This window comes from Promicromonospora iranensis (assembly GCF_028994805.1).
GTDB lineage: Bacteria > Actinomycetota > Actinomycetes > Actinomycetales > Cellulomonadaceae > Promicromonospora > Promicromonospora iranensis.
Genome location: NZ_JAJQQP010000004.1, coordinates 284,367 through 399,709 on the forward strand (window position 1 = coordinate 284,367; position 115,343 = coordinate 399,709).

General features: G+C 71.2%; 100 protein-coding genes and 1 tRNA gene (2 of these 101 cut by a window edge). 57 read left to right on the forward strand and 44 right to left on the reverse strand.

Features of this window, described 5'->3' with window-relative positions; genetic code table 11:
- Window positions 1–1,552, reverse strand: partial view of a choline BCCT transporter BetT gene (gene betT, locus LUM46_RS08405; protein ID WP_274993341.1) — the 5' portion only. It extends 542 nt beyond the left edge of the window; the window shows 1,552 of its 2,094 coding nt (coding positions 1–1,552); the start codon lies at window positions 1,550–1,552; its stop codon lies beyond the left edge, outside the window.
- 148 nt (window positions 1,553–1,700) lie between these two features.
- Window positions 1,701–2,858 (reverse strand): Mrp/NBP35 family ATP-binding protein, encoded by a 1,158-nt coding sequence (locus tag LUM46_RS08410; RefSeq protein WP_274993342.1) that lies wholly within the window; start codon window positions 2,856–2,858, stop codon window positions 1,701–1,703.
- Between the two features lie 118 nt (window positions 2,859–2,976).
- Here LUM46_RS08410 and LUM46_RS08415 point away from each other — a divergent pair, with 118 nt between their 5' ends.
- Window positions 2,977–5,001, forward strand: a complete 2,025-nt coding sequence (locus LUM46_RS08415) for a hypothetical protein (RefSeq protein WP_274993343.1) — start codon at window positions 2,977–2,979, stop codon at window positions 4,999–5,001.
- Here LUM46_RS08415 and LUM46_RS08420 read toward each other — a convergent pair.
- Window positions 4,956–5,480, reverse strand: a complete 525-nt coding sequence (locus tag LUM46_RS08420) for a DUF1003 domain-containing protein (protein ID WP_274993344.1) — start codon at window positions 5,478–5,480, stop codon at window positions 4,956–4,958. The genes LUM46_RS08415 and LUM46_RS08420 overlap by 46 nt on opposite strands.
- Entirely contained in the window at window positions 5,473–6,810 is a 1,338-nt protein-coding gene (locus LUM46_RS08425) for a magnesium transporter MgtE N-terminal domain-containing protein (protein ID WP_274993345.1), read from the reverse strand. The genes LUM46_RS08420 and LUM46_RS08425 overlap by 8 nt, the downstream gene beginning before the upstream one ends.
- 73 nt (window positions 6,811–6,883) lie before the next feature.
- Between LUM46_RS08425 and LUM46_RS08430 the strand changes: the two genes are divergently transcribed.
- Window positions 6,884–7,795, forward strand: a complete 912-nt coding sequence (locus LUM46_RS08430) for a YflT domain-containing protein (RefSeq protein WP_274993346.1) — start codon at window positions 6,884–6,886, stop codon at window positions 7,793–7,795.
- A 215-nt stretch (window positions 7,796–8,010) separates the two neighbouring features.
- Here LUM46_RS08430 and LUM46_RS08435 read toward each other — a convergent pair whose 3' ends face one another.
- From LUM46_RS08435 to LUM46_RS08445, 3 genes are all read right to left on the reverse strand, one after another.
- Window positions 8,011–8,973 carry a hypothetical protein gene (locus tag LUM46_RS08435; RefSeq protein WP_274993347.1) on the reverse strand — a complete coding sequence of 321 codons (963 nt, stop codon included), beginning with the start codon at window positions 8,971–8,973 and terminating at the stop codon, window positions 8,011–8,013.
- Between the two features lie 357 nt (window positions 8,974–9,330).
- A complete protein-coding gene (locus LUM46_RS08440; protein ID WP_274993348.1) occupies window positions 9,331–10,881 on the reverse strand; it encodes an aminopeptidase P family protein in 1,551 nt (516 codons plus the stop codon).
- Between the two features lie 12 nt (window positions 10,882–10,893).
- Window positions 10,894–11,733, reverse strand: coding sequence for an alpha/beta fold hydrolase (locus tag LUM46_RS08445; protein ID WP_274993349.1), 840 nt, complete (start codon window positions 11,731–11,733; stop codon window positions 10,894–10,896).
- Between the two features lie 157 nt (window positions 11,734–11,890).
- On the opposite strand from LUM46_RS08445, the gene LUM46_RS08450 reads away from it, so the two are divergent.
- Together LUM46_RS08450 and LUM46_RS08455 are read left to right on the forward strand one after the other, a co-directional pair.
- A complete protein-coding gene (locus tag LUM46_RS08450; RefSeq protein ID WP_274993350.1) occupies window positions 11,891–12,739 on the forward strand; it encodes a PHP domain-containing protein in 849 nt (282 codons plus the stop codon).
- Window positions 12,736–13,371, forward strand: coding sequence for a MarC family protein (locus LUM46_RS08455; RefSeq protein WP_274993351.1), 636 nt, complete (start codon window positions 12,736–12,738; stop codon window positions 13,369–13,371). Before LUM46_RS08450 ends, LUM46_RS08455 begins: the two co-directional genes overlap by 4 nt.
- Before the next feature lie 58 nt (window positions 13,372–13,429).
- Here LUM46_RS08455 and LUM46_RS08460 read toward each other — a convergent pair whose 3' ends face one another.
- The 3 genes from LUM46_RS08460 to LUM46_RS08470 form a co-directional block, all read right to left on the reverse strand.
- On the reverse strand, window positions 13,430–13,726 hold the full coding sequence (locus LUM46_RS08460; protein ID WP_274993352.1) for a DUF1905 domain-containing protein: 297 nt from the start codon (window positions 13,724–13,726) through the stop codon (window positions 13,430–13,432).
- A gap of 80 nt (window positions 13,727–13,806) precedes the next feature.
- Window positions 13,807–15,471 carry a DEAD/DEAH box helicase gene (locus tag LUM46_RS08465; protein WP_374726943.1) on the reverse strand — a complete coding sequence of 555 codons (1,665 nt, stop codon included), beginning with the start codon at window positions 15,469–15,471 and terminating at the stop codon, window positions 13,807–13,809.
- Between the two features lie 312 nt (window positions 15,472–15,783).
- A complete protein-coding gene (locus LUM46_RS08470; protein ID WP_274993354.1) occupies window positions 15,784–16,005 on the reverse strand; it encodes a DUF3107 domain-containing protein in 222 nt (73 codons plus the stop codon).
- A gap of 245 nt (window positions 16,006–16,250) precedes the next feature.
- Between LUM46_RS08470 and LUM46_RS08475 the strand changes: the two genes are divergently transcribed.
- The 3 genes from LUM46_RS08475 to LUM46_RS08485 all read left to right on the forward strand — a co-directional run bounded on the left by LUM46_RS08475 (window position 16,251) and on the right by LUM46_RS08485 (window position 24,278).
- Window positions 16,251–17,378 carry a DUF3152 domain-containing protein gene (locus LUM46_RS08475; RefSeq protein WP_274993355.1) on the forward strand — a complete coding sequence of 376 codons (1,128 nt, stop codon included), beginning with the start codon at window positions 16,251–16,253 and terminating at the stop codon, window positions 17,376–17,378.
- An 88-nt stretch (window positions 17,379–17,466) separates the two neighbouring features.
- Complete coding sequence (locus tag LUM46_RS08480; protein WP_274993356.1) at window positions 17,467–20,823, forward strand: ATP-dependent helicase; 3,357 nt, start codon at window positions 17,467–17,469, stop codon at window positions 20,821–20,823.
- A complete protein-coding gene (locus tag LUM46_RS08485; protein ID WP_274993357.1) occupies window positions 20,820–24,278 on the forward strand; it encodes an ATP-dependent DNA helicase in 3,459 nt (1,152 codons plus the stop codon). The genes LUM46_RS08480 and LUM46_RS08485 overlap by 4 nt, the downstream gene beginning before the upstream one ends.
- On the opposite strand, the gene LUM46_RS08490 is transcribed toward LUM46_RS08485, so the two are convergent.
- The 3 genes from LUM46_RS08490 to LUM46_RS08500 form a co-directional block, all read right to left on the reverse strand.
- Window positions 24,279–25,199: a phosphotransferase gene (locus LUM46_RS08490; protein WP_274993358.1), complete on the reverse strand. Its 921-nt coding sequence runs from the start codon at window positions 25,197–25,199 to the stop codon at window positions 24,279–24,281.
- A gap of 162 nt (window positions 25,200–25,361) precedes the next feature.
- Window positions 25,362–26,267, reverse strand: a complete 906-nt coding sequence (locus LUM46_RS08495) for a DUF1700 domain-containing protein (RefSeq protein WP_274993359.1) — start codon at window positions 26,265–26,267, stop codon at window positions 25,362–25,364.
- Window positions 26,264–26,596, reverse strand: coding sequence for a PadR family transcriptional regulator (locus LUM46_RS08500; protein WP_274993360.1), 333 nt, complete (start codon window positions 26,594–26,596; stop codon window positions 26,264–26,266). The genes LUM46_RS08495 and LUM46_RS08500 overlap by 4 nt, the downstream gene beginning before the upstream one ends.
- Before the next feature lie 133 nt (window positions 26,597–26,729).
- On the opposite strand from LUM46_RS08500, the gene nudC reads away from it, so the two are divergent.
- The gene (gene nudC, locus LUM46_RS08505; protein ID WP_274993361.1) at window positions 26,730–27,623 is read left to right on the forward strand and encodes an NAD(+) diphosphatase; all 894 of its coding nucleotides are present in this window, start codon (window positions 26,730–26,732) and stop codon (window positions 27,621–27,623) included.
- 36 nt (window positions 27,624–27,659) lie between these two features.
- On the opposite strand, the gene LUM46_RS08510 is transcribed toward nudC, so the two are convergent.
- Window positions 27,660–27,941, reverse strand: coding sequence for a mycoredoxin (locus LUM46_RS08510; protein ID WP_274993362.1), 282 nt, complete (start codon window positions 27,939–27,941; stop codon window positions 27,660–27,662).
- 88 nt (window positions 27,942–28,029) lie between these two features.
- Here LUM46_RS08510 and LUM46_RS08515 point away from each other — a divergent pair, with 88 nt between their 5' ends.
- A complete protein-coding gene (locus LUM46_RS08515; RefSeq protein WP_274993363.1) occupies window positions 28,030–30,045 on the forward strand; it encodes an ATP-dependent helicase in 2,016 nt (671 codons plus the stop codon).
- Window positions 30,046–30,604: 559 nt separating this feature from the next.
- Window positions 30,605–30,970: a WhiB family transcriptional regulator gene (locus LUM46_RS08520; RefSeq protein ID WP_274993364.1), complete on the forward strand. Its 366-nt coding sequence runs from the start codon at window positions 30,605–30,607 to the stop codon at window positions 30,968–30,970.
- 83 nt (window positions 30,971–31,053) lie between these two features.
- On the opposite strand, the gene LUM46_RS08525 is transcribed toward LUM46_RS08520, so the two are convergent.
- Complete coding sequence (locus tag LUM46_RS08525) at window positions 31,054–32,109, reverse strand: ThiF family adenylyltransferase (RefSeq protein WP_274993365.1); 1,056 nt, start codon at window positions 32,107–32,109, stop codon at window positions 31,054–31,056.
- A 152-nt stretch (window positions 32,110–32,261) separates the two neighbouring features.
- Here LUM46_RS08525 and LUM46_RS08530 point away from each other — a divergent pair, with 152 nt between their 5' ends.
- The gene (locus LUM46_RS08530) at window positions 32,262–33,761 is read left to right on the forward strand and encodes a zinc-dependent metalloprotease (protein WP_274993366.1); all 1,500 of its coding nucleotides are present in this window, start codon (window positions 32,262–32,264) and stop codon (window positions 33,759–33,761) included.
- A 28-nt stretch (window positions 33,762–33,789) separates the two neighbouring features.
- Here the strand turns inward: LUM46_RS08530 and LUM46_RS08535 are convergent, their stop codons facing one another.
- Window positions 33,790–34,338: a SprT-like domain-containing protein gene (locus LUM46_RS08535; protein ID WP_274993367.1), complete on the reverse strand. Its 549-nt coding sequence runs from the start codon at window positions 34,336–34,338 to the stop codon at window positions 33,790–33,792.
- A gap of 173 nt (window positions 34,339–34,511) precedes the next feature.
- On the opposite strand from LUM46_RS08535, the gene LUM46_RS08540 reads away from it, so the two are divergent.
- Window positions 34,512–35,612 (forward strand): YlbL family protein, encoded by a 1,101-nt coding sequence (locus tag LUM46_RS08540; protein WP_274993512.1) that lies wholly within the window; start codon window positions 34,512–34,514, stop codon window positions 35,610–35,612.
- 134 nt (window positions 35,613–35,746) lie between these two features.
- Window positions 35,747–38,779: a UPF0182 family membrane protein gene (locus LUM46_RS08545; protein ID WP_274993368.1), complete on the forward strand. Its 3,033-nt coding sequence runs from the start codon at window positions 35,747–35,749 to the stop codon at window positions 38,777–38,779.
- Window positions 38,780–38,865: 86 nt separating this feature from the next.
- Here LUM46_RS08545 and LUM46_RS08550 read toward each other — a convergent pair whose 3' ends face one another.
- Window positions 38,866–39,681, reverse strand: coding sequence for a nicotianamine synthase family protein (locus tag LUM46_RS08550; protein ID WP_274993369.1), 816 nt, complete (start codon window positions 39,679–39,681; stop codon window positions 38,866–38,868).
- A 111-nt stretch (window positions 39,682–39,792) separates the two neighbouring features.
- Between LUM46_RS08550 and LUM46_RS08555 the strand changes: the two genes are divergently transcribed.
- Window positions 39,793–39,866 (forward strand) — tRNA-Met (locus tag LUM46_RS08555).
- An 834-nt stretch (window positions 39,867–40,700) separates the two neighbouring features.
- On the opposite strand, the gene LUM46_RS08560 is transcribed toward LUM46_RS08555, so the two are convergent.
- The gene (locus tag LUM46_RS08560; RefSeq protein ID WP_274993370.1) at window positions 40,701–41,183 is read right to left on the reverse strand and encodes a cupin domain-containing protein; all 483 of its coding nucleotides are present in this window, start codon (window positions 41,181–41,183) and stop codon (window positions 40,701–40,703) included.
- 124 nt (window positions 41,184–41,307) lie between these two features.
- Here LUM46_RS08560 and LUM46_RS08565 point away from each other — a divergent pair, with 124 nt between their 5' ends.
- The 4 genes from LUM46_RS08565 (at window position 41,308) to LUM46_RS08580 (ending at window position 47,201) form a co-directional block, all read left to right on the forward strand.
- Complete coding sequence (locus tag LUM46_RS08565) at window positions 41,308–42,255, forward strand: AraC family transcriptional regulator (protein ID WP_274993371.1); 948 nt, start codon at window positions 41,308–41,310, stop codon at window positions 42,253–42,255.
- A 526-nt stretch (window positions 42,256–42,781) separates the two neighbouring features.
- Window positions 42,782–42,991 (forward strand): hypothetical protein, encoded by a 210-nt coding sequence (locus LUM46_RS08570; RefSeq protein WP_274993372.1) that lies wholly within the window; start codon window positions 42,782–42,784, stop codon window positions 42,989–42,991.
- Window positions 42,992–43,332: 341 nt separating this feature from the next.
- Window positions 43,333–46,404 carry a S8 family serine peptidase gene (locus LUM46_RS08575; protein WP_274993373.1) on the forward strand — a complete coding sequence of 1,024 codons (3,072 nt, stop codon included), beginning with the start codon at window positions 43,333–43,335 and terminating at the stop codon, window positions 46,402–46,404.
- Window positions 46,405–46,508: 104 nt separating this feature from the next.
- A complete protein-coding gene (locus tag LUM46_RS08580) occupies window positions 46,509–47,201 on the forward strand; it encodes a GNAT family N-acetyltransferase (RefSeq protein ID WP_274993374.1) in 693 nt (230 codons plus the stop codon).
- 56 nt (window positions 47,202–47,257) lie between these two features.
- Here LUM46_RS08580 and LUM46_RS08585 read toward each other — a convergent pair whose 3' ends face one another.
- From LUM46_RS08585 to LUM46_RS08600, 4 genes are all read right to left on the reverse strand, one after another.
- On the reverse strand, window positions 47,258–48,517 hold the full coding sequence (locus LUM46_RS08585; protein WP_274993375.1) for a GGDEF domain-containing protein: 1,260 nt from the start codon (window positions 48,515–48,517) through the stop codon (window positions 47,258–47,260).
- Window positions 48,518–48,598: 81 nt separating this feature from the next.
- On the reverse strand, window positions 48,599–48,889 hold the full coding sequence (locus LUM46_RS08590) for an Atu4866 domain-containing protein (RefSeq protein ID WP_274993376.1): 291 nt from the start codon (window positions 48,887–48,889) through the stop codon (window positions 48,599–48,601).
- 196 nt (window positions 48,890–49,085) lie between these two features.
- Window positions 49,086–49,511 (reverse strand): OsmC family peroxiredoxin, encoded by a 426-nt coding sequence (locus LUM46_RS08595; RefSeq protein WP_274993377.1) that lies wholly within the window; start codon window positions 49,509–49,511, stop codon window positions 49,086–49,088.
- 191 nt (window positions 49,512–49,702) lie between these two features.
- The gene (locus tag LUM46_RS08600; RefSeq protein WP_274993378.1) at window positions 49,703–51,238 is read right to left on the reverse strand and encodes an HD domain-containing phosphohydrolase; all 1,536 of its coding nucleotides are present in this window, start codon (window positions 51,236–51,238) and stop codon (window positions 49,703–49,705) included.
- Between the two features lie 281 nt (window positions 51,239–51,519).
- Between LUM46_RS08600 and LUM46_RS08605 the strand changes: the two genes are divergently transcribed.
- The 6 genes from LUM46_RS08605 to LUM46_RS08630 all read left to right on the forward strand — a co-directional run bounded on the left by LUM46_RS08605 (window position 51,520) and on the right by LUM46_RS08630 (window position 57,027).
- Entirely contained in the window at window positions 51,520–51,933 is a 414-nt protein-coding gene (locus LUM46_RS08605; protein WP_274993379.1) for a nuclear transport factor 2 family protein, read from the forward strand.
- A 53-nt stretch (window positions 51,934–51,986) separates the two neighbouring features.
- Window positions 51,987–53,084 (forward strand): methyltransferase, encoded by a 1,098-nt coding sequence (locus LUM46_RS08610; RefSeq protein ID WP_274993380.1) that lies wholly within the window; start codon window positions 51,987–51,989, stop codon window positions 53,082–53,084.
- A gap of 323 nt (window positions 53,085–53,407) precedes the next feature.
- Window positions 53,408–54,745 carry an alpha/beta hydrolase gene (locus LUM46_RS08615; RefSeq protein ID WP_274993381.1) on the forward strand — a complete coding sequence of 446 codons (1,338 nt, stop codon included), beginning with the start codon at window positions 53,408–53,410 and terminating at the stop codon, window positions 54,743–54,745.
- 166 nt (window positions 54,746–54,911) lie between these two features.
- Window positions 54,912–55,757, forward strand: a complete 846-nt coding sequence (locus LUM46_RS08620; RefSeq protein ID WP_310242997.1) for an aldo/keto reductase — start codon at window positions 54,912–54,914, stop codon at window positions 55,755–55,757.
- 212 nt (window positions 55,758–55,969) lie between these two features.
- Window positions 55,970–56,575 (forward strand): hypothetical protein, encoded by a 606-nt coding sequence (locus LUM46_RS08625; protein WP_274993383.1) that lies wholly within the window; start codon window positions 55,970–55,972, stop codon window positions 56,573–56,575.
- 122 nt (window positions 56,576–56,697) lie between these two features.
- A complete protein-coding gene (locus LUM46_RS08630; RefSeq protein ID WP_274993384.1) occupies window positions 56,698–57,027 on the forward strand; it encodes a Rossmann-fold NAD(P)-binding domain-containing protein in 330 nt (109 codons plus the stop codon).
- Here the strand turns inward: LUM46_RS08630 and LUM46_RS08635 are convergent.
- Entirely contained in the window at window positions 56,997–57,350 is a 354-nt protein-coding gene (locus LUM46_RS08635; protein ID WP_274993385.1) for a response regulator transcription factor, read from the reverse strand. The two genes, LUM46_RS08630 and LUM46_RS08635, sit on opposite strands and share 31 nt — an antisense overlap.
- A 47-nt stretch (window positions 57,351–57,397) precedes the next feature.
- Window positions 57,398–57,787 carry a hypothetical protein gene (locus tag LUM46_RS08640; protein ID WP_274993386.1) on the reverse strand — a complete coding sequence of 130 codons (390 nt, stop codon included), beginning with the start codon at window positions 57,785–57,787 and terminating at the stop codon, window positions 57,398–57,400.
- Window positions 57,788–57,902: 115 nt separating this feature from the next.
- Here LUM46_RS08640 and LUM46_RS08645 point away from each other — a divergent pair, with 115 nt between their 5' ends.
- On the forward strand, window positions 57,903–59,954 hold the full coding sequence (locus LUM46_RS08645; protein WP_274993387.1) for a sensor histidine kinase: 2,052 nt from the start codon (window positions 57,903–57,905) through the stop codon (window positions 59,952–59,954).
- Window positions 59,955–60,008: 54 nt separating this feature from the next.
- On the forward strand, window positions 60,009–60,683 hold the full coding sequence (locus LUM46_RS08650; RefSeq protein WP_274993388.1) for a response regulator: 675 nt from the start codon (window positions 60,009–60,011) through the stop codon (window positions 60,681–60,683).
- A gap of 112 nt (window positions 60,684–60,795) precedes the next feature.
- Here the strand turns inward: LUM46_RS08650 and LUM46_RS08655 are convergent, their stop codons facing one another.
- Window positions 60,796–61,584: an NAD-dependent epimerase/dehydratase family protein gene (locus LUM46_RS08655; protein ID WP_274993389.1), complete on the reverse strand. Its 789-nt coding sequence runs from the start codon at window positions 61,582–61,584 to the stop codon at window positions 60,796–60,798.
- 162 nt (window positions 61,585–61,746) lie between these two features.
- Between LUM46_RS08655 and LUM46_RS08660 the strand changes: the two genes are divergently transcribed.
- The 14 genes from LUM46_RS08660 to LUM46_RS08725 all read left to right on the forward strand — a co-directional run bounded on the left by LUM46_RS08660 (window position 61,747) and on the right by LUM46_RS08725 (window position 75,209).
- Window positions 61,747–63,075, forward strand: coding sequence for an ABC transporter substrate-binding protein (locus LUM46_RS08660; RefSeq protein WP_274993390.1), 1,329 nt, complete (start codon window positions 61,747–61,749; stop codon window positions 63,073–63,075).
- 105 nt (window positions 63,076–63,180) lie between these two features.
- Window positions 63,181–64,023 (forward strand): carbohydrate ABC transporter permease, encoded by an 843-nt coding sequence (locus LUM46_RS08665; RefSeq protein WP_274993392.1) that lies wholly within the window; start codon window positions 63,181–63,183, stop codon window positions 64,021–64,023.
- On the forward strand, window positions 64,020–64,961 hold the full coding sequence (locus LUM46_RS08670) for a carbohydrate ABC transporter permease (protein WP_274993394.1): 942 nt from the start codon (window positions 64,020–64,022) through the stop codon (window positions 64,959–64,961). Before LUM46_RS08665 ends, LUM46_RS08670 begins: the two co-directional genes overlap by 4 nt.
- Window positions 64,958–66,202, forward strand: a complete 1,245-nt coding sequence (locus LUM46_RS08675; protein ID WP_274993395.1) for an enolase C-terminal domain-like protein — start codon at window positions 64,958–64,960, stop codon at window positions 66,200–66,202. Before LUM46_RS08670 ends, LUM46_RS08675 begins: the two co-directional genes overlap by 4 nt.
- Entirely contained in the window at window positions 66,196–67,458 is a 1,263-nt protein-coding gene (locus LUM46_RS08680; RefSeq protein ID WP_274993396.1) for a serine/threonine-protein kinase, read from the forward strand. Before LUM46_RS08675 ends, LUM46_RS08680 begins: the two co-directional genes overlap by 7 nt.
- On the forward strand, window positions 67,455–68,135 hold the full coding sequence (locus tag LUM46_RS08685; protein WP_274993397.1) for a bifunctional 4-hydroxy-2-oxoglutarate aldolase/2-dehydro-3-deoxy-phosphogluconate aldolase: 681 nt from the start codon (window positions 67,455–67,457) through the stop codon (window positions 68,133–68,135). Before LUM46_RS08680 ends, LUM46_RS08685 begins: the two co-directional genes overlap by 4 nt.
- Window positions 68,132–69,022 (forward strand): NAD(P)-dependent oxidoreductase, encoded by an 891-nt coding sequence (locus tag LUM46_RS08690; RefSeq protein ID WP_274993398.1) that lies wholly within the window; start codon window positions 68,132–68,134, stop codon window positions 69,020–69,022. The genes LUM46_RS08685 and LUM46_RS08690 overlap by 4 nt, the downstream gene beginning before the upstream one ends.
- A 78-nt stretch (window positions 69,023–69,100) precedes the next feature.
- Window positions 69,101–69,886: an IclR family transcriptional regulator gene (locus LUM46_RS08695; protein WP_274993399.1), complete on the forward strand. Its 786-nt coding sequence runs from the start codon at window positions 69,101–69,103 to the stop codon at window positions 69,884–69,886.
- A gap of 337 nt (window positions 69,887–70,223) precedes the next feature.
- Entirely contained in the window at window positions 70,224–71,006 is a 783-nt protein-coding gene (locus LUM46_RS08700) for a helix-turn-helix domain-containing protein (RefSeq protein ID WP_274993400.1), read from the forward strand.
- Window positions 71,003–71,725 (forward strand): GOLPH3/VPS74 family protein, encoded by a 723-nt coding sequence (locus LUM46_RS08705; RefSeq protein WP_274993401.1) that lies wholly within the window; start codon window positions 71,003–71,005, stop codon window positions 71,723–71,725. The genes LUM46_RS08700 and LUM46_RS08705 overlap by 4 nt, the downstream gene beginning before the upstream one ends.
- A gap of 182 nt (window positions 71,726–71,907) precedes the next feature.
- On the forward strand, window positions 71,908–72,423 hold the full coding sequence (locus LUM46_RS08710) for a small multidrug efflux protein (RefSeq protein ID WP_274993402.1): 516 nt from the start codon (window positions 71,908–71,910) through the stop codon (window positions 72,421–72,423).
- A 150-nt stretch (window positions 72,424–72,573) separates the two neighbouring features.
- Window positions 72,574–73,131: a small multidrug efflux protein gene (locus LUM46_RS08715; RefSeq protein WP_274993403.1), complete on the forward strand. Its 558-nt coding sequence runs from the start codon at window positions 72,574–72,576 to the stop codon at window positions 73,129–73,131.
- Window positions 73,132–73,407: 276 nt separating this feature from the next.
- Window positions 73,408–73,950: a CPBP family intramembrane glutamic endopeptidase gene (locus LUM46_RS08720; protein ID WP_274993404.1), complete on the forward strand. Its 543-nt coding sequence runs from the start codon at window positions 73,408–73,410 to the stop codon at window positions 73,948–73,950.
- A 77-nt stretch (window positions 73,951–74,027) separates the two neighbouring features.
- Entirely contained in the window at window positions 74,028–75,209 is a 1,182-nt protein-coding gene (locus LUM46_RS08725) for an oxygenase MpaB family protein (protein ID WP_274993405.1), read from the forward strand.
- 109 nt (window positions 75,210–75,318) lie between these two features.
- On the opposite strand, the gene LUM46_RS08730 is transcribed toward LUM46_RS08725, so the two are convergent.
- From LUM46_RS08730 to LUM46_RS08760, 7 genes are all read right to left on the reverse strand, one after another.
- Complete coding sequence (locus tag LUM46_RS08730) at window positions 75,319–77,604, reverse strand: xanthine dehydrogenase family protein molybdopterin-binding subunit (protein ID WP_274993406.1); 2,286 nt, start codon at window positions 77,602–77,604, stop codon at window positions 75,319–75,321.
- 11 nt (window positions 77,605–77,615) lie between these two features.
- Window positions 77,616–78,791, reverse strand: coding sequence for an XdhC family protein (locus LUM46_RS08735; protein WP_274993407.1), 1,176 nt, complete (start codon window positions 78,789–78,791; stop codon window positions 77,616–77,618).
- 18 nt (window positions 78,792–78,809) lie between these two features.
- On the reverse strand, window positions 78,810–79,787 hold the full coding sequence (locus LUM46_RS08740; protein ID WP_274993408.1) for an FAD binding domain-containing protein: 978 nt from the start codon (window positions 79,785–79,787) through the stop codon (window positions 78,810–78,812).
- Window positions 79,787–80,413 carry a (2Fe-2S)-binding protein gene (locus tag LUM46_RS08745; protein WP_310242994.1) on the reverse strand — a complete coding sequence of 209 codons (627 nt, stop codon included), beginning with the start codon at window positions 80,411–80,413 and terminating at the stop codon, window positions 79,787–79,789. Before LUM46_RS08745 ends, LUM46_RS08740 begins: the two co-directional genes overlap by 1 nt.
- A 151-nt stretch (window positions 80,414–80,564) precedes the next feature.
- Window positions 80,565–81,521: a carotenoid biosynthesis protein gene (locus tag LUM46_RS08750; protein WP_274993409.1), complete on the reverse strand. Its 957-nt coding sequence runs from the start codon at window positions 81,519–81,521 to the stop codon at window positions 80,565–80,567.
- An 89-nt stretch (window positions 81,522–81,610) separates the two neighbouring features.
- The gene (locus tag LUM46_RS08755) at window positions 81,611–82,450 is read right to left on the reverse strand and encodes a helix-turn-helix transcriptional regulator (protein ID WP_274993514.1); all 840 of its coding nucleotides are present in this window, start codon (window positions 82,448–82,450) and stop codon (window positions 81,611–81,613) included.
- 264 nt (window positions 82,451–82,714) lie between these two features.
- Window positions 82,715–83,140 (reverse strand): MarR family winged helix-turn-helix transcriptional regulator, encoded by a 426-nt coding sequence (locus LUM46_RS08760; protein ID WP_274993410.1) that lies wholly within the window; start codon window positions 83,138–83,140, stop codon window positions 82,715–82,717.
- A gap of 60 nt (window positions 83,141–83,200) precedes the next feature.
- Between LUM46_RS08760 and LUM46_RS08765 the strand changes: the two genes are divergently transcribed.
- On the forward strand, window positions 83,201–83,731 hold the full coding sequence (locus LUM46_RS08765) for a hypothetical protein (RefSeq protein ID WP_274993411.1): 531 nt from the start codon (window positions 83,201–83,203) through the stop codon (window positions 83,729–83,731).
- A gap of 79 nt (window positions 83,732–83,810) precedes the next feature.
- Here the strand turns inward: LUM46_RS08765 and LUM46_RS08770 are convergent, their stop codons facing one another.
- The 3 genes from LUM46_RS08770 to LUM46_RS08780 are packed head-to-tail and all read right to left on the reverse strand — an operon-like array spanning window position 83,811 to window position 87,687.
- Window positions 83,811–86,051 carry a xanthine dehydrogenase family protein molybdopterin-binding subunit gene (locus LUM46_RS08770; protein WP_274993412.1) on the reverse strand — a complete coding sequence of 747 codons (2,241 nt, stop codon included), beginning with the start codon at window positions 86,049–86,051 and terminating at the stop codon, window positions 83,811–83,813.
- Window positions 86,048–87,028: an FAD binding domain-containing protein gene (locus tag LUM46_RS08775; protein WP_274993413.1), complete on the reverse strand. Its 981-nt coding sequence runs from the start codon at window positions 87,026–87,028 to the stop codon at window positions 86,048–86,050. Before LUM46_RS08775 ends, LUM46_RS08770 begins: the two co-directional genes overlap by 4 nt.
- Before the next feature lie 5 nt (window positions 87,029–87,033).
- Window positions 87,034–87,687, reverse strand: a complete 654-nt coding sequence (locus LUM46_RS08780; RefSeq protein ID WP_310242989.1) for a (2Fe-2S)-binding protein — start codon at window positions 87,685–87,687, stop codon at window positions 87,034–87,036.
- A gap of 175 nt (window positions 87,688–87,862) precedes the next feature.
- Between LUM46_RS08780 and LUM46_RS08785 the strand changes: the two genes are divergently transcribed.
- From LUM46_RS08785 to LUM46_RS08800, 4 genes are all read left to right on the forward strand, one after another.
- Window positions 87,863–89,023 (forward strand): PQQ-dependent sugar dehydrogenase, encoded by a 1,161-nt coding sequence (locus LUM46_RS08785; protein ID WP_274993414.1) that lies wholly within the window; start codon window positions 87,863–87,865, stop codon window positions 89,021–89,023.
- Between the two features lie 119 nt (window positions 89,024–89,142).
- Window positions 89,143–89,757 (forward strand): TetR/AcrR family transcriptional regulator, encoded by a 615-nt coding sequence (locus tag LUM46_RS08790; RefSeq protein WP_274993415.1) that lies wholly within the window; start codon window positions 89,143–89,145, stop codon window positions 89,755–89,757.
- Window positions 89,758–89,962: 205 nt separating this feature from the next.
- On the forward strand, window positions 89,963–91,087 hold the full coding sequence (locus LUM46_RS08795) for an SDR family oxidoreductase (protein ID WP_274993417.1): 1,125 nt from the start codon (window positions 89,963–89,965) through the stop codon (window positions 91,085–91,087).
- A 4-nt stretch (window positions 91,088–91,091) separates the two neighbouring features.
- Complete coding sequence (locus tag LUM46_RS08800) at window positions 91,092–91,952, forward strand: aldo/keto reductase (protein ID WP_274993418.1); 861 nt, start codon at window positions 91,092–91,094, stop codon at window positions 91,950–91,952.
- A gap of 22 nt (window positions 91,953–91,974) precedes the next feature.
- Here LUM46_RS08800 and LUM46_RS08805 read toward each other — a convergent pair whose 3' ends face one another.
- On the reverse strand, window positions 91,975–92,826 hold the full coding sequence (locus LUM46_RS08805) for a helix-turn-helix transcriptional regulator (protein ID WP_274993420.1): 852 nt from the start codon (window positions 92,824–92,826) through the stop codon (window positions 91,975–91,977).
- Window positions 92,827–92,942: 116 nt separating this feature from the next.
- Between LUM46_RS08805 and LUM46_RS08810 the strand changes: the two genes are divergently transcribed.
- On the forward strand, window positions 92,943–94,007 hold the full coding sequence (locus LUM46_RS08810; protein WP_274993421.1) for a Kelch repeat-containing protein: 1,065 nt from the start codon (window positions 92,943–92,945) through the stop codon (window positions 94,005–94,007).
- A 39-nt stretch (window positions 94,008–94,046) separates the two neighbouring features.
- Here LUM46_RS08810 and LUM46_RS08815 read toward each other — a convergent pair whose 3' ends face one another.
- The 3 genes from LUM46_RS08815 to LUM46_RS08825 form a co-directional block, all read right to left on the reverse strand.
- Entirely contained in the window at window positions 94,047–94,988 is a 942-nt protein-coding gene (locus tag LUM46_RS08815) for an SDR family oxidoreductase (RefSeq protein ID WP_274993422.1), read from the reverse strand.
- 89 nt (window positions 94,989–95,077) lie between these two features.
- Window positions 95,078–96,439, reverse strand: a complete 1,362-nt coding sequence (locus LUM46_RS08820) for an MFS transporter (RefSeq protein WP_274993423.1) — start codon at window positions 96,437–96,439, stop codon at window positions 95,078–95,080.
- Window positions 96,440–96,491: 52 nt separating this feature from the next.
- Window positions 96,492–97,436 (reverse strand): SDR family oxidoreductase, encoded by a 945-nt coding sequence (locus LUM46_RS08825; RefSeq protein ID WP_274993424.1) that lies wholly within the window; start codon window positions 97,434–97,436, stop codon window positions 96,492–96,494.
- Window positions 97,437–97,655: 219 nt separating this feature from the next.
- On the opposite strand from LUM46_RS08825, the gene LUM46_RS08830 reads away from it, so the two are divergent.
- Window positions 97,656–98,495 carry a helix-turn-helix transcriptional regulator gene (locus tag LUM46_RS08830; RefSeq protein ID WP_274993425.1) on the forward strand — a complete coding sequence of 280 codons (840 nt, stop codon included), beginning with the start codon at window positions 97,656–97,658 and terminating at the stop codon, window positions 98,493–98,495.
- Between the two features lie 43 nt (window positions 98,496–98,538).
- Window positions 98,539–99,294, forward strand: a complete 756-nt coding sequence (locus LUM46_RS08835) for an SDR family NAD(P)-dependent oxidoreductase (protein ID WP_274993426.1) — start codon at window positions 98,539–98,541, stop codon at window positions 99,292–99,294.
- Between the two features lie 78 nt (window positions 99,295–99,372).
- Here the strand turns inward: LUM46_RS08835 and LUM46_RS08840 are convergent, their stop codons facing one another.
- Complete coding sequence (locus tag LUM46_RS08840; RefSeq protein WP_274993427.1) at window positions 99,373–99,963, reverse strand: GNAT family N-acetyltransferase; 591 nt, start codon at window positions 99,961–99,963, stop codon at window positions 99,373–99,375.
- A 209-nt stretch (window positions 99,964–100,172) separates the two neighbouring features.
- Between LUM46_RS08840 and LUM46_RS08845 the strand changes: the two genes are divergently transcribed.
- The gene (locus LUM46_RS08845) at window positions 100,173–102,497 is read left to right on the forward strand and encodes a beta-L-arabinofuranosidase domain-containing protein (protein ID WP_274993428.1); all 2,325 of its coding nucleotides are present in this window, start codon (window positions 100,173–100,175) and stop codon (window positions 102,495–102,497) included.
- 123 nt (window positions 102,498–102,620) lie between these two features.
- A complete protein-coding gene (locus tag LUM46_RS08850; RefSeq protein ID WP_274993429.1) occupies window positions 102,621–103,469 on the forward strand; it encodes a phosphatidylinositol-specific phospholipase C/glycerophosphodiester phosphodiesterase family protein in 849 nt (282 codons plus the stop codon).
- Between the two features lie 90 nt (window positions 103,470–103,559).
- Here the strand turns inward: LUM46_RS08850 and LUM46_RS08855 are convergent, their stop codons facing one another.
- The 3 genes from LUM46_RS08855 to LUM46_RS08865 are packed head-to-tail and all read right to left on the reverse strand — an operon-like array spanning window position 103,560 to window position 105,169.
- Entirely contained in the window at window positions 103,560–103,817 is a 258-nt protein-coding gene (locus tag LUM46_RS08855; RefSeq protein ID WP_274993430.1) for a DUF6510 family protein, read from the reverse strand.
- Window positions 103,818–104,579, reverse strand: coding sequence for an FAD-binding oxidoreductase (locus LUM46_RS08860; protein WP_274993431.1), 762 nt, complete (start codon window positions 104,577–104,579; stop codon window positions 103,818–103,820). It abuts the gene before it with no gap.
- The gene (locus LUM46_RS08865; protein ID WP_274993432.1) at window positions 104,576–105,169 is read right to left on the reverse strand and encodes a molybdopterin-dependent oxidoreductase; all 594 of its coding nucleotides are present in this window, start codon (window positions 105,167–105,169) and stop codon (window positions 104,576–104,578) included. Before LUM46_RS08865 ends, LUM46_RS08860 begins: the two co-directional genes overlap by 4 nt.
- A gap of 165 nt (window positions 105,170–105,334) precedes the next feature.
- Here LUM46_RS08865 and sigJ point away from each other — a divergent pair, with 165 nt between their 5' ends.
- The 3 genes from sigJ to LUM46_RS08880 all read left to right on the forward strand — a co-directional run bounded on the left by sigJ (window position 105,335) and on the right by LUM46_RS08880 (window position 109,391).
- Complete coding sequence (gene sigJ, locus LUM46_RS08870) at window positions 105,335–106,288, forward strand: RNA polymerase sigma factor SigJ (RefSeq protein ID WP_274993433.1); 954 nt, start codon at window positions 105,335–105,337, stop codon at window positions 106,286–106,288.
- Window positions 106,289–106,401: 113 nt separating this feature from the next.
- Complete coding sequence (locus LUM46_RS08875; RefSeq protein WP_274993434.1) at window positions 106,402–107,619, forward strand: NAD(P)/FAD-dependent oxidoreductase; 1,218 nt, start codon at window positions 106,402–106,404, stop codon at window positions 107,617–107,619.
- Between the two features lie 83 nt (window positions 107,620–107,702).
- Window positions 107,703–109,391, forward strand: coding sequence for an NAD(P)/FAD-dependent oxidoreductase (locus tag LUM46_RS08880; protein WP_274993435.1), 1,689 nt, complete (start codon window positions 107,703–107,705; stop codon window positions 109,389–109,391).
- 69 nt (window positions 109,392–109,460) lie between these two features.
- On the opposite strand, the gene LUM46_RS08885 is transcribed toward LUM46_RS08880, so the two are convergent.
- A complete protein-coding gene (locus LUM46_RS08885) occupies window positions 109,461–109,931 on the reverse strand; it encodes a MarR family winged helix-turn-helix transcriptional regulator (protein ID WP_274993436.1) in 471 nt (156 codons plus the stop codon).
- A gap of 98 nt (window positions 109,932–110,029) precedes the next feature.
- On the opposite strand from LUM46_RS08885, the gene LUM46_RS08890 reads away from it, so the two are divergent.
- From LUM46_RS08890 to LUM46_RS08905, 4 genes are all read left to right on the forward strand, one after another.
- Window positions 110,030–111,835 (forward strand): flavin-containing monooxygenase, encoded by a 1,806-nt coding sequence (locus LUM46_RS08890; protein WP_274993438.1) that lies wholly within the window; start codon window positions 110,030–110,032, stop codon window positions 111,833–111,835.
- Entirely contained in the window at window positions 111,832–112,881 is a 1,050-nt protein-coding gene (locus LUM46_RS08895) for an SMP-30/gluconolactonase/LRE family protein (protein ID WP_274993439.1), read from the forward strand. The genes LUM46_RS08890 and LUM46_RS08895 overlap by 4 nt, the downstream gene beginning before the upstream one ends.
- A gap of 86 nt (window positions 112,882–112,967) precedes the next feature.
- A complete protein-coding gene (locus LUM46_RS08900) occupies window positions 112,968–115,064 on the forward strand; it encodes an MSCRAMM family protein (protein WP_274993440.1) in 2,097 nt (698 codons plus the stop codon).
- 113 nt (window positions 115,065–115,177) lie between these two features.
- Window positions 115,178–115,343, forward strand: the 5' portion of a protein-coding gene (locus tag LUM46_RS08905; protein ID WP_274993441.1) for a fumarylacetoacetate hydrolase family protein. Its footprint extends 713 nt past the window's final position; the window shows 166 of its 879 coding nt (coding positions 1–166); it begins with the start codon at window positions 115,178–115,180; its stop codon lies off the right edge, out of view.

Sequence of the window (115,343 nt, forward strand, 5' to 3'; positions counted from 1 at the left end):
TCCGCAGCACCTTGTAGAGGGCGAACATCACGCCGAACATCACGAGCGAGAACGGCAGGCCCATGATGATCGTGCCGGACTGCAGCGTCGAGATGCCGCCCGCGAGCAGCATGCCCATGGTGAGCAGTCCGGTGGCCGCCGCCCAGAAGACCCGCAGCCAGATCGGTCCGTCGTCGCCCGCCCGGTGCAGCTTGGAGGTCAGGTTGGACAGGACGAGCGCCCCGGAGTCGGCGGACGTCACGTAGAAGAGCAGGCCGATGAAGATGGCCAGGCCGATGGTGGCCGGCGCGGCGGGGAACTGCTCGAGCAGGGCGTAGATGCCCGACGCCGGGTCGTTCATCGCGGCGTCGCCGAACGCCGTGCCCTCCGCGCCGCCGTTCCGCATGTGGTCGAGGGCGCTGTTGCCGAAGATGGACACCCACAGCAGCACGAAGACGAACGGGATCGTGAGCGTGCCGAGCACGAACTGGCGGATGGTGCGGCCGCGCGAGATCCGGGCGAGGAACAGGCCGACGAACGGTGCCCAGGCCACCCACCAGGCCCAGAAGAACAGCGTCCACGCGTTCATCCAGTCCGTGGGCGCGTCGAACGCGTACGTGTTCAGCGTCATGCCCGGCAGTCGGGACACGTAGTCGCCGACGTTCATCACCAGCGCGTTGAGCAGGAATGTCGTCTTACCCGTGACGACGAGGAAGAGCAGCAGCGCGAGGGCGAGCACGACGTTGAGCTCGGACAGCCGCCGCACGCCGCGCTGCACGCCCGAGACCACCGAGAGCGTCGCCATCACGACGGCCAGTGCGAGCAGCGCCACCTGGGCGCCGACGCCGATCGGTACCCCGACCAGGTCGGAGAGCCCGCGGTTGAGCATCTCGACGCCGATGCCGAGCGTCGTGGCCAGACCGAAGATGGTGCCGAGCACCGCGGCGATGTCGACGGCGTCGCCGAGCCTGCCCCAGACCCGGTCGCCGAACAGCGGGTGCAGCACGGAGCGGATGCTCAGCGGCATGTTGCGCCGGTACGCGAAGTAGGCGATGGCCATGCCCATCAGCGCGTACATGCCCCAGCCGATGATGCCGTAGTGGAACAGCGTCCAGACGATGGCCATCCGGGCGGCCTCGACCGTGCCGCCGTCACCGACGGGCGGCGCCAGGTACTGGCTGGCGGGCTCGGCCACGGAGAAGAACATCAGGTCCGTGCCGATGCCCGCCGCGAACAGCATCGCGGACCACGTGAAGAGGCCGAACTGCGGCTTGGACTGCTCCGGGCCGAGCTTGATGCGGCCCGCGCGGGACAGGGCCACACCGATCACGAAGACCAGGAACGAGGCGGCCGCGATGAAGTAGTAGGCGCCGAACCAGTCGGAGATCCAGGTGACGACGACACCGATGTACTGCTCTGTCTGTGCGGGCCAGATGATCGCGGCCAGGCCGACCACGAGGATCAGCGTCGCGGACCCGAAGAACACCGGTGGGTTGATGCTGCTGTGCCGCCGCCCCTCGGGCGGGCTGTCGGCGGCTGCGGTCGGGCTCTCGGTCTTCGCCGGGGTGCTCATGGTTTCCTTCGTCGAGGGCTTCGGGCGGTGCCCACCGTACAACTACATGATTATTCACCCGCGTGCCCACCGGTGGTCGAGGCCCCTTCTGGCCGAGATTACGCCCGACCCCGGAGCGCCGCTCGCTGCTCGCCCGACCGGCGCCGCGTCAGACCGGGGCGAGCCCGAGACTGCGGCCCGCCAGGCCACGGCGGCGCTTCGCGAGCCCGCGGGCGACGTCGGCCAGCACCCGGGCGCCCGGTGAGTCCGGCGCGGTCAGGACGACGGGTGTGCCGCTGTCCCCGCCCTCGCGGACGGCGACGTCGAGCGGTACCTGACCGAGCAGCGGCACGTCCTTGCCCATCAGCTCGGTCAGCCGGGCCGAGACCTGCGCGCCGCCGCCCTCGCCGAAGATCTCCAGCCGCGTGCCGTCGGGCTGCTCCAGCCAGGACATGTTCTCGATCACGCCGACCACGCCCTGCGACGTCTGGGTCGCCACCGAACCGGCGCGCTCGGCGACCTCGGCGGCCGCGGCCTGCGGCGTCGTGACCACGAGGATCTCGGACGACGGCAGCAGCTGCGCCACGGAGATCGCGATGTCGCCGGTGCCCGGCGGCAGGTCGAGGAGCAGCACGTCCAGGTCGCCCCAGAACACGTCGGCCAGGAACTGCTCCAGCGCGCGGTGCAGCATGGGTCCGCGCCAGACCACGGGCTGGCCCGCCGGTACGAACATGCCGATCGAGACCACCTTGACCCCGTGCGCGATGGGCGGCAGCAGCATGTTGTCGACGCGGGTCGGCTGGCGATCCACGCCGAGCATGCGGGGGATCGAGAAGCCGTAGATGTCAGCGTCGATGACGCCGACGGACAGGCCGTCCGCCGCCAGCGCCACCGCGAGGTTCGCCGTGACCGACGACTTGCCCACGCCGCCCTTGCCCGAGGCCACCGCGTACACCTTGGTCATCGAACCCGGCTCCGAGAACGGGATGACGGGGTCGCCCGCGCCGCCGCGCAGCATCGACCGCAGGGAGGAACGCTGCTCCGGCGTCATCACGCCCAGCTCGACGTCGACCCCGGCCACGCCGTCGACGGCCGTCGCAGCGGCCGTCACGTCCTTGATCAGCGTGGACTTCATGGGACAGCCGGCGACGGTCAGGTCGACGCCGACGGTCACGTGCGCGCCCGGTCCGGAGGAGGAGCTCGTGGACACGTCCACCGACCGGACCATGCCCAGGTCGGTGATGGGACGCCGGATCTCGGGGTCGAGCACACCGGTCAGCGCGTCGCGTACGCGTGCCTCGAGTGTGGGGGAGTCGACAGGGGTCATGATTCGATCCTAGGGCGGAGGTCCAGCGGCCCCGGCATCGGGGTGGTCTTCCATGCTTTTGCAATGAAGGTCAGTTGAAAACGGTACGCTGCGTCACCACCAAGGGTGAGGAGGCCCCATGACCGAGCCACGCGTCCCCGTGCGCGTGCGGCGTGTCGCCTCCGAGGACCAGGCCCGCGAGCTCGCCGCCGCGCTGCAGCGGCCGGGCCGCGACCGGCCGGTGGTGGTCATCTCGACGCCGGCCGGGCACGATGCCCCGTTCGTGGACCCGAAGCGTGTGCTCGACGACGTCGCCGGGCTCGCCGAGGTCGTGGTGATCCCCACGGGTGACGTGTCCTGGGCCTTCTCGTCGGGCATGCCGCCGGACACCCAGGTCTACGGCGGCGCTTCCCGCGTCTACGGCACCGACCTGGAGTGGGTGCACCACCCGCGGCGCTCGCCGTTGCACTTCGCCTACTCCGCCGACGAGGACGCGCGCGTGCGCGACCGCCTGGTCAGCGACGTCATGCGGTTCGCGGTGCGTGCGGGGATCGTCGGGTCGGCCCGGTCCGCGCCGGACGTGGCGGCCACCGACGGCAAGGTGCTCGGTGTGCTCGGCACGCGCGCCCTGGTCAGCACCGACGACGGCGGCCAGGCCAGCGTCGCGGAAGAGCTCGTCTTCTCCGACGTCGCGCTGGCGCGGGTGCTCGCGCCGGGCATGCGGGTCACCGGGGTGCTCGACCCGGTGCGCCGCCTCCTCGACATCCGCGGCATGCTGCCCGACGCCGACGCGCTGCGCCGACTGGTGAACGCCACCTACCGGGTGGGTCAGGTGGTGCTCGGCCGGGTCGAGGTGGTCGAGCAGGACGCCGTGCGGATCGCGCTGGCGCCCGGCGTCGTCGTGCGCGTGCGCCGGGCGGAGATCACGGGCAACCACCTGGACCTGCTGAGCGACCTCTTCACCGCGGGCGAGGTGGTGGCGGCCCGCCGCATACCCGCACCGCTCGACGGCCTGGCGCTGCGGCTCGACGACGTCGACGAGTCCGAGGACGAGCCGGTCCCCGCGATAGCGCTCCTGGACGGCGGGCCGCCGTGGCTCGAGCTGCCGCCGGCCGAGCCCGGCCTCCCACCGGTCGAGCTGGCCGAGACCCGGCAGCGTGCGTCGGCCGAGCCCGCCGCGGCCACCCGGCCCTCGGCAGCCGAGCCCGTCGAGGCCCCGTCGGGCGACGACTCCCCGCCCACACCCGCCGACCTCTTCGGCCCGCGGCCGGCCGGTCCGGACCCTGACCGGACGCGCCCGGATCACGCCGTGCCCTCCGACCGTCCTCGGCCGGGCGACGGCTCCGGTCCCGTACCGACACCGCCCGGCGGCCAGCGGGCACCGACGCCCGGGGACGTGGCCGCGTGGCACGCCGGCGGGCACGACACGCTGCCGTCGCCGGCGTCGGCCGCGTCGGCCGAGACCCCGGCGGAGCCGTCCGGCAAGGCGACGCGCGACCTCAGCCTCTCCCTCGACGCGGCGAAGGCACAGGTCTCGGCGCTCACGAAGGAGCTGCTCGACGACAAGGTCAAGCGGCACCAGGTCGAGCTGGAGGTCGACCGGCTGCTCGGTCGGGTCGGCGAGCTCACGGAGCGGCTCGAACGCAGCGAGCGGCGTGCCGAGCAGCAGGCGACGGCCCTGCGCAAGGCGCGGCAGGAAGCCGCACGCCTGCGCCGTCGGCTGGGCGACGCCGGGGTCGAGGTGCCCGAGGACCGCTACTTCGTCGACGACGAGGAGCAGCTCCGGTTCGAGGTGCTGAGCGAGTGGGCCCGGGCGATCCCGGCCGCGGAGAAGGCCGGGCGCCCCCTGGCCGAGTACGTGGTGGGCCCTCGGTTCCTCGCGTCCCTGACCGACATCGAGGGGGTGAGCCGGGACCGCGTCGTCTGGACGCTCGTCATGGTGCTCACCGGTCTGGCTCCCGAGATGAACGGCCTCCAGGTCCACCGCCTGCGGACCGGTGCCGGTGGCGACGACCGGGCCAGGCACCGCGACGACGGCGCCGTGTGCTGGCGGGTGTCGCTGCAGGTGAACACGCCGTCGGCCCGCAGGCTGCACTACTGGAAGCTGCCGGGTGGGACCTACGAGCTGTCGCGCGTGGTGCTCCACGACGACGTGGAGCCCTGATCGCGGTCCTTCTGCTCCAGCTCCTCCAGGAGGTTGCGGATCTCCGACCGCACGAAGTCGCGCGTGGCGACCTCCGACAGCGCGATCCGGAGCGCCGCCATCTCCCGCGCCAGGTACTCGGTGTCGGCCAGGTTGCGCTCGCCGCGCTGCCGGTCTTGCTCGGCCGTGACACGGTCGCGGTCGTCCTGCCGGTTCTGCGCCAGCAGGATCAGCGGGGCCGCATAGCTCGCCTGCAGCGACAGCATCAGCGTCAGCGCGGTGAACCCGTTCGCCGCGCTGTCGAACCGTAGGTCCGACGGGCCCCAGGCGTTCCACGCCAGCCAGATCATGCAGAACACCGTGAGATAGACCAGGAACCGGGGTGTGCCGAGGAACCTCGCGATGCCCTCCGAGGCCTTCCCCGCGGCATCCTGCTCTATCCGGAACCGGGGGACCAGGGTGCGGCGCTGTGCCAGCGGTGTGTCCAGACGCTCAGCCACGGGATGCCTCCCGTCGCTCGGACCCGCCCTGCTCGGCGGATTTCTTCTGCTCGGCCGGTGCGGACTGCGTGGTGATCGACTCCAGACGCTCGTCGTCGCTGCCGCGCCAGTCGTCCGGGAGGATGTGGTCCAGCACGTCGTCGACGGTGACCACGCCGAGCAGCCGGCGCTGTGCGTCCAGCACCGGCAGTGCGAGCAGGTCGTAGGCCGCGAGCAGACGTGTCACGCGGCCCACCGACGCGTCATGGGTCAGCCACTCGGTCTCGGCATCCAGCACCGACGCGACCGCCGCGTGCGGCGGCTCGCGCAGCAGCCGCTGGAAGTGCGCGACGCCGAGGAACCGTCCCGTCGGTGTCTCCTGCGGCGGCCGCACCACGAACACCATCGAGGCCAGCGCCGGCGGCAGCTCGGCCCTCCTGATCTGGGCCAGGGCGGTCGCGATGGTGTCGTCCGCGCCGAGGATCACGGGCTCGGTGGTCATGAGACCACCAGCCGTGTCCTCGGCATACTTCAACAGGCGCCGGACGTCGGCCGCCTCCTCCGGCTCCATGAGGTTCAGGAGCTGAGCCGCCTGCTCGTCGGACAGCTCGTTCAGGAGGTCCGCGGCGTCGTCGGGCTCCATGGCCTCCAGCACGTCGGCCGCACGGTCCCGGTCCAGGCCCGACAGGATCGACACCTGCGCATCCTCGGGGAGCTCCTCCAGCACGTCGGCGAGACGCTCGTCGTTCAGCGCGCTGGCGATCTCCAGCCGGCGCGCCGCCCCCAGCTCGTGGATCACGTCCGCCAGGTCGGCCGCGCGCATGTCCTCGTACGCCTCCAGCAGCTGAGCAGCTCCCTGCCCGGCGGACCGCGTGGTCAGGTCCTCCACGGCGTCGACCGGCACGGTCAGGGTGGAACCACGACGGAACGGCGCGGACCCCCGCCCGGCACGACGCCGCACGAAGAGCTGGTCCACCAGCCAGTCGCCGGTGCGCTGCTGCGCGATCGAGACGTCCTCGATGGTGACCTCGCCCGAACCGTCCTTGAGGTGGACACGACGGTCCAGCAGCTCGCCCAGCACCACCGACTCCATGGCCCGCTGCTCGAACCGCCGCATGTTCACCAGACCGGTACTGATCACCTGGCCCGCGTCGATACTCGTCACGCGAGTCAGGGGCAGGAAGACGCGGCGTCGGCCCGGGACCTCGACCACCAGACCCACCGCGCGCGGTGCGCCCTTGGCCCGGACCAGCACGACGACATCACGAACCCGGCCCACCTGGTCCCCGATCGGGTCAAAGACCGGCGTGCCTGCCAGACGTGCGACAAAAACCCTGCTGCTGGCGCTCACGCTGGTCAGCCTACGACCCACGCACGGGGGATGCTCCTCGCTAGTGGGCGCAAGGTAGGGGAGACTATGGGGTATGAGCATGTCTCGCCCGGGTGCTGTCCCGAAGGTCCCGACCCTGCCGGCAGGCGACGAGGTCGCCGCGTACTCCACCTACCTGGAGGCGCAGAAAGCAGTCGACTACCTCTCCGACAACAAGTTCCCCGTCGAGAACGTCACCATCGTGGGCACCGACCTGCGCATGGTCGAGCGCGTCACGGGGCGCCTCACGTACGGCCGGGTGGCGCTCGCGGGCGCACTCTCCGGCGCATGGTTCGGTTTCTTCGTGGGGTTGTTGATCACGCTGTTCGCCGGCGAGGCGGGCTTCCAGGTGATGTTCGCCGGTATCGCGCTCGGTGCCGGCTTCGGTCTGCTGTTCTCCGTGCTGTCGTACGCGTTCACGGGCGGGCGGCGTGACTTCACGTCCTCGTCGCAGATCGTGGCCGCGACCTACGCGATCCTCTGTGGCCACGACCATGCGAGCGACGCACGGGCGCTCCTGATGCGCTCGCCCAGCGGCCTGGGCAAGTCGCGGGGCAACGCCACCGTGGGGGTTCCGGCTCCCGCGGCGTCGCCGTCGCCCACGGCTCAGGCGCCCGGCGCCGAGCCCGCGCAGCCCGCGCCGACGCCGACGCGCCCGACCGACCCGCGCTGGGTCACGCCGACGGGTGAGCCCCGGTACGGTGCGATGCGGCCTGGTGCTGGTGCGCCGGCCGAGACGCCGCCGGGTGCGCCTTCTGGGGCGCCTTCTGCGCCGACGGACGCGCCGACGGACGCACCGACGGACGCACCTGCGGACGCGCAGACCGGCGCACCGACCCCGCCGGACCAGGCAGCGGGCACCCCGGACAACCAGCGCCCCGAGAGCACGGGCAGCCCGGACGACTCGCCGACGTCGCGCACCCGCTACTCGAACCCGTACGCCCCGCCGAGCGACGACCAGAAGTAGCCGAGCTCCCGCGCGGGAGCGACCGGGCCTCCTCGGCCTGAGCCGTACCGGGCTTGAGCTCATTGCTAGTTCGAGCGTTGCTCCGACTTCGGTCCGTTGCAACGGTGGCACCTATGACTTCGGTCGGTTGCTCTGAGATCGGTCAATCAAACGACCGATCTCAGAGCAACCGACCGAAGTCAGTTTCTGTGCCGTGCAAGGGACCGAAGCGGGGGTCAGATGGCGGGCAGTCGTGGATCGATCCGGGCCTTCCGCAGTACGTCTGGCGGGATGTGCGCGGTGATTCGGTCGAGCATCGCCTGGACATCCTGCTTGTCGGACGCGCTGACATTTTCGAGGCTGACGCCGGCTCGCCGGATGGCGTCGGCACGAGCCTTCTCGGCCAGATACTCCTGCGCCGGGTCGTGACCGGGGCGAACGCCGTCCGGCCGATACTTGACCTGACCGTCGAACTCGATGCCCAGCGCCCACTGTTCGTAGCCCAGATCCGTGTGGAAGCGCCCGGCGTCGGTCTCCACCGGCATCTGCGTGGTTGGCCGAGGCAGACCGGCACGGAGCAGCTCATAGCGGACCCAGGTCTCCCAGGCGGACTGAGGGCCCGAGTCAGCGAGCTCGATCACCAGCCGGGCCCGTTGGGTCCCGCGCCGGCCGGTCTGGGCGTCGAGCGTCGCGAGCAGCTCTTCCCGTTCGGCACCCAGGCCCAGGGCTGAGTCGGCGATGACGAGCGCCTCGAGCGGGTGCAACGTCCGCGCGCAGTCGACGACCGTGCGTGCGAGCGATGTCACCGGTAGGCCTGCGGCCTCGACGATGTCGTCGGGCACGAGGGTCCACGTGTACCGCCGCACGTCACCGGCGGCGTGGCCGGAGGCGCGGTAGCGCTGGTAGACGTGTGTTTCCCGCGGCGTCGTCCAGACGAGGCAGCCCAGGAGCAGCGCGGCCGACGCATGGCTGAACACGTGCTTGGCTCTGAGCTGGGAGTGCAGCGCGCGGGCGCGGGCGAGTGCCTTCTTGCGCGCTTCTCGCGCAGCTCTCGAAGGACCATCGACGTGGATCTCGTCCGGAGCGCAGTACGCACCGCGTCGAACCCTGAGGACTTCGCCGGTGCGAGCACCGGCGGCCAGCTTGTTGCGGTTGTGCTCGAGCGCGAGGGCAACCGTCGGGATCTTCACTTCGACCATGGAACGACGTTGCGTCATCGCACGAGGGTCCGGTACCTGGTCCAGACGCAGCTGTGCACAGGTCGCGGATCCACAGGGCCGTGGTCGTGCTCGGACCGATGGGGCGCCCCGCCGTGGGGCTCCATGTGGGCGACGATCATGCGGCCGTCCGACCGGCTCGGCCCAGATGATGTGTGGCGGCGGGGCGCGGCGGGGCGGGGCGGGCGACTTCGGTCCGTTGCACGGCGGCCCCTATGACTTCGGTCGGTTGCTTTGAGATCGGTCAATCAAACGACCGATCTCAGAGCAACCGACCGAAGTCAGTGTCCGAGCCGTGCAACGGACCGAACTCAGCGCCGCGAAGCCCAGCCGCCGAGCTCAGCGCAGCGACGCCATCCAGGCCTCGACGTCCTCCGGACGGCGGGGCAGAGCCGCCGAGAGGTTCTCGTTGCCGTCCTCGGTGATCAGCACGTCGTCCTCGATGCGCACGCCGATGCCGCGGAACTCCTCCGGCACGGCGAGGTCGTCCGCCTTGAAGTAGAGGCCCGGCTCGATGGTGAACACCATGCCCGGCTCCAGGACGCCGTCGAGGTAGAGCTCGCGGCGGGCCTGTGCGCAGTCGTGCACGTCGAGGCCCAGGTGGTGCGAGGTGCCGTGCACCATCCAGCGGCGGTGCTGCTGGCCGTTCTCGTCGAGCGCGTCGGCGGCGGTGACGCCGTCGGGCAGGAAGCCCCACTCCTCGAGGCGGGCCGCGATGACCTCCATGGCGGCCGCGTGGACGTCGCGGAACCTGGCGCCCGGCTTGGCGACGGCGAACGCGGCGTCGGCCGCGTCGAGCACCGCCTGGTAGATCGTGCGCTGTACGTCGGTGTACTCACCGTCGACGGGCAGGGAGCGGGTGATGTCCGCGGTGTAGAGCGAGTCGACCTCGACGCCGCCGTCGAGCAGCAGCACGTCGCCGGAGCGGATCTCGCCGTCGTTCCGGATCCAGTGCAGCGTGGTGGCGTGCTCGCCCGAGGCCGCGATGGTCTCATAGCCCACCGCGTTGCCCTCGAGCCGCGCATGGCCGTCGAAGGTGGTCTCCACGACACGCTCGCCGCGGCGGTGCTCCTTCGCGGCGGGCAGCGCCCGGACGACGGCCTCGAAGCCCTCGATGGTGCGGGCCACCGCCTCGCGCATCTGCTCGATCTCGTGCTCGTCCTTGATGAGCCGCAGCTCGGAGGTCGCCTCGACGAGCTTCTCGTCGGTGAGCGCGTCCTCGTCCTCGCCGGCCTCCAGGCGCAGCTCCTCGACGAGCGACTCGATGGCGTCGTCCGCTCCGGTCACCACGAGGAGGTGCACGCCGCCCTCGCCCACGTCCTTCGCCAGGGCGTCGCCCAGCTCGTCGATGTGGCGGGCCTCGATGCCGGTGAGGGCCTCGACGTCCGCCAGCGACGGGCGGGCGCCGACCCAGAACTCGCCGTAGCGGGCGTCGGCGTAGAACTCCTCGTTGTCACGCGGCGCGAGGGGGCGCACGTACAGCACGGCGTGGTGACCGCTGGCGGCGCCGTCCGGGCCGGGGTCGCCGGCGCCGTCCTCGACGGGGTGCAGCACCAGGACGGCGTCCGGCTCGCGGTCGGTGCCCAGGCCGGTGAGGTGCGCGAACGCCGAGTGCGGCCGGAACCGGTAGTCGGTGTCGTTGGAGCGGGTCTTGAGCGAGCCCGCCGGGATCACCAGGCGCACACCCGGCAGCCGCTCGGAGAGGGCGGCCCGTCGGGCGACGGTGTACTGCGCGGCGGGTGACGCCGTGAGGCCGAGCTCGGCCCGTGGGGCCCACTGCGACATCACGAAGTTCTTGAAGGCGGTGGAGCCGGGGCGGTGTGAACGGTTGGACCCGCGATCGGCGGTTCCCTGCTCGTCAGGCTGCGAAGTGGTGGTGGGCTCGCTCATGCGCCCAGTGTTTCACGCACGCCGGTTGAAGTCTGCAAGCGCCCTGGCGACCACCCGGTTGAAGGCCGTGGGGGCCTCCGTGTTGACGTCGTGCCCCGCACCGGGGATGACCACGAGCGATCCGTCGTGGGCCGCGGCGAGGTGCCGCTGCTCCTCGATGCGCATGGCGTCGCGGGCGCCGTTGACGAACCAGAGCGGGACCCGCGCGGCACGCACGTTGGCGATCGAGGAGCGGCCGGCGAGGTGGGTCAGCGCGTCGGTGACGACGTCCCACGTAGGCCGGTACATCTCGGCGGTCTGGTGCGGCGCGATCTCGATCTGCCGCAGGTCGGCGCCGCCGGGGGCGCTCCGGAGCGGGCGGAGGGGGAGACGCACCGAGGGCACGGAGAGGCGCGGGCGGTGCACGCTCGGGTGCACCACCCGGCCGGTCAGCCGGCGGCCCAGGTAGGCGGCGTTCGCGATGTTCTTCGCGACGTCGCGGTAGAGCCGTACGGGCTTGCCCTTCGGGTCGGAGGTGCAGCCGGCCGCGAGCACGCCCACCAGACGGTCGGTGGTCTCCGGCCGGGCCGCCCAGGCGAGCGACGTGTAGCCGCCGAGGGACAGCCCCACCAGCGCCACCGGCCCGGACGGGAGAGCGGCGACGGCGTCGTCCAGCGCCTCGAAGGCGCCGTCCATGCTGAACCGGTCGTGGCGGCGCGTGCCGTGCGCGGGCAGGTCCACCGCGACGGCCTCGTGGCCGGCGGCACGCACGTGCTCGACCTGGTTCGCCCAGATCGCGCCCGAGCTGCGCACGCCGTGCACGAAGACGACGCTCGTGCGGGCGTCCTGCGGGTTCTGGTTGCTGCTCGTCATCCCTTCGATGATGCGTGATCGGCCGGGGCGGGCGGCGTACGACGGCCGAACGGTCGGTGAACGTGCTGTGTGGGCTTGACACCCCGGCCCCGCCGGGGTGCCGCACCTCACGCCGTCCGTGACGCCCGGCGGGCCGAGGCATCTCTACCCTGGTGGAGTGATCGACCTCCACACGCACTCCACCGCGTCAGACGGCACCGACTCGCCAGCGCGTCTGGTCGAGGTCGCCGCACGGGCCGGCATCACCACGCTGGCCATCACCGACCACGACACGACCTCGGGCTGGCCCGAGGCCGCCGAGTCTGCCGGGCGGTTCCAGATCGGCCTGGTGCGCGGCGCCGAGATCTCGGCGATCGCCCGGACCCCCGGCTGGGGCACCGGCGTGCACCTGCTCGCATACCTGCACGACCCGACCCACCCGGACCTGCTCGCCGAGACCGAGCGCACCCGTGACGACCGGACGTCCCGCGCCCGGCGCATGGTGGACCTCCTCGGCCAGGACTACCCGATCACGTGGGACGACCTGCTCGCCCAGACCAAGTCGGGTACGACCATCGGCCGCCCGCACATCGCGGACGCGCTGGTCGCGGCGGGTGTCGTGCAGGACCGTGACGAGGCGTTCGCCACGATGCTCCGCCCCGGCACGCGGTACTACGTGGGCCACTACGCGCCCGACGCCGTCGCCGCCGTCCAGGCGGTCCGTGCCGCCGGCGGCGTGCCGGTCTTCGCGCACCCCGGGGCCGACGCGCGCGGCCGCGTGGTCCCCGACTCGACCATCGAGGAGCTGGCCGCGGCAGGGCTCGCGGGCCTCGAGGTGGACCACCGCGACCACACGCCGGACGCCCGCCGCCGGCTGCGGGACATCGCCGGCTCCCTGGACCTGCTGGTCACGGGATCGAGCGACTTCCACGGCGCGGGCAAGCGGAACCTCATCGGCGAGAACACGACGGAGCCCGAGGTCCTCGAGGCGATCGCCGAGCAGGGAGCCCTCGAGGTGCTCCGGTGAGCTGGTTCGACGTCGCGCTCTTCACCGAGGTGTTCGTCACGCTCTTCGTGATCATGGACCCGCCGGGCACGGTGCCGGTGTTCCTGGCGCTGACCTCCCGGATGACGGCGCACGACCGCAAGCGCGCCGCGCGTACCGCGATCTTCGTCGCGTTCGGCGTGATCGTGGTGTTCGCCCTGTTCGGGCAGCTCCTGCTGGAACACATGGGCATCTCGCTCGCGGCCCTCCAGGCGTCGGGCGGGCTGCTCCTGCTCCTCGTCGCGCTGGAGCTGCTCATGGGCAAGATGGACGCCGGTGAGGCCAGCTCCGGCGGATCGGCCAAGAACGTGGCCCTGGTGCCCCTGGCGACCCCGCTGCTGGCCGGGCCCGGCACGATCGTGGCCACCATGGTGTTCGTGCAGCAGGGTGTGCACGACGGGGAGTCGGTGCTGGGGCACTACGCGTCGATCGGCATCGGCATCGTGGCGGTCTGCCTCTGCACCTGGGCGGCCATGCGGTTCGCCGGGCTGGTGCACCGGGTGCTCAAGGACTCCGGCGTCACCCTGGTGACCCGGATCGCGGGAGTGCTGCTCGCGGCGATCGCGACCCAGATGATCGCCAACGGCGTCATCGAGTTCGTGCGCACGGTCTGACTCCGGCCGCTCCGGCACCGCACGTCGACCCGTCACCGCACGTCGACCCGTCGCGACGTCAGACGTCGATCGTCTCCAGGGTCACCGAGACGGGCTTCTCCGGGACGAGATCCTCGGCCTGCCGCACCTTCTTCTTCATGGGCAGCACGTAGCCGCCGTCCTTGTCGCTCGGGAAGACGGACGTGGTCCAGGTGGTCTTCCCGACCGTCACCCGTACCCGGATCGAACCGAACCCGCGCGGGGGCAGCGGAAGGTCGGCCAGCTCGTCGGAATGGTCGGGTGGCACGGTGACGAACCACCAGGAGTCGGTACGCACCTGCCACTGCCACAGGGGAGCGGTGAACTCGATCTGCACGGGTAGCAACCTACGCCTCACCTCAGACATCGAGCCTGCCGAGACCAGGTCTCGACAGGCTCGATCAGGGAACGGCCGGGTCAGCTCTCCGGCTGGCCGCCACGCGTGCGACGTCGGCTGCGGCTCCGACGGCGGGGCTGGCCACCGTCCTCGTCGCCGGCCGACGCCGGGCGCTCGCCCGACGGGGCGCTGTCGTCGCTGGCCACGGCTCCGGCGTCGGGCCGCGAGGTGGCACGGGGCTCGCTGTGCGAACCGCTCTGCCGGCCGCCGGAACGGGGTGCGCCGGAGCGCGGGCCGCCCGAGCGAGGAGCGCCGGAACGACCGCCGCCGGTGCGCGCACCGCTGTTGCGCTTGCCCGTCTCACCCAGGTCCTCGACGTCCTCGGCGTCCAGCCCGGCGAGGTGCTGTGCGGACCGCGGCAGGCGGCCCTTCGTGCCCTCGGGGATGTTCAGGTCCGCGAACAGGTGCGGCGACGTGGAGTAGGTCTCGACCGGCTCGGGGTACCCGATCTCGAGCGCCTTGTCGATCAGCGACCAGCGCGGCACGTCGTCCCAGTCCACGAAGGTGACGGCGGTACCGGTGTTGCCCGCGCGGCCGGTGCGGCCCACGCGGTGCAGGTAGATGCGCTCGTCCTCGGGGCACTGGTAGTTGACCACGTGCGTCACGTCGTCGACGTCGATGCCGCGGGCGGCGACGTCCGTGGCGACGAGCACGTCGATCTTGTTGTTGCGGAACGCGCGCAGTGCCTGCTCGCGCGCGCCCTGGCCCAGGTCACCGTGGATCGCACCGGACGCGAAGCCGCGGGTCTGCAGCTCGTCGGCGACCTTGGCGGCCGTGCGCTTGGTGCGCGCGAACACGATGCTGCGACCGCGGCCCTCGGACTGGAGCAGGCGTGCCAGCACCTCGATCTTGTCCAGGGCGTGGGCCCGGTACACGACCTGCTTGATGTTCTTGACGGTCGCGCCCTGGTCGTCCGGCTCGGCGGCCCGGATGTGCGTGGGCTGCTTCATGTAGCGGCGGGCCATGGAGACCACGGCGCCGGGCATGGTCGCGCTGAACAGCATCGTGTGCCGCTGCGCGGGGGTACGGGCCAGGATCTTCTCGACGTCGGGCAGGAACCCGAGGTCGAGCATCTCGTCGGCCTCGTCGAGCACCACCGTCGCCGCGCGGAGCAGCGTGAGGTGACCCTGGTTGAGCAGGTCGATCATGCGGCCGGGCGTGCCCACCACGACGTCGACGCCGGTCTTCATGGCCTCGATCTGCGGCTCGTAGGCACGGCCGCCGTAGACCTGGACGATCCGGACGCTGCGGTGGGCGGACGCCGTGCTCAGGTCGTTCGCCACCTGCACCGCGAGCTCGCGGGTCGGGACCACGACGACGGCCTGGGGCTTGCCGGGCGCGACGAGCTCGTCGTAGCCGGGCTCACCGGGGGCGACGACGCGGTGCAGCAGCGGTACGCCGAAGCCGAGCGTCTTGCCGGTACCGGTCTTGGCCTGGCCGATGATGTCGTGGCCGCTCATCGCGACCGGAAGGGTCATCGCCTGGATCGGGAACGGGTGGGTGATGCCCGAGTCCTTCAGCGCCTCGACGATCTCCGGGCGGACACCGAAGTCCGCGAAGGTCACGTTCTGCGCCTGGATGGCGGACGGGCTGGAGTAGTCGGGCCCCGAGCCGGTCGTCGGCTCGGGTGTCACGGTGACCGCGTCTGCGGCCGGGGTGTCTGTCGTAGTCACTGGCGCCTTCATCTCTCGCGGCGCGGTGGGCCCTCATGGCCCGGCGATCGCGCCTTCGTGCGGCAGCCGATCGTGAAAATCATCGCGCGCCGGGGTTGGACCCAGGCTGCGCGTCCTGTCGGGGCGGCCTCCTGGGAGACCGAAGCACAGGCTCGGGGGTCGGAACGTGACGACCGGGCAACCGATGTACGTCATTCATGGTACGCGCACGATGTTTCCGCGTGGTGAGCGAAACACGTTCACTGCCCCGTTAGTAATGAACGCCACGTGGCGGACGGCGCGTGCGGGTGTGCCGTCCGCCACGTGGCGTGGGGTACAGCTCGCTCAGACCGCGCCGAAGCCGACCTTGCGCTGCTCCTCGGAACCGATCTCGACGTAGCCGATGGCGGCACCGGGGACGATCACTTGGCGGCCGCGCGAGTCGGTGAGCTCGAGGGTGCCACCGGTCAGGGCCTTCTTGACGGCAGTCGCGACGGCCTCCGCGCTCTCTTCCGTCTCGACAACGACCTCGCGCGTCAGGTTCTGCACACCGATGGTGACGTCCACGTTTACTCCAGTTCGGTCGGGGATTGCGCCGTGTGCCCGGTGATCCGGGGACCCGGCCTGACGATCCTAGTCACGCGGCGGCGCCCTCGGCCCGCGGTTTCGCCGTGGGCCGACAGGAGAGGCGGCACAGGTCCGGGTGGGAGGGTGCGGACCCGAGGCGCGGACCGGGTGCAGACCGTGCGTGCCCGGCGCTGCTGTGGACAGGGGCATGGGCGGATGGCCTCGTGCGTGGCACCATGGTCGGCGTGAGCAGACCGTCCTCCCCCCGGCGCGCCGGCAGGCACGCCCGTGAGGGCGCGCCTGCGGGTTTCCTGTCCGAGGGCGTTGCCGCCGGTCGTTCCGCGGCGCGGAAGGTCAAGCGGCGCGCTGCGCAGGACCCCCGGCGCGCGATGGTCTCGCTCGGCGTGTGCCTCACCGTAGGGCTCGGTGGCGGCATGGCGGCCACCATGAGCACGGAGCCGGACGCGTCCGCGGCAGTGGTGGCCGGTGTCGTCGAGGACAACCTGGGCGCGGAGGCGGCCGCGGCGGTGCGCAACGTGTACGAGGCGGCCAGGTCCGGCGAGCGGACCTCGCCCCCTCCGTCGACGACGCCGCCGGGTGCCGCCGCGGAGGCCGGCGCCGCGTCGGGCACCGGGGCCGGCGTGGGTACCGCGGCGGACGAGCTGCTCGAGCCGCCGACGTCCGACCTGCCCGAGCCCCTGGCCGCGGCTCCGGACGGCGAGCCGGCCCCGGAGAAGTCGCTGCCGCCCTCGCCCAGCCCGAGTCCCAGCGCCAGCTCTGCCCCGACGCCGGAGCCCGGGTCCGGCCTGGTCGGTACGAAGATCGCCGTCGAGGAGAAGCTGTCCGGCGAGCTCGTCGTGGCCAGCGGGTCCCGTCCCGCGCCCGCGGAGGGGAAGGTCTGGCGGGTCCAGATCGCCGTCGAGAAGGGTCTGCCGGTGGATCCGGAGGTCTTCGCGGAGTCCGTGCTGGCCACCCTGAACGACCCGCGCGGCTGGAACGCCGCTGACGGTTCCACCTTCGCGTGGACCGACTCCGACCGCTACGACGCGCGGGTGGTGCTCGCGAGCCCCGGCACCACCGACCGGCTCTGCCTCCCGCTGGACACGATCGGCGAGCTCTCGTGCGGCATCGAGGAGACCGCGGTGCTCAACTTCAAGCGCTGGGCCACGGGCTCCCAGGCGTGGGAGAACACCGGGCGCTACCGGCAGTACCTCGTGAACCACGAGGTCGGGCACGTGATCGGGTACCGCCACGACCTGTGTACCGGTGAGGGTGAGCACGCGACGGTGATGGTGCAGCAGACCACCACCACGAGCGGCTGCATCCCCGAGCCCTGGCCGGTCCCCGACGCACCGGTCCCCGCTGCGGAGTGAGTGTCCCGCCATGGGGCGAAACGGGCATTAACGACGCCTCCGCGCGGGGCCTCCGGGAGTGTCAGTGGCTCGTGGTTCGATCGTCCACGTGACACCGACCCTCGCCCTCGCACCTCGGCTGACGCCGCCCGGAGACCGTTCCGACGCTGCCGTCTCCGTGCCGCTCGACGACACCCAGGCGGCTGCGGCCGAGGCTGCTCTGAGCAACCGGGCGACGCTGGTCCTCGGGGCGCCCGGCTCGGGCAAGACCACTGTCACGTGCGAGGTCGCCGTGCGGGCGCTCGACTCCGGCATGCGACCGGAGCGCGTGCTGGTCCTCGCGTCGTCCCGGCGAGCCGCGGCACGGCTGCGGGACGAGGTAGCGGCGCAGGCCGGGCGTACGGTCGGCGCGCCGATGGTGCGCACGGCCTCGTCGGCCGCCTTCGCCGTGCTCCACAAGCGAGCCGCGGCACTGGAGCAGCCGACACCCACGCTGGTCTCGGGCCCGGAGCAGGACCTGGTGCTCGCCGAGCTGCTCGCGGGGCACGTGGCGGGCGAGGGTCGGCCGCTGGCCCTGCCACCCGGCCTGCCCGAGGAGTCGCTCGGCCTGCGCGGACTCCGCCAGGAGCTGCGTGACCTGCTCATGCGCGCCGCAGAGCGGGGCCTCGGCCCGGTCGAGCTCGACGAGATGGGGCGCGCGAACAACCGCCCCGAGTGGGTGATGGCCGCGCAGATCTACGAGGAGTACCTCGACACGATGGCGCTGCGGCTCGCCACGCCCGACGCCGGGCCGCGCTACGACCCCGCAGTGGTCATCGACGAGGCCGCCGAGTCGCTGCGTGCCTGGGAGGACGAGGTGCCGGGCACGCCGCGGCCCACGTGGGACCTGGTCGTGGTGGACGACTACCAGGAGGCCACCGCCGCGACCGTCCGCCTCCTGCGTGTGCTGCACGACGACGGCGCCCGCCTGGTCCTGCTGTCCGACCCGGACTCCGCCGTCCAGACCTTCCGCGGTGCCGCACCGGGCCTCACGGGCCGGGCCGCGGCGCCGGCCGGACCCGGTCGGGCCTTCGGCGCGTTCGACGCCGAGACGGTGGTGCTGGGCACGGTCTGGCGCCAGCTGCCCGAGCTGCGCGCGGTCACCCGCGCGGTGACGAACCGGATCCCGGTGTCGGCGAGTGCGCTGCACCGGCGCGCGACGGCGTACACGCCCGAGGACGCTGCGGGTGCGCCTGCCCTCGACGAGCCGGCCGAGGCACCGGAGACCGCTGCGGGCACCGCCGCCGCGGAGCCTGCCACGACGCCCTCTACGGAGCCCACGTCGTCCGTCCAGGTGGCGGTGCTGTCGGGCGCGGCCCAGGAGGCTGCCTGGATCGCCCGGGAGCTGCGGGCCGAGCACCTGCTGCGGGGCACTCCCTGGGAGCGGATGGCGGTGATCGCCCGGAGCGGTACGCGGCTGGCGGCGCTGCGGCGCGAGCTGGTGTCGGCATCGGTGCCGGTCGCGCTGCTCGGGTCGGACCTGCCGCTCCGCGACGAGCCCGCCGTGGCGCCGCTGCTGGCGGCGGTGAAGACGTGTGCGGGCGCCCCACGTGGGAGCCTGGAGGCCCTGATCGCCGAGGAGCTCGACGGCGACGAGCCGGTGCTGGACCCCGAGACGGCGGCGCTGCTGCTCATCTCGCCGATCGGCGGTCTCGACGCCGTGGCGCTCCGCCGGCTGCGGCGCGCGCTGCGGTCGGAGGAGCTGGCGGCCGGTGGCGGCCGTACGTCGGACGCGCTGCTGGTCGAGGTGCTGGCCGACCCGGCACGTGCGGCCCTGCTGCCGACACAGGTACGGCGCGGACCGCTCGCCGTGGCCCGGGTCCTTGCCGCCGGACGTGAGGCGGCGGGGGAGCCGGGCGCCACCGCGCAGACGGTGCTCTGGTCGGTGTGGGCCGCCTCCGGTCTGGCCGAGCGGTGGAGTGCCGCCGCCCTCACCGGGGGACCGGCAGGGCTGCGGGCCGACCGCGACCTCGACTCGGTGCTCGCCCTGTTCCGCGCGGCGGAGACGTTCGTGGACCGGATGCCGGGTGCGCCGGTCGCCGCGTTCGTCGACTACCTGGCGTCGCAGGACCTCCCGGCCGACTCGCTGGCGGCGTCCGCCCAGGGCGCGGGAGCCGTGGAGGCGCTCACGCCTCCGGGCGCCGCGGGGCGTGAGTGGGACGTGGTGGTCGTGGCCGGTGTGCAGGACGGCGTCTGGCCCGACCTGCGCCTGCGCGACTCCCTGCTCGGTTCGCAGGCGCTGGTCGAGCTCATCGCCGGCCGCTCGGAGGACGGGCGGGTCGTCGGCGCGGAGGCACGGCGCCAGGTCCTCACCGACGAGCTACGCGCCTTCGCCGTGGCGGTCTCCCGTGCCCGACGGCGCCTCCTGGTCACCGCCGTGGAGGACACGGAGGAGGCCCCCAGCGTGTTCTGCGACCTCGTGTCGCCGCGGAACGACGGCGGCGACGGGCCGGACCCCCGGCGGGTGCCGGTCGGTCCGCCGCTCGACCTGCGCGGCGTGGTGGCCGCGGCCCGCTCCGAGCTGGTGCGCGCCGCCGCGCTGTCGACGCCGGGCGACCAGCCTGCTGCCGCGCTCCTCGCGGACCTCTCGGCAGCGGGCGTCGCCGAGGCGGACCCGAGCACCTGGTACGGCGTCGCCGGGGTGTCGAGCGAGGTCCCGCTGTGGGGTGCGCAGGACACCGTGACGGTATCGCCGTCGAAGGTCGAGACAGTGACCACGTGCGCCCTGCGCTGGGCGTTCGAGGCCGCGGGCGGCACCAAGCCGGACGCCACGCACCAGAACCTCGGCACGCTGCTGCACTCGATAGCGCAGAGCTACCCCCAGGGTTCGCTCACCGAGCTGAAGAAGGAGCTGGACCGGCGCTGGCCCGAGCTCGCGCTGCCCGACGGGTGGCCGTCGCTGCAGCTCCGCAAGCGGGCCGAGCGGATGGTCGAGCGGCTCGCCGACTACCTGGCGGACTCGGGGGAGCCGTTGCTCGTCGAGGCCGACTTCGACCTGCAGGTGGGCCGAGCCCGACTGCGCGGCCAGGTCGACCGCGTCGAGGACGCGGGCGACGGCAGCGTGACCGTGGCCGACCTCAAGACCGGCAAGTCCGCGGCGAGCAAGGACAAGGCAGCGGAGAACCCACAGCTCGGCGCGTACCAGCTCGCTGTGGAGGAGGGTGCGCTCGACCTGCCGGAGGGCACGGTCAGCAAGGGTGCGAGCCTCGTCTACGTCGGCACCGAGACGGTGTCGGCGAGCGTGCGGAACCAGCCCGCCCTCGTCCCGGACGAGGACGGCAACAGCTGGGCGCGCGACACCGTGGAGGGTGCCGCCGACACGATGGCCGCGGCGCAGTTCGCGGCGAAGAACAACGATCTGTGCGACGTGTGTCCTGTGCGGCGTTCCTGCCCGCTGCAGCCCGAAGGACGGAAGGTGGTTGAGTGACCAGGCACGAGCCGGAGACCCGGCTGTCCGCGCGTGCGATCGCCCGGCTGCTCGGCCGCCACGAGCCCACGGACGAGCAGGTCCGCGTCATCGAGTCGCCGCTGGAGCCCGCGCTCGTCGTCGCGGGGGCCGGCTCCGGCAAGACCGAGACCATGGCCGCGCGCGTCGTGTGGCTCATCGCCAACAAGCTGGTCCAGCCCGAGCAGGTGCTCGGCCTGACCTTCACGCGCAAGGCCGCGGGCGAGCTCACCCAGCGTGTGCAGACCCGCCTGGCCCAGCTCAACCGGGCACTGGGTGAGGAGTCGGGTGAGGCCCTGGCCGGCCTGGACCTCGACCGGCCCACCGTCGCCACGTACAACGCCTACGCCGCTTCCCTGGTCGCCGACCACGGCCTGCGCCTCGGCGTCGAGCCGAGCGCCCGTCTGCTCGGCCAGGCCGAGCAGTGGCAGCTCGCCTCCCAGGTGGTGGAGTCCTGGGACGAGGACCTCGGCACCGACAAGGCGGTCAGCACCGTCACCGGCGCCGTCGTGGCCCTGTCGGGCGCGCTGGGCGAGCACCTCGTCGACCCCGCCGACGCCCGCGACCACCTGACCGAGATGGCAGAGCACCTCGAGTCCATCCCGCTCGGACCGAAGCAGAAGAAGCGCACCAAGGACGTCGACAAGCTCATCAGCTCGGTCGCCGAGCGAGCCCGGTTCGTGGACCTCGTCGTCGAGTACCGGCGCCGCAAGCGCATCGCCGAGGCGCTCGACTTCGGCGACCAGGTGGCCTTCGCCGCCCAGCTCGCCCGCGAGGTGCCGCTGGTGGGCGCCGCCGAGCGCGCGCGGTTCGAGGTGGTGCTCCTCGACGAGTACCAGGACACGTCCTACGCCCAGGTCGAGCTGCTGTCCGGCCTGTTCGGCGGCGGCCACCCCGTGACCGCCGTCGGCGACCCCCACCAGTCCATCTACGGCTGGCGGGGTGCCTCCGCGGCAGGCCTCGCCCGCTTCCCCGGCCGCTTCCAACGCGACGACGGCGCCCCCGCCGCCGTGCACTACCTCTCGACGTCCTGGCGCAACGACGCCGCGGTGCTCACCGCCGCCAACATCGTGTCGGGCCCGCTGCGCTCGCGGACCGGGGCGGGCACGAACGTCGAGGTGCCCCCGCTGGACCTGCGTCCAGGGGCCGGCGAGGGTGTGGTGTCGGCGCACGTCGCCGCGACGCTGGAGGAGGAGGCCGAGGCCGTCGCCGAGTGGGTGGCGGCACGCTGGCGCTCCGGTGAGCACCCGGACGGGCGATCCACTGCGGCCGTCCTCTGCCGGGCGCGAGCGCAGTTCCCCACCCTCGAGGTGGCGCTGCGCCGCCGCGGCCTCCCGGTCGAGGTGGTCGGTCTGGGTGGCCTGCTGTCGACCCCCGAGGTGGTCGACGTCGTCGCGCTGCTCCAGGCCGCGCACGACCCGTCGCGTGGTGATTCGCTGCTGCGGCTGCTCACCGGACCACGCCTCAACCTCGGGGCCTCCGACCTGCACGCCCTGGGTTCGTGGGCGGCCGACCTGGCGCGGATGGACGACCCGCGCCGGGCGGCGGCGTCCGCCGCTCCGGTGGACGCCGCGGACGGCTCCGACGGTGACGCGGACGACCCCCGTGTCGTCGAGGGCGACGTCTCGGACCACCGCTCGATCGTCGACGCGCTCGACGACCTGCCGCCGGTGGGGAAGCCGGCGCGCGACGGCCGGGTGCTGTCCGGGGACGCCCACGCGCGTCTGACGGCGCTGTCCCGACTGCTGCGGGACCTGCGTGGTCTCACGTATCTCTCGCTGCCCGAGCTGGTGGTCCAGGCCGAGCGCGCCCTCGGGCTCGACGTCGAGGCGGCCACCGCGGCAGCCCTGACGAGCGCCGGTGTCGGGGGCGCGGTGAGCGACCGAGGGCGCGAGCACCTCGACGCGTTCCGGGACGTGGCCGCGTCGTTCGCCCAGTCGTCGGACACGGCGACGCTCGGTGCGTTCCTGGCCTGGCTCGGCGTCGCGGGGGAGAAGGAGCGCGGCCTCGACATGCCGGTGCACGAGCCGGACCCGGACGCCGTCCAGGTGATCACCGCACACGCCGCCAAGGGCCTGGAGTGGGACGCGGTGGCTGTGGCGGGCCTCGCCGACGGTGCCTTCCCCACGTGGGACCGGGGCTCACGGTCGGGGGAGTCGTCGTCCGGCTGGCTGTCCGACCTCGGTGAGCTGCCCTATCACCTGCGTGGCGACGCGGACGACCTGCCGAGCTTCGCCTGGGAGCGCGCCTCCGACACCAAGGACCTCGTCGCGCTGCGCGACGAGTTCAAGTACGCGTGCGGCGAGCACCGTCTCGCCGAGGAACGCCGGCTGGCGTACGTCGCGTTCACCCGTGCCCGGCGCGAGCTCTTCCTCACCGCGTCCTGGTGGGGTACGGCGAGCCGCCCGCGCGGCGTCTCACCGTTCCTCGCCGAGCTGGCCGATGCCGGTCTGGTCACCACCGATCTCTGGGCGCCCATGCCGGCCCCGGACGCCGAGAACCCGCGCAACGCCGAGGAGCTGACGGCGGTCTGGCCTGCGCCGGACGGAGGCAGGGGACAGGCCGCCACCGGGCAGGACATCGCAGGGCAGGACATCGCCGGGCCGGATGCCGCCGGCGGACAGCTCCTGACCGCTCGCGACGTCCTGCGTGCCACGGCCGGACTCGTGGACGAGGCGGCCGAGGAACGCCTGGTCGCGCTCGCCGCCATGCGCCTGCCGGCCGATGCGCTCACCGCACCGCGGGGTGCGGTCACCGACGCCGCCGGCCATGACCTGGTCGACCTCGCCCGCATGCTCCTGGCCGAGCGCGACCGGCACGCGGACCGGGAGGTCGCCTTCCCGGCGCACGTGTCAGCATCCGGCCTGGTGCGGCTCGCCGCCGACCGAGAGGCGTTCGCCCTGCAGCTCCGCCGTCCGGTACCGGTGCAGCCGACCGTGCATGCCCGACGAGGCACCCGGTTCCACGAGTGGGTGGAGCAGTTCTTCACGTCGGCCACGCTGCTCGACGTCGACGACCTGCCCAGTGCCGAGGACGACGACCTCCCCGAGGACACCGACCTCGACAAGCTGCGCGACACGTTCCTGGGCTCGGAGTGGTCGGCTCGTACGCCTGTCGCCGTAGAGGCCGACGTCGAGACGCCGGTGGCCGGGGTCATGCTGCGCTGCCGCATGGACGCCGTCTTCCGGGACCCGGCCGCGGGACCGGACGCCGTGGTGGTCGTGGACTGGAAGACGGGGCGCGAGCCGCTCGACGCCGCGGCCCGGACCGCGCGCGAGGTGCAGCTCGCCGTGTACCGGTTGGCATGGTCCCGCTGGACGGGACTGCCGCTGGACCAGGTGAGCGCCGCGTTCTACTACGTGGGCTCGGACACCACGGTCCGGCCGGAGCGCCTGCTCGACGAGACGGAGCTGGAGGCCCTCATCCGGGGGGAGTAGCTACGCCCCTTCTTCGAGCGTCGCCTCGTCCAGGTCCTGCAGCATCGACGTCGCGTCCTCCACCACCTCGGGCAGCCGGTGTCGCACGCCGTGCAGCAGCCACCGCGCGAGCGCCAGCTCGCCCACGAGCATCGCGCGCTCCGCGAGACGTGAGTCGCTCAGCTCCGTGCGGCGCAGCTGGTACGCCTCCATGATCGAGTCGACGGCTTCGAGCGGGGCCGCTGCGATGAGCCAGGCGAGGTCGTCGGCGGGATCGGCGACGCGGGCCTCGGACCAGCCGGAGATCGCGACGACCCGCTGCCGGTCCACGAGCAGCTGGTCGGGCGCCAGGTCGCCGTGCGCGACGACCGGCTTGAACTTCCAGAGGGAGACGTCCTCGAGGGCGGCCTCCCAGCGCCGCAGCAGGGTGGACGGGATCCGCCCGGTCTTCGCGGCCTCGTCCACCTCGGTGAGGCGACGCTCACGGTACTCGGAGGCGGTGTAGCTCGGCAGGCCGCAGGTCTCGACCACCGAGGTCGGCAGCTCGTGGATCGCGGCGATGGCCCGGCCCAGGTCGGCGGCGAGCCCGGGGCCCGGCTCCAGCGACTCGACGTCGAGGTTGCTGCCGATGATCCGCCGGTGCACCACCGCCCGGCCGCCCTCCGGCAGCAGTGCATAGCCCGCCACCTGCGGCACCACGAACGGGAGCACGCCGGTGTCGATGTACAGGCGGAGCGCGTCGAGCAGCTCGATCTCGGCCTCGAGGGCCGCGCCCGCCACCGTGGTGCGCGGCGCCCGTACCACCCACTCCTGGTCGTCCTGACCCGTGACGACGGCGACGTCGTAGTCGCCCGAGAGGTCGCCGACGCGGACCGACTGGGCGTCGAGACCAGGTACGGCGGCGGTCGAGAGGGCGGCGAGAGCGAGGGGCGTGCGGGACACGTGCTCACCGTATTGCAGTGTCCGTGGTGCCATGGCACAGGGCGATGGTGTGTCCCCGCTCCCACCTGGCCCCGGAGAGGCGCGCGACGCCGCCGAAAGGGCTGCACCGACGACGTCACGCGTCTTCTCTCGACCGGGCCCTCGTGGTGGGACCTGGTCGTGCTATTCCTGCGCGAGTTCGCGTGGCCGGGCGTGCGCGAGGGCGTGGCTCACACCGACGGTGAGGAGCAGCCCGCCCGCCCACCACCCGGCGAGCACGAGCATCCCCGGATTGAGCGTGGACTCGACCAGCAGCGCCACGCCGGCCGCGGCCAGGACGATGCCGGCCCACGGCTTGCCGAGAGCGATCAGGATGCCGAACAGGAGGAACGCGACGGTGTAGAGCACGGTCTCGACCGTCACCTCCCAGCTGCCGAGGAGCCCGCCGAGCAGACCCAATGATGCAGGCAGAGCCGTGAGCGCACCGGCGGTGATGCGCCAGCCGGCCGCGGGGCGGCCGTTGCGGGCGATGATCGGCACGATGAGCGCGGCCCACGCAAGCATCGCGGTGGGGAGGAAGAAGGAGAGGTCGTACAGGCCCTCGAAGATGGTGAAGCTCACCACCGTCAGCACGATCGCCGCCACCGTGGTGGTGATCCTGCGAACCCGCGCGGGCAGGAGGATCGGCAGCACCGCGATCAGTGCGGGAACGAGGTGGAGCAGCACGATCTCGAAGCCCGGCTCGTCGAACTCGTCGCCGCGGGTGTCAGGCAACAGGTACGTCACGAACAGCGCGGTGAAGACCGCGACGCCGGTCGCGAACCACTGCAGGATGCGCCACATGTGTTCGGTCCGGCCGGGCTCGTGGCCCAGCTCGGCCCGTACCCGTTGGGTGAAGGTCGCGGGGTCGCCGAGGCTCTCGGCGGCCTGCTCGGGAGACCGGCCGGCGTCGGCCGCCTCCGCGAAGTGGGCCCGCACGTCGTCGAGCACCGCATCGCGCTGCTCGGGCGTGAGTGCCCGCAGACGCTTGCCGACGACGCGCAGGTAGGAGTCCTCGGTGTTCGCGTTCATCGCTGTCCTCTGAGTCATCGTGATCCCTCCAGCAGAGCGTTGACCTGCGCACCGAGCGACGTCCAGACCTGGGCGAAGGCCTTGAGCTGATCGGTGCCGACGTCGGTGATGGCGTAGTAGCGGCGGGGGCGGCCGGTGCCGGACGCGTCCCACCGGGGCTCGACGAGCCCGTTCTCGCGCATGCGGGCCAGCAGCGGGTACAGGCTGCCCTCGCTCGCGATGAGCCCTCGCGTGGTGAGGTCGTCGGCCAGCTCGAGGCCGTACTTCTCGCCGTGGGAGAGCAGCGCGAGCACGCAGTACTCGAGCACTCCCTTGCGGAGGTTCGTTGCGATGCGCTCTTCGGTCATGGCCGGAACTCTAACCTTGCGTAGCAAGACTTGCAATACAAGTCTTGCTAGACAAGGTGGAGTTCCGCCGCGCTGGGATGTCGTCGACACGGCCGGGACCCCGGTGCGAAGGCTGGCGGCTAGGGTCAGTTCTGTGCCAGATCTCGACCTCCCGTTCGCCCGTGCCGCCCACTACCGCGCCGCACACCGTCGCGCCGAGCCCGGCCTCGTCGGCGACCTCTTGAAGGAGGGTGGCACCCGGGTGCTCGTGGTCCGCGGGAACCGGGCGGCGATGGCCGGGGAGCGCGTCGCGCTCTTCGCGCCCGACGACGTCGCGCACCTCGCCGTCGGCATCCACCTCTTCCTCGGCGAGGCCGACGACGTCGCGTACCTCGCCGCCGTCCTGGCCGACCCCGAGGCGGAGCCCGACCTCGACGTCGGGTGGGTGGGGCTGCGCAACTTCGACGAGCCGGACCTGGAGCAGGGCCTCGTGGTCGAGGCCATCGCCCTGGCCCAGTGGCACGCCGTCAACATGCATTGCCCGCGGTGCGGCACACGGACCGAGGTGACGCAGGGTGGCTGGGTGCGGCACTGCCCGACCGACGACACGAACCAGTTCCCCCGGACCGACCCGGCGGTGATCATGGCGATCACCGATGTCGACGACCGCCTGCTCCTGGCCCGTGGCCCGCAGTGGGGTCCGGGTCGCCGGTCGGTCCTGGCCGGCTTCGTGGAGCCGGGCGAGGGGCTCGAGCAGGCGGTGGTGCGCGAGACGATGGAGGAGGTCGCCGTCGTCGTCGACCCCGGCTCGATCGAGTACCGCGGCAGCCAGACCTGGCCGCTGCCGGCGTCGCTCATGCTCGGCTTCCGTGCCCGCGCGACCAGCACGCGCCTGGTGCGTCAGGAGGACGAGATCGCGGAGGCCGACTGGTTCACCCGCGAGGAGATGGCCGCGGCGGTCGCCGACGGCCACCTGGGCCTGCCGGGGCGGGCCTCGATCGCCCGCTCCCTGATCGAGGACTGGTACGGCGCCCGCCTCCCGGACTGAGCCGACCACCTCTGCCCGGGCGCGGCCCGGGGCCGGTCAGTTCGCCAGGGCCCGGCGAACGTCTGCCAGGCTCGGGTTGGTCGCCGCCGAGCCGTCGGGGTAGACCACGGTAGGAACCGTCTGGTTGCCGCCGTTGACCTGCTCGACGTAGGCCGCGGCCTCCGGGTGCTGCTCGATGTCGATGACCGTGTAGCCGATGTCCTCCGAGTCGAGCTGTGTCCGCAGCCGGCGGCAGTACCCGCACCAGACGGTCGAGTACATGAGGACCGTGCCGTCCGCAGGGAGGGGCGGCGTGGCCGGCGTGGTCGTCTCGGACATCAGTACTCCTTGTCAGTGGGTGCTGCGAGAATCGCAGACGATGCTCACCCAGACCAACTCCGCCGCCGGTTCGAATCATCCTGGACCGATGAGCCCCGACGCGATCCTGAACGCCCTCGACCCCGAGCAGCGTGAGGTGGCCCTCGCGCTCACCGGCCCGGTCATGGTGCTCGCGGGTGCGGGCACGGGCAAGACGCGCGCCATCACCCACCGCATCGCGTACGGGGTCCGCATCGGCGTGTACCAGCCGACCAGCGTGCTGGCCGTGACGTTCACGGCCCGCGCGGCGGGAGAGATGCGCACCCGTCTGCGTGAGCTCGGTGTCCAGGGGGTGCAGGCCCGCACGTTCCACTCCGCGGCGCTGCGCCAGCTCGGCTACTTCTGGCCCCGCGTCGTGGGCGGCGCCCCGCCCCGGCTGCAGGAGCACAAGGCGCCGGTCATCGCGGAGGCGGCACGCCGGCTCGGCCTGAGCGTGGACCGCGTGGCCGTCCGCGACCTGAGCAGCGAGGTGGAGTGGGCAAAGGTCTCGCTCATCGCGGCGGACGACTACGAGAAGGCGCTCGACGTGACCGGCCGCGAGTCGCCGTCGGGCTACGACCCCCAGACGGTGTCGCGCCTCATCACCGCCTACGAGGACGTGAAGACGGAACGCGAGGTCATCGACTTCGAGGACGTGCTCCTCATGCTCGGCGACATGCTGAACAGCCACAAGATCGTGGCGGACGAGGTGCGCTCGCAGTACCGGCGCTTCGTCGTGGACGAGTACCAGGACGTCTCGCCGCTCCAGCAGTTCCTGCTGGACCAGTGGCTCGGCGGTCGCAAGGAGCTGTGCGTGGTGGGCGACCCGTCGCAGACCATCTACTCCTTCACCGGCGCGTCGCCGCGCCACCTCCTGGAGTTCCGGCGTACCTACCCGGACGCGCAGGAGATCCGCCTCGTGCGGGACTACCGCTCCACGCCGCAGGTCGTGAACCTCGCCAACGAGGTGCTCAAGCGTGCGGGGCGCGGGGGCGGAGCGCAGCAGGCGCTCGAGCTCGTCGCGCAGCGGAAGCCCGGCCCGCCGGTCACCTTCGTGGCGTACGACGACGACGAGGCCGAGGCGAAGGGCGTCGCCACCCGAGCGGCCCGGCTGATCCAGTCGGGTGTGCGGCCGAGCGAGATCGCGGTGCTGTACCGCACGAACTCGCAGTCCGAGGCCTTCGAGGCCGCGTTCGCCGACGCCGGGGTGGGCTACCTCGTGCGCGGCGGCCAGCGGTTCTTCCAGCGCAAGGAGGTGCGCGACGCGCTGCTGCTGCTGCGCGGTGCCGCCCGCTCGGCCGACCCGGCGCTGCCCATGCCGGACCAGGTGCGCGACATCCTCGCCGCCGCGGGGTGGGCCGACCAGCCGCCCGCGGCACGCGGCGCCGCGCGGGAGCGGTGGGACGCCATGCACGCCCTCGTCTCGCTCGCCGACGACATGGCGGCCGCCGCGACCCCGGAGAGCCCCGCGACCGTCGGCTTGCTCGTCGCCGAGCTCGACGAGCGCGCCGCCGCACAGCACGCGCCGACGGTCGAGGGTGTCACGCTCGCCTCGCTGCACGCGGCGAAGGGTCTGGAGTGGGACGCCGTCTTCCTCGCCGGCATGAGCGAGGGGCTCATGCCCATCTCGCTGGCGGAGACCGACGACGCGGTCCACGAGGAGCGCCGGCTGCTGTACGTCGGGATCACCCGCGCCCGCGAGCACCTGGAGCTCTCGTACGGGCGCGCGCGGAACCCGGGCGGGCGCGCCACCCGCAAGCGCACCAGGTTCCTCGACGGGCTGTGGCCCGACGACCCGCGCTCACCCAGGAGCCGCAGCGTGCCGAAGGGGCAGGCGCGGGCTCACCTGACGGGTGAGCACGACGTCGCGCTCTTCGACGCCCTGCGCGACTGGCGCCTCGAGGTGGCAAGGGAGACGGACAAGCCTGCCTACACGGTGCTGACGGACGCGACGCTGGCGGCCATCGCGGAGATCCGACCTTCGGCCATATCCGAACTCGCTCGCGTGGACGGGATCGGCCCCGCGAAGATCGACAGGTACGGCGCCACGATCCTTGCGATCGTGTCGAGCGCACCGCGCTCCTGAGCGGTCTGTCAGGTGGTTCGACGAGGAAGTTCCGGAGGGCTCCGGACACCCGGGACGGCTGCCCGCCGGCCCGTCCGAGGGCCGGCGAAAAACTTCCCAAGAAAGTTTGGAAAAAGAGTTGGCTCGCCCCGGCGGCCCGGCATAGTGTTCACATGTCCCTGACGGCAGTGGGCGAGACCTTAAGGTCTGGCCCGGATTCGAGTGAGGAGGTGGGTGTCTTGGAGATGAACCAGATTTCGCAGGCAGATCTGCAGGTGTGCGCGTACGTGCTCGGCAACAAGCACGTCCCGGCAACCGGCGCAGCTCTGTCTTTCCGCGTGCGCACTCACCGCGGAGGCAGCACGCCGTCCGCTCTCGCACCCGACTCCGCATCTCCAGGAGACTCGCCGGTCTAACGACCGAGTCACCCAGGCCGCGGAGTCCATCTAGGACCCGCGGCCTTCATTCTTGCCCGGAGACCCGGCCCCGCCAGGGCCGGCCGGCAGGGATCTAGCCCGGGGTCCTGTTCCCCCAGACGTTCACCGACGACGTTCATCCATACAGGACACAGGAGACAACCGTGCGCCTCACTGCGCTCCTCGACACTCTTCCCCAGGGCGGCTCGGGCCCCTGGGACCCACCTCAACACCCCGCCACGAGCGGGACCGGTTCGGACTCGGCGGAGTTCAACCGGCTGATGGACACGCTGCTGCCGTGCCGTACCAACGACCCGGAGCTGTGGTTCGCCGAGCACAGCACCCAGGTGGAGCAGGCCAAGGCTCTGTGCCGCACCTGCCCCCTGATGCAGGGCTGCCTCGCCGGCGCCCTCGAGCGCAACGAGCCCTGGGGCGTCTGGGGCGGCGAGGTCTTCGTCGACGGCGCCGTCGTCGCTCGGAAGCGTGGCCGTGGCCGGCCGCGCAAGTCGGAGAACGTCGCCGCTGCCTGACCCGCAGCGCACCGTCGAGTGCGTGACTCCTGTCGGCCAACGACCAGTGGCCGATCGAGGATCACGCACTCGACGGTGAGACGTCAGGCCGGCAGGACCACGCACCCGCAGCGCGGGTGCGGCTCCGCCGGCCGGGCGCGGGGGAGCCCCGCCGGGAGAGAGATCTCCAGGCACGCACCGACCGCCGCGGGCCGGTGTCCGTCCAGCTGGGCGAGCACCTGGCCCGCGGCCGTCGCCGCTGCGACGGCGGCGAGCGTCGCCTCGTGCGTCGGCTCCGCCACCTTGCGCAGCTGCGTGGCCAGCGCCGGCCACTCCCGGTCGGCGTCGGCGTGGGCCAGGTCGACACACGTCACGCACGCCGACCGGCCGGGCCGGACGAACGGCCCCACCACGACGTCCGCCTCCCGCACCACCACCGGCAGGTGCGGCACACCGAGGCCGAGCAAGCGCCGGTACCGCGCCGGGTGCGCGGCATGCGGCTCGGTGACCACGACGACGTCCAGGTCCGTCGGGTCGAGCCCCGCCCCGCCCGCCCGGCTGCTGTCCACCCGCACCGTCACGCGCGGGGAGCGTTCTGCCAGCAGGGACCGGACGGCGTCGTCGCGCGCCTGGCCGACGTCGACCGCCCGCAGGCCGCCCAGCCCGACGTCGGTGACCTGCACCGGCAGCGGGTCGTGCAGGAGCAGCCCGCCGACGCCCGCGGTGGCCAGATGCAGCGCGACCGCCGTGCCCAGCCGCCCGAGACCGACGATGCCGACCACCCGCCGTGCGCGGTCGGCCAGGGTGGCGAGCCCTGCGCCGTCGGGCCGCAGCATGCCGAGCACCGTCGCGTCGGCCGCGCCGTCGGCCTGCGCCGTGACCACACCGACCGTCCCCGGCACGGGGACGAGCACCCCGGCCCGGAACAGGGCGGTCATGATCTCGTCGCGCCGCTCCGCGGGAACACCGCAGCGCGCCGCCGACTGCTCGACCGTCACGTGCCGCCGCTCGGCGATCTCCTCGAGCCATGTCTCCTCGCCCGGGGTGAGCCCCGACAGCACGAACGACCAGCGCGGGTCGGAACCGCACTGCACCTGGCCACCGCCGCGACTGAGCACCGGTGTGCCGGGCCGCAGCCGGAGCAGGGGAGGAGGTTTCATGCGGACAACGATGCCCGACGACGGCGCGCGTCTCCGGCCCTCGTCCACAGTTCCAGAGGTATATCCAAAGCATCGCGGCAACGGGAAGTTCCCGTGTGCGCCCAGAGCCAAATGGACGGCGCAGATCTTGCGGACCCGGTTACGGTGACTCTATGAGCGACCAGCACCAGCCCGGCGATACCCCCCAGTCGTGGGAGGACATGCTGCGCTCCATGCTCGGCGACGGCGCAGACGAAGTGATGGCCGAGATGCGCGAGCGAGGCATCGACCCGACCACCCTCGGTGGACCGCCCGACCCGGTGATGATGCAGTACGCGCTCGCCCAGGTGCAGAAGATGCTCTCGGCCGAGGGCACCGGACCGGTCAACGCCGACGTCGCGCACGACGTCGCGCGGCAGGTCGCCGTGAGCAAGGGTGACCCGTCGCTGACCGGGAAGCAGGCCAAGGAGGCCACCGACGCGCTGGCCGTGGCCGAGCTCTGGCTCGACGCGGCCACCGACCTCCCGCCCGCCGGGGGGACCAGGCGCGCCTGGAACCGGTCGGAGTGGGTCGAGGCCACGCTCCCGGTGTGGAACGAGCTGGCGGCGCCCGTCGCCTCTTCCGTCTCGGAGGCGCTGGCGACGGTGCTGCGCGACCAGCTCCCGGAGGGCATCGACGACGGCGAGGCGATCCCCGGGATGCCTGCGGGCGTCCTGCACGGGCTCGGCGGCGCGCTCGACCCGGCTCAGATGATGCGTCGGCTCGGCTCCGCGGTGTTCGGCATGCAGGTCGGCCAGGCCGCCGGCACGCTGTCGCAGGAGGTGTTCGGCGCCACCGACGTCGGCCTGCCGCTGCTCGACAGCTCCGACACCGTGCTGCTGCCCACCAACGTCTCCGCGTTCGCGGAGGGGCTGGATGCCCCGCTCGAGGAGGTCCGGCAGTTCCTCGCGGTCCGCGAGGCCGCGCACGCGCGCCTGTTCACCCACGTCCCCTGGCTCCGATCGCACCTGCTGTCGATCGTGGAGCGCTACGCGCGCGGCATCACCATCGACCTCGACGTGCTCGAGTCCCAGGTCCGCGACATCGACCTCGCCGACTCCGACGCGCTGCGCAGCGCCCTGTCCGGCGGGGTGTTCGGGCTGCAGAACACGGACGAGCAGAAGTCGGTGCTGCTGAACCTGGAGACCACCCTCGCCCTGGTGGAGGGCTGGGTCGACGAGGTCAGTGCCATCGCCGCCCTGCCGCACCTGCCGCACGCCATCCCGCTGCGCGAGATGATCCGACGTCGGCGGGCCGCCGGCGGGCCGGCCGAGCAGACGTTCTCGACGCTGGTCGGGCTGGAGCTGCGACCTCGCCGTTCGCGCGACGCGGCGACCCTGTTCTCGATCGTGGCCCGCGCCCAGGGGCCCGAGGGCCGCGACGCCGTGTGGGACCACCCCGACCTGCTGCCGGGTACCCGGGACCTCGACGACCCGTCGGGCTACCTGGTGCGCCGCGAGGCGGCGGAGAACGAGCACGCCGACGTCGACGCGGCGCTCAAGGAGATCTTCGGCGAGGACACGCTGACCGAGGAGGCCCCGGCCGGGGACAGCACGGTCCAGGACGGCCCCGCCGAGGACGCCCCGACCGAGGACGGTTCGGGCAAGGACGGCCCGTCCGAGGAGCCGAAGTAGTTCTCGGACTCAGCGCCGGTCGGCGGCGTCAGTCGTCGTCGTCACCGTCGTCGGAGGTGATCTGGCCAGGGTCGTCCTGCGCGAACGACGCGCCCTCGAGGAAACCGCGCGCCCGGTCGGTCTTGGGGTAGACCTCGAGGATCCGCCAGAACTCCGGGCCGTGGCCCGCGTGCAGGAGATGCGCCAGCTCGTGCAGCAGCACGTAGTCGAGCACCCAGGACGGCATGCCCTGGACCCGGGTCGAGATGCGGATGGAGCCGTCGAGCAGCGTGCACGACCCCCAGCGCCGGCCCTGGTTCGCCGACCAGCGCACGCTGGAGGGCTTGGCCCGGCCGTCGAGGTACTTGACGGAGAGCTCGCCGGCGCGGTCCATGAGCTCCTGGTCGGACGGGCGGCGGCGCCGCTCCTTGTCCTCGAGCCGCGCGACCATCTTCGCCACCCACTCTCGTTCCTGAGCCCGAGAGAAGCGCGCAGGAATGGCGACGATGGTTCGTCCACCGTCGCGATATGCGCTCACCGTGGCGGTGCGACGGCGGCTCCGGCGCACCTCCACGGACGTCAGGGCGTCGTGGGCCACGGCACGACCGTAGCGTGTTATCGGCGTGACGTGGGGTATAACACACCGTTCAAGTGGAAAATCTTTGCACGACGGCGTAGTGGTTGGCGTGGCGTGACCGGGTGCCCGCGTCGCCGTCGGGCAGCTTTCACGGAAACCCCAGCCAAGTGAGGAATGATGGGCCGGTGACCGATATGCGCGACCGCCAGCACGCCCCGCAGCCCGAGCCGTCACCCTTCGACGACTCGCCGGTCGTGGTCGCCCCCATCACGCGCCGCACCGTGACGCTGGGCGTGTCTCTGCTGGCCACAGCCGTTCTCTCCGCACTGGCACTGGTGGTGCCGACGCCGTACGCGATGCGCTCGCCCGGGCCGACCGAGGACACGCTCCAGCGGAACCTGATCCAGATCGAGGGCGCCCGGACGTACGAGTCGACGGGCGAGCTGCGCCTGACGACGGTCTCGGTGCTGGGTGGCCCCGGGTACCCGATGCTGTCCGGGCAGGTGATCCAGGGCTGGCTCGACCCGCAGCGGTCGGTGCTCCCCGTGGAAGCGATCTTCCCCGAGGCGACCACCAAGGAGCAGCAGCAGGAGGTCAGCCAGGCCGAGATGGTCTCGTCGCAGGAGTCGGCCACGGCGGCCGCGCTGACCGAGCTCGGCTACGACGTCCCGGCCGTCCTGGACGTGGCGGGCACGGAGCCGGGATCCGGGGCCGAGGGCAAGCTCGACGAGGGCGACGTCATCGTCGAGTTCCAGGGTGAGCCCGTCGGCACCTACGCGGACCTGATCGACGGCCTGGCCGAGACGAACCCCGGCGACGACGTGACGCTCGGTGTGCAGCGGGGCAAGCGCACGACGGACGTCGACATCACCACGTCGGGCAACGGCGAGCGGGCGGTGCTCGGTGTCTTCATCGACCCGCGCTACGACTTCCCGGTGGACGTCTCCATCGAGATCGAGAACATCGGCGGGCCCAGCGCGGGGACCATGTTCGCGCTCGGGATCATCGACAAGCTCACGTCCGAGGACGAGGCGAACGGTCAGATCATCGCCGGCACCGGGACGATGAGCCCCGAGGGCACGGTGGGTCCCATCGGCGGCATCGAGCAGAAGCTGTACGGGGCCGTCCGGGACGGCGCCGAGTGGTTCCTCGCTCCGGCGGACAACTGCCCGCAGGTCGTCGGGAACGTGCCGGACGGGCTGGAGGTCGTGCGGGTGGCGACCCTGGCCGAGGCCCGCGACGCCGTCGAGCAGATCGGGCGGGGTGAGGGCAGCGATCTCCCGACATGTTCCTGACCTGCCGATCCAGATGTTGACCGTGTGTTGTACATCTGGAGGATGTGGGAACCTTGTGCTGGGAACCTTGAGCAGAGCCCGGCCGTTCCATCTGGGTACGGCCCAACCATTTGATGACGTGAGGTAACGCAGTCGTGTCCTTCGCCGCAGCACCTCGCCGCCCTTCCGGCGGCGCCCCCCGAGCCCGACGCCGCAGTCCGCTGGGGGTGGCGATCATCGCGGTCGCCGCCGTGATCGCGGCCCTGCTTCTCCTCGCCCAGTTCTGGACCGAGGTGATGTGGTTCGGGCAGCTCGGGTTCTCCCGGGTGATCTGGACCGAGTGGGGTATGCGCGCCGCCCTGTTCACCGCCGGGTTCGTGATCATGGCCGGAACCGTGTTCTGGTCGTTCACCGCGGCCTACCGGTCCCGCCCCATCTACGCGCCGAGCACACCTGAGCAGGCGACGCTCGACCAGTACCGCGAGGCCGTCGAGCCGCTGCGCCGGGTCGTCATGATCGCCGCGCCGGTCCTCGTCGGCTTCTTCGCCGGTGTCGCGGCCTCCGCACAGTGGCGCACCGTGCTGCTGGCGTTCAACAGCGAGTCGTTCGGCCAGAGCGACCCCGAGTTCGGCATGGACCTCGGGTTCTTCGTCTTCCTGCTGCCCGCGATGCGGTTCACCGTCGGGTTCCTCATCTCGGTGGTGGTGATCGCAGGCATCGCCGGGCTGGTCACGCACTATCTGTACGGTGGCCTGCGGGTCGGCCCCGCCGCTGCGGGCGGTCCGCGTACCACGGCCGCCGCGCGTGTCCACCTGGCCGTCATCGGCGCTGTCGGTCTGCTCCTGATCGCCGCGAACTACTGGCTCGACCGGTACTCGCTCCTGACGAACACGAACGACCGGTTCGACGGCGCCTCGTACGCCGACGTGCACGCCGTGATCCCCGCCAAGGGCATCCTCACGGTGGTCGCGGTCTTCGTCGCCGCACTGTTCATCGTCACCGCGTTCCGCGGCGACTGGCGCCTGCCGGCCATCGGCGTCGGCCTCATGGTGGTGTCCGCCATCGCGATCGGCGGCATCTACCCCGCCGTCGTCCAGCGTTTCCAGGTGAACCCGAACGCGCAGGAGCTGGAGGCCGAGTACATCCAGCGCAACATCGACGCGACCTTGTCGGCGTTCGATATCGAGGACGTGGAGAAGGAACAGTACGACGCCACGACCGAGGCGCAGGAAGGCGCCCTGCGGTCGGACGCCGAGACCGCCGCGTCGATCCGCCTGCTGGATCCGCAGATCGTGTCGCCGTCGTTCCGTCAGCTGCAGCAGAACAAGCAGTACTACAACTTCGACGACTCCCTGTCGGTCGACCGCTACGAGATCGACGGTGAGTCCCGCGACACCGTGATCGCGGTGCGTGAGCTCAACCTCGACGGCCTGGGCCAGGACCAGCGCAACTGGGTCAACGACCACACCGTGTACACGCACGGCTACGGCGTCGTCGCGGCCTTCGGTGAGCAGCCGGGGCCTGACGGACGTCCGGCCTTCTTCGAGGGCGGCATCCCGTCGCAGGGCGCCATCAGCGAGCTCGAGGACGGCTACGAGCCGCGCATCTACTTCAGCCCGAGCACCGACACCTACTCGATCGTGGGCGCGCCCGAGGGTACGAAGGCGTGGGAGCTCGACTACCAGGCCGACGACGAGGAGAACGGTGGCCAGGTCAACACGACCTTCACCGGCGACGCAGGGCCGAGCGTCGGCACGTTCGGGAGCAAGCTGCTGTACGCGCTGAAGTTCGGCGAGGAGCAGCTCCTGTTCTCCGACCGCGTGACGAGCGAGTCCCAGATCCTGTACGACCGCGACCCGCAGGCGCGCGTCAGCAAGGTCGCACCGTGGCTCACGCTCGACAACAAGGTCTACCCGGCCGTCGTGGACGGTCGCGTGAAGTGGATCGTCGACGCGTACACGACCACCGACGCGTTCCCGTACTCCACGTCGACGCCGCTCGACGAGGCCGTCGCGGACACGCTGACCACCCAGTCCGGCGCCCCGATCGAGCTGCCGGAGGAGGTCAACTACATCCGTAACTCGGTGAAGGCCACCGTCGACGCCTACGACGGGTCGGTCGACCTGTACGCCTGGGACTCCGACGACCCGATCCTCAAGGCCTGGACGAACATCTTCCCGGCGTCGATCAAGCCGCTCGACAAGATCTCCGGCGACCTGATGAGCCACCTGCGCTACCCGGAAGACCTGTTCAAGGTCCAGCGGACCCTGCTCAGCCAGTACCACGTGACGGACTCCGCCGAGTTCTTCTCGGGCCAGGACTTCTGGAACAACCCGACCGACCCCACCTCGGACGCGGCCACCGCACCACTGCAGCCGCCGTACTACCTGACGCTGCAGATGCCGGGGCAGGAGCAGTCGTCGTTCTCGCTGACGTCGACGTTCATCCCGGGCGGTAACACGGACCGCGAGGTGCTCACCGGGTTCCTCGCCGCGGACGCGGACGCCGGTGACGAGGCGGGCAAGAAGGCCGAGGACTACGGCAAGCTACGCCTGCTGGAGCTGCCACGCGATACGACGGTGCCCGGCCCCGGTCAGGTGCAGAACAACTTCGACTCGAACCCGACGATCTCCGAGCAGCTCAACATCCTGCAGATCGGTGCATCCACGGTGCGGCGCGGCAACCAGCTGACGCTGCCGGTCGGTGGCGGTCTGCTGTACGTGCAGCCGGTCTACATCCAGTCGACCGGTGGCACGCAGTTCCCGCTGCTGCGCAAGGTGCTGGTCGCCTTCGGCGACAACATCGGCTTCGCCGACACGCTCGACGAGGCTCTGGACCAGGTGTTCGACGGTGACTCGGGCATCGAGGCCGGTGACGCGGGTACGGCCGAGGACCAGGCGCCGATCGCTCCGCCGGACGGCGAGGTGACTCCGGGTGCGGAGCCCACTGCTGAGCCGACCACGGAGCCCAGTGGTGAGGCCACCACCGAGCCCGACACCGGAGGCGGCGGCGGGGCCACGCCGGAGCTCGACGCCGCACTGCAGGAGGCGGCCGACGCGCTGGCCGACTCCGATGCCGCCCAGCGTGAGGGCGACTGGGCTGCCTACGGCGAGGCGCAGGACCGCCTGCAGCAGGCGCTCGAGGACGCGATCGCCGCAGAGGAAGCGCAGAGCGGCTCGGCGGGCTAACCGCTCACCGCGCGCTGAGCGCGCACGACAGAGGCTCCCCGGTGTTCGCACCGGGGAGCCTCTGTGCGTTCAGCCGAGCCGTACGTTCAGCCGAGCCGCCGGGCCACCACCACCGAGTTGACGACGTCGTCGGTGGGGTGGACCACCTCCAGCACCTCGAACCCGGGCATGGCGCGCAGGTCCACCGGCGGGTACAGGAGGGTGCGCAGACCGCGCGCGCTGCGCGCGAGCAGCAGGGCGCCGGGCCGCATCGAGCCGGCCATCTGCCGCACGATCGTCGCCTTGGCCGACGGTGTCTCGCCCACCAGCGCCGCGAGCACCACGGCGTCGTGTGCCGAGAGGTCGGCGACGGCGGCGTCGGCCTGCTCGAACCGGACCCCCGCCGCCCCGACCCGGGCCGTGACCCGTCGCGCGAGGGCGACCGCGGCGGGGTCCCGGTCCAGCCCGACGGCGGGGCAGGCGAGCGCGTCGGCGTACCCCACGGTGCTGAGGGGGAGCGGGCCGCAGCCGAGCACGGCCACCGACCTCGGCGTGCCGCCCGCATGGGTGAGCAGGCGTACCTCGAGGGCGGTGAGCCGGTGATAGTTGTCGAGGTACGGGAACGCGGCCAGTGCGGCACCCGGGTCCGCCGCTGTGGCGATGTGCTCCGCCCAGGCGTGCTCGAGCGCGGTCTCGCCGCGGGCCGAGAGATCGCGGATGGCGCTCTTGCGTCCCTCGACGTCCGGGTGCGCGAGGATCTCGCGGGCGTGACGGTCGGGCGCCCCGAGGACCGTCTGCACCAGCTCGCCGAAGAGGGCGTTCGTTCGCGGGTCCGGTCGCAGGTGGGGCAGTGCGGCAAGCTGGTCGGTGAGACGGACGATCCGGTCGGTGGTCAGGGTGGTGTCGCTCAGCTCCGTCGGCATGGGATCGATGGTTCCACGGCCGGATCGGTTCGATCGCTTGTGACCTGCGTCTCTACTGCCTGACCGGGTTTGCACTCAGCCCCCGGGCGTGCGTAAAGTAGGGGTTACCGCCGCGGGGTGGAGCAGTTCGGTAGCTCGCTGGGCTCATAACCCAGAGGTCGCAGGTTCAAATCCTGCCCCCGCTACAAGAGAAGGGCCCCTTACCTGGTAGGACACAGGTGAGGGGCCCTTCGTCATGCCGGGCTTCGCCTAGCAAGGTACACACAGAAGTACGCACGCTCCCAGAACTGCGGGATGGTGCTGGGAAGTGCAGTCCGTGCGTCAGCAGTGCTAGATCCGCAAACTGGCATGCTGCCAGTGCGTTTCCGCAAGTTTTCGAGGGCGCCCCTCGTGTCCCTCTACGATCCCCTCATGCTGCCGCTCGCCCCAACTTCATTGGCCGTCTCTGATGCCATCACCCACTACCGCCAGCTGCGCGATCTCACTCGCGGCGAGTTGGCCTACGTGCTCGAGGTGTCCGGCCATCCGTTGTCGGCCGACGCCATCGCCGCGATGGAGAACAGGGATCGCCCCGCTCGAACGCGCCGAACAGGTGGCCGTGCGCAATGGGGGCATCTCGGTGTCGGCCCTCTAACGGCTGATCGCTTACGGTGCACCCCACGGGCGACGAGGTAAGCACGTTCACGCTCGTCTCGCCCTAGGCTGTGTCCGGTGAACCGCGGAGCCAGAGGATGATCGCGGCGAGGGTGATCTCGGTGCGGTAGTAGGCCGTGCGCTTGTTCGACGGCCCCGCGACGGAGGATTTAGCTCGACGCTGACCGCCCCGCGGACGGGTACTGAACGCACCGACTCACCTCGCCCACGAAGGATCGAAGCTAGCACGCGACCTCCCACGGCTCGGCCGCAGCATCGCTGGTCGTGCGCGCAGGTCGCGATGAGGCATCCCGCAGATAACGCCTCCGCTACCTACGGGATGCCCCATCGCGACCTGCTCGACACGTCGGGGGCCGTGCGCCCGGTCAAGGCTCGGGCTGGACCTCTGTGCCGTACTTGTCGAGCAGGGACAACAGCCGCTCATCGATGCGCTCGGGGCCCCACGGCAGTACCGCGACGCCCGGCTGCGGCTGATCTCCGCCGTCCACGAACAGGCCCTCGCCCCCGCCCGGGGTGTAGAAGAACACCATGCTGGCGTGGGTCAGGCTGACGTTCTTGAACCGGTGCCTGGTGCCGCGCGGGATGAACACGGTGTCGCCCGGGCCTGCGGTGAAAAGCCGATCCCCATTGAGAAACTCCAGCTCACCGTCGATCACGTAGAACGTCTCGTCGGCGTGCGGGTGGACGTGCGCGACGGGTCCGCCACCCGGCGGCACCGACGCCTTGATCAGCCCGACACTGCCGTTCGTGTCCGCGCCGGTCAGCTTCACGGTCAGGACATCCCCGTTGAACCAGACCGTGCTGCCCTGGTCCGACCGCACGTGCAGGCCACCCGTGGTAATGCTCATGGCTACCATCCTTCTTGTGCTCCGTGTAACTGTCGGTGACGAACCTAACGACGGTTCTGAGCCGGCCACCACTACCCGAAGTCCTGTTGAGTAGCCCAATCGTCCAACCCGCCGGGAGGCTGCCGTGGATCCGCTGTCCGAGGTGCTGGGGCTGCTCGACGTCCAGGTGGCACCGCCGTGCCGACTGGAGACCGCGGGCGACTGGGCGCTGAGCTTCTCCGAGTACCGGCACATTCGGGTCGGCGCGGTGCTGCGCGGCCAGATGTGGCTGACCGCTACCGGAGCTGAGCCGCTCCTGCTCTCCACTGGTGACTGCTACCTGCTGACCAGCGGCGCCCCGTACGCCGTGGGCTCCGACCCGGACCGACCGGCCGAGGATGGCATGGCGGTCTTCGAAGAGGCCTGGCCGGACACGGTCTACCACCAGGTCGAACCCGGCGCGACGGCGTCCACCTCGGCGATCAGTGGTGCGCTGTCCTTCGACGACACCACTGCCGCGCTGCTGCTCGAGTACCTTCCTGCAGTCGCCGCGATCCGTTCGGACACGGCCGAGGCGGCGGCTTTGCGGCCGGTACTGGAACTGCTGTCGAACGAGACCTCGCTTGACATACCGGGCACCGGGGCGATGCGCGACCACCTCACCCACGTGCTCTTCGTACAGACGCTGCGCGCGGTGCTTTCCCGGCCGGACGCGTCGCTGGGCTGGTTGCGCGCGCTCGCCGATGAGCGTCTGCGCCCGGCGCTCACATTGATCCACGCACAGCCTGGCCAGCCCTGGACTGTGGCGAAGCTGGCTGCGGAAGCCGGGATGTCGCGCAGCGCCTTCGCACTGCGCTTCAAGAACGCCGTGGGTTTGTCCCCGCTCGACTACCTGGCTCGCTGGCGGGTGCAGTCGGCGGGCCGACTGCTGCGCGCCACCGACCGCACCGTCGCCTCCCTCGCCACTCAGTTCGGGTTCAGCTCGGAAAGCTCGTTCATCCGGACCTTCAAGCGCCTGACCGGCCACTCCCCGGCCAGATACCGCATCGATCGCGTCAACAGCACCTCGACCCGATTCCCGGACAACGGATGATCAGACAAACGCATCCGTCGACTGCTCCGGATGTAGCTTCAACTCGCCTGCCAGCGTCGTAGCGTCTCGTTCGGGCGCAGCAACTCCACCATCTTCCGGCCCCATCCGGCTACCGCGATACGGTGGGTCGTCGAATGCCGCTTCGCCTGCCTCCACCAGCTAGAACGCCTCCGCACTGCTACGAAGAGCCCCGCTGACCTCCTGCACCTCGCATGCACCATCGTCTGCTGGCGCAAACTCCCCATCCGGTCATCCTGAAACAAACCTTTTCTCACACAGCGCGCCTCCAGGCCGCCGAGCCGGTAGCACCGGTGTCATCACTACCTCCCTGACACGTGTACCGACCCATCCAGGCGAGCGGTTCTCCCCACCTGGCATCACAGCGGCCGACGCTGCCCGTGTCGTCGCGGCCATCGCCGCCGAGCGTGCCCCGTCCACCCTGGTCCTGTACGCCTCCGCGTGGCGCGTGTTCACGCGATGGTGCGTAGCGCGTGGCCTGGACGCCTTTCCGGCAGATCCCGCGACCGTGTGCGCCTATCTGGCCGAGCGCGCCGGGCAGGGACTGTCCATCGGCACGATCAACGTCGCCTGCGCGGCGATCGCCTACGAGCACCAGCGCGCCGGCCTGCCCGGCCCGATCACCGACGCCACGGTCGGGCGCGTACGCCGCGGATTGCGCCGCATCGTCGGCGTCGCGCGACGTCGACCTGGGCGACGGGTTGGTGGGCGCGGGTGACGGCGGTGATGACCAGCCGAGCCTTGGACATACCTGCTGATCGTGCTGGTCGGTGTCCGGGGTGAGTCATTTTCTCCCCGGGACGCGGCTCAGGCCTCGGCGACCGTGCCGACGCGCAACCAGAAGAGCAATGCCGCTCCACACCGAGCCGGTCCCTGGGCAGGTCGCACGCCGGGAAGCGCAACCGCACCACGGCGTCCCAACCCCTGGCCCGGGTAATAATAATTTCGCGCATTTTCCGGGCATTCGCCCTCGCTATGAAGGTACGTTCAGGGCAAATCTCCTGCCCCGCGCAGGTCCGGTGCGCTCCGGTACGCCGAGCGCCTCAGCCTGGAGAACCTTTGCACCCTCACATCCGACGCCGTTCCAGGGCTCTGGCGTCAGCCACCGTCCTGGCACTTCTGGCGGTTCCCAGCCCCGCGGTCGCCGCTCCTGACCCGGGTGACCCCGCGGACGGCCGGAGCAGCGGCCCTGCCGCACAGGCCCGTCCCGGCACGGTCGACCCCGCGGACAAGATCACACCCGCCGCGACGAAGGCTTTCCGCGCCCGGGGCGCCACCGACTTCTGGCTGCGGTTCGCCGACAAGCCGGACCTGACCGCGACGGAGGCGATCACCAGCTGGGAAGAACGTGGTGAGTACGTCTACGACACCCTCGTTGCGACGGCGGACGCCGCGCAGGAGCGCGCGATCGCGGAGCTGGAGGAGTCCGGCGCCGAGTACACGTCCTACTGGGCGTCCAACGCGATCCTGGTCGAGGACGGTTCGCTCGACCAGGCGGTGGAGCTCGCGGCGAACGCCGAGGTGCTGGAGGTCCGCCCGACGACGCGGCACGCGTTGCCGGAGCCGGAGACGAAGGAGGCGCCGGCGCCGACCGCGGCCGCGAAGTCGACCTACGGCATCAGGGCGATCAACGCCGACGACATGTGGAACCGGGGCTTCACCGGCGACGGCGTCGTCGTGGCCGGCCTGGACACGGGCGTGGGCCGTAACCACCCGGCACTGGCCAAGCAGTACCGGGGCGCCACCTCGGGCAGCGACTACAACTGGTTCGACGCGGCGAAGGTCGGTGCGGGCGTGCCTCGTGACGGCGACGGCCACGGCACCCACACCATGGGCACCATGGTGGGCACGGACGACGGCGCGATGAACATCGGCGTGGCGCCCGGCGCGCAGTGGGTCGCGACGAACGGCTGCGCCGACGACTGCTCCGACGCGGCGCTGATCGCGTCGGGCCAGTGGTTCCTCGCACCGACCCGCACCGACGGGACGGCCCCCGACCCGGCCCGGCGGCCGCACGTCGTGAACAACTCGTGGGGGCTGTCCTTCTCCACCGACCCGTTCATGGAGGACGTGATCTCCGCCTGGGAGGCGGCAGGCATCTTCAGCGCCTGGGCCAACGGCAACGAGGGCGAGTTCGGCTGCGAGTCGTCCGGCAGCCCCGGTGCGCGGCAGATCTCCTACTCGGTGGGTGCGTTCACACCATCGGGTGCGATCGCTTCCTTCTCCTCCCGTGGCCCCGGCCAGAGCGGAACCGTGAAGCCCGACATCGCGGCTCCCGGCGAGACCGTCCGGTCGGCCGTGCCCGGCGGACGCTACGAGCAGTGGTCCGGGACGTCCATGGCCGCCCCGCACGTCGCGGGCGCCGTCGCGCTGTTGTGGGACGCCGTGCCCGAGCTCGTGGGTGACGTGACGCGCACCCGGGCGATCCTCGACGGGTCCGCGGCCGACGTGCGCGACACGAGCTGTGGCGGCACCACCGACGACAACAACGTGTGGGGCGAGGGCAAGCTCGACGTCCTCGCGGCGTACGAGCTGGCGCAGGCGCAGGCGTTCGCCGCCTCCCCCGAGCCGGTCGTCTCCGGCGCGCAGTCCAAGGTCGGTGTGCAGCTCACCGCCACGGTGCCCGCCTGGTCGCCCGCGGCGACGTTCACGTACCAGTGGCGCAGGAGCCCGAGCAAGGACGAGGTCGGGGCGATGATCCCCGGAGCCACCAAGGCCACCTACACGCCGAAGGGCGAGGACGCCGGTGCGTACCTCTCCGTGACGGTTCTCGGCTCGGCCGACGGTCGCACGCCGACCGCCCGGACCAGTGCGGAGACCGACGTCGTCGCGGTGGGCGTCATGACCGCGGCGAAGCCGACGATCAGCCCCACGGCCCGGGTCGGCACCACGCTCTACGCGAAGTCGGGCACCTGGACCTCCGGTACCCGGTTCACCTACCAGTGGCTGGCGAACGGTACGCCGATCCCCGGTGCGAAGGCCTTCACGTTCGTGCCCACCAGCACGCACCGCGGCAAGCAGCTCACGGTCACGATCACGGGCAAGCGCACGGGCTATGCGCCCGAGACCCGCACCAGCTCCGCCGTCACGGTGGGCTACGGGACGTTCTCCACCCGGTACCCGCGCATCATGGGCAGCCCCGCCCCCGGCCAGACCGTCAAGGCGTCCACGCCCCAGTGGGTGCCCGCACGGAGCACGACGAGCTACACCTGGAAGATCGACGGCAGGGTCATCCGCGGAGCGAACTCGTCCAGCTTCCGGGTGCCGTCGAACTACGCGGCAGGCCGGGTGCTCACCGTCACCGTGAAGGGCCAGCGCGCCGGGTTCACGACCAAGGCGCTCCAGTCGATGGGTTACAAGGTCGGCAAGCCGTTCGTGAAGAAGCCCTTTCCCAAGCTCAGCGGCTCCGTGCGAGTCGGGTCCCGGCTCACTGTGAGCCCGGGTACCTGGAGCCCCTCGGCCTCCCTGTCCTACCGCTGGTATGCCTCCGGCAAGCCGATCGCCGGAGCGACGGGCAAGGCGTACCGGCTCAAGGGGAGTGACCACGGCAAGAAGATCGTGGCGACCGTGACCGCCCGCAAGCCCGGGTACGCCACGACCTCGCGCACCAGCACCCCCACCGTTGCCGTCGCCAAGCCCGTCACGACCATGGTGGACCTGGAACTGTACGACGTGGGCCGAGGTGGCATCGCCCCCGGCACGTACGTCGTATCGGCAGGTTCGAGGGAGTGCTCGTGGGAGCGTGGCTCGGGGTGGGACGCGCTCGGCTCCGGCATCGGCTCGGGGCCACGGATCACGACGCTGCAGTCGACCGACGACTACTTCTTCTCCCTCGAATGCGGCCGGTGGAGCAAGTACTACTCGGGCATGGCGGAGCCGAAGACGCGCACCTTCAACAACGGCGTCTACGTGCTCGGCGACCAGCTCCAGCGCGGTACCTACGTGACGAGCGGGCCTGCCGTCGCGACTGCCGGCTCCTGCCGCTACGCCTTCCTCGCGGCCTTCACGGGCAACCTGAACGGCAGCAACGTCGTGGCGAGCGGCTCAACGGACGCCTCGCGAACGATCACCGTCCCGGCCGCCGCCAAGGGGTTCGAGACGAGCAACTGCAGCTGGCAGCGGGTGGGCTGACACCTTCGAGATCCCGTGCGCCGGTCCTCGACACAGGGCCGGCGCACGGCGCCGGGCGAACGTAGGCAACGCGATCTGCCCCTCCGATGACGAAAGGTCTGACCATGGCGACTACAGCGGATCACGAGCTCGACAACCCGGTACTACGTTCCCTCGTGGGGTGGCACAACGACATCGCGCAGCGGGACGGCCGTGCCGCGCGGTTCCACCCCGACGTCGGGCCGTTCATGGCCGTGCCGCACGACGCCGAGACCGACGACTGGCGAGCGCTCGCACGGTTGACTCGTGGCGCGTCCGGCCTGCTGTTCCGGCCGGCAGCGGACCTTCCGGCCGACTGGAAGGTGCTCCACCAGATCGAAGGTTTCCAGATGGTCGGTCCTGAGACACGAGCCTGCACCGCGGACGATGTCGGGGTTCTCGGGCCTACGGACGTGCCGGAGATGTGTGCGCTCGCGAAGCTGACGAGCCCAGGGCCGTTCTCCGCGCGGACGGTCGAGACCGGGACCTACCTCGGGATCAAGGAGGAAGGCAGACTGGTCGCCATGGCCGGCGAGCGCCTGCACACCGACCATTGGGTTGAGGTGAGCGCCGTGTGCACCCACCCGGACCGGCGTGGGCGTGGGTACGCGACGACGCTCGTCGCGGCGCTCACCAGCCGCATCCGAGGACGCGGAAAGGAGCCGTTCATGCACGTCGTCGGGGAGAACACGAGCGCCCTGCGGCTCTACGAGGAACTGGGATACGAAGTCCGGCGCAGAGTGCAGGCAACCGAAGCCGTGCCGCTGCGCGAATCGTGATCACGTCGCGTTCGGCTGGGGTGGTCGGCCGCGCGAACGTAGCTGTGAGGTGGCCACTAGGAGGTGGCCGGGTTGGTTGGTGCGGCGACAACGCGGTTGCGACCGGCGTTCTTTGCCGCGTAGGTAGCGTTGTCGGCGGCCATGAGCAGCACGTCAAGGCTGCGACCTGCAGTGGGGTAGGTGGCCGTGCCGATGGAACAGGTCAGACCGTCGATGTCGAGGGACCCGTGGGGCGTGGTGACGGTGGTGACGAGGCTGGCGATGCGACGGCGGATCCGCTCGGCCGGGTAGACGGTGTCGCCGGCGTCGGTGTTCGGCAGGAGGATCGCGAACTCTTCTCCGCCGAGCCGGCCCACCAGGTCCTCGGCGCGGACCTCCTGCTCGAGTGTGGCAGCGATCGCCTTCAAGACGTCGTCCCCTGCCTGGTGGCCGTGCGAGTCGTTGATCGCTTTGAAGTGGTCGAGATCGAGGTAGAGGACGACCAGCGACGATTCGTTGTCGTGGGCGCGTTCGAGCTCTTTCGCCGCGATCTCGTGCCAGAAGACCGCATTCGCGAGGCCGGTGAGAGGGTCGGTGCGAGCGCTGGACTGAAACTGTCCGACAAGTAGTGCGCGGTGCAGTCCGAGCACGGTGATCAGCAAGGTGATCGTGAGCCATGGTTCGGCCTCCAGCGTGAGTGACGTGGCGAGACCGAGACCGAGGCCACCGGCAACGATGAGCTGGTCCGACCGCTGCCCAAGGGCCTTGTGGGCGGGAGCGTTCGGGTTGGACAGCATGACGGCACCGACCACGAGGGCGTAGTTGATGAACCAGTAGGCAACAGCCGCGCCGACGACCGCAACCAAGCCGATCAAGCCGCCGGTGTAGCCCGGGTGGCTACCGGGGTTGATCGTGTGCAGGCACATGGCAGCTACGGCGGAGGCCAGGATCAGGGTGGACGCGGAGAACACAACGCGGTGCGGCATGCTTCGCCGACGTCTGGCCCACGAGTGAAGCGAGGTGAAGGCGCTGACAGCTATGGCCAGTGAGAGCGGGAGGATCAGAACGGCGGCAAAGGTCCACACCGACTGCAGGTTCACCGAGGTTGTGCCTTCGGCGACCTTCCGTCGCAGCCTCTCGATATCGCGTCCAGCCTCGACATGGATCGCTGAGGCAACGATGAGTACCGCGAGGCGGATCCAGTCATCTGACGTGGCGTCGAGCCCTGCGGACGAGATCCCGGTGACGGCGAGCGCGAGTGCGTCGACCGCCAGGACATAGCCGATGACCACGGCCGGCGCCGACCACAGCGACCAGTGCGCAGGCAGCCACCTCACGGTGGCTGTGTCCGTCTCGCGACGCCCCGGAAAGGGGACGCGTCCCGTGTGGTCATCCGGCAGCCTGCAAGTGGACCCTGGTCACGAGGAAGCTCCTTGTCCGGCACGTGGGTCGTCCTCGCGGTAGAGCACGAGGTGCTCGTGGAAGAGAACGCCGTCACGGACGTCGCCCGTGGCGGTGAAACCGGTGTCGTCGACGTAGTCGAGATGGCTGCCGGTCACGGTGTAACGGCCGGTGTAGGCGCTCCGGCGGTTGCCCCGGGCCTCGTCGTAACGGCCGTTCGGCAGCAGCTCCTGGCGGATGAAGCCGTCTGCGGTCACCCACATGCCGACGTACGCGTGCGGAGTCTGAGGCGTGTCATTGCTGTTCATGGCTCTACCCTCGGCGCTGCGGCGGAACGCAACCAGGCCGCCCCACACCCAGGCGAGCGGTTCCTGGGTGTGCCACACAGCCACCGTCCGCAGGAGTCGTGACCAGGCGCCTGGGCTCCTGGTGCTGACGGCATCCGGAACGAGGGCACCGCGCGCTTCCGCAGCGCGCGGTGCCTCACGAGACGGCCGGTCCGGTTCAGACGAGCTTGGCCGAGAGCGTGATCGTCGTTCCCGAAAGAGCTCTACTGACCGGGCAGTTGGCCTTGGCGTCCTGCGCCGCTATGACGAACGCGTCGTTGTCGATGCCGGAGACGGTGCCCTCGACGGTGAGATGGATACCGGTGACACCCTCGCCGGGCTGGAACGTGACATCGGCGGACACTGCGAGCCGGGTGGGTGGCGTGCCTGCCCCTTCGAGGCCGTGCGTCAGGGCCATGGCGAAGCAGCTGGAATGAGCCGCGGCGATCAGCTCCTCCGGGCTGGTCTTGCCCTCCGCCTGCTCGGCGCGCGACGGCCAGGACACCGGCTGGTCACCGATGCCAGAGGAGTCGAAGGTAGCGATGCCGCCTCCGTTCAGCAGGCCGCCTTCCCAGACGGTGTGTGCTGAGCGCGTGGTTGCCATGATGAGTCCTTTTCTCTGCGGTGCGTGGAAAGGAGCGATGGGGGCCCGAAGTTCCGGCCGCGGCCGGTGCGACGGGTCGTCGCATCCGGCTCGTGTGCGACCCGGCGATCGGGCCAGTGCTCCGTTGCCGCAGATTCTGTGCGAGAACCGACCTTTGGACATCGGCCGATCGACCTATCTTGCTGGTCTGCTCACGAGGGCAGGAGCTGCTGCTCCATGGCGTAGACAGCCACGCCGGCCCGGGTCCGTCGCCCGGTCTTGTCGTAGATGTGCCCGAGGTGGTGGCCCACGGTGCGGCTCGATATGGACAGCTCAGCTCCTATTTGCTGGTTGGTCAGCCCGCGGGCAGCCAGCCGCAGTACCTCGACCTCGCGCGCCGTGAGCCCGGCCGGACGACGGGTCCGGGGCGCCGGTCCGCCCGCCGCCCGGATCACGAGGTCGCAGGCGACGCGGTCCAGGGTGCCCGCGTCCGCCTCACGCGTCAGGAGTCGGATGGCTCCGTCGACGGTGAACGCGTCCCGGTGCGCCCGTGGCTCGGTCAGTGCGGCGAACATGTCGGCGGCGGCGAGAATGCGTGCCGCGGGGGAGGTCTGGGTCCCGAAGGCGCCGCGGTGGTAGCCACTACCGTCGATGCGTTCGTGGTGTGCGGCGGCGATCGGTGCCAGCGGAGCGAACGCGGGTACACGCTCCAGTACGCGCTCGGTCCAGTACGCGTGCATTCTGACCCGCTCCATGTCAGCGGTGCTCAACGGGCCCGGCCGGTCCCACACGTCGGCGGAGATCCCTGCCCGCCCCAGGTCGTGGAGCAGAGCCGCGCAGTGCAGCTGGGTCACCTCGTCGGGAGTGAGACCGCCCAGTCGGCCGGCGCTCTGCGCCAGTCGCGCGACGTGTTCGCTGTGTCCGATCAGCCATGTGCCCTTGAGGTCGACGAATCTGCCGAGAACCGCGCACAGGTCGGAGATCCCCTCGGGGGGCACCATGGCGTACGGGGGCGGTTCGGCGCCTACCGCGGAGGCGACGGCGTCGGGTTCACGCAACGGGGCGAGCAGCTGCGGGGCGTCGGCTGCGAACGCACGTGCGAGGTCCGGATCGAGATGGCCGCCGGCGCGCCTGACCACCTCCGCGACGGCGGCCGGCTCACCGCCCTTCGCATGGGCCAGTACGGCCTGCTCGGCCACGTGGACGACACGAGCCACGAAGGACAGGTCTCCGCCGCCGGCTCCGAGGGGTATGCCCTGTCCGTCCCATCGCTCGTACACGTCGTTCAACGCCGCGAGGGTCTGCGGGAGGACGCCCAGTCCCGAACCGAGCGCCTGACTGGCCTCGCAGCCGTTGCGCATGGCCTCCACACCGACCGTGGGCAGCACCTCGGTCAGTGTGCCCGTCAACTGCTGGGCACTCTCGCGCGTCCACCCACCGACCCGGAGCAGCTGCTCGGTCAGAGGCACGTCGTCGCTCGGATCGAGGTGCTTCAGCGCGCCCTGGAACGCCACCTCGTCACCGAAGACCGCCGCGAGCTCGGGAGCGAACGACGTGCAGCCGACCGAGCGCAGGAGCGCCGTCTCGTAGACCGCCCGGCAGGTCTCCTGGTCGACCGCGAGGACGTCGCGGGCGAACGCCGTGGCGACGACGCAGGTACGCAGCCCTTTCTCGAAAGTCATACCCGCGGCCAGATCTGTCGTCAGCGAGAGCGCAGCGAGCACCTCGGCCAACCGGATGTCCTCCACCGCACGAGCGTACTGTCCTTCCCCCGCGCCCCCGGGCGTGTCCGCACTGTGCTCCTCGCGCACGGGCCGCGCACCGGCAGCCGGTGACCTGACGAGCGGACATCCCCGAGGACGACCGACGAAATAGGCCGATCAACCGATGCCCGCCGACCGGTTCGCGGGGGAGGGTCTACGAAGGGCGGGCGCGAGCTCGGCCGAAGCGCTCGGAACCTGCGTTCCGCGCCGCAGTCGGCTGCAGTGACGCGTCAGCCGCCCATCGGCACACAGCACGGAGGCACCACATGACCACGTACGAGCACGATGAACAGACCGCCTCGGGTGGTGCGGTGGTGGAAGCGCTGTACCGCTCGCTCGCCCAGGGTGACGTCGCCGCACTGCTCGCTGGACTCGACGAGCAGATCGAATGGGTCGTTCCCCCGGGTCTGCACTACGGAGGCACGTACCGGGGACGTGAGGAAGTGCTCGCGAACGTCTTCTCTCGTTTCGTCACCGAGTGGCAGGACTTCACTGTCGCGCCTGCTGAGCTGATGGAAGCCGGGCACCGGGTCATCGCCCTCGGTCACTACAGCGGCACGAACCTGGCGACCGGGAAACCGATGCGGACGCGCTTCGTCCACGTGTGGCGGCTACGCGACGGCGTTCCCGTGCACTTCGAGACCGTCCTCGACACCCACACCATGGTCACCGCGATGTGAACCGGTGCCCTGGCTCTGCAGAGCTCCGAACCTCATCGAAAGACGCAGCACACATGACCTTGTTCGAACATCAATTCGTCGCGGCAGGTTCCCCCGAACCGCCCACGGACGCCACGGGACGCATGCTCCAGATGATGACGGGGTACTGGGTCACCCAGGTGGTCCGGACCGCAGCCGAGCTGCGCATCGCCGACCACCTGCACGCCGGTGGCGCCACAGCCGCCGAAGTGGCCGCGACGGAGTCCCTGGACACGGATTCGACCTTCCGGTTCCTGCGAGCCTGCGCCTCCCTGGGGCTCGCCGTGTCGGCTGACGGGGAACGGTTCGTCAGTACGCCTCTGCTCGACACCCTGCGCACCGACACCCCGGGGTCCTTGCGGGACCTGGCACTGTGGGGTGGGGCCGAATCGCACTGGCTGCCCTGGGGACGGCTGTCGGGTGCGATCCGCAGCGGCACCACCCAGGCGAGAGCCGCGCTCGGCGCCTCCTTCTTCGACTGGCTTGCCACCGTGCCCGAAGAAGCCGAAGTGTTCACCAACGCGATGACCGCCATGACGCGCGGCCTGGCCCACCAGCTGGTGGAGGTGATCCGGCTCGAGGGCACCGAAGCCGTCGTGGACGTCGGTGGCGCCGGCGGGAACCTCGTCCAGACGCTCATGCAGCGGCATCCCGGACTGACCGGGACGGTCCTCGACCTCCCGCACGTGGCTACCGAGGCCGACGCCTCCGCCTCGAGCATGGGCGTCGCGGACCGGTTCACCTTCGTCGGCGGCGACTTCTTCGAGCAGGTGCCGTCCGGAGATGTGCACCTGCTGAAGTTCGTCCTGCACGACTGGGACGACGACGCCTGCGTACGCATCCTGCGCAACTGCCGGGAATCACTCGAACCGGGTGGGCGCGTGCTCGTGATGGAACTCCTGGTGGACGAGGTGGGCACGCCCGGGCTGCAGCCGCTGATGGACCTCAACATGATGGCGCTGTCGACCGGGCGCGAGCGCAGCCTCGGCGAGTTCGCGAACCTCTTCGAGAGAGCCGGCCTGACCCTGACCAGAACGATGTCATCGGCGTCCCTGGTCTCCGTCCTGGAGCTCGCCCCGTCCGATCCCGCGCGGGGCGGTGAAGTCCGTACCCTGCCGAGCCAGCGCTCGTGATGCGGCGGAATGCCTTCTGCGCGTCGTCTTCCACCAGCGCGTCATCCCTTTCTTCCCCGCTGTGACTTCAGATCGGCAGAAGCATGTCTCCTCACCACCGTTCGTCCCGAGCAGTCGCCGTCCTGGCGTCGCTCGTCGTGCTCGCAGCCGGGCTCACGGCGTGTGACCCTGGCTCCGACGAAGCCGCGGGGCCGCCCCCGGTGCCCCGTACGCTCACCGAACAGAAACCGCGCTGGACCGCGTGCTCTGCTCCGTCCACAGCCCAGGGCGGCGGTGACAAGCCCGAGAAGCTGCCGGACGGTACGGCGTGGCAGTGTGCAACCGTGACGGTGCCGCTGGACTACGCGAACCCCGACGGCAAGACCATCGACCTCGCCCTCATCAGGGCAGAAGCCGCACCAGGCCCCGGCAAGAAGCGCATCGGATCCCTGCTCTTCAACTTCGGCGGCCCCGGTGGCTCCGGGGTCTCGACCCTTCCCCTCCTCGCCGGCGACGACTACATGAAGCTGCACCGGAGCTACGACCTGGTCTCCTTCGACCCGCGCGGGGTCGGGAACAGCGCCGGCGTGCAGTGCCTGGACACGAAGGCCATGGACGCGCGGCTGGCGGCGGACTCAACGCCGGACGACGCGGACGAAGAAGAGAGCTACACCCGCAGGGCACGTGCCTACGCCCGGTCCTGTGAAAGCAGCTCGGGCGCGGTTCTGGAGCACGTCGGCACCCAGCAGGCCGCACGTGACATGGAGCTGATGCGGCACGTGCTGGGTGACGCGAAACTGAACTACTTCGGCATCTCCTACGGAACGCAGCTCGGTGGCGTCTACGCCCACCTCTTTCCGGACAACGTCGGACGATTTGTCTTCGACGCCGTCGTCGACCCCACCGAGAACTTTCTCGCCAGTGGACTCGGCCAGGCCAAGGGGTTCCAGAGCGCACTGCGGAACTTCCTCAAGGACTGCCCGAAGCACGACTCGTGCCTCTTCGAGGGCAAGGACCCCGCTCACGGTGAGAAGGAGGTCGTCGCACTGATCGAGCGCCTGGACGAGCGTCCCTTGCCCACCGAGCTCGATCGCCCCCTGACCCAGAGCCTGGCCCTCAACGGCATCGCCGCCGCCCTCTACGGCGAGGAGAGCTGGGCAATCCTCAGGGACGCGCTGGCCGAGGCCGAGAAGGGGAACGGCACCGTGCTGCTGTGGCTCTCCGACATGCTCAACGAACGTGCCTTCTTGGAGGATGGGTACTCCAACATCAACGACGCCAACACCGCAGTGAACTGCGCCGACTACAAGGACCGTTACACCGCCGCCGACGTGCACCGGCATCGTCCCGCGTTCCACACGGCGTCCGGCGTGTTCGGCGACTGGATGGCCTGGGGCCTGCTCCAGTGCACCGGCTGGCCCGTGGAGGGCCATGCCCCCACCATCGATGTCTCGGCCGACGGCGCAGGCCCCGTCCTCGTCATCGGCAACACCGGTGATCCCGCCACCCCCTACGAGGGAGCCGAGAAGATGGCGGACGAGCTCGGCGAGGGAGTCGGTGTACATCTCACCGTGGATGGTGAGGGACACGGCACCTACGGCGTCAACGACTGCCTGACCGGGGTCGTCGACAGGTACTTGCTCGAGGGGTCGGTCCCGAAGAACGGCACCACCTGCTCGTGACGAGCACCCGCCATCCGAGCACCCGCCATCCTGGCCGTCGGCACTTGAGGCCGTGCAGCGTGGCTCGCCCCGAACCAACAGTTGGAGCACGAGAACTATGACTGAGGTACAACGGCAGATCGAAGGGTCCGGTACGGTCCGGGTCGGAGACCGGACGATTCACCGCATGTCCTTCGGTGCGATGCGCCTCGCCGACAAGGCGATCTGGGGACCGCCCGCGGACCGTCAGAATGCGATCCGGGTTGCCCGCCGTGCGGTCGAGCTCGGCATCAACCACATCGACACCGCGGACTCCTATGCCTTCGGCGTGACCGAGGAGATCCTGCGTGAAGCGCTGCACCCCTACCCCGATGACCTGTTGATAGCGACCAAAGCAGGTCAGGCCCAGGTGCGGCCAGGGGTTTGGGAGCCCGTCGGACGCCCCGCCTATCTGCGACAGCAGTGCGAGGCCAGTCTCCGACGCCTGGGCACGGAGCGAATCGACCTCTTCTACTTGCACCGTGTCGATCCGCAGGTGCCGTTCGACGAGCAAATAGGTGCGATGAAGGAACTTCAGGACGAGGGCAAGATCGCCCACTGTGGATTGTCGAGCGTCACGATCGATCAGATCGAGTCAGCACAGAGGATCATCGAGGTGGCTGCCGTGCAGAACATCTTCAATGTGGCGGCCCGCGCGGGAGAGGAAGTGCTCGAACACTGCGAACGGGAGCGCATCCCTTTCATGGCATGGTTCCCTATCATGAGTGGCGAGCTGGCCCTCCCCAACAGCATCGTCGCCGAAGTGGCAGCGGAGCTGAACGCAACGCCCGCGCAGGTAGCCCTCGCGTGGCTGCTCGACCGGTCGAACGTGCTCTGCCCCATCCCCGGCACATCCTCGGTCGCGCATCTCGACGAGAATGTCGCCGCGTCCGTGCTGCGACTCGCCGACGAGCACCTCGCTCGTCTCGCCCCACTGCGGCTGGCCGAAAACGAACTCGCGCAACTCCTCGCAGCCGGCTCGGCCAAGGAGTGATGGCAGCGCAGTAGTCAGCGCGCACCGGCGTTTGTCCAGAAGACGTGCCTCACCTAAGACATCGGTAAGGCACGTCACCGAGCGCTTCGCTGTCGGCTCCACGCGTTTCTGAAGGTGAGACCGAGTGCGTAGCCAGCGACGATGCCCTCTCCATATCCGCCATCGCAGGCGGCCGGACCTCACCGGCCGGTCGGACACAAGGACAGGATCAGATGACGACTTCACATGACGTGTCGGGGGCAGACAACCTCTCCCAACCACCGCCAACACCGGACGACGCCCCGGTGCCCGACCGCGCCCCAGTGCTCGAGCAGGTGGATGCGTCCGACCAGGCCGAACCGGAGAAGAACTCCGGTCACCAGGCGTCAGCAGGCGTGACCGCGGCGCTTGCCCTGGTCTTGTGGCTCGCCATCGTGCTGGTAGTCCTGGCCGTACAGATATTCTTGAACCGGAGCTTCGGCCGCGACCTAGAGGTGGGCTCGTTGCCCCGCGTCTGGGATTGGGTACTCACCATTGCGGCCCTTGCAGGAACGTGGGTCCTTGTTCGTAGGCGCCACCCCAGGGTCGGACCCTCGGCCGAGTCGGAGGAGGCCTCCGGCCGAAAGCCCTCGGCAGGCGTGACGACGGCGCTCGTCCTTGCGTTGTGGGTCGCCATCGTGTTGGTACTGGCGATCACCCAGATATTCCTGAACCGGAGCCTTGACCTCGACATTGAGCTCGGTTCGCTGCCCGGGGTCTGGAACTGGCTGCTCACGTTCTCGCTCCTCGCAGGGACGTGGGCTCTGGTTCGTAGTCGCCACCCCAGGATTGGCCCCTGACAAGGGACCTAGATGCCGTCCCGCCAGCCGATGGCGGGTCCCCTCCGCTAGCCGCCGGGAAGAATGGCCGTCGGATCGTTCCCGCTGCCCGTCGCCCAGGGAGGCAGGAAGACCTCCTGCCCTTGCTGCAGCAGGCGGTTCGGCCCGCGATCGTGAACGTGTCCAGCGCGCTCGGTTCGCTGACGATCAACGCCGACCCGGCCGCCCACAGCGATCTGCTCCCGGCATGGGCGCCGCTGCTGGCCTACAACTCTTCCAAGGCCGCCCTGAACATGCTGACTCTCGTCTATGCGCCCCTCCCGCAGATCAACGTCGTCTCGGTCGACCCCGGATTCACCGCGACCGATCTGAAGGTCTGGACGGTCAGCGAGGATGCCCGCTCGGTCTTCTTGCTCCGGCGACAGTGCAGCCGGATCGACGGTCAGGGCAGGAGCTGCTGCTCCATGGCGTAGACGGCGACGCCGGCCCGGGTCCGTCGCCCGGTCTTGTCGTAGATGTGCCCGAGGTGGTGGCCCACGGTGCGGCTCGATATGGACAGCTCGACCCCTATCTGCTGGTTGGTCAGCCCGCGGGCAGCCAGCCGCAGTACTTCGACCTCCCGCGCCGTGAGCCCGGCCGGACGGCGGGTCCGGGGCGGCGGTCCGCCCGCCGCCCGGATCACGAGGTCGCAGGCCACGCGGTCCAGGGTGCCCGAGGCTGCCTCACGCGTCAGGAGCCGGATGGCCTCCTCGACGGTGAACGCGCCTGCCCGGGACGAACGGTGATAAATAGACATGCTTCTGCCGATCTGAAGTCGCAGCGGGGGAGAAAGGGTCAACGCTGCTAGCTCGATGTCCTGGTGGTACTGGGAGTGCCGACGCGACGAGCGCGGCGAACACGACGCTCATGCTGCCCCTCGAGACGGGTCGGGGCCGTGGTCCTCGGGCAGCGCGGCCTGGAGCCCGCGACGGCGTCCCGCTTCCTGCGCTTGTCGTCCAGGATGCTGACGATCCCGGCTCCGGTCGCGATCAGCGGGAGCGACACGGCCCAGTCCATGACGGCTTCGGGTCCGATGTCACCCAGTGCCGTGTCGTGGATCAGGAAGGCGGCGAGGGGGTGGACGGCGAGCGCCACGAGCAGGTATGCCCAGAGGGGCAGCTCGTGGCGGACGGTGACGATGACCATGGCGAGGAACACGATGCCGAGGACGACCAGGGTGGCTGCGAGGATCATGGCTGCGAGTCTGTCGGGATCGTCGCCGTAGGGCGTCGGCCGGCCGACGGACTTCTTTCTCTATCCCAGGGTGGAGACGAGCACCGCCTGGGGTGCGGTTATGCTCGGGGCCGACATGGAGACGACACGGACCTGGTTGCTGCCGGGGGTCGTTGCGGCCACCCAACTGTTCACGCTGCTCCTGGCTCCGTCGGTGGGTCTGCCCGCGCCGGGTCTGGCGTCGCTGATCGGTGTGCTGACTGCCGCTGCCATCGAGTTCGTCGCGCTCGGGCGGCGCCGTAGCGAACCGGTCCAGGCGCTCGTCGGGACTCTGGTGGCGGCCTTGATCGGGTCGTTGACCGGTCCCGACCACTTCCTGGACATCGGTGCGCTGATCGCCCTGTACTCCGTGGCGGTCCGTCGCGGCACGAGAGTGACGCTGGTGTGGACCGCCCTCGCTGTGGTGTGCGAGTGGGCGCGAGAGACTGGCGGGCTGCAGGGCGCTCCGGTGGTCTCGTTCGTCTTCGGGTACGCGATCACCGCCGTGCTGTATGTCGCGTGCTCCGGCCTGGGGCAGGCGCGCCGGTGGTGGCTGGCGGAGCGCGAGGTGGCGGCACGGCGACTGGGCGTGGCACAGGACGACCGGCATCGGGTCGCCCACAGCGAACGTCACCGGCTGGCCAGAGAGCTGCATGACGTCAGCGCCCATCATCTGACCTCCGTGGTGATCACGGCGGACGCGGCCAGCAGGCTCAGGCACGAGCGCCCGGAGCTCGTCGCCGAGGCGCTGTCGCTCGCCGAGCGCTCCGGCCAGGAGGCGCTGGGAACGCTCCACCGGCTGGTGGCGCTGATGGGCGAAGGGGAGCGGCCGGACCCTCGGCCGATGACCGGACGTATCCAGGACGTGGTGGCGGCCTTCAGCCGGTTGGGGCGGCCGATCGTGATGGACCTGCCGCCCGACCTGGCCGGCCCGGCGGCCGAGGCGGTCTTCGGGATCGTGCGCGAGGCCCTGACGAACGCCCTCCGGTACGCAACCGGGGCCGCGGTGTGGCTCCGGGTGCGACGCACCGACGGTGCGCTCGAGCTGACGGTGCACAACGACGCACCGCGGGGTGTGGGGCGGAGCCCGGCGGCCGGGCTCGGCTCGGGGCGCGGCATCGAGGGGATGCGGGAGCGGGCGGCGGCCGTGGGCGGCCGACTGAGCGCCGGGCCAGACGCGACGGGCGGGTGGACGGTGACGGCGCTCCTGCCGGACACCGCCGGGCCGTCGGGGCATGCCGCCCCCGCTCGCCGGCGCGACCTTGTGGCCGAACAACGGTTGACCGACGGGGCGCTGTTCGTCGTCGCCGCGGGACTGCCCCTGGTGACTCTGCTCGCGGCAGCCGAGGACGGGTCGACGCCGGTCGGGCCCGCGTTCGGCGTGACCATGGTTGTGCTGAGCGTGCTCCACGCCCTGCCCCTGGTCTGGCGTCGCCGCGCTCCGTGGCCCGTGCTGTGGGCCGTGGCGGCCACCGCGTGGCTGTGGCCGCTGGCCCGCGACGCCGGGCTGCTGCCGTCGGTCTGGACGGCCTACCTGCACTTCGCGGCGCTCGCTGAGGTCTTCGCGGTCTACGCGCTCGCTGTGTACGGGCGTGGTGTCCGGACCTGGCCGGCGATTCTCGTGGCGGCCTGCGGGCTGGCCGGTGCGCTCGCGGCCACTGGCGCCGTCGACGGGTCGCTCTCCGGCGAGGACGCCTCGGTGGCCGCCGTGTCGGAGGCGGTCGTGGCGCTGACGATCATGGGCGGGGTGGTGCTGGCCCTCGTGTGGGTCGTGGGCCTGGCCGTGCGCAGGAGGCGGCTACGGGTCGTGCTGCGCGAGGAGGAGGAGATCACCGGATCCGAGCAGGAGGCCGCCGACGCCGTCGCCTCCGAGCGCAGGCGGATCGCCACCGGGCTGCAGGAGGCGGTGCTGCACCGGACCGCGGCCGTGCCGGAGCTGGCCGGCCGGGGTGAGCTGGAGGCCGTCGCCGCCGCGGCCAGGTCAGCGCTGGAGGCGATGCGGGAGCTCCTGCACCGTCTGCGCGAGACCGCGCCGGAGGACGGGCAGCCACGTCGGCCGGGGGATCCGGACCGTGCCGATACGCTGCGGGTGTCCGATCCGACGGAGTTCCGCGGGGAGCTCTCGGGCGGGGTCCGGGAGAAGGGCTGAACGGGCGGGTCAAACCGGTAGGCCAGGTAAGGGGGTGCCGTCATCGCTGTACGCGTGCTGGTCGTCGACGACCAGGCAGTGGTGCGCGCGGGGTTCGCGGCGATCATCGACGCGGAGCCCGACCTCGCCGTCGTCGGAGAGGCCGGTGACGGCTCCGCCGCGCTCCGGCTGGCCGAGCAGACGGCGCCGGACGTCGTGCTGATGGACATTCGGATGCCCGGCATGGACGGCCTGACCGCGACGCGGCTGATCGCCGATCTGGACAGCCGGCCCAGGATCCTCGTGCTGAGCACCTTCGACCTGGACGCGTACGTGTACGAGGCCCTGCGGGCCGGGGCGTCCGGCTTCCTGCTCAAGGACTGCCGGCCCGACGATCTCCTGACAGCGATCCGGGTGGTGGCCGCTGGTGAGGGGGTCCTCGCCCCGGCCGTCACCCGCCGCCTGATCGGGACGTTCGCGCGAGGCGCCCCGGTGCCGCCCGGGGTGAGCGGCGCACTGGAGCGGTTGACGTCCCGGGAGCACGAGGTACTGCTGCTCATCGCCTCCGGTCTGACGAACGCGGAGATCGGTGAGCGCCTCGGCGTCACAGTGGGCACCGTGAAGTCGCACGTCAACGCCCTGCTGGCCAAGCTCGAGCTTCGCGATCGGGTGCAGGCCACGATCCTGGCCTACGAGATCGGGCTCGTCCGGCCCCGCGGCACCGTCGACTCGACCAGTGACGCGCGCTGATCCGTTCACCTGCCGTCTGGGTGCTCGGCGGTCGACCCGCGAACGGGCGCTCGCTCTTCCAGGAGGTCCCGCGGCGCTCGTACTCGAACAGTTCCTCGACCGCGCAGGCAGATCACCAGGCGACACCCATGGGATGTGCATCGTCGAGGAACGCCCCGCCCAACCGGTCGTGCACCGGATCACCGTCCGCCGGCACGATCTCGTGCGCGTGGTCCTCGGCGTCGTCGCACGGGTAGAAGCCGATCGCATGGCCCGCCGCCAGCGAGACGACACCGCGTGTGTTGCGCGACACGCCCCAGACGATGTGGTGACCAGGCCTGTCGAGTCGCAACGCCGCTTCGACGAGCCGGGCGAAATCGTCGGGAGACAGCCACAGGGAAAGCGTGCGGAGACGCTCCGGGCGAGTCGCGTAGTTCATCACCCGTGCTGAGACGACCACCATGGCGCACCGATCGGCGTAGGCCGACGCGAGCGCCTCGACCGCTACCTTTCCCGCGCCGTAGAGACCGTCCGGGCGCGGTAGAAGCACAGGGAGCCGGTCAGCCTCGCCGACCGGTGTACAGCCGGCGGCGTGCAGCGAGCTCGCCATGAGGAGACGGCGAACCCCTGCTCGGTACGCAGCTTCCAGTACGCCGTAGCCACCGCCGATGTTGACCTCTGCGATGTCGGCCCACGGTCGCTCGCGCGAGTATCCCGCCAGGTGCACGACCAGGTCAGCGCCGTGCAGCAGCGGTACGAGCGCGTCGACGTCGGTCACCGATACCGCATGGTGCTCCTCGCCCGAAGTGGCCGCCGTGGGCACGACGTCCACCAGCACGAGGCAGTGGCCGGCGGCCAGCAGGCGAGGGCGCAGGTCGGCAGCCATCCGGCCCGACGACCCGGTGATCACGATGCGCGCCATGTGCGCTCCTTCCCGTAGGCCACAGGCTGTGGCCGATCACCGCGCCTTGACGCCCGGTGAAGGGCAGCATAACGTGACGTCCACTCTTCCGTACGCATACGCATATGTGAACGGCAGTCCGCGGGCAGCACCGATGCCGCTCGCTCGACGGAAGGAATGACGATGGACGTGACCTCAAGGATGCGGCACCTCCGGGGGCCGGTGGCGCTCGTCGCGACCGGAGCCCTCGCTCTCGCCGCCTGCTCCAGTGGTGGCGGCGGCGGTAGCGGTGACTCTGCCGACTCGCTCGTCGTGTGGTTCCCGGGGACCAACCAGACCGAGATCGACCTGGTGACCGACGTCATCGTGCCGCAGTTCGAGGAGGAGACAGGCGTCGAGGTCGAGGTCACCTTCGCCGACTGGGGCGACCTCTCGACCAAGCTGAGCGCGGCCTTCGCAGCGGGGACGGCCCCGGACGTCTTCGGCCACGGGCCTGCGGCGATCGCTGACTACGCCGTCAACGAGCGGGTCGAGCCTCTCGACGGCTACGTCGCCCAGCTCGACCCGGACGACGTGGAGGACCTCTCGTCCGCGCTGCCCGGTGGCCAGGTAGACGGAGTGCAGTACCTCATCCCCTTGTCCATGCAAGGCAACATGTTCATCTACGACGCCGAGATGTTCGCCGATGCCGGGCTCGACCCGGACGCTCCTCCGAGCACCTGGGAGGAGATCTACGAGGCAGCCGAGGCCCTCACGGTGCGCGACGCCTCTGGCACCGTCACGCGCTCCGGCCTGTTGCTCCCGACCCACCCCGTCGGCACCCAGCAGTCCTTCGCGAACCTCCTCCTCGCGGCCGGCGGCGACCAGCTCTCCCCGGACGGCACGCAGGCGGCCTTCAACTCGCCCGAAGGAGAGCAGGCGCTGCGGCTCCTCGTCGACATGTACTCGGGCGAAGAGCCGGTCGCGACCGGTCTCGGCGCGAACTTCATGGACGCCGCAGCCGCTCAGCAGCCGATCGTCACCGGGGACGCGGCGATCATGATGACCGTCGCGCCGCGCGCCACCGACATCATGGCGGCCGCTCCCGACCGCGACTTCCGGATCCTGCCCGTGCCACGCTTCGAGTCGGCGGACTCCGGCCATGCCCTCGGTGGCGCCGGCGCCGGCCTGATGATCAGCAGCGACAGCCCGGACAAAGACCTGGCGTGGCAGTTCATCGAGTACATGATCGATCCGGGGACCAGCGAGCAGTACACCGAAGGCATCGGCGCCGTCCCGACGCGTATGTCAGCCGTTCAAGGAGAGTACGCGCAGTCGAGCCCGGTCGTGCAGGCATGGCTGGAGGCGCTACCGCAGTTCACGGCGAACCCGAACGTTCCAGGATGGGTACAGGCGCGCGACACCATGGCGACGTACCTGGAAGGTGCGTTGCGCGGCCAGGCCACGCCCGAGGACACGCTCACCGAGATGGAGACGGCCGTGAACGACGTCCTCGCCGCCGCTCGGCCCTGACCCATGGCAGCCACCGACTCGACCGTGCTGAGGAGCACATCGCTCCGCCCCAGCACGACCTCGCCACCACGCCGACGCGGAAGCGTACGCCTGGGACGCACCGGCATGCTTTTCGTGCTCCCGGCCCTGCTCTACGTAGGGATCTTCCATCTTGTGCCCGTGGTCTACGGCCTCGTACTGAGCTTCACGGACTACGACCCGCTGTCGCGGACGAGCCCGGACGTGGTGGGGTTCGACAACTACGTCGCCATCTTCAGCGACGCTGCGTTCCGCGACTCACTGCTGGTCACCGGCAGGTACGTGCTCATGGTGCTGCCGGTGACGGTCGCACTCGCCCTTGGCCTCGCGCTGCTGGTCAACCGGCCGTTCCCCGGCGTCGGCCTCGTACGGTCGGCGCTGTACGTACCGCACATCGTGGCACTCACCGCCGTGAGCATGGTCTGGCTGTGGATGTACTCGTCGAACGGCCTGATCAACGAGGTACTCGGCTGGTTCCAGCTCCCCGCGCAGTCCTGGCTCTATGACGAGGACACCGCACTTCCGGCCGTCGCCGCCATGCGGGTGTGGAAGGCACTCGGCAGCAACATGGTGCTCCTCCTGGCAGGGCTCCAGTCGATTCCCAAGGAGCTCTACGAGGCGGCACGAGTGGACGGCGCACGGCGGTGGCAGCTCTTTCGCCACATCACGCTGCCCGGCCTGCGGCCGATCCTCGTCTACGTCGTCGCGATGGACATCATCTTCCTCGCACAGGGTTTCGCCGAGATCTTCGTCCTCACGGGAGGTGGGCCCCTCGGCAGCACGACGACGACCAACTACCTGATCTACACCGAGGCATTCCAGTACAACCGCATGGGCAGCGCGTCCGCCATGGCGTTCGTGCTCTTCGCCTTCATCGCCGGGGCATCGCTCCTTGCGGTCCGGGGGATGCTCGGACGGAGGCAGTCGTGACCAACACCCTTTCCCCTCCTACCGGGCGCGAAGCGCCCCCCGCGGCCACCCGGCCGCGTCGCCGTCGGCGCCGCGGCGGCCTCGACGGTCACGACCGTCTCACGCGGGCGGTGCTCCTCCTCGGGACCTGCCTGCTCGTGATGGTGCCCTTCGCCTGGATGATCAGTCTCGCGTTCACGCCCCCCGAGCAGGCATTCGGCTCCGTCGCGCTCGTGCCAGAGGACCCGACGCTGGAGAACTTCTCGACGGCACTGCTCGACGCCGACCTCCTGCGTGCTCTGGCGAACTCGGCGATCGTGGCCGCCGTGGTGGTACTCGGCAACTGCGTCATCGCGATCCTGGCCGGCTATGCGTTCGCGATGCTCCCCTTCCGCGGGAGCACCGCCGTGTTCTTCTCGCTCGTCGCGACGACCGCGATCCCGGTCTCGGTCACCCTCATCCCACTGTTCCTGATGACACGAGGTGTCCCGCTCGCCGGCGGCAACGACATCCTCGGGCAAGGAGGGAGCGGTCTGCTCGACACGCTCGCCGGGCTGACCCTCCCGCACCTGGTGATGCCGATGAACATCTTCTTGGCGCGACAGTACTTCAGCGGTTCTTCCCGCGACCTCGCCGAGGCCGCGCGGATCGACGGCGCAGGAGAATGGCGGATCTTCAGCCGGATCTATCTGCCCCTCGCCAAGCCACTGGTCGCGGTCATCGCCATCTTCTCGTTCACCGGCGTCTGGGACGACTTCCTCTGGCCGCTCGTCATCACGAGCTCACCGGAGTCCCAGACCGTGCAGCTCGCACTGGCGCGCTTCCTCGTGGACGGGAACGTCCAGTACGGCCCGCTCATGGCCGGCGTCGTCCTGGTGACGCTCCCGGTGATCGCGGTGTTCCTGTTCAACCAGCGCGGCTTCATCTCCGGGCTGACCGACGGGAGCGTGAAGGGATGAGCACCACGAGTACGATCCGCGAGGTCCGGATCACGCCCGTCGCACTGCCGGACCCCCCGTTGCTCAACGTCTGGGGCGTGCACGCGCCCTGGGCGCTGCGCACCTTCGTCGAGGTCGTGACGGACGACGGGACCGTCGGCCTCGGAGAGGCGCAGGGCGGTCTCGCGGCGCTCGAGCGGCTCGAGCGCGCGGCGCGCGCCGCCGTCGGCACGGACGTTCGCGATACCACCGCCCTCGAGGCCCGCGTGCGCGCGGCGCTCTCCGGCACCGCCGAACGACCTCTGCTGACCGCGTTCTCGCCCCTCGAGGTAGCGTGCCTCGACGCGCACGGCCGGCTCGACGACGTACCGTGCGTCGAGCTGCTCGGCGGACCGCACCGCGACCAGGTCGAGCTCACCGGGTACCTCTTCTTCAAGTGGGCGGGACAGCCCGGGCCCGATGGCACCACGGTGCCCGACGCCTGGGGCCCGATCCTCGACGCGGACAGCCTCGTGACGTCCGCACGCGCCCTCGTCGCCAAGTACGGCTTCCGTTCCCTCAAGCTCAAGGGAGGCGTGCTGCCGCCCGAGGACGAGATCGCGTGCATCCGTGCCCTGCGCGACGCCCTGCCTGGTGTCCTGCTACGCCTGGACCCCAACAACGCGTGGACGCTGCCGACGGCGCGGGCAGCGTCCGCCGAGCTCACGGGCCTGCTCGAGTACCTGGAGGACCCGACACCGTGCGGCTCCGACATGGCACGGCTCGCCGCGGAGACCGCGCTGCCGCTCGCCACGAACATGTGCGTCGCCGAGGAGGCCCAGATCGGGCCGGCTCTCGCCGACGGGTCGGTCGACGTGCTGCTCGCGGACCACCACTACTGGGGCGGACTGCGGCGCACCGTCGCGATCGCCCGACGCTGCGGCGAGATCGGCTGGGGTGTCTCGCTGCACTCCAACACACACCTGGGCGTCTCCCTGGCGGCCATGGCCCACATGGGCGCCGCGATCGGAAACCTGACGCACGCCGGGGACACCCACTACCCGTGGACGGCGGAGCACGACGTCCTCGTGCCGGGCGACATCGCCATCAAGGACGGAGCCGTCGCCGTACCTGCCGGGCCAGGGCTGGGCGTACGGCTCGACCCCGAACGGCTCGCAGCGGCCCACGAGGCGTACCTGAGCTGCGGGTTCCGTGAACGCGGCGACACCGCCTGGATGCGGACGGTCCAGCCGGACTTCGACCCGAGCGTGCCACGGTGGTGAGGACCTCGACCGGCACCCAGCCACGGCTCCGGGCAAGCGCCTACCTGTTCCCCTGGGACGTCGTGGACGACGCGACCGCGGACGCTGTCGCCGACCTCTCCGCCGACTCCGTCACGCTCGCGGCGGTGTACCACTCGGTGCGCGCCCTTGCGCCCCGACACCCCGACCGGCGGATCGTGACGAGCGACCGTACGCGGGCCTACACCGCACCGCCGCCCGGCGGGTGGGCAAGCATCGCGCTCCCGCCGGCTGACGAGGTGGACGTCACGGGCACCAGTGACACGTTCGGCAGAGCGCGGGACTTGTTGGCGGAGCGAGACCTTCCTGTACGCGCATGGTTGACGCTCACGCACGTCGACGGTCTCACCGGCCGGCCGGACCTGCTGCGGCGCACGGTCTTGGGCGACGCCCTCGACTACGCGCTGTGTCCCGCGCAGCCCGAGGTCCTCGAGCGCAGCGCTGCACTGGTCACCGGCGTGCTGGCCGGGTCAGGGACACGGTCGATCGTGCTCGAGGCCGTCGGCCCGCTGTCAGCCGTGCACGTGTCCGAGCACGACAAGACGGGGCTCGATGGGCATGCTCCGGAACTCACAACCGTCCTGTCCTTCTGCTTCTGCCCCGCGTGCTGCCGCTCCCTGCGGTCCCACGACATCGACGACGCCGAGCTCATGGCTCGGGTGCGCAGTCGCCTGCTGACCGGGGACGAGCAGGGCGCGGCCGCGCTCCTGACGGCCCCGGGGGTCCGCCGGCACACCGCCGCGGTGGCGGAGAGGGCCCTCGCCGGCGCGACGACGGCGGCCGTGCGGGCCGGTGCTCGTGAGGTGCTCGTGCATGCGACGGCTCTTCCCACCGACGGCGGACCGGCAATACCCGTCGGTGACCAGCCCGCCGCTGCGGCACTCACCACGACGGAGGGGGCCCGGCTGCAGCTCGTCGCGTCGTGCTGGCTCCCTGGCGACGTCAGCCGACGCCGCGTGGCGGCACTCGCAGCGGTGAGCGGCAGGGCGGGTGCGAGCACGGGTGCTTTCGTGAACGTGCTGCGCCGCGCGGACCCGCCCTCGGCCGACCTGCCGGTGCGCCCGGCGGCGCCCGCCACCCCGGAAGCGGCGCAGTGGCGCGGCCTCCTGGAGGCGGGGGCCACCGAGCTGCATCTGTACCACGCGGGCCTCGCGAGCACAGCGACTCTCCGGCGCGTCCGGACCGCGCTCGCCGACCTGCGCCAGACCACCCGTCCCACACCGGAAGTGACCCGATGATCGACCTGCTCGCTGTTCTCGCCCCGCGACCCGTGATCGCGATCATGCGGGCTGCGCGACCCGACCACCTGCTCGATGCCGCGACCCGGCTCGTCGCGGGTGGGATCACCACGATCGAGATCACGCTGACGACGCCCGGGGCGCTGGACGCGCTCGGAGCGGTCCGTGCCGCGCACCCCGATGCCGTCGTCGGCGCGGGCACCGTGCGCACCCCCGAGCTCGCGCACCGCGCCATCGACGCGGGCGCGGAGTTCCTCGTCAGCCAGCTGCTTAACCCGGACGTCATCGACGTAGCCCACGCCGCGGGCGTACCCATGGTGCCCGGCTGCCTCACACCCAACGAGATCGCCACCGCCTGGGACCACGACGTCCAGGCGGTGAAGGTCTCACCGATCGCGCCCGTCGGCGGCGCGTCGTACCTTCGCGAGGTCCGCGCGCCGATGCCCGACGTACCGCTGATCGTGACCGGCGGCATCGAGCCCGACCAGCTCGAGACCTACCTGGCCGCCGGCGCCACCGCCGTCGGCCTCAGCGCGCGACTCTTCGGTGACTGCCTGGACTCCGGTGACACGAGCATGCTCGAGTCCCGCGCACGCGCCGTCGTCCACCTGCTGCACCGGCTCGAACCCCCCAGCGCGGGACAGCCCGCGCTCCTCAGGACGGAGACCTCAGCATGACCACTATCGCGTTCATCGGCCTCGGCGTCATGGGTCTGCCCATGGCCACCCATCTGGTCGCGGCAGGCCACGACGTCGTGGGGGTGAACCGTCGACCCGGACCGCGCGATCAGCTCGTCCGTGCCGGTGGGCGCGCCGCCGCGGACGCACACGAGGCCGCCACCGAGGCTGACGTCGTCATCACGATGTTGCCGGACTCGCCCGACGTCGAGGCGGTGATGCTGGGCGACGACGGGGTGCTCGCCCACATGCGGAAGGGAGCGCTGCACATAGACATGAGCAGCATCGCCCCGTCGAGCGCGCGCCGGGTCGCGGAGTCGGCGCGCGCCGTGGGTGTCGAGCCGCTGGACGCGCCCGTGAGCGGCGGGCAAGCCGGGGCGCTCGCCGGAAACCTTTCGGTCATGGTCGGTGGCGAGCGGTCCACGTTCGACCGGGCAGAGCCCGTGCTCGCGGTCATGGGCACGACCGTGCGGTACCTCGGCCCATCAGGGTCCGGACAGACGGTGAAGGCCGCCAACCAGCTCGTCGTCGCCGGGATCATCGAGCTGGTCAGCGAGGCGCTGGTCTTCCTGCACGCCTACGACGTCGACCTGCCGACGGCGACGTCGGTGCTTGCGGGCGGGCTGGCGGGCAACCGGGTCCTCGACCTCAAGTCGGCGGGAATGCTGGCGCACGAGTTCGAACCGGGGTTCCGCCTCGAGCTGCACCACAAGGACCTGACCAACCTGCTCGACGCCGCCCGCAGCGCCGAGGTCGCGTTGCCGGTGGGCTCGCTCGTCGCCCAGCTCCTGGGGGCAGCCAAGGCCCAGGGCAGCGGCGCCCTCGACCACTCCGCACTGTTGCTCGAGGTCGAGCGGCTCTCGGCACGGAACATCGCCCGACGGTAGGTGACGATGAGGCGATCCGGGCAGTGGGTACGCACGCCGGTAGGATCCTGCGCACAGGTCAGTAACGGGAGGTAGGGGGTGGGTGTCACGAGCACACGACCGCTCGTCAAGTCGGCCGAGCGCACGGTGCGTCTCCTGGAGGTGCTCGGGGCAAGTGCCACGCCGCTCACCCTTGCCGAGATCCATCAGATCACGGGGTATCCCAAGTCGTCGCTGCACGAGCTCGTCCAGACGCTGATCGCGCTGCGCTGGCTGGAGGCGACCCCGGACGGTCTCGCCTTCAGCATCGGCACCAGCGCGCTGCTGACCGGGACCGCCTACCTGGATGCCGATCCCTCCGTCCCTCATGCCGTACGGCACCTGGAGGAACTCCAGGCGGAGGTCGGGTACACCGCTCACTTCGCGCGGCTCGACGGTGCTCACGTCATCTATCTCGCCAGCAAGGAGACCACCGAGAAGCGTCACGTCACCTCTCGCGTCGGACGCAAGCTGCCCGCGGCCTCGACGGCGCTCGGACGGGCGGTCCTCGCCGAGCGTACGGACGCTGAGCTTGCAGCGATCCTGGCTGACTCGTCCGGTGCGCCGTGGGGTGTGGACGAACCGCACGAGGCAGATCTCGACAAGCTCTCCCCAGCGCTCGGCGAAGCGCGCGAGCGCGGCTACGCCGTCGAGCGAGGGCAGACGAACCCGGGCATCGCCTGCGTCGCGGTAGCGGTCTCCTACAGGATCCCTGCGACCGACGCGATCTCGTGCTCGCTGCCGATCGACCGCGCGAGCCCCGAGGAGCTCGAGCGGGTCGCAGGCGCGATCGCGGCCCACGCCGAGGCGCTCACCGGGGAGCTGCGCCGCGCAGGTGTCCGGTAGATCAAGAGCGACGAGCGGCAGATCGTGGCCGACAGCCCTACTGCGGACCAGGCGTGCCAAGACTTGACCGTCACCCATCTACCCTCCAGGAACAGCCCCTGGACCCCGGTCGCCAGAAGCTCACCACGTGCCGCGAAGGGCCTGTCCGCTGCGCGGTGTGCCGAAGGCCACACGCCACATGCCCCGGCTTCGCGGTGATCGGCTACGCCGTCAACGACGTCGGCGTTCCGCTGCTGAAGTCGCGACCAGGGGGTGACGTCGAGCACCCAGTGGGACGGTTGACTGTGTCCCAAGGGCATAGTTTTCACTGGTTCTCAACGGAAGGGCGGTGAGAACGATGGCCTGGAGCACACGTCAGCTCGCGGACCTCGCAGGTACGACGATCAAGGCTGTTCGGCACTACCACGCCCTGGGGTTGCTCGACGAGCCGCGGCGCACGGCGAACGGCTACAAGCAGTACGAGACGGCGCACCTCATCCGGCTGCTGCAGATCAAGCGGCTGAGCGATCTGGGGCTTCCGCTCTCCCAGATCGCCACCATGAACCGCGCCGACGAGGTGCCGGACGAGGCGATCCGGCTGATCGATGCGGAGCTCGCGGCGACGATCGAGCGGCTGCAGCGTGTCCGGGCAGAGCTCGCAGTGCTCCTGCGGCACCGTGCTCCGATAGATGTTCCTCGCGGATTCGAGTCGGTCACGCCGAATCTTTCGGACAACGACCGCGCCATGATCCTCGTCTACGGTCAGGTCCTCGACGAGAGCGCGATGGGCGAGCTCCGTGAGCTGGTGAGCCGGCGCGATCCCGTCGACGACGAGTTCGACGCACTTCCGGTGGACGCGGACGAAGCGGTGATACAAGACCTGGCCGAACGGATGGCAGGTCCGCTCGCTGCGGCACAGGCCGCATTTCCGGTGGTGGCGGACCCCGCCCGGTACTCGACGCACAGCGCCGAGCGAACGGCCAGCACGGTCTCGCAGGCGATCGGCGATCTCTACCACCCCGCCCAGATCGAGGTGCTGCGTCGAGCGCACGCGATCGCGACGACCGGCTCGGCAGCCGACCCGGATCCCCGGCGTGGAGCCGAACCTTCCCGTGGCGCGACCGACGGAGGAGCACGATGACCGACCCAGCCGTAAGCCCTCAACCGGAGAACCCGGCCGCCACCGGTGGTGCGGACATGACGCTGCCGGAGGCCGTCATGCTTCTCCTGTTCGATCCCCGCAGCGGCACCATCGCGGGCGAGGGTCAGCCGCTGATGTACATACTCGGCGGCGCGATGCTCGTCGACCTCGCCGCGAGAGGGCACGTCGAGCTCGACGACAGGAAGCGCCGTGTTCGCGCCGTCGGCCACGCTCCGGAGGACTCGCTGCTGCGCGGAGCGTGGGAGCGGGTCCCGGAGTCCGCGACCGGGATCAGAGGGCTCGTGGCCGACATCGGCGCCCGGTCGAGAGAGAGCACGCTGAACCGGCTCGTCGCTCGAGGTGATGTTCGTCGGGAGCCGCACCGTCTCCTGGGCTTCATCCCGACACACGCGCTCAAGGGCGGAGACACCGATACGCGCGACCGGCTGCTCGTGCCGGTCCGGGCCGCGTTGGTGGACGCCGCCGAACCCGATGCCCGGACCGCCACGCTCATCGCGCTGCTCTCCGCGAGCAAGAACCTGGCGGCGATGCACGCCGACATCCCCTGGTCCGGAGACGTCTACACGCGCGGCAAGAAGTTCGAGCGCGGCGACTGGGGCGCGAAGGCCGCCTCCGACGTCATCCTGAGCGCTCTTGTCGCGCAGGTCGTCGGGACCGCGTTCGCGACGACTGTCGCGACGTTCACGCAGCCTGACTGACCACCTTCACCGGCGAGAGCCTCAAGTCTCCACGGGCGGCTCCGCCCGGATCCTCATCACCGACGACGCGTGCTCGGCGTGCCCGAATCACGAGCGCGCCCAGCACTGGAAGAGAGAACACGTTGAACCCCGTCGAACCATTGGTCCAGGGATTCCGAGATCTTGTCGCGGACGTTCCCGAGGTGGTCCAACCGCTGGTCGTCGCGCTGGCCGGCGCCGTGCCCTTCGTCGAGGGTGAGCTCGCGACGATGATCGGGGTGCTCGGCGGCCTCAATCCGGTACTGGCCGGGATCGCCGCCGCCGGGGGCAACTTCCTCTGCGTCTTCCTGATCGTCACCGTCAGCAGCCGTGCGCGTACAGCGACCCTCGCACGTCGGGCGCGGCGAGAGGCGGTGGGTGTGTCGGTAGGCCCGACGCCGCCGGGCGGCGCCGGGGTGGAGGAGGCGCCCGCCAAGGAGAAGCCGGAATCGAAGGGCAAGGAGCGCTTCCGGCGCTACCTCACTCGGTACGGAGTGCCCGGGGCGAGCCTTCTGGGCCCCCTCGCGATGCCTACCCAGTTCACCGCCGCGCTGCTGGTCGCCGGTGGCGTGGCCAAACCTTGGGTACTGCTGTGGCAGGGCATCGCGATCACCCTGTGGACCGCGATCGCGACAGTGAGCGCCTGGCTGGCCCTGCTCGTGGTCTACAACGTGGGCTGAGGCGGGCACGGTCATGACACATGTCATGGATGCGGGGTGTGTTCGCCCCGGGAGGTGGTGACAGGCCGGCACTTCTGAGCGGCGCTCCCGAGCGGTGGACTGGAGTCAGCACGGGGGACACCCCGAGACCCACACCGACAGGAGCACATCATGAGCCTCATCGACAGCCTGCAGGACCTCGTCGGGCAGGTGCCCGAGCTCGTGCAGCCGCTGATCGTCGCGGCCGCGGGCGCTATCCCGTTCGTCGAGGGCGAGGGAGGGGTGGCGATCGGGATCATCGGTGGGATCAACCCGGTCGTCGCCGCGATCGCCGCGATGGTCGGCAACTTCCTCGTCGTGGCCGCGCTGGTGCTGCTCAGCTCCGGTGCGCGCAACGCCGTCGTGACCCGGCACCGGACCAAGGTGGCCGCACGGGCCGGAGCGCCGGCGGGTGGCGAGACCGTCCTGATGACCGCGCCGGTCGAGGACGCGCAGGACTCCCGCGGCGCCGCGCGCCGTGCGAAGTTCCAGCGCGCGTACGAGCGCTACGGCGTTCCCGGCGTGAGCCTGCTCGGACCGCTCCTGCTGCCCACGCACTTCACCGCCACGATGCTCGCGGCCTCCGGCGTCGGCAAGACCCGCATCCTGATCTGGCAGGCCGTGGCGATCATCGCCTGGACCACGCTCACCGCGCTCCTCATCAGCGGCGTCATCAACGCCACCGCCTGAGAACCCGGTCTACCCCGCCCGCACCAGGCTGACGCACACCTGCACCAGGAGACTCAGTGTGCCGTACCGGTCCACGCCCTTGTCTGCTGCAGCCTCGTCCGTCAGCAGCTCGGCGAGGGCGCCCCGCCCAGGTCCCGAGGGGGCGCCCTACCGCCTGGTGCTCGTGGGGGAGAAGCGCCGCATCGGGCGTGGCATCCTCGCGATCGTGCTGCTGCACGCCGGCCTGCTGGGGTTCGGGGCGGCGTTCGCCCAGCTCGGAGGCCAGAGCGATCTGCTGTGCGGACGGGACTCGCTGCGCTGGAACCGTCGCCGGAAGCACGCTGGGCGGTCGCCGATCTCCTGTTCGTGTTCGCGGTCACGATCGTCATCGTGCCGTTGCAGGCGGCGGGGGAGGAGTACGGCTACCGAGGCCTGATCTTCCGGGTCGCCGCGAGCTGGGGCCACGGACCGCGATCTGCGCTCGTCCTGGGCGTCGTCGTCTCGGCGGTGCTGTTCGCCACGATCCACCTGTCCGCCGACGTCTGGCTGAACCTTCAGTTCGTAGCTGTCGGCGTGGCGTTCGCACTCATCACCTGGCGCACCGGTGGCCTCGAGACCGCGGTCGTGCTGCATGCCGCCAACAATGTCTTCGGGCTCCTGCTGGCCCTGGTGCTGCACGCGGACCTGGGCGCCACGACGGACCGCTCGTCGGGTGCCGGCTCTGCCGCCTTCCTCGTCCCGGTCGTGCTGCTGGCGATCATCACCTCGGTGATCTGGTACCGCACCCGGCACGACGGGCCTCGCCCTACCTCTGGGGCAGGCTCGCCGACTCCGCCGTGAGGAGAGCCCGTCGAGCGGTCGCAGAGGGGGATCAAGAGGCCGTGGATGGCGTCCCGCTCGGCGGTTTTGATGACTACATGACCGCTTCGAAGAATGTCTCACCGGTACCCGAACGGGCTGTCAACCTCGCAACGGCCCGCACCCGCCACGGCGACCGCGTCGACGCCATGCTGCGGGCGCTCCAGGTGGGGGACCCCCTCGCCGACGCCGTCATCGTCGAGCTCGACCAGCTCGGCCGGTCCGCCCGCGCGGCGCTCGGACGTGGCCTCGCCGAGGGCCGGGCGAGCGTGCCGGACGCCCCGCCGGCCGTCGCCGCACTGCTCGCCCACACCCAGACCGTGCCCGGCTGGGTCTCGGCGGACCTGCTGGACGAGGGGGACCGGACCTCGCTCGCCGTGCCGCCGCACTGGCGCGGCCTCGCCTTCGCGGGAGGTTCGCTCGCCCACACCTACAGGTCGCCGGCGATCGCGAGGCTGCTCGTGGGTACGGGCCGGCTGACCACGACAGCACCGCGCCGCCTGGCCGAGACCGGGCTGTGGAACGCCTCGGTCGTCCTGCCCGGCGGCCTGCGTCACGGCGCTCCCGGCTACGTGCAGACCGTGCAGGTCCGGTTGCTGCACGCGCGGGTGCGGGCCTCGGCCACGGCGCACGGCTGGGACGCCGGCCAGTGGGGCGTACCGATCAACCAGGCCGACGTGGCACGGACCTGGCTGGACTTCACGGTGGTGCCGTTCACGTTCCTGGAGGGCATCGGCTACCGGCTCACGGACGAGGAACAGTCCCGCCTGTACCGCTACTGGTGGTACGTGGGCCACCTGCTCGGTCTGGACGAGGAGTTCTTCCTCGGCATCGAGGACCACCAGCAGGCCGGCGAGCTGCTCGACCTGCTCGACTCGACGTCCGCCGCGCCGGACGAGAACAGCCGGGCGCTCGTCGCGGCCTTGTTCGACGCGGCGACCACCAACCTCGCGGCCCTGCCGCAGTCGCCGCTGGACGCGTCAGGCTGGCGTGACCTGCTGAACGCCCTGGCCGGCCGGTACCACGGAGACGCTGCGGCGGGGCTGGGCATCGCGGAGTCGCCCGTCACCTCCGTGCTACCGCTGCTCGCGGCGGGGGAGGCGAAGGCGCGTCGCTACCAGCTGCAAGTTCCGGGAGCCGTGCAGGAGGCCGTGGAGGACGGCGCCCAGGCGTTCCGCGGCATCATCGCGGTCCTCGGTGATGCCAGTGCCGCGTACCAGGATCACGTCGCGGCTCCGTGAGCCACCCGGAGTGAGCCACCCGGACACCGCCGAGGGGCCATCCGATCATGTTGATCGGGTGGCCCCTCGGGCGTAGCCAGGTGCGCCGGTGCCCTGAGAAGGTGGGCGTCTACAGGTGCTCGATCAGTTTGTCGGGGGTGATGGGGACGTCGCGCACGCGGATGCCGGTGGCGTTGTAGACGGCGTTGCCGATCGCGGCTGCCGAAGCCACGGTGCCGATCTCGCCGAGGCCGCGGGCGCCGAGGCTCCCGGTCCCGACGTCCTCGCTGCCGTCGCCCAGCGGCCCGGTGAGCCGGGGGTCGGGCCGGTCGAGCATGACCACGTCGATGTCGGGGACGTCGGCATTCACGGGCACGAGGTAGTCGGCCAGGGTGCTGTTGGCCAGCCGCCCGGTGCGGAGCTCGAGGTGGTTCTCCTCCAGGAGGGCGTGGCCGATGCCGAAGATGACGCCGCCGACGAGCTGGCTGCGGGCGGCCTTGGCGTTGATGACGCGGCCGACGTCGGCGACGGTGGTGAACCGGGTGACGCGGGTCTCGCCGGTGAACCGGTTGACCCGTACCTCGCAGAAGTGAGCACCGAAGCTGTGGTGGATGACCCCGGGGATGGGGTCGCCTCCCGGAGAGGACTCCATGTCGACGCCGCGCGATCCGATGGCGGTGAGCAGGCGGCCGAAGGTCATCGAGCGGCCGCCCCCGTGCAGGATGCCGCGCTCGTAGCGCAGGTCCTCGGCGGCCGCTCCCTGCCAGGGCGACCCGTCCCTGGTGACGGCAAGCCGCTTGAGCTCCGCGATGACGTTCCGGGCGGCGTCCACGACCAGCGGCACCGTGGCATGCGTGCCGCTGGAGCCGACCGCGGGTGCGCCCGGGGGAAGGTAGGTGTCACCGATCTCGGGCGTCACCCGCGCCAGCGGGATGCCCAGGGCATCGGCGCCGGAGATCGCCACCATGGTCGTCGCGCCGGTGCCGAGGTCCGAGGTGGCTGTGGACACCACCGCCGTGTCGTCGTTGCGCAGCTGGACCCGGGCGGCGAACCCGGTCCGGCGTGCCGCAGGGTAGATGGCGGTCGCCATGCCGGTGCCGTACAGCCACTGCCCGTCGACGCGTGCGCGGGGCGTGGCGCTGCGGGTGGACCAGCCGAAGCGTTCGGCTCCGACGCGGTAGCACTCGTCCAGGTGCTTGCTCGACCAGGGCAGCCCCGAGGAAGGGCTGGTGGTGGCGTAGTTGCGCAGCCGCAGCGCCACGGGGTCGACACCGGTGGCGATGGCCAGCTCGTCCATCGCCGTCTCCAGGGCGAAGGACCCGGGCGCCTCGTTCGGGCCGCGCATCGCCCGGCTCCCGGGGATGTCGAGGACGGCCAGCTGAGCGTCGACGTGCAGGTTGGGCGTGCTGTAGAGCGCGTCCGACGTGGAGTGGGCCGGCGTCATGGTGAACGACATGGTGCTCGGACGCTCGGCGAGGCTCCGGTGGCTGACCGCGTTGAGCACTCCCCGCCGGGAGGCGCCCAGCCTGACGGTCTGCGTGAGGTGCGAACGGTGGCCGGTCAGGGTGAACATCTGTTCCCGGGTGAGGACCAGCCGGACCGGCCGGCCGAGCTCACGGGCCGCGGCAGCGGCCAGGGGCGTATCGCTCCACAGGACGACGCGGGCGCCGAACCCGCCACCCACGTACTTCGTGATCAGTCGGACGTTCTGGGGCAGCAGACCGAGCCGCTGTGCCATTCCGAGCGCATACGCCGCGGGGATCTGCGCGCCGGCGTAGATGGTGACGCGGTCCGGTTCCTCCCAGACGGCGAGGACCGCGTGAGGCTCCATCCCGACGTGGTGCTGCACGTTCTGGTGGAACTCGGCCTCCACCACGACGTCGCTGGCGGCGAGCGCGGCGTCGATCGACTCGACGCCAGGAGCCAGGATGTTGAGGCTGCTCGGCGACCCGCTGATGGTGGGGCCGGCGGGCACGTGCGGCTCGTCCGCGATCGAGGTGCGCGGCGGCTCGGCGGCGTAGGTCGCGGTGACCAGCGCCGCGGCGTCGCGTGCCTGCTCGGGGGTCTCGGCGACGACCATCGCTATGGCCTGGCCGTAAAAATGGACCGCCGCGGTCTGCAGCGGGATGTAGGGCTCGGTGAAGCCGGCGGCCTGGCCGGTGACTCCGTACAGCGCCAGGCGCTCGATGGGTTCCGGCGCGGCGTACACGCGCAGCACCCCGGGGGAGGCCAGTGCGGCGGCGGTGTCGATCCGGGTGATGGTGCCTCGCGCGATGGTGCTGGTGACGAGGTGGGCGTGGGCGAGGTCGGCGGCGCGCTCGGGGGCGCGGTAGTCACCGGAGTACTCGGCCGCGCCGGTGACCTTCAGTCTGCCGTCGACGCGGTCGATCTCGCGTCCTACGGGGGAACGGGGCATCGTGGCTCCTTCTAGCTGCTGTGCGTGAGCGGGCGCGGCGACGGGACGCTGCGGTGGGTGACGTCGTGCTGGACGACTTTGCGGTGGATCGGGACCCCGGTGCTCAGGGGTACGCCGGAGCCGTCGTGCCGGTTCGCGACGATCTCCGCCGCGATCGACAGTGCGGTCTCCTGCGGGGTGCGGGCACCGAGGTCGAGCCCGATCGGTGAGTGCAGCCGACCCAGCTCGTGATCGGTCAGGCCCGCCTCGCGGAGCCGGGCCAGGCGTTCCTCGTGGGTGCGGCGGGAGCCCATGGCTCCGACGTACGCCACGGGCAGGCGCAGGGCGGCGGTCAGGAGCGGCAGGTCGAACTTGGGGTCGTGGGTGAGCACGCAGACGACGGTGCGCTGGTCGAGCAGCCCGGCCTCGGCCTGGGCCCCGAGATGGCGGTGCGGCCATTCCACGACGACCTCCGCGCCCGGGAACCGCTCCGGGGTGGCGAACGTGGGCCGGGCGTCGCAGACCGTCACCCGGTACCCGAGGAAGGTGCCGAGCCGGGCCAGCGCGGCGGCGTGGTCGGTGGCGCCGAAAACGAGCATCCGCGGCGCCGGGGTGCTGGACTCCACCAGCAGCGTCATGGGATCCCGGCAGTAGCTGTCGGCCACCCCGATCTCGACCGTGCCGCTCTGGCCGGCATGCAGCATGTCCGCCGCCTGCGCCCCGGCGACCTGGTCGAGCAGCTCGTCGCCGAGAGTTCCCTGGCTGGGCTGACCGGGACGCACGACGATCGTCCGGCCCAGGTGCGCCTCGGGGCCACGCACCACCGTGGCCAGGGCGACCGACTCGTCCCGCGTGGCGTCGAGGAGGGCCGCTTCCAGCCTCGGTTCGGTGGCCGGGTCGTGGTGGCGCAGCAGGAGCTCGATGGTTCCGCCGCAGGTCAGGCCGACGCCGATCGCATCGGCGTCGGTGTACCCGAACCGCAGGACCTGGGGCTGGTGGTCCCCGGCGAGCATCTCCTGACAGGCGTCGTGCACGGCGGCGTCGACGCACCCGCCGGACACGTTGCCCAGCACCGCGCCGTCGGCGTCGACCACGAGCGACGAGCCGGGCTGCCGGGGTGCGCTGCCGGCCACGTTCGTGACGGTGGCCGTCACGAACGGGATCCGGCGGCGGGTGCGTTCGAGCAGCTGGGCGGCGAGCTCAAGCATGGCTGCCGCCTGTCCCGATCATCGGCTCTCCTGCAGCTCGGTCAGTGCCCGCACCAGGGTGCGGCGCAGCAGGGCGGGCTTGAACGCGTTGTGCTCACGCGGCTGCGCGCCGTCCGCGGCACGGACGACGGCGGCCTCGAACGTGGCGGAGGTGGCGGGCCGGCCGGTCAGGGCGCGTTCGACCGCCGTCAGCCGCCACGGCCTGGTCCCCACTCCGCCTGCGGCGACCCGGGCATTCGTGATGGTCCGGCCCCGTACCTCGAGGGCGACGGCCGCCGAGGTGAGCGCGAACTCGTACGACTGCCGGTCGCGGACCTTCACGTAGAGCGAGTGCGCCGCCCAGGGTGAGCGGGGCACGGTGATGCCGGTGATCAGCTCGTTCGGTCGCAGCACGTTCTCGACGTCGGGGGTGCTACCGGGCAGGGTGTAGAAGGTGTCGAGCGGCACGCTGCGGGTGCCCCGCGCCGAGGCGAGGTGCACCACCGTGCTCAGCGCCACGAGCGGGACAGCCAGGTCGCTGGGGTGGCTCGCGATGCAGTCGTCGCTGGTGCCGAGGACCGCATGACCGCGGTTGACACCCTCCAGCGCCGAGCACCCGCTGCCCGGCTCGCGCTTGTTGCACGGGGTGCTGACGTCGCGGAAGTAGCCGCACCGCGTGCGCTGCAGCAGGTTCCCGCCGATGCTCGCCATGTTGCGCAGCTGGGCCGAGGCGCTCAGCTCCAACGCCTGCGCGACCATCGGGTAGTTCTCCCGCACGGCGGGATCGGCGGCGACGTCGCTCATCCGTTCCAGCGCACCGATGTGCAGCCCTTTGCGGTCCAGGGTGATGCCGTCCAGCGGCAGCCGGTTGATGTCCACGACGCGCTCGGGGGTCATCACCTCGAGCTTCATCAGGTCCACCAGGGTGGTACCGCCGGCCAGGAACGCGGTGTCAGATCCGGCCCCCCGCAGGGCCTCGCGGACCGAACGGGCCTGGGCGAAGGTGTAGGGCCGCATCAGCGCATCACCTTCTGTGCGTCACGGATGGCGTCGACGATGCGCGGGTAGGCGCTGCAGCGACAGATGTTGCCCGACATGCGCTCGCGGATCTCGTCGTCCGAGCGGGCGGGACCCTCGTCGTCGACCATGGCGACGGCGGACATGATCTGTCCCGGGGTGCAGAAGCCGCACTGCAGGCCGTCGTGCTCGACGAACGCCTGCTGCATCGGGTGCAGCCGATCCCCGTCGGCCAGGCCCTCGATCGTGGTGACCTCGTGGCCGGTCGTCGATGCCGCCAGGGTCAGACAGGACAGCACCCGCCGCCCGTCGACGTGCACCGTGCACGCCCCGCACTGACCGCGGTCGCAACCCTTCTTTGTGCCCTTGAGGTCCAGCTTCTCGCGGAGCGTGTCGAGCAGGGTGGCCCGTGGGTCGACCAGCACCGTGACCGGCGCGCCGTTGACGGCGGCCCGCACCAGCACCTGTGCCACCCCGTCCGCGGTGGCGGAAGCTGCCTCTGCCGCCTCGGCCTCGGCTGTCGCGTTCAGCAGCGGCGTCACGGCGGCGGCGACCAGGCCGCCGCCCAGGAAGTTTCGCCGGGAGACGCCCGAACGGCCGTGTCCCGCATCGTTGTCTGGATTCATCGAGTCTCTCCTGGCTGGTCGCAGCTTCGGGCAGGGAAGGACAGCGCCGCGACCATCCGTGTGGTCTCCGGGCTCGGTACTGGTCCCAGGTTGGGCACTGGGGCGAAGGACATCCAGGACCTGCCGATCCCAGGCTGAGGTCGCCGGGGTGTCAGGCGCGGTTCAGGTCGCCTCGGGCGATCTTCGTGATCGCGAAGAGGGAGACAGGGATGATGCTGAAGATGTTGAAGATCATGAGCGCCTCGAAGATCGCCGGCGTGCTCCACGCGGCGCCGGTCGCGTCGACGACGGTGTCGCCTTCGGTGAATCCGAGGAAAGCGGATATCGAGCTGATGCCGAACATCATGTAGATGAGCACCGGTTGCAGGTGAGAGATCCGTGGCAGACCGTCACTGGTTCTCTCGGGGTGCCGGGTCTGGCGAGTGGCGAGGACCAGTGCGAATACCTGGAAGAAGCTCCACGTCACGAACCACCAGCCGAGATAGTTCGTGAAGGGGACGCCGAAGACGCCGCCGCCCTCTTCCCAGACCCATGCGCCTCGGACGGTCGAGGAGATCGAGTCGATGCCGACGTCGAACATTGTCATGACGGCACCGGCCAGCACCGGCAGTGCGAAGACGTTGATCCGGCCCGGCCGGGTGCGCAGGTTCAGATGTTCGTCCGCGCGGTCGAGGACCGTGTTGGCAGTCATCCAGCTGACGAAGCCGATGCCGAAGTAGGCCACACCGATGATCACGGGTACGTAGAACAGTTGCGGCGTGAGCGTGTAGTGGTAGTTGCCGAACGGGAAGCCCGTCATGACGCTCAGGTTTTCCCAGGCGAAGCTGATGACGTAGCTGATCGCGAAGAAGGCGAGCAGCAGCCCCCAGCCGTATCGCCGCGTGCCCTGCACGAGGGCGAGGGCGACGCCGAGCAGTGCGATGGACTGCGCCGCCGCGGGCGCGCCGGTCAACGGCACGATCACGGCGGCAGCGGCGGCTGCCGCGACCACGATCCATCCGAGAGCTCGTCGGACTGGGCCGTAGGATCGTCGCGAGGGGCCTTCCGTGGTGATTCTGAGGCTGAACGTGTCGGACATGATTTCCTTCCCTGGGGAGACGGTCTCCACAGTGGTGGAAGGCGGCACCGTTATTCAGGGCCTGTCGATCCGCCCCTGACCAGCGCGAGAGCAGGGATGGCGCCCGTTCCTCGCGGGCATCAGTCACACGTCCGCGCTGCGATGACGGACAGCTGCTGCAGCTTCTCGTCGCTCTCGGAGCCGGGGACGGCCGCGAAGACGAGCAGGCGGTGCGACTGGTCCGGGTCGAGCAGGGACTGACAGGTCAGTTCCAGGGCGCCGACCTCGGGGTGGACCAAGCGCTTGACGGCGACCGGCCGCACGCCGACCTCGTGAGCGTTCCACGCCTCGCGGAACTCGTCGCTCTGCCCGAGCAGGAGGTCCGCCAGCTGCGCTGCCCGGGAGCCGGGGCCGCGCAGTGCGGCGACGTGGCGCAGGCCGGCGGCGAAAGTGCGGGTGAGCAGGGTATGGTCGTCGGGGTCGTAGAGCTGTCGTGTGGTGGGGTCGGTGAACCACCGGTAGCCGATGCTACGGGCGGGTCCCGTGTGCCGGGTCCGGTCTCCGGTGAGCGCGATCCCCAGCGGGCTCTGCCGGAGAGTCTCCCCGAGCTCGGTGACGATCTCCGCGGGAGAGTCGTCCAGGCAGTCGAGGATGCGGAGCAGACCGGGGCTGACGTGTTCGCCGGCCGCGCCGCGCGCCGGTGGGTTGTGCCCGGAGAGTCGAAGCAGGTGGTCGCGTTCGTCGAGGCAGAGGCCCAGTCCCTGCGCGATGGAGGTGATCATCTGCACGGACGGGTGAGGTCCGCGCTCTCGTTCGAGCCGCGCGTAGTAGTCGGCCGACATGTGACAGAGCGAGGCGACCTCCTCCCGTCGCAGGCCGCCGGTCCTTCGGCGCGATCCGCGCGGGAGGCCGACGTCCTCAGGTTGCAGCGACTCGCGGCGCCGTCGCAGGAACTCGGCGAGCCCGGCCCGATCGATCACCATGGGTTCCCTCTCTGATCGCCGGCTGCGGCCGGTCGTACCATGGTCTCCGCGCCGGGGATCATCGACCACCCGACGTCGAGGCGTCGAACCCGCAGGGCGTGGTCCATGAGACGACCATCGGCGCCTACCTGATTGGATCCGCAGACCGTGACCAGTGGGGTTCCATGGGCGACCACGCCGGAGGAACCTGGCGGTGGGGCATTCGGTCAGGGCGGCGCCCGGTGACTCGGGGCGCCAAGTAACTCAGGACGGTCGCGTGCCTCAGGACGTCAGGAGCCTGCGAACAATCCTTCGGAGCGCCCTGACGTCCTCGGGGTCGAGGGCATCGAGCAGGTGACGTCGGGCTGAGTCCTCCAATGTCGGTATCGACGTGTCGAGCGCATCCCTGCCCCTGGTGAGCAGGGCCACCTCGACACCCCCCGTCACCTTTCCACGGGTCACGTACTCGCGCGCCTCCATCCTGGTGAGCAGGTGCGACAGCCGGGTCCGGTCCCAGCCCAGCTCTGCGGCCAGGACGTTCTGGCGCGCGGCGCCGCCGGCCTCGAAAAGAGTGACCAGGACGCTCAGCTCGGGCTCCGAGAGATCGGATCCGGCGGTCACCTCGGCGACGATCGGTGCTCGCACCGCCTCGAACGCGCGCTTCCATGTCAACCACAGCTCCGCGGCACTCTCGACCCGTGTTGACATGTCAACATTCGCTTTCTATCGTAGGTCGAACCAGTATCGCCACAATCCTAGGGGTTCTCCGTGCCCGACTCTCAACGGCGCTACGTCGGCCTGCGCTACATCGCACTCCTCCCGCTCGCGCTCTTCGTCCCCGTCGTGCTCGCTCTGCTGATCGACCCCACCGTGGTCTGGGGGGAGTACCTCGGCGTCTTCTTCCACCTCTCGATCCTGCTCCTCGTGTCGCGCCTGGACGCCGCACCATGGGCCAGGGCTGCCGGGTACGGCTGGGTCGCCCTGGACGTGCTGGCAGGCATTCTGATGATCAACGACATCTCCTACGAGACCGCGTGGGCGGTCCGTCTCGGCGGCCACGTCCTTGCCGGCGTCTGGATCGTCGCAAGCTCGCTGGTGTCCCGATCCTGGCTCGTGCGTGTCGCCGGACTCGTCTCCGGCGTGTGGCTCGGTGGATACTCCTTCGTCGGCACGACAGTGCCCGAGGAGTTCCTCAGCCCGGCGGGGATCGTCACCGCGGTGTGGATCGCCCTGGTCGCCATCTATGGGCAGGAGTCCGAGGAGCCGCCCGCTGCCCGCGCTGTTCTGGCAGGCAGATGACATGTCAACAACGGCGTGAGCCGGTGCGCCGGGTGGTGCCCGAGGTGGGGCTCGGGTCGCTCGTGACCACCGGTGGTCGTCACCGGGGCATGAGCAGGGCCTCGGGCGTGATGGGCAGGTCGCGGACCCGGCGTCCTGTCGCGTTGAAGACGGCGTTGGCGATCGCGGGCGCCACGCCGACCTGCACGACCTCGCCGAGCCCTTTGACGCCGATCGGTGCGGCCTCGTTGTCGACGCCTTCGATATAGATCGCGCGGATGTCGGCTGCGTCCGCGTTGGTCGGCACGAGGTAGTCCGCGAGGTTGGCGTTCAGGATCCGGCCGTCACGCGGGTCGGTGACGGTGTGCTCCAGGAGTGCTTGGCCCAGGCCGCCGATCATGCCACCGTGGGCCTGGCTGTCGGCGAGCTTGGGGTTGACGATGCGTCCGGCGTCGAAGACCCCGAGCATCCGGCGGACCCGCACGATCCCGAGCCGGGCGTCGACGGCGACCTCGGCGAAGATCGCGCTGTAGGCGTACATCGAGTACCGGATCTCCTCGGGCGGCTCGTAGCCACCGACCGCCTCGAGATGGGTCCGGCCGTTGCGCGCCAGCAGCTGCTGATAGGTCTCGCCACGGCGCGGATCCGCCCTGGCGTGCAGCCATCCGCGCCGCACGACGACCTCGTCGGCGGGCACGCCGTGCAAGGGCGACCGGTCGTCGCCCACCGCCAGGGCGACCGCCTTGCGCCGCAGCCTGTCGCAGGTCGCCTGGACGGCGGAGCCCACGCTCGCCATGGTCCAGGCCAGCGCGTGCACGGGGGCCGGGGGCATCGTGGAGTCGCCGAGCTGGAACTGCACGCTCCACATCGGCAGACCGAGGGCGTCGGCGGCGACCTGTGCCATCGACGTCGTCGTGCCCGGGCCCATGTCGCTGCTCGCCGAGCGGACGACGACGGTCCCGTCGGCGCCGAGCCGGGCGTGCGCCTGCGCGGGGGCGCTCTCGGCCGGGTAGGCCCCGGCCGCCATACCCATACCGATCAGCCAGTCGCCCTCGCGCACCGCCCGCGGACGGGAGCTGCGCCGGTGCCAGCCGAACTCGCGCATGCCGGTCGTGTAGCACTCGTGGAGCCGTCGCGTGGAGAACGGCTGACCGGTCGCGGGGTCGTCGGCGGGCTCGTTGCGGATCCGCAGCTCGATCGGGTCGATGCCGAGCTCGTGCGCCAGCTCGTCCAGGGAGGTCTCCAGGGCAGTCGCCGTGGTGGACCACCCCGGGCCACGCATCCACGTCGGTGTGTTGACGTCCAGGGGAACGAGCCTTACGTCCTGCCGGAAGTGCGGCGTGTCGTAGAGCATCCGGCCCAGTGCGAGGTCGTCCGAGTGGCGCTCGTAGCGGGAGGTCTCGCCCCGCACGTCGTGCACGACGGCAGTCAGCCGACCGTCTCGCTCGCTGCCGAGGCGCACGCCGTACTCGTAGGCCGGGCGGAACCCGATGCCGAAGTAGAGCTGCCTCCTGCTGAGGACGAGCTTGACCGGGCGACGAAGCTCCCGGGCCGCCAGCGCCGCGGCCACGGAGTGGACCCAGGTACGTCCGGAGTTGCCGAACGCTCCGCCGACGAAGCGCGAGTAGCACCGCACGGCGGCCTGGGCGATCCCGAAGACCGCCGCGAGCTCGTTCCTGGGGTCGGCGACCCACTGGGTCTTCTCCCAGACCGTGAGGCGGTCGCCGTCCCAGCGCGCCACGATCGCGTGCGGTTCCATCGCGTTGTGGTGGTTCCGCCCCATCCGGTAGGTCATCTCGAGCTGCACCGGGGCCGAGGCGAGCGCGGCTGCGGCGTCGCCGCGGGTGTAGACGTCGGGCTCGTGGGCGGGTGCTGTCACGAGGTCGAGCTGTGGGGGCTCCGCGTCGTAGGTGGCCTCGACGAGGCGAGCGGCGTGCCGCGCCGCCTCCAGGGTCGTGGCGACGACGACGGCGACCGGTTGTCCGAAGAACCGGACGTGGTCGTCCTGGAACGCGCGCAAGCGCTCGCCAGGCGGGTGGATCGAGTCGGGGAAGGAGTTGTCCCGGTACGGCAGCCGCGGCGCGTTCCCGTGGTGGATCACGGTGAGGACGTCCGGGGCGGCCAGGGCGGCGCGGGTGTCGATGCCGGTGATCCTTCCCCTGCCGATGGTGGCGTCCACGAGTACCGCGTGCACGATCCCGTCGATGCCGTCGGCGGGGCCGTGGTCCGCGGCGAAGCGGGCCTGGCCGGTCACCTTGAGGCGTCCGTCGACGCGGGACCGCGGCGTGCCGACCGTGGCCTGAGGCTGCCGGGCGGGCTGCGGGGCGGGCTGCGGGGTCATGAGCGCCCTCCTACGATGCGGAGCTGGCGTTCGACGGTGCGTCGCAGCAGCTCGGTCTTGAAACCGTTGTGGACCAGTGGTCGCGCCCCGTCGGCGGCTCGTTCGGCGGCCTGCCCCCAGAGGTCGGGCGAGGGGCGTCTGCCGACGAGGTGCTGCTCGACGGCCGGGAGCTTCCAGGGAATGGTGCCCACTCCGCCGGCGGCGACCTTGGCTGTGTGGATCACGCCGCCCCTGATGTGCAGCGCGACGGCGACGGAGGTGAGCGCGAACTCGTAGCTCTCCCGGTCGCGCACCTTCAGGTACCCGGACCGCAGCGGCCGCGGGAGCGGGGGTATCTCGAGGGCCACGATCAGCTCACCGGGTCGGAGGTCCTGCTCCTGGTCCGGCGTGTCGCCGGGCGGCAGCAGGAAATGGCCGATCGGTGTGGCCCGTCGGCCCTCCGGGCCGACCAGGTGCACGGTGGCCTCGAACGCCGTCAGGACGACCGCCAGGTCGGACGGGTGCGTCGCGACGCAGTGTTCGGAGGTTCCGAGGATGGCGTGGGTCCGGTTGTAGCCCTCCAGGGCCGAGCAGCCCGAACCGGGCTCGCGCCGGTTGCAGGGAGCCGAGACGTCGCGGAAGTACGCGCATCGCGGGCGCTGCATGACGTTGCCGCCGATGGTGGCCATGTTGCGCAGCTGCGCCGAGGCGCTCAGCTCCAGCGCCTGCGCGACGGCGGGGTAGGTCTGCCGCACGACGGGGTCCGCGGCGACGTCCGCCATCCGGGCGAGTGCTCCGATGCGGAGGCCGCCACGCGGCGTGGCGCTGACGTCGGACAGGGGAAGGCCGACGATGTCGACGAGGGCGCTTGGGCGCTCGACCGTCTCGCGCATGAGGTCCACCAGGGTGGTGCCCCCGGCGATGTACCTGCCTCCGCGCTCACCGGCTTCGATCGCTTCGTGGACGGAGGTCGCCCTGGTGTAGGTGAAGGGGAACATGGCGCTCACCTCCCGCCGGTCGCGGTCTGGGCGACCGCGCGGACGATCTTGACGTAGCAGCCGCACCGGCAGATGTTGCCGCTCATCCACTCCCGGATCTCCTCCGGTGATCCGGTGTGACCCTCGCGGATGCAGGCCACGCCCGACATGATCTGGCCGGGCGTGCAGAACCCGCACTGGAGGGCGTCCTGCTCGATGAACGCTCGTTGCAGCGGGTGCAGGTCGCCGTCGGGCGTGAGGCCCTCAATGGTGGTGACCTGCGCGCCGTCGAGTCTGGCGGCGAAGGTGAGGCAGGCGTTGACCCGGCGGCCGTCGACATGGACCGTGCAGGCCCCGCAGGCACCGGCGTCGCAGCCCTTCTTGGTCCCGGTCAGGTCCAGCCGCTCGCGCAGCAGGTCGAGCAGGGAGGCTCGGTTGTCGACGACCAGCGACTGGCGGCGCCCGTTGAGCAGGAAGGAGACCCGGCTCGTCGTGCCGTCCGCGAGCTCGCTCGCCACATCCTCGGTGGCGGATACCGGACGGGTGCCCGACCCGGTCACCCCGGCTGCGACGGCTACTCCCGTCGCGGTACCCGTAGCGGCGATGAAGGTGCGTCTGCTCAGAGGGGAGGGGCGTCCTTCTTCTGGCTGGAGCTCGGGCTCCTGTGCATCGGTAGACATGTCGACCTCACTCGGTCTTGTCGTGAACCTGTCCCGAACGGAACGCCGGCCGGGACAGGACGGCTGGTAAACTCAACCGTACCGTTTACTTCCGGGCTCGACAAGGTCCGGCAGAGAGCGCACGTCTCCCCGGTAGACGGTTCGGTCCCGCCCACCTCCACGATCGGAGCTGCCCATGCTCGTCACCCGGCCGGCCGCCGCGGCACTCGCCGCGACCCTGTCACTTGCGGTTCTCCTGTCCTCCTGTGCCGGCCCTCCACCATCTCCGGTCACGAGCCCCGGAACTGCTTCCGCGGCGCCGTCGGGTACGCCAGCGCCGGCGGATGCCGCGCCCGGCGACCTCGCCTCGCAGGGACGCGTCACAGAGCTCGCCACCGGTCTGGACACCCCGTGGGGCCTCACTTTCCTCCCGGACGGGTCGGCGCTCGTGTCCTCCAGGAACACCTTCGAGATCCGCCGGGTCGATCCCGGGACCGGCGACCACCGCTCGGTGGGGCAGGTCGACGGCGCGGCCACTGCACCCGACAGTGGCCTGCTCGGCCTCGCGGCATCCCCGGACATCGCCCGGGACCGCACCGTCTATGCCTTCGTCTCCACCGCGTCGGACAACCGTGTCGTCGCACTCGAGCTCGACTCCGAGTTCAGTTCGTTCACCCAGGCCAGGGTGGTGCTCGACGGGATCCGCCTGGGCACGGGTCGCCACCAGGGTGGTCGGCTCGCCTTCGACCGGACCGGGGCGCTGTGGATCACCACGGGTGACGCGGGCGAGCCGACGCTCGCCCCCGACCCGGGCAGCCTGAACGGAAAGATCCTGCGGATCCGCCCCGACGGAACCGTTCCGTCGGACAACCCCGCCGACGGCCCCGTCTACAGCACCGGGCACCGCAACGTCCAGGGCATCACCTTCGGGCCGGACGGGACCGTGTACTCCTCGGAGTTCGGCGACCAGGAGGAGGACGAGGTCAACGTGATCGTGCCGGGAAGCGACTACGGCTGGCCGGAGAGCGAAGGCTCCCTCGGCTCCGCGGGCGTGCCGCCCCTGTTCACGTTCGCCACCGAGGAAGCCTCACCCTCCGGCATCGCCTATGCCGCCGGATCTCTCTGGATGGCGGGACTCCGGGGCCAGCGGCTGTGGCAGCTGCCCGTCGACGGCGGCGAGGCGGCCGGCGACCCGGTCTCTCACCTCGAAGGCGAGTACGGGCGCCTGCGGACCGTCCAGGCCGCACCCGACGGGACGCTCTGGGTCACCACGTCGGAGACCGACGGTGCGTCCTGGGGCGGAGCCAGCCCCGAGGAAGGTGACGACCGCATCCTGCGGATCGAGCTCGACGAGTGATCCGGACGTGCGCGGGCTGACGGGCGGCCCGGCCGGCACGGATCGGCTGGGCCGCGCGGAACGGCCCGCCGCGTAAACTCCGTCGTACCGAAAATCTCGATCACGACGGAGGCAGGCCGGTGGGACGCCGCGGGGAAGAGCTCAAGGAACACATCCTGTGGTCTGCCAAGGACGTGTTCCTCGAGCTGGGCTTCGAGCGCACCTCCATGGACGTGGTCGCCGCACGCGCCTCCACGTCCAAGAGGTCCCTGTACACACGCTTCCCGAGCAAGGACGCGCTGTTCCGCGCGGTGTTCGAGCTCGCCCGCACGATGTATCTCAACCGCCTCAAGACCCCTGACACCTACAGCGACGACGCCACCGAGGCGGTGACGGTGTACTGCGCACGCTTTCTCCAGCTCCTCCTGCGTGAGCCGGCGCTGCGTACCTGCCGGATGGGGATCGCGGAGGCCGAACGCCTTCCGGACGCGTCGAGCCAGTACTACGACGCCATCTTCCGCACCTCCCAGGAGCGCCTCGCGTCGTTCCTCACGGAGCGGCTCGAGATCCCGGGGCCCGCGTCCGGCGAGCTCGCGACCGACCTGCTCGGTCGCTCGCTCCACCCCCGCTTCTTCCAGGCCTTGTTCGGCGTCGAGAAGCCGCTCCCGGAGAGCTCCGACGAGGGCTCGCTGTACACCGACGTCGACGTGGACCGGATCCGGGGCTTCGTCACGACACTCCTGACGACCCCGTAGAACGCCGGAAGCTGTCGGACGGCGAGGTGGGGCTCGGTCGTCTGATGAGCAGCTCACGTCCTGCCACGGCTCGGCTGTCCACGGATCGCAAGGTCCTGGATGCCGGGGCGCCGACGCGCGAGCCTTCTCGGGCCAGACCCACCCAGCGAAGGATCGGGACACGCTCGATGTCCTCGCCCGGCGCGCACACCAGGGAGCCCCCGAGATGACACACCCGCCAGGAGAGAACGGTCCCGTCGAGGTCGAGAGAAGGGGGTTGTCCCGCCGCTCGTTCGTCCGACTCGTCGGTGTTGGTGCCGGTGTCGCGATCGTCGGCGGTGGCACAGCCGCCTTCGTGGCAAACCGGCCGGAGATGTCCCCGCGTCAGCAGGGCCTGCCGAGGATCCCCGACTGGACGGCAGATGACGTTCCCTCGCTGCGAGGGCGCTCGGCGCTCGTCACGGGCGGCAACGGCTATCCCGTGGAGGATCGGAGCGGCCTGGGCTATCACAACGCCCTTGAGCTCGCCCGCGCCGGCGCGGAGGTGACGATCGCGTCCCGCAACCAGGAACGGGGCGCGGAGGCTGTCCGGCGCATCAGGGCCGACGTTCCCGGCGCTTCGATCCGCTTCGAGACGCTCGACCTGGCGGACCTCGCTTCGGTCGCAGCCTTCGCGGAGCGCATGCGTGCTTCACGAACGAGCCTGGATCTTCTCGTCAACAACGCCGCTGACGGGGGGCAGCTGGCACGCCAGGTGAGCGCCGATGGATTCGAGCGGGTCCTGGCCACGAACACGATCGGTCACTTCGTGTTGACCGCCCGGCTCCTGCCTCTGCTGCGCGCAGCTGATGCGCCTCGGGTCGTCTGGGTCTCCAGCCTTCGCGCCGCCACCGGGACGATCAACTTCGACGACCTGCAATCAGCTCACGAGTACGACTACGGGGCGGCCTACAGCAACTCCAAGCTCGCCAACCTCATGCTCGCCTTCGAGATGCAGCGGCGCAGCACGGCGGGAGGCTGGGGAGTCTCGTCCATAGCCGCCCACCCCGGTGTCGCTCGTACCAACCTGATCCCGGACGGTCCCGGCCCGGACAGCACGGAGGGGCGCAATCACAGATACATGCCTTTCCTGTACCAGCCAGGCGCTCAGGGTGCTCTGCCAACCCTGTATGCGGCGACGTCGCCGCAGGCCGAAGCCGGCGCATACTACGGTCCAGCCGGATTCATGGGGCTCAGCGGCTTGCCTGCCTGGGCCGGCATTCCTGAGCAAGCCGAGGACCAGCGGGTCGCGGCCAGGCTGTGGACCACGCTCGAGCAGCTCGGCGAGGTCACGTTCAGGCGGGCGGGCTGATCCCGTGGAGACTTTCACGCTGAACGACGGCAACCAGATCCCGAAGCTCGGCATTGGCGTCAACCAGGTTCGTTCCGCCGACGTCGGCCCGGCGCTGGCCCGTGCGTTCGAGGTCGGCTACCGCTCGGTGGACACCGCCAACACGTACCTGAACGAGCGCGCTGTCGGCCAGGCCGTCCGGGACAGCGGCCTGCCGCGGGAGGAGATCTACCTGACCTCGAAGGTGTGGTCGACCGACTCCGGGTACAGGAGGATGTCGGCCGCGATCGACCGCACGCTCAAGCGGCTCGACACCGACTACCTGGACCTCTTGCTGGTGCACCAGCAGTACGGCGACTACAACGGTGCCTGGAAGGCGATGGAGGACGCCGTCGGGGCGGGCAAGGTGCGCTCGATCGGCATCAGCAACTTCAACCGTCGAAGGCTGACCGATCTCATCAGCAGGGCGACCGTGCTTCCCGCCGTCGCCCAGATCGAACGCCATCCCTACTTCCAGCAGCGTGAGCAGAAAGCCTTCCTCGAGCAGTTCAGCACGGTCGTGGCGGGCTGGTTCCCGCTCGGGCGCGGCGACCGGGAGCTGCTCACGGAACCCCTCTTCGCCGAGCTGGGCCGGAAGTACGGGAAGTCGCCGGCGCAGGTCATCCTGCGGTGGCACCTCCAGGGCGACACGATCGTCATCCCCGGCTCCACCGACCCGGCCCACATCCGGTCGAACTTCGAGCTGTTCGACTTCGCCCTGACGGCCCAGGAGATGGACCGGGTCACCGCTGTGGACAGGAACAAGCGGTTCCACAACCTGCCCGAGCTCGTCGAGAGAATCATCTTCCAGAGCATGCGCATGGACTACGACAAGCGGCAGCGCTGAGCCGGCACGGCGACCGCGCTGTCTACGGGGCGGTGAGCTTCTGCGTACCGATCACGGCGAGCAGCTCGAGCCGCTCGGCGGTGCCGGTGCCGGGCGTGGGAGTGAACCAGAGCAGTCGTTGCCGGCCGTCCTCGCTGAACAGGTTGAGGCAGCTGACGTCGAAAAGGCCGAGCTCGGGGTGGTTGATGCGCTTGCGGTCTCGGCGGCGAAACGCCACGTCGTGCCTGTCCCATAGCTCGGCGAACTCCGCCGAGTCCCGCAGCTCGGCGATCATGGACCGTGCCTCGGTGTCCTTGCGGCCCCGGCGGGCGGCCCCCGCGCGCAGGTCGGCGACGAAGGCCTGTGACTGCGTGTCGTGGTCGGCCTCGGGGTAGACGGCGCGGGACGCCGGGTCCATGAACCAGCGGTAGGCGAAGCTGGCGTGCTTACCCGTGAAGTGCGACTGATCGCCCAGCAGCGCGACGGCGAGCGGGTTCTGGACCAGCGTCACGTGCAGGTCGGTGATCACCTTCGCGGGTGTCGAGCCGAGGCGGGTGAGCAGGTCCAGCATCCCGGGTTGCACGTGCGAGGCCGCGACGCCCGGCGGAGGCACGGGCCGCTCGGCCAGGTGGTAGAGGTGGTTCCACTCGTCGTCGGTCAACCGCAGTGCCCGACCGAGTGCGGCGAGCATCTGCTCGGACGGCTGGGAGCCCGCACCGCGTTCGAGCTCGTTGTAGTAGTCCACCGAGGCGCCCGCCAGCTGCGCGACCTCGTCACGCCGCAGTCCGGGCACCCGGCGCCGCGGACCGGGAACCAGCCCGACGTCCTCGGGCCGGATGCGTTCGCGGCGGGAGCGGAGGAATGCGCCCAGCTCGGCGTACCCGGCGGCTCTCATGCCCCAAGTATCCCGTGAGGGGTACCGCCGGCCCAGGGGACGACGTCCCCTGGTTCAAGGGTCCGCGGTCCTGGAGCGTGGGATCCGTCCCCCACCGAACAGCCGAAGGATCCACCGTGACCAGACATCCTGTCCCCTCCCGCCACCGCGCGGCGATCGCCGTGCTCGCAGTCGGCGCGATGCTGACCACGGCGTGCACCAGCGCACCGGACTCGTCGTCCCCGGCGTCCCCGGAACAGACCGACGCCTGGCAGGAGCGCGCGCCCATGGCCCTGGAACGGCAGGAGCTCTACCCCGAGGTCGTCGACGACCGGATCTATGTCGCCGGGGGACTGCTCAACCCCAACACCGGCGTGTCAGCACACTTCGACGCGTACGACCCCGTCGCGGACGCCTGGCACCGGCTCGCGACGCTCCCGCAGGCCCGGCATCACATCGGCCTCGCCGAAGCGGGCGGCTCTCTCTACGCCGTCGGCGGGTTCAGCGGCGGGTTCCCCCGGTGGCGAGCGGAGTCCGACACCTTCGTCTACGCACCGGACGACGACACCTGGTCGGCCGGCGTCGACCTGCCGGAACCACGCGCCGAGTTCGTGATCGAGAGCGTGCGTGACCAGGTCTTCGTCATCGGCGGCAGGGTCCGTGAGGCGCCTGACGCCATGACGTTCACGACCCACGTCGACAGCGACAGGAACGAGATGTTCGACCCGGCGACCGGCAGGTGGACCACGCGTGCTCCGGCGCCCACCCTGCGGAACAGCACCGCGTCGGCCGTCGTCGACGACCGGATCTACGTGATGGGTGGCCGGGAGTTCTCGCTCGCCGAGGACGGCTCCGCCGTCCAGGAGAACGTCGCGACGGTCGAGGTGTACGACCCGGCCACCGACGCGTGGGAGACGGTCGCCCCGCTCCCCGAGGCTCGCGGCGGGCTCGCGGCAGCCGTGCACGACGGTTCGATCTATGTCTTCGGCGGCGAGCAGCACGACCCCGACCCGCTGGTGTACGACGACGTCTGGCGATACGACCCGGAGGCCGACGAGTGGACCTCCGCGGGGAACCTGCCCACGCCGCGGCACGGGCTCGGGGCTGCCACTGTCGGCGACGTGATCTATACCTTCGGCGGGGGCACCGAGGTGGGCGGTAACTTCGCCAGCGTGCGGAACGAGGCATTCACGCCGGAGTGAGCGGGTGCGGCTCGCACCACCTGCCGGTGGTGCGAGCCCTCAGGCCGGGATGGCCGTCCTGGTCAGCTGCTCCGAGACGTCCCAGACCCGTGCGGCGTCGTCAGCGCTGCGCAGCGGCGGGTACATCCGCTGCTCGGCCGGCGCGCCGCTGGTGTTACCGAACCCACTGGGGCTGTACAGGGCGCCCGGCTGGGCCTGCGGATCGGTGGCCGCCATGAGCGCGGGCAGCGCCGCGCTCTCGACCGTCCCGGCCATGATGCCGCGGGCGGAGAGCCAGCCGATCATCCGGCGGCCGGCGGTCTCCTGGGCGCGGCCGAGCTCGGGCCGGGCGGCCAGGAGGTTGGTGGGGGCGACCCCGGGGTGGGAGAGGTTGCTGGTGATGCCCCACCCGTGGGCCTTGCTGCGCCGCTCCAGCTCCAGGCCGAACAGGCCGAACGCGACCTTGGACTGGCCATAGGCGCGCATGCCGTCATAGCTGCGTTCCCAGTTCAGGTCGTCCCAGTTGATGCGGCCTCTCCGGGCGGCGACGCTCACCTGTGAGGTGACCCGTGCCCCGCCGGCGCGCAGGAGCGGCATCAGGTGCGCGACGAGCGCGAAGTGGCCCAGATGGTTGGTGCCGAACTGGAGCTCGTACCCGTCGGCGGTCGTCTGGTGGTCGGGCGGGGTCATGACGCCCGCGTTGTTGATCAGGAGATGGATCGGCGCGCCCTCCGCGCGCAGGGTGTAGCCGAGGGCGGCGACGGACGCGAGGGAGGACAGCTCGAGGCTGCGCAGCGAGACGTTCGCGCCGGGCACGGACTGCTTGATCGTGGCGATCGTGGCCTCGCCCTTCACCGAGTTGCGGACGGGGATGATGACCTCGGCCCCGGCGGCGGCGAGTCGCCGGGCCATGACCAGGCCCATGCCGTCGCTCGCCCCGGTGACGACGGCACGCTTGCCGGTCAGGTCGGGGATGGTGATGTCGATGGGTGTGCGGGACATGTGGTTCGCTCCTCGATGGTGTGCGGTTGCCACCACACTCCTCGATTGCCGGCCCGTTATTCAGGGCCTGTCGATCCGCCCCAATACCGTCAGCTGTGGACCTGGGGGCGGGGCTGCCCCGATGACGCGGGGGCGTCGTGGCTCTCGGCGATGTCGCTCAGCACCTCGGCGGCGGCGAGCTCGTCGCGTGCGGCGAGCCGGTCGAAGCCGTCCACGGCCGGGTAGACATAGCGGCCCAGCGTCGCGATGAGGACCGCGCCGACCACGAGCACGCCCATCAGGACAGGGATGACCGGGTCGTAGGAGCCCAGCTGGTCGTAACCCAGCCCGAGGAGCAGCGGCCCGACGGCGCTTCCCAGGATGAACATGGCCTGGACCGGGCCGATGATCTGGCCGAAGTTGCGCATGCCCAGGTACCGGGTGATGAGCAGGGCGAGCAGGTCGCCCTCGATGCCGAACGCGACGCCGATGAACGCGACCGCGAGGGCGGCGGTGGAGAAGGGCGGCTCGAGGAAGAACATCCCGGCGATGGGGGCGAGGATGACGATCGGTCCGACGACCGATCCGTGGACGCGGTCGATGATGACGCCGCCGACGACGCGGCCCACGAGCGAGGCCAGACCGAAGATGACGAGCAGCTGGCCCGCTTGGCCGTTGCTCAGGCCACGGTCGGTCATCATCGGCACGAGGTGGACCTGGAGCCCGATGATCACGACGCCGACCATGCCCAGGCCGAGCGCGATACCCCAGAACTGGCGGGTGCGCAGCGACTGGCCGAAGGTCAGGCCGGGGAGCTCCAGGCTGACGTCGCGGTCTCCGACGTGGGTCTCGTGGACCAGTCGTCCGCGCACGTGCCGCTCGGCGCGGCCGCGCACGAACAGGGTGATCATCGTGACGGACACGACGGCGGCGATCAGTGCCATGTAGCCGTAGGTCTGCCGCCAGCCGACGCTCTCGATGAGCGCACCGGCCAGCACCGGGCCCAGCGCGGCGCCGAGCCCGATGATGCCCGTGACGATGCCGACGGCGAGTGCACGGTTGTTGTCGAACCAGCTCACGACGACGCGGGTGGCGGGGATCGCGGTCCCGCCCCCGAAGAAGCCGACGAAGAAGCACGGGATGAAGTAGATGGCCTCGACGGCCGGGACCAACCCGATGGCGGCCATCGAGGCGGCGAACAGCACGAAGCTCGGGAGCAGGATGTACCGGGCGGCGTACCGGTCCACGAGCCGGCTGACGATGATCAGGCCGATGACCATGCCGACGGCCGCGACCGAGTACGCGCCGGTGACGGTCGTACGGCTGAACCCGGTGTCCTCAACGATCGGCAGGACGAAGAGGCCGGTGGTGGCCAGGTACATCGGGGGGCCGACGGCGTTGGCCGTGCCGGCACCGACGACCACCCACCAGGGGTTTCGGCGTCGGGGGTCGGGCTGGGTGACAGAACTCATATGGCTTCTCCTGCGGCTCGGCTCGTGGGGCTCGCGGCGGTCGGCTGTGCGGTCACGCGGTCGGGAAGGAGGTCTTCGTCAGCTCCTCGGACACCCGCCAGACGCGGGCGGCCTCGGTGAGGCTGCGGAGCGGCCGGTGCATCCGCTGCTCGGCGGGCGCGCCACCCAGGGTGCCCGGGCCGCTGGGACCGTACAGGGTGCCAGGCTTGGCGGCAGGATCGGTCGCGGCCATGAGGGCGGGCAGCATCGCGGTCTCGATGGTGCCCAGCAGGACGCCGTGCTCCGAGAGCCAGCGGATCCGCCGGATGTGGGGCGTGTCCTCGGTGCGGCCGAGCTCGGGGCGGGCAGCCAGGAGGCTGGTGGGGGCGACCCCGGGGTGGGAAAGGTTGCTGGTGATGCCCCAGCCGCCCGCCCTGCTGCGGCGCTCCAGCTCCAGACCGAACAGCCCGAGCGCGATCTTGGACTGGCGGTACGCGTGCATGACGTTGTACGAACGCTCCCAGTTCAGATCGGGCCAGTTGATGGAGCCGCTGGCCGAGGCGACGCTGACCTGGGAGGTCACCCGAGCGCGCCCGGCGCGCAGCAGGGGCAGCAGGTGGGCGACCAGGGCGAAGTGGCCCAGGTGGTTGGTGCCGAGCTGCAGCTCGAACCCGTCAACCGTGGTCAGCCGCTGCGGCGGCCGCATCACGCCCGCGTTGTTGATCAGGAGATGGATCGGCCGCCCCTCTTCGCGCAGGGTGTCGCCCAGGGCCGCGACGGACTCCAGCGATGCGAGGTCGAGGTCGCACAGCGAGACCTTGGCGCCGGGGGCTGCCCGGTTGATCCTGGTGATCGCGGCCTCACCCTTGGTCCTGTTGCGCACGGGCATGATGACCTCCGCGCCTGCGGCGGCCAGGCGCCCGGCCATGCCCAGACCCATGCCGTCGCTGGCCCCGGTGACCAGCGCGCGCTTGCCGGTGAGGTCGGGAATGGTGATGTTGATCGGTGTGCGTGGCATCGCTCTGCTCCTTGGAGTCGTCATGGGCCGGTCGTCGGCCGTGGCACTGATCCTTGGTGGACGACACCGACCTATCCAGGGCCTCCCGATCACAGGCTCACGAGGTCACCGCTCTGCTCGGCACCGGGGCCGACGGACCGTAAGGGGGGATCGACGGGCCGTGGCTACCGTCCGACGCACGGGATACAAACGAGTCAGTACTCCAGGAAGGGGAGCGTCATGATCGATCGCACCGGGCTGGCCAGCTTTCTGCGCCATCGCCGTGAGGCACTGCAGCCGGAGGACGTCGGCATGCCCCGCGGCCAGCGGCGCAGGACCAGCGGGCTCCGGCGCGAGGAGGTCGCGACGCTGTGCAACATGTCGGCCGACTACTACGCCCGCCTGGAGCGGGAGCGCGGCCCGCAGCCGTCGCAGCAGATGCTCGCCTCGATCGCCCAGGGACTGCACCTGTCGATCGACGAGCGCGACCACCTGTTCCGCCTCGCGGGGCACAACCCGCCACCCAGGGGAACCTCCAGCGAGCACATCAACCCCGGGCTGCTGCGCATCCTCGACCGCTTGGAGGATACTCCCGCGGAGATCGTCACCGAGCTCGGCGAGACCTTGCGGCAGACGCCGATGGGCGTCGCGCTCACCGGCGACACGACCCGGTACACCGGGCCGGCCCGCAGCATGGGCTACCGGTGGTTCACCGACCCGAGCTCCCGGACCATCTACGCCCCGAAGGAGCACGCGTTCATGACCCGGATGTATGCCGCCGGGCTGCGCGGGCTCGTCACTCTCCGTGGCCCCGACTCCCGGGCCGCCTACCTGGCGGACCTGCTCCTGGACAGCAGCGAGGAGTTCCGGCGGGTGTGGGAGGACCACGAGATCGGCGTGCACCCCCACCAGGTCAAGCACATCGTCCACCCCGAGGTCGGTGCCCTGGAGCTCAACTGCCAGCGGCTTGTCGATCCGGATCAGGCGCACTCCCTGATGGTCTACACCGCCGTCCCCGGCACCGAGAGCTACGAGAAGCTGCAGGTCCTGTCCGTCATCGGCGCGCAGTCGCTCCGCTGAAGCCACGGCTGACCACCCACACCAGACACACAGGAAGGGCGTCATGCCCACTCACCGCATCGCACTCGTCACCGGAGCCAACCAGGGCATGGGAAAGCAGGTCGCGAAAGAGCTGGTCGCCGACGGGCTCACCGTGTTCGTGGGGTCTCGCGACCTCGCCCGCGGTGAGACGGCGGCCGCCGAGATCGGCGACGGTGCCATCGCGCTCCAGCTCGACGTGACCGACGCGGCATCCGTCACCAGGGCGGCCGAGCGGATCCAGCAGGAGGTAGGCCGCCTGGACCTGCTCGTCAACAACGCCGCGATCTCCACCACGCGCACCGACGTCCAGGACATGGCCGAGCTCCGTGCGCTGGGACAGCCCAGCGTCGTCCGTCTCGACGAGGTGCGGGCCGTCTGGGAGGTGAACGTCCTCGGGGTCCTGGCGGTGTACCAGGCGATGCTGCCGCTGCTGCGTAGGTCGCCGGACGCACGCATCGTGAACGTGACGAGCGCGCAGGGCTCGCTGACGACCATGGCCGACCCGGCCCTCCCGTTCCACAAGACCTTCGAGCCGGTCTACTCCGCGTCGAAGACCGCGCTCAACGCGGTGACGCTGTCCATGATGATCGAGCTGGAGGAGACCGACATCAAGGTCAACCTCGTCTCGCCCGGCTTCGCGAACACCGCCCTGGTCAACTTCGAGGGAACGGAGTCGGTCGAGGACGCGTGTCGCGAGGTGGTGCGCGTCGCCCGCCTCGGGCCGGACGGCCCGACCGGTACGTTCACCACCTGGGAGGGTGTGGGCCTCCCGTGGTGACAGCGACCTGACGGTCAGGCGTCGACGGTCAGGCGTGGCGTGCGCTCTCCGGGACGACGGCGTGCTCCGGGAGCCCGCTCAGCCCTGGACAAGACTCATGGAGACGTAGGCGGAGAAGCCCGCCCGCTTCGTGAACCGGACCGGGCGGCGCGCGGACTCACCGAAGCCGAGCTTGCGGTACAGGCCCAGCGCGGGAGCGTTCGTGTCCTTGATGTCGCGCAGGACGTACTCCCGGTACTCCGGCAGCGCCAGCAGGTGGCGCATGAGCGCGGTCGCGACGCCACGTCCCTGGAATCGCGGGGCGGTGGTGACGAAGCCGATCTCCGCGAGGCCGTCCCGTGCGCCGTCATACGCGCCGAGGAACTGGCTGCGGACGATGAGGTAGCTGGTCGTGCCGTGGACGGGACCGAGATGCTGCCGGAACTCGGCCCAGCGCGGGGCGAAGCACTCCTGCGCGGCTTCGGTGAGGGAGGCGATGGCCGCCGGTTCGCCGTCCACGACCGCGATGTAGAAGCGGTCGAGCAGCACCATGTGCGCGAAGGTGTCCACGAGCTGGCGCGCGTCGCCGGAGAAGGAGGCGAAGTCCTCGGCGAAGCCGCGGACGAGCACGTCGGTGATGCCGCGCCGGTACGGCTCGCCCAGCTCGTCGCCGCGCTTGACCTCGATCATCGGTCACCGCTCCGGTTCGACGGCCGGCAGACCGAGCCGTTCTCGGACCTCACCTGGTGCCCTCCTCCGCGCGGTCAGCTGCGATGCAGCGTAGAGGATTCCGCGTGGTCGGCACGAGCGACCGGGCCGTGACCGTTTCCCGTAGAGTCACGCCGCCCGTGCACAGCCCGACGACGGAGCTGTGAGACCTTGCAAGGAGCCGACCCTCCGTGACCCACCCACAGCCCATGATCGCCGGCCGCACGTTCCCGCTGGGGACCGTCCGGCTCGCTCCCGGACCGTTCGCCGTCGCCCAGCAGCGGGCGCTGGAGGCGCTGCTCGACATCGACCTCGACCGGCTCCTCGCCCCGTACCTCGCCTCGGCGGGGATCGGCGGACGGGCCGAGCCGTACGGCGACTGGGAGAGCGGGGGGCTCGACGGTCACATCGGCGGTCATGTGCTGTCCGCGCACGCGAAGCTGTGGGCCGTGACCGGCCAGGACGTGCTGCGCGACCGCATGGAGCACCTGCTCGACGTGCTGGAGCGCTGCCAGGACGCGGTCGGCACCGGCTACGTCGGCGGGGTCCCGGACGGGCCGGCCCTCGGTGAGGAGCTCGCCGCGGGGCGCGTCGACGCCGACCTGTTCTCCCTCAACGGCCGGTGGGTGCCGGTCTACAACCTGCACAAGACGCTCGCCGGACTCATCGACGCGGCGACCCATGGGCGCTCTGCGCGCGCCCTGACCATGGCGACGCGCTGGGCCGACTGGTGGCTGACGGTCACCGGGGCGCTCACCGACGCACAGGTCGAGCAGGTCCTCACAGCCGAGTTCGGCGGGCTCAACGAGGCCTTCGTGGAGCTGGGCCGGCTCACCGGCCGCGAGGACCTCGTCGCCGAGGGGCGCCGGCTGGCCCACCGCACGCTGCTGGATCCCCTGGCCGACGGCGGCGACCCGCTGGACGGGCTCCACGCCAACACGCAGATCCCGAAGGTGCTGGGCTACCAGCGCCTGGCCGGCCTCGCCCCGGACGGCGACCCGGACACCGCGCGGTTCGCGGCCGCGGCTGACGCCTTCTGGTCCTCGGTGGTCGAGCGCCGTACGCTGGCGATCGGCGGGAACAGCGTGCGCGAGCACTTCCATCCGGCGTCGGACTTCACCGAGGTCATGACGGACCGGGAGGGACCGGAGACCTGCAACACGCACAACATGGTCGAGCTCGCGCGTCTCCGGCTCGAGCACGGACATGACGGCGCCGCGATCGAGCTCGCCGAGCGTGCGCTCTTCAACCACCTGGTCTCGTCCGTCCACCCACGGCGCGGGGGCTTCGTGTACTTCACGCCGATGCGGCCCGCGCACTACCGGGTGTACTCCCGACCGCACCTGTCCATGTGGTGCTGCGTGGGCTCCGGCCTCGAAGGCCACACGCGGTACAACGAGCTCGTCTACACCCACGACGGCCCCGACCTCCGGGTGGAGCTCTACGTGCCGTCGGAGCTCGACTGGGCGGAGGAGGGCCTGCGGGTCCAGCTGTCGACCGAGCTGCCGTTCCGTGACGAGGCGCGTGTCGTCGTCACCTCGGCCTCGCCCACGGCGCGCACGATCCGCCTCCGCGTCCCGGCCTGGGCGGAGCTCGTGGGCCTGAGCGTCGACGACGAGCCGGTCTCCGCTCCCGTCGTCGACGGTTACGCCGAGGTCGCCCGGACCTGGAGCGGCGTGACGGTCGTGACCGTCCGGTTCGCGCCCCGGCTCGTCGCGGAAGGGCTGCCGGACGGGTCCGGCTGGGTGGCGTTCCGCTACGGCCCCGTCGTGCTCGCGTCGCGCGACGGCGGCGACGACCTCGCGGGTCTTGTCGCGGGGCCGGACCGCATGGCGCACGTGGCCCACGGCCGGAAGGTGCCGATGCGGCGCAGCGGCATCGTGGCCGCCGAGCCGCCGGAGTCGGCCGTGTCCACCGTCGACGCGCGCACGCTGACCTTCGAGCTCGAGGTGCTGCGGGAGCGGTCCGGCGAGCTCGTTCCCGCCACCGTGCTGCTCGAACCCTTCGCGGGCATCCACGACGAGCGCTACAGCATCTACTTCGCGGCCGACGCCGACCCGTCCCGGGCCCTCGCGGTCCTCACGGCACTCGACGACGCCGACGCCTCGGCGGTCTTCGACAAGGTCACGGCCGGTGAGCAGCAGCCCGAGGTGGACCACGGGTTCACGGGGGAGAGGACCCGGGCGGGCGGGTCCGGCGGGATCCACTGGCGCACCACGACGGGATGGTTCGAGTACCGGCTCCGCTGCCCGGACGGCGCGGCACTGGTGCGGGCTCGCTTCGTCGACCGGGTCTCCAGCCGGCGCAGGGTGCTGCTCAACGGCCTCGAGGTCGGCCCGGCTCGGACCCTGAGGGCACCGGCCGACGGTGCGGGCCCCGCGGAGCACGAGTACGACCTCACGGAGACCGTGCGCGGGGCGGGTGTCCCGGGCGAGGTGGTGTTCCGCGTCGAGGCGGTGGACGGCGCGGACAGCGGCGACCTGCTGGGCGTCGAGGTGATCCTGCGGTCGACGTGATCCTGCAGGAGGGCTGACCCGGGGTTCCGCTCACCGACCGCCCCACGTCGCCCGGAGTTCACCTGTCCGTCAGCACCCGGCGCTTGCATGGGCTGACTAGTCAGGCGGAAGAAGGAGACGAACGTGCGCGGAAGAACCATCGTCGGAGCGGCCCTGGCGGCCGCGACCCTGCTCGGCGGGCTCGCCGCGCCGGCGTCGGCCACGCCGCCCGGGGGCGGCGTCGACCTGGGCGAGCCGCACGACGCCGCGCACGCCCACAACGACTACGAGCACGAGCGCCCGCTCCACGACGCGCTCTCCCACGGCTTCACGAGCGTCGAGGCCGACGTCTGGCTGGTCGACGGCGAGCTGCTCGTCGCGCACGACCTCGTCGACGTGGACCCCGCCCGGACGCTGGAGAGCCTCTACCTCGACCCGCTCCAGGACCTGGTGCGGGGCCGCGGCCGCAGCGTCTACCCCGGCTGGGACGGCAGCCTCCAGCTGCTCATCGACATCAAGTCCGACGGCGAGGCCACCTACGCCGCGATCCACGAGGCGCTCGCCGAGCACGGCCGGATCATGACGCGTTCCGTGCACGACCGGGTGCGGACCGGCCCCGTGACCGCCGTCATCAGCGGCAACCGGCCGCTGGAGACCATGAAGGCGCAGCCGGTGCGCTACGCGTTCTACGACGGGCGGTCCGGCGACCTGGGCTCCGGTCTCCCGGCGAGCCTGATGCCGCTGGTCAGCGACAACTGGACCAGGCTCTTCACGTGGCAGGGCGTGGGCGAGATGCCGGCCGCCGAGCGGGAGCGCCTGCACGCCTTCGTGGACCAGGCCCACGCCGCGGGCTACCGCGTCCGGTTCTGGGCCACGCCCGACCAGCCGGGGGCCGCGCGCGACGCGATGTGGACCGAGCTCGCCGACGCCGGCGTGGACCACATCAACACCGACGACCTGCCAGGCCTGGACACCTTCCTCACCCACCGCTAATCCCTGCCCCGACCCGTTGAGTGCTGGCAATGTGCGCCGAATCGGCCTGAGAGACCACAAATAGCCAGCACTCAACGGGTCGGGTGGGGGTCAGCGGCGGAGTTCGATCGCGCTCAGGCCCGCCAGGCTGAGGATGAGGCGGTCGCCCGCGTCGACGATCGTCGCGAGCACCTGGTCGCACCCGGCGCAGCGGGCGACGAGCCCTGGCGCGCTGGTGTAGACCATGGCCTCGGCGATCGCGGACATCCGCCCGCAGCCGCCGCACCGTGCGCGGGCCGCCGTCACGTCGGTGGTGAACACCTCGGAGAGTGCGCCGGCGAGGACATTGCCGTCCAGGTGATCGGTCATCTAAAGGCCTCCGAAGCGTTCGGTGTGGATAGCCGTCGCGGGGTGGCCGAGCTCCTGCAGCCAGCGCGCGACCGTCTCGACGAACCCCGTCGAGCCGCAGACGTAGACGCGCGGCTGCCGCGCCGCGGGAAGGGTGCGGGCGGCGAGCGTCTCCCGGGTGAGCCGTCCCACGGCGTCCGGCCAGCCGTCGGGCGCCTCCCGGGTGTAGACGAGGTCCAGCGAGAAGGCCGGCCCGGTGAGCGCGGCGAGCTCGTCCGCGAAGAACACGTCCGCGGGCGTGCGGACCGAGTACAGCAGCCGGAACGGCGCGTCGTCGTCGGCGGTGCCGTGTGCCGCGGCCATGGCGTAGAGGGGGACGACGCCGGAGCCGCCCGCGACGAGCTGGACCGGGCGGTCGCTCTCCCCGGGCCGCCAGACGAAGAACGCGCCCAGCGGGCCGTGCAGCTCGAGCTGGTCGCCCGGCCGCATCTCGTGGACCAGGAACGGCGACACCTCGCCGTCCGGCTGCTCGTCGACCGCGAGGACCACCTGCGCCTCCGGAGTCGAGGACACGATCGAGTACGAGCGGCTGGCCTGGTAGCCGTCCGGAGCGGTGAGGCGCACGTCGACGTGGGACCCGGCCTCGCTCCCGGGCCACGTGGGCACCTCGAGGGTGAGCCGCGCGGCGGTGGGCGTCTCGCGGCGGGTCTCGACGACGGTCGCGACGTGCCACGCCGGACGGGGCCGGGACCGGCCGACGGAGGTCAGGGGTGGGGCGCTCACCAGTAGCGCTCCTCTTTCCACGGGTCGCCGTAGAGGTGGTAGCCGTACTGCTCCCAGAAGCCGGCATCGTTGTCCGGCATCATCGTCAGGCCCCGGATCCACTTGGCGCTCTTCCAGAAGTACAGGTGGGGGACGAGCAGCCGGGCCGGGCCGCCGTGCTCGGGGGTCAGGGGTGCGCCGTCCGCCTCGGTGGCGATCCACGCCTTGCCATCGAGCAGGTCTTCCAGGGGCAGGTTCGCCGTGTAGCCGCCGTAGGAGTGCGCCATGACGAACTCGTGCTCGGACTCGACGTCCTCGAAGAGCTTGTCGAGGCTCACCCCGCGCCAGGCCATGTCGAGCCGGGTCCAGTGGGTGACGCAGTGGATGTCCACGGTGACGTCCTCGACACCGAGCGCGAGGAGCTCGTCCCAGCTCCACCGGTGGTCGGTCCCGGTCTCGTCCTGAAGGGTGAGCTCCCAGTCCGCGGTGTCGACCTGCGGGGTGGGCCCGGCGCTCAGCACCGGCCAGTCCTGGACGAGCGTCTGGCCGGGCGGGAGGCGCGTGTCTGCCTCCCTCCTGCGACCGGAGAAACCACGGGTGGCGAAGGACATGTCGGCTCCGATCCGGGCGACCGGGACCCCTGTGGAACGGCCCCGGTTGACTGTGGGAACAGCGTAGGACCGGACGTCGCACGGGTGCGTGCCGAACCGGGCGGTCACCCGGGCGAACTTTTCGGCGGTCCCGCCGGCGGTGGCCGCCGTCATAGGCTCGGCCCCATGACCGACGATCTGCTGCGGCAGGACGAGCTGGACCTCTTCGAGGAGTTCCGGCCGCGTCTCGAGGCCATCGCGTACCGCCTGCTGGGCTCCGCCGCGGAGGCCGAGGACGCCGTCCAGGAGACCTTCCTCCGCTGGGAGGCCGCCGACCGTGAGCAGATCAGGGTGCCGGAGGCCTGGCTGACCCGGGTGCTGACGAACCTCTGCCTCACCCAGCTCAGTTCCGCGCGCGCCCGCCGCGAGGTGTACGTGGGCCAGTGGCTGCCGGAGCCGGTGCTGGGCGGCGACCCGATGCTCGGCCCGGCGGACACCGCCGAGCAGCGCGAGTCCGTCTCGACGGCGATGCTGGTGCTGATGGAGCGCCTCACGCCGAACGAGCGGGCGGTCTACGTGCTGCGGGAGGCGTTCGCGTACTCGCACGCGGAGATCGCCGAGATGCTCGACCTCACCGAGGCCGGCAGCCAGCAGGTCCTGCACCGCGCCAAGCAGCACCTGGCGGGCGAGCGCACCCTGACCGCCGTCGACCAGGCGGCGGCCCGGCAGGTCGTGGAGGAGTTCCTCGCGGCGGCCACGAGCGGCAGGACCGAGCCGCTGGTACGGCTGCTGACCTCCGACGCGATGGGTGCGGGCGACGGCGGCGGCCGGGTCCCGGCGCGCGCCAAGCCGTTCTTCGGCGCCGAGACCGTCGCGAAGTTCCTGCGCGGGCTGTTCCGGCCGGCCGAGCCCAAGCGGGCCGCGCTCGGCGGGAGCCCCGACATCTACGCGTGGACGGCGAACGGCAGGCCCGCGGTCGTCGCCGTGGTCGACGGCGCGCTGGTCGGCGTCATGACTCTCGAGGCGACCACCGACGGCATCGCCGCCGTGCTCAGCCAGGTCAACCCGGACAAGCTCGGCCGCGCCGCCCGGCAGTGGGCGGCGTCGGACCACGGAGAGCCGATCGTCGCGGGCTGGTGAGGGTCTGACGACCCCAGCCCGGTGACGGTCGTCACACGCACGAGGTGTCAGGGATCGGGTGGCCATCTGGTTCAGGAGGCACAGTCCGTCCACCCCAGGAGCTGAGTGATCCCGTGAAGCACCGCATCGTTGTTCTCGGAGCCGGGTACGCCGGAGCCTCCGTCGCCGGCCGGCTCGCCCGGCGCCTGCACGCCGACGACGTCGACGTCACGGTGGTCAACACCGAGCCGGACTTCGTCGAGCGGGTCCGGATGCACCAGGTGGCCGCCGGGCAGGAGCTCCGCCACCGCCCGCTGCGCGACATCCTCGCCGGGACGGGCGCCACCCTGCGTGTCGCGCGGGTGACCGCCGTGGACGTCGAGCGGAGGACCGTCTCCCTCGCGGCGGCCGGCGGTGCGGGCCAGGCCGAGGGCGCCGCCGCCCGCGCCGATGACACGGACGAGCTGGCCTACGACACCCTCGTCTACGCCCTGGGCAGCTCGGCGGCCGCGCACGGTGTGCCCGGCGTCGGCGAGCACGCCCACGACGTCGCGAGCCGGCCGGGTGCGCTCCGGCTGCGCGACCGCCTGGCCGAGCTGACCCCGGGCGGCCGGGTGGTGGTGGTCGGCGGCGGCCTGACCGGTATCGAGGCCGCGAGCGAGATCGCCGAGGCTCGCGGAGACCTGGAGGTCGCGCTCGCGGTCCGGGGCGAGCTGGGCGACTGGCTCTCGACGGCAGCGCAGCGGCACCTGCGTGCGACCTTCGACCGGCTCGGGGTCACGGTGCACGAGCACGCCGATGTCGAGCGGGTGGGCGCCGCAGAGGTGCTGACCGGCGGTGGCGCCACGGTCCCGGCGGACGTCACCGTGTGGGCGGCCGGGTTCGCCGTGCACCCGATCGCGACCGCCACGAGCCTCCAGGTCTCGGCGCGCGGTCAGATCGTCGTCGACGGCACCATGCGGTCGGTCTCCCACCCGGACGTCTACGCCGTGGGTGACGCCGCGCTGGCCGACGGGCCGCTGGGCACACCGCTGCGGATGTCGTGCGCCTCGGGCATCCCGATGGCCTGGCAGGCCGCCGACTCCATCGCCGCCCGCCTGACCGGCGGGAAGCTCCCGAGCACGCCCCTCCGTTACGTGCACCAGTGCATCAGCCTGGGCCGGCAGGACGCCGTCATCCAGCTGGTCACCGCGGACGACCGGGCCAGGCCCGCCGCCCCGGGCGGCCGCCTCGCCGCCGGCTACAAGGAGCTGGTCTGCCAGGGCGCCGCGTTCATGGTGGCGCACCCGCTGCCGTACCCGGTACGACGCCGACGGGTGACCGCGACCGCACACGCCACCGCCTCCTTGTGAGCGCGACCGTTGCGCCTCCGTGCCCGTCTTGGGCGCAACGGTCACGCGCACAGCCAGGGGGTGCCGCGTCTACTCTGGGCGCCATGGACGACAGGCCAGTCATCCTCCTGGTCGGCGGCGAGCACGCCGACGTGGTGGAGGAGGAGTTCCGCGCTCGGTACGACCGTGACTACCGCTTGGAGACCGCGTCCGGCGTCACGGTCGCCCTGGACCGGGCACGCGCGCTCGTGGCCGACGGCGCGCAGATCGCGATGGTCTGCGCCGAGTACCGCCTGGACGAGGGCACGGCCATCGAGTTCCTGCACCATGTGCCGGCCATCGTGGCGACGGCGCGGCGGATCGCGCTCGTCCCGTTCGAGGAGTTCGCCGACGCGATCGAGGACCTGCGGGCCGCGGCCCTGCGGCGCGACATGGACACGTTCTTCCTCCTGCCGCGCGGGCCGCGCGACGAGGAGTTCCACACCGCGATCGCCGAGCTGCTCTCGGAGTGGGGCTGGTCGGTGGCGCGACCGCAGGTCACGATGACCGACGTCGTGGCGGAACCGGGGGACCGAGGCGCGGCGGCGATCCGGGACCTGCTGGACCGCCTGGGCCACCCCTACCGCACCCTCGCGCCGGCGGACGACTCCGCGGGGGAGATCGTCGAGGCGGCCGGGCCCGGCGCGGAGCTGCCGATCGTGCGCACCTTCACGGGCCGGGTGCTGTCCGGAGCGACGGCGGCCGCGGTGACCGAGGCGATGTACGGCGGCTTCGACACCATCCCCGAGGGCGTGATCGCCGACGTGGCCATCGTCGGCGCCGGGCCGGCAGGCCTCGCGGCCGCCGTCTACGCGGCGTCCGAAGGGCTGGACACGGTGGTGCTCGAACGGGACGCGATCGGCGGCCAGGCCGGGTCCAGCTCGATGATCCGCAACTATCTCGGTTTCCCGCGGGGTGTCTCGGGCATGCGGCTCGCGCAGCGGTCCCGGATCCAGGCCGGCCGCTTCGGCGCGCGCTTCTTCACGGGACGTCCGGCGATCGAGGTCGCGCCGGGCCCGCCGGACGAGCCGGAGCACCAGCACGTGCACGTCGCCGGGGTGCAGATGTGCGCCCGCACCGTCGTCATCGCGACCGGCGTGAAGTACCGCCGGCTGGGCGTGCCCGGCGTCGACGACCTCGTGGGGGCGGGCGTCTACTACGGCGCGGCGACGTCGATGGCGCGCGAGATGCAGGACCGCGACGTCTATGTGATCGGGGGCGGCAACTCGGCGGGCCAGGCCGCCGTCCACCTCGCCAAGTTCGCGGGCGCCGTGACGATCGTGGTCCGGCGCGCGAGCCTGGCCGAGACGATGTCGGCGTACCTGGTGCGTGAGATCGAGGTGACGCCGAACATCCAGGTGCGCACCCGGACGGTGGTCGCCGACGGCGGTGGGGAGGGCCGGCTGCAGTGGCTGCGGCTCGACGACGTCGACACGGGCGAGCACAGCAAGACGCTGGCCGACGGTCTGTTCTGCCTGCTCGGCGCCGAGCCCGACTGCTCGTGGCTGCCCGACGGCGTGGCGCTCGACGAGCGGGGGTTCGTGCTCACGGGCCGGGACGTGCCGCGAGAGTTCTGGGTCGACGGCCAGCCGCCGGCGAGCCTCGAGACGACGATGCCCGGCCTCTTCGCCGTCGGCGACGTGCGGGCGGGTTCCATGAAGCGGGTGGCCTCGGCGAGCGGTGAGGGTGCATCCGTCCTCCCGCTGGTGCACACCCACCTCGCGCGCCTCCGCGCCCGGGCCTTCACCACCTGACCCCTCCGGACCCGTTGAGTGCTGGATATTTGCTGGTCTGCAGCCCGAAACTCAACAAATATCCAGCACTCAACGATCGGTCCGGTGGAGGCGGCTCAGTTCCTCGCCTACCGCCGCCATGCCCCGGGCCAGCGCCCGCAGGTCGTCCAGCGGGATGCGCAGCAGGACGTCGTTCTCGAACTCCGGGCGCGCGGCGACCAGGCGGCGCATCGCGGACCGGCCGTGCTCGGTGGCATGGATCCGGCGGACGCGTGCGTCGTGCGGGTCGCTCGTGCGTTCGACCATGCCCTGCGCGACGAGCCGGTCGAGCATCCCGGACATCGAGGCCATGGAGACGCCGAAGGCCTCGGCGAGCCCACTGCCCGTCATGCCCTCGTCGGTGGTGACCAGCATGGTCAGCACCTTGAGCTGCTGGATGGTGAGCTCGACCGACAGCAGCGGGGTGAGCAGCGTCGGCAGTGCTCCCGTCTCGAACGCGATGCTGAGGTTCCGGATCTGCTCAGCCAGGCGCGCGCGCTCGGCGTCACCGGTCTCTGTCACGTGCCCACCGTAGTTCGTGCCGAGGTGTACGGGCACGAAGTTGTTAGCCTTGCCCTAACCTATTTACTTAGGACCGGGTTAAGTTTATGGTGCGAGACATGACAACTTCACCCCCTGAGCCCGCGACCCTCGAGGAGCTGGACGTCGAGGCGATGCGCGCGAAGTACGCGGCCGAGCGCGACCGCCGCATCCGCCCGGACGGCGCCACCCAGTACCGTCGCGCGGCCGGCTCGTTCGGCTACTACGCCAAGGACCCCTACACCCCGCGCGTCGAGCGCGAACCGCTGACCGACTCGGTGGAGGTGCTCGTCGTCGGCGGCGGCTTCGGGGGCCTGCTCACCGGCGCACGGCTGCGCCAGGCCGGTGTCGAGAACGTGCGGATGATGGACGAGGCCGGCGACTTCGGCGGGACCTGGTACTGGAACCGGTACCCCGGTATCCACTGCGACATCCAGTCGTACGTGTACCTGCCGCTCCTGGAGGAGGTCGGCTCCGTGCCGGAGTGGCGCTACGCGCCGGGCGAGGAGATCCGCCGGCACGCCGTCGCGATCGCCCGGACGTTCGACCTGTACCGCGACGCCGTCTTCCACACCCGCGTGACCGCCCTGGACTGGGACGAGACGACGGCGGAGTGGGTGGTGCGGACCGGCCGGGGGGACCGCATGCGGGCCCGCTTCGTGATCACCTCGTCCGGCACCCTCTCGGAGCCCAAGCTGCCCGGCATCCCCGGTATCGAGACGTTCCGCGGCCACACGTTCCACACGAGCCGGTGGGACTACGGCTACACCGGCGGCGACCAGTTCGGCCGTCTCACGGGGCTCGCCGACAAGAAGGTCGCCGTCGTCGGCACGGGCGCCACCGGCGTCCAGGTGATCCCCTTCGTGGCGCGTGACGCCGAGCACCTCTTCGTCTTCCAGCGCACGCCGTCGTCGGTGGACGTCCGGGACAACCGGCCCACCGACCCGGAGTGGGCCGCCTCGCTCCGTCCCGGCTGGCAGCGCGAGCGCATGGACAACTTCCTGGCCGTGGTCTCCGGGGAGCCCGTGGAGGAGGACCTGACGCAGGACGGCTGGACGTCGACCGCGCAGCTGCAGCGCAAGGTCATCAGCGGCGCCGTCGACACGAGCGTGTCTGACGAGGAGCGCGAGCGGACCGACGAGCTCGTCGACCTCGCGAAGATGAACGAGATCCGTGCCCGCGTCGACGAGGTGGTCACCGACCCGGCGACCGCCGAGCTGCTCAAGCCCTGGTACCGCTACATGTGCAAGCGGCCCACCTTCAGCGACGTCTACCTCCCGACGTTCAACCGGCCGAACGTCACGCTGGTGGATACCGCCGACTTCGGCGGGATCACCCGCATGACCGAGACCGGGGTGGTGGTCGGCGACGTCGAGCACGAGGTCGACTGCGTCATCTTCGCCACCGGGTTCGAGGTGGGCGTCTCCGGCGTCCTGTCCGGGACCATGCCGGTACGCGGCAAGGGCGGGCAGATGCTCCTGGAGTCCTGGGCACGCGGGCCGCGGACGCTGCACGGGTTCTACAGCCACGGCTTCCCGAACCTCTTCCACCTCGGGGCGGTGCAGAACGCCAACTCGGTGAACTTCGTGCACGTCCTGCAGGAGCAGGCCGAGCACATCGCCACGGTCATCGCGGAGGGCCGCGCGGCCGGTGCCCGCTATGTCGAGCCCACCGAGAGCGCGCAGGCCGACTGGGCTCGGACCATCCAGGAGACCGCCCACGACCACAGCGCGTTCCAGGCGGAGTGCACCCCCGGCTACTACAACCGGGAGGGTGCGGGCGTCGGCGGCAGCTTCTCCTACGGCCCCGGGCCCGTCGCGTTCCACCGCCTGCTGCGCGAGTGGCGCGCGAAGGACATCGGCGACGTCCTGGTGGTGGACGAGTGACCGCGCGGCGGACGGCGGGCCCTCGGTCCCTGGCCTCCCGGGCGCTGCCGGTGCTCACCGTCGTCGGCCTGCTGGCCGGGTGCGCCGCCCCCGGCCCGGCCGACGCCGCCGCCGGCGGGCGGCACCCCGGACCGGCTCCGGAGCGGACGGCGACCAGGCTGGTCCAGGTGACCTCCGTGCACGAGGCGACGGGGATGACCCTGCTCGAGGGCCCGACCTTCGGACCGGACGGCAAGCTCTTCGTCGTCGACGTGACCGCCCCGGCCGGCGAGCCCAAGGTGCTGCGCGTGGACGTCGACACGCGCCGCGTGACCCCGGTCCACACGAACGAGCACAGCGCGTACACGTCCGCCCAGTTCAGCCCGCACGACGGCCGGCTGTACCTGACCGACTTCGCGAGCGGCGGCATCGACAGCATCACCGCTGACGGCGACGATCCCCGGACATTCTTCGCCGGCGACGTCGACGGGAAACCCATGCGGCCGGACGACGTCGCCTTCGACGAGGCCGGGAACCTCTTCGTCACCGACACGACCGGCTACGCGGACCCCTCCTGGGAGGCGCAGGGCCGCGTGGTGCGGATCGACGCCGAGACGGCCGAGGCGTCGGTCCTCGCACGGGACCTGCCCGCTCCGAACGGCATCTCGTTCACCCCGGACTTCACGGGCCTGTGGGTGAGCCACAACACCGGCAACCGGGTCGACCATCTCGGCCTCGACGAGGACCGGACCGAGGTGACCACCGCCTACCCCGCCATCTGGTTCAGCGGGGGCCGGAGCCAGGTCGACTCGACAGCCGTCGACGCCGCGGGGAACGTCTACCAGGGGGTCCACGGGCAGGCCAAGGTCTTTGTCCACAGCCCGACGGGCGAGCTGCTCACGACGGTCTCCCTGCCACCGAGGGCCACCGGACTGACCTCGGCGACCAACCTCGCGATCCGGCCCGGCACCACCGACGCCTACCTGACGGTCAGCGGTCCCGCCGGCGGGTTCGTGTACGAGTTCGAGGCGCTCGCGGACGGCATCCGCCAGTCGAACGGCGGCTGAGGTCGGCGGTCGGGCGGACCTCGGGTGCGACCGGCGCATCCGCCGCCCCCGCGCGGAAGCGTCGGTTGTCTCTTACCGTTTCGACTGTGAAGCACACCCCGGCGAGACCGGGCGTACTCGCGGCGGCTGTGCTCGCCGCTCTGTGCGCCGTCGTCCCCGTGATGTCCGCGTCCGCGGAGACGTCCGCAGGGTGGGCGGAGTGGGACCCGTTGACGGGATCGGCAGGTGACTGGTCGACCACGGTGCAGCTGCCGGCCGGCGGCTTCCCGGCCGCGACGGTGACCTCCGACTCGCGCGGTGGTGTCGGCGTGATCTCCGGCGCGTCCTCGTGGCTCGGTCCGTCGACGCCGCCGGGCGAGGTGTTCGGTTCGAGCCGCGACCAGCAGTACCTCAACCTGCGTCCGCAGGCCGACCGGCCGACGACGCCGTCGACCACCACGTACACCTTCGAGCGGCCGACGCCGACGGGCGGCTGGGCGTTCGTGCTGGGCGACGTCGACGCCGACCGCGCGGTGGTGACCGCCCGCGGCACGGACGGCCGGCTGCTCACCGGGGCGGAGCTCGGCTGGCAGGGCGGTTTCAACTACTGCTCGGGAACGGGTTCGCCGTCCTGCGCGGGTGCGCCGGAGGACGTGCCGACGTGGGACCCGACCAGCGGCGAGCTGCTCGGCAACGCCGGGGCGGCCGACACGTCGGGTGCCGCCGCCTGGTTCCGGCCCACCGCGCCGATCGTGAGCCTGACCGTCGAGTTCTACCAGCGCAGCGGCTTCCCGGTGTACCAGACGTGGTTCGCGTCGCTGGCGCGCGACATCGCCGGGACCGTGCACCTCGTCGACACGGCCGGCGCGCCGCAGGGAGTGCTGCCGGGGGCCGGCCTCACGCTCCTCGGCCCGGACGGCGCCGAGCTCGCCACGACGACGTCCGACGAGAGCGGCCAGTACCTCTTTCCCGGATACGTCGCGGCGCCCGGCTACCGCGTGGAGCTGACGACCCTGCCGGAGGCGGACGACGACCACCCGTTCGGGCTGATCCCCTCCGGCGAACGGGCGGTCGACGAGGTGGATCTCCGCGCGGGCGACGCCACCGGCGTCGATTTCGCGGCACGCGACGTCCAGCCCGTCGCCGTGAGCGGCACGGTGCTGACCGACGACGGCGCCCCCGTCCCCGGCGCGACGGTCACGCTCACCCCGGTCGGCGGGGGAGCGCCGCTCACCGCCGTGACGAGCTCGACGGGCGAGTACCTGATCGACGACGTCGGGTGGGACACCGACGACGACCAGCCGCAGGACTACACCTTCGCGGTGACCGACCTGCCCGAGGGGTACGTCACGGCCACGACGCCGGACGGCATCACCGTGGCGGTCGGCCAGGAGGAGCCCAGCGCGGGCAACGACTTCGTCGTCGGGGCGCCGCCGTCGGTCTCCGGCACGGTGACGGTCGGGGACGAGCCGGTCGCCGGGGTCGTCGTGACGCTGACCGGCCCGGGCGGGACCGTCCGCACGACGACGGGCGCCGACGGCACCTATGTCTTCGCCGGGGTGCTCCCGGGTGACCACACGGTGCGCGTGACGCCGCCCGACGGGTACCACGCCGGCGGGCCGGACGCGCGGGACGTCACGGTCACCGGTGAGGACCTGGTCGACGTCGACTTCGCGCTGTCCCGGCCCGGTGCGATCGGCGGCACGCTGACCGACGACGCCGGCGACGCCGTGCCGGACGTCACGGTCGTGGTGAGCGGTCCCGGCGGCTCGATCACGCTGGCCACCGACGCCGCCGGCGGGTACTTCACCGGCGACCTGGCACCGGGCGACTACGTGATCACGCTGACCGTGCCCGGCGGGTACGCGGCGGAGGTCGTGGAGCGCACCGTCACCGTGACGAGCGCCGGGGAGAACTGGCTCGAGGAGCACTTCGCCCTCGTCGCCGCGCCCGTGCCGAGCCCGACCCCCACGCCGAGCCCCACGCCGAGCGCGACCGTGGCGCCGAGCCCCACGCCGGAGCCGTCGGCCGGCCCGGCCCCGGGCTCCGGCGCGGAGGGCCCGGACGGCGACGGTGAGCCGGACGGCGACGGTGAGCCGGACGGCCTCGCCGCGACAGGCGCGACCGTCGGTTCCATCGGGCTGGCCGCGGCCATCCTGGTGGCTCTGGGTGTCGCCCTGGTCCGGGGCTCGCGCGCTCGCTGACTCCCGGGTGCGGGGGAGCACCCGGGAGCCGGCGGCCCGCGCGCTCGATACCCTCGGGCCCGAGCGGCTACGCCGAACATTCCCACCGGGAAGCCCAGCACAGAGGAGCAACCATGAAGTTCGCCCGCATCGGTACCCCCGGCCAGGAACGCCCGGTGGTGCACGACGGCGCCGGCTGGCACGACCTGAGCCCGCTGACCGCCGACGTGGACGGCGCCTTCCTCGCCACCGACGGCGTCACGCGCGCCCGGGCGGCGCTCGCGGCGGGGACGCTCGCCG

Bases quoted from the DNA above. Each gene is read 5' to 3' on its own strand.
- LUM46_RS08410 (WP_274993342.1), bottom strand. From the start codon at position 2,858: ATGACCCCTGTCGACTCCCCCACACTCGAGGCACGCGTACGCGACGCG.
- LUM46_RS08415 (WP_274993343.1), top strand. From the start codon at position 2,977: ATGACCGAGCCACGCGTCCCCGTGCGCGTGCGGCGTGTCGCCTCCGAG.
- LUM46_RS08430 (WP_274993346.1), top strand. From the start codon at position 6,884: ATGAGCATGTCTCGCCCGGGTGCTGTCCCGAAGGTCCCGACCCTGCCG.
- LUM46_RS08435 (WP_274993347.1), bottom strand. From the start codon at position 8,973: ATGGTCGAAGTGAAGATCCCGACGGTTGCCCTCGCGCTCGAGCACAAC.
- LUM46_RS08440 (WP_274993348.1), bottom strand. From the start codon at position 10,881: ATGAGCGAGCCCACCACCACTTCGCAGCCTGACGAGCAGGGAACCGCC.
- LUM46_RS08445 (WP_274993349.1), bottom strand. From the start codon at position 11,733: ATGACGAGCAGCAACCAGAACCCGCAGGACGCCCGCACGAGCGTCGTC.
- LUM46_RS08465 (WP_374726943.1), bottom strand. From the start codon at position 15,471: ATGAAGGCGCCAGTGACTACGACAGACACCCCGGCCGCAGACGCGGTC.
- LUM46_RS08495 (WP_274993359.1), bottom strand. From the start codon at position 26,267: ATGACTCAGAGGACAGCGATGAACGCGAACACCGAGGACTCCTACCTG.
- LUM46_RS08500 (WP_274993360.1), bottom strand. From the start codon at position 26,596: ATGACCGAAGAGCGCATCGCAACGAACCTCCGCAAGGGAGTGCTCGAG.
- LUM46_RS08510 (WP_274993362.1), bottom strand. From the start codon at position 27,941: ATGTCCGAGACGACCACGCCGGCCACGCCGCCCCTCCCTGCGGACGGC.
- LUM46_RS08515 (WP_274993363.1), top strand. From the start codon at position 28,030: ATGAGCCCCGACGCGATCCTGAACGCCCTCGACCCCGAGCAGCGTGAG.
- LUM46_RS08525 (WP_274993365.1), bottom strand. From the start codon at position 32,109: ATGAAACCTCCTCCCCTGCTCCGGCTGCGGCCCGGCACACCGGTGCTC.
- LUM46_RS08530 (WP_274993366.1), top strand. From the start codon at position 32,262: ATGAGCGACCAGCACCAGCCCGGCGATACCCCCCAGTCGTGGGAGGAC.
- LUM46_RS08540 (WP_274993512.1), top strand. From the start codon at position 34,512: ATGCGCGACCGCCAGCACGCCCCGCAGCCCGAGCCGTCACCCTTCGAC.
- LUM46_RS08550 (WP_274993369.1), bottom strand. From the start codon at position 39,681: ATGCCGACGGAGCTGAGCGACACCACCCTGACCACCGACCGGATCGTC.
- LUM46_RS08560 (WP_274993370.1), bottom strand. From the start codon at position 41,183: ATGAGCATTACCACGGGTGGCCTGCACGTGCGGTCGGACCAGGGCAGC.
- LUM46_RS08580 (WP_274993374.1), top strand. From the start codon at position 46,509: ATGGCGACTACAGCGGATCACGAGCTCGACAACCCGGTACTACGTTCC.
- LUM46_RS08590 (WP_274993376.1), bottom strand. From the start codon at position 48,889: ATGAACAGCAATGACACGCCTCAGACTCCGCACGCGTACGTCGGCATG.
- LUM46_RS08595 (WP_274993377.1), bottom strand. From the start codon at position 49,511: ATGGCAACCACGCGCTCAGCACACACCGTCTGGGAAGGCGGCCTGCTG.
- LUM46_RS08605 (WP_274993379.1), top strand. From the start codon at position 51,520: ATGACCACGTACGAGCACGATGAACAGACCGCCTCGGGTGGTGCGGTG.
- LUM46_RS08610 (WP_274993380.1), top strand. From the start codon at position 51,987: ATGACCTTGTTCGAACATCAATTCGTCGCGGCAGGTTCCCCCGAACCG.
- LUM46_RS08620 (WP_310242997.1), top strand. From the start codon at position 54,912: ATGTCCTTCGGTGCGATGCGCCTCGCCGACAAGGCGATCTGGGGACCG.
- LUM46_RS08625 (WP_274993383.1), top strand. From the start codon at position 55,970: ATGACGACTTCACATGACGTGTCGGGGGCAGACAACCTCTCCCAACCA.
- LUM46_RS08635 (WP_274993385.1), bottom strand. From the start codon at position 57,350: ATGTCTATTTATCACCGTTCGTCCCGGGCAGGCGCGTTCACCGTCGAG.
- LUM46_RS08640 (WP_274993386.1), bottom strand. From the start codon at position 57,787: ATGATCCTCGCAGCCACCCTGGTCGTCCTCGGCATCGTGTTCCTCGCC.
- LUM46_RS08645 (WP_274993387.1), top strand. From the start codon at position 57,903: ATGGAGACGACACGGACCTGGTTGCTGCCGGGGGTCGTTGCGGCCACC.
- LUM46_RS08655 (WP_274993389.1), bottom strand. From the start codon at position 61,584: ATGGCGCGCATCGTGATCACCGGGTCGTCGGGCCGGATGGCTGCCGAC.
- LUM46_RS08660 (WP_274993390.1), top strand. From the start codon at position 61,747: ATGGACGTGACCTCAAGGATGCGGCACCTCCGGGGGCCGGTGGCGCTC.
- LUM46_RS08665 (WP_274993392.1), top strand. From the start codon at position 63,181: ATGCTTTTCGTGCTCCCGGCCCTGCTCTACGTAGGGATCTTCCATCTT.
- LUM46_RS08675 (WP_274993395.1), top strand. From the start codon at position 64,958: ATGAGCACCACGAGTACGATCCGCGAGGTCCGGATCACGCCCGTCGCA.
- LUM46_RS08685 (WP_274993397.1), top strand. From the start codon at position 67,455: ATGATCGACCTGCTCGCTGTTCTCGCCCCGCGACCCGTGATCGCGATC.
- LUM46_RS08690 (WP_274993398.1), top strand. From the start codon at position 68,132: ATGACCACTATCGCGTTCATCGGCCTCGGCGTCATGGGTCTGCCCATG.
- LUM46_RS08700 (WP_274993400.1), top strand. From the start codon at position 70,224: ATGGCCTGGAGCACACGTCAGCTCGCGGACCTCGCAGGTACGACGATC.
- LUM46_RS08705 (WP_274993401.1), top strand. From the start codon at position 71,003: ATGACCGACCCAGCCGTAAGCCCTCAACCGGAGAACCCGGCCGCCACC.
- LUM46_RS08715 (WP_274993403.1), top strand. From the start codon at position 72,574: ATGAGCCTCATCGACAGCCTGCAGGACCTCGTCGGGCAGGTGCCCGAG.
- LUM46_RS08725 (WP_274993405.1), top strand. From the start codon at position 74,028: ATGACCGCTTCGAAGAATGTCTCACCGGTACCCGAACGGGCTGTCAAC.
- LUM46_RS08730 (WP_274993406.1), bottom strand. From the start codon at position 77,604: ATGCCCCGTTCCCCCGTAGGACGCGAGATCGACCGCGTCGACGGCAGA.
- LUM46_RS08735 (WP_274993407.1), bottom strand. From the start codon at position 78,791: ATGCTTGAGCTCGCCGCCCAGCTGCTCGAACGCACCCGCCGCCGGATC.
- LUM46_RS08740 (WP_274993408.1), bottom strand. From the start codon at position 79,787: ATGCGGCCCTACACCTTCGCCCAGGCCCGTTCGGTCCGCGAGGCCCTG.
- LUM46_RS08745 (WP_310242994.1), bottom strand. From the start codon at position 80,413: ATGAATCCAGACAACGATGCGGGACACGGCCGTTCGGGCGTCTCCCGG.
- LUM46_RS08760 (WP_274993410.1), bottom strand. From the start codon at position 83,140: ATGTCAACACGGGTCGAGAGTGCCGCGGAGCTGTGGTTGACATGGAAG.
- LUM46_RS08770 (WP_274993412.1), bottom strand. From the start codon at position 86,051: ATGACCCCGCAGCCCGCCCCGCAGCCCGCCCGGCAGCCTCAGGCCACG.
- LUM46_RS08775 (WP_274993413.1), bottom strand. From the start codon at position 87,028: ATGTTCCCCTTCACCTACACCAGGGCGACCTCCGTCCACGAAGCGATC.
- LUM46_RS08780 (WP_310242989.1), bottom strand. From the start codon at position 87,687: ATGTCTACCGATGCACAGGAGCCCGAGCTCCAGCCAGAAGAAGGACGC.
- LUM46_RS08785 (WP_274993414.1), top strand. From the start codon at position 87,863: ATGCTCGTCACCCGGCCGGCCGCCGCGGCACTCGCCGCGACCCTGTCA.
- LUM46_RS08795 (WP_274993417.1), top strand. From the start codon at position 89,963: ATGACACACCCGCCAGGAGAGAACGGTCCCGTCGAGGTCGAGAGAAGG.
- LUM46_RS08805 (WP_274993420.1), bottom strand. From the start codon at position 92,826: ATGAGAGCCGCCGGGTACGCCGAGCTGGGCGCATTCCTCCGCTCCCGC.
- LUM46_RS08815 (WP_274993422.1), bottom strand. From the start codon at position 94,988: ATGTCCCGCACACCCATCGACATCACCATCCCCGACCTGACCGGCAAG.
- LUM46_RS08820 (WP_274993423.1), bottom strand. From the start codon at position 96,439: ATGAGTTCTGTCACCCAGCCCGACCCCCGACGCCGAAACCCCTGGTGG.
- LUM46_RS08825 (WP_274993424.1), bottom strand. From the start codon at position 97,436: ATGCCACGCACACCGATCAACATCACCATTCCCGACCTCACCGGCAAG.
- LUM46_RS08830 (WP_274993425.1), top strand. From the start codon at position 97,656: ATGATCGATCGCACCGGGCTGGCCAGCTTTCTGCGCCATCGCCGTGAG.
- LUM46_RS08835 (WP_274993426.1), top strand. From the start codon at position 98,539: ATGCCCACTCACCGCATCGCACTCGTCACCGGAGCCAACCAGGGCATG.
- LUM46_RS08840 (WP_274993427.1), bottom strand. From the start codon at position 99,963: ATGATCGAGGTCAAGCGCGGCGACGAGCTGGGCGAGCCGTACCGGCGC.
- LUM46_RS08855 (WP_274993430.1), bottom strand. From the start codon at position 103,817: ATGACCGATCACCTGGACGGCAATGTCCTCGCCGGCGCACTCTCCGAG.
- LUM46_RS08865 (WP_274993432.1), bottom strand. From the start codon at position 105,169: ATGTCCTTCGCCACCCGTGGTTTCTCCGGTCGCAGGAGGGAGGCAGAC.
- sigJ (WP_274993433.1), top strand. From the start codon at position 105,335: ATGACCGACGATCTGCTGCGGCAGGACGAGCTGGACCTCTTCGAGGAG.
- LUM46_RS08880 (WP_274993435.1), top strand. From the start codon at position 107,703: ATGGACGACAGGCCAGTCATCCTCCTGGTCGGCGGCGAGCACGCCGAC.
- LUM46_RS08890 (WP_274993438.1), top strand. From the start codon at position 110,030: ATGACAACTTCACCCCCTGAGCCCGCGACCCTCGAGGAGCTGGACGTC.